The organism is Sulfitobacter sp. R18_1 (assembly GCF_017743915.1).
In the GTDB taxonomy this organism is placed as follows: Bacteria; Pseudomonadota; Alphaproteobacteria; order Rhodobacterales; family Rhodobacteraceae; genus Sulfitobacter; species Sulfitobacter faviae.
On sequence record NZ_JAGHRG010000001.1, the window covers coordinates 105,716 to 212,283 of the forward strand.

Sequence of the window (106,568 nt, forward strand, 5' to 3'; positions counted from 1 at the left end):
ATACCAAGGTTTTATCATTGACCGCAGCTAGGTATTCATGCATAATGTTGACAACGAATTTGATTACCCCCTCGGGAGACCCAGATGTTTGTCACTATTTGTCGAAACGTTCGCTACAAGACGCTCCCGAAACAGAAATCCTGGGGCGAAATCGCATCTCCGCGCACCTCGAAGAACTTCTCTCACTATGCGCTGGTGATCGCCCAGCCGCATGGCAAGGGAGGCAGTATCGACGATAACTCAATCGAAGACTGGAATGCGCTCAAGGAGAAGTTTGGCGGCGAGGCATTCGTGTTTACGGCTGCTGAATGGAAGGCACTTTGCGGAACCGATAATGATAATATGGCGCCGGTGGGTGCGCAGTTTACCAGGCACTACCATATTCTGCTCTTTAATATGTGAACCGACTACCACTGAACTGTTATTTTATCCGGAGAGATTTTATGAAGACCGCAACCAAGGATATTACCGTCCTGAAGAACGAGAACGATCAGATCCTGGGTGTATGCCTCGGATGGGATTTCACTGCCGAGCACGAAATGGGCTTCAAGCGGTTCTCGCGCCTCATGGGCATTGGCGAACGCGCGAATAGCCACGAGGGCAAGCAGATGCTAAAAGAAGCTGGCTTCAAGCGAGGCTTGTTTGGTGCCACCAAGCTGCCCTCTGTTGGTATTGAATCCCGTATGGTGACCGAGATTCCGGAAAGCATGCTGCTGCTCAAGGAATTTGGCAACACAACGAAGACATTGGACGCCGAGACACGCCTTGTGTTCTCGAGTAACCCTGAAGAGTTCGCTGATCGCAATTCGAAGGTCATCCTTCATTACGTGCCTCACCGCAAATACTCTCGGGATGACAAACTGCCCAAAATGAAGGCCGCTTGGCGCGATGGTCGCTTCATCGTGCGCGCATTCTCGGATGAAGATCGCGATGCCCTGCGCTTGGTCTACAAGGCAATGATGACTGGTGATCTGGCCTTCGGGGCAGCCGCCAATATCAATCCGATTGGGAACAGCGGCCCTGCCCTTGTTATCGCGTCTCGCTTGAGCTCCGAGACCAAGACAAATGTGCTGAAAGCTGATGTGGACCACTACAAGCTCCTGAAGGCCGCTGACGATAGCGGGATCGCCAAGACTCTCGAGAAGGCAGGCAAGCGGTACTTTGCCCTGTCACCGAGATGGAAGGCAGACAACTTCAAGGATCGGGATACTCGGTTCAATGTCGTCTTCTGGCTCAATCCGATGCAGCAGTCCAGCTACACGACTGGCTACTTCACGGTCGAAGAACTGGAAGCCTGGGCCAAGGATGAAGGCCCTGTCGTTAAGCAAGCGGCCGCATAAATACGGTATTGTAACCGATCAAATTAAGGACATACGAAATGACCAAAACTCGCTACGAACCCGGTAAAGAATACGCCTTTGTGGACGTGAAATATGAGCGCCCAGAGCCAATGTTCACCAGCCTTTATGTGCCTTGGAGCGACACCCTCAAAGAGATCGTTGTCCGCCGCATGAAGTGTGTAGAGCACCATCGAGTACCCGGTGATTGGGATGACGAGCTAAAATATGATGGCTTCATTTTCCAAAACACCGAGGGTGGCGAGGAACGCTGGTACAACCAGTACCCGCGTGCCAGCTATGGTCAAACAACGGACGACGAGAACTGGAAGATCAAGGTTGCCGAGGATCGCAACGGCGTCAAACTCAGCGAAGAAGCGGCCGATAAGTACAGCGACACTGAGATCCTGTGGGGCGTCCAAGATGCTGCGAAGTATCTAGACATCATTCATAATGGGGTGAACCCTCGCCATAGCAGAGATGAACTTGAACCAGATCAAAAGGTTGCACTGCAAGGATTCTATGATCAGCTGAAGCAAGCCGTTGAGGAAAAAATGGGATGCCAGTTTGAGCTTGAAGAATTGATCGTTCAGCCTATCGATAAGAGTAAGCCGCCCCGTCACACTGGCATCCTTCACCACAAGATGAGTGAACCGGCGCCTACGCCTGCGCCCTAAACACTAAGGAACCAAAATGACCGCTAGCCCGCAAATGCATATGCGACACATTCTGCCTGTGCTTGGAAGCTCCAAGCCAGGTGGTCGCCCCCTTCGAATGATCTCGGCAAGCGATTTCGAGGCCTCGGCCAACTTTGCAGCGGAGATCGGTGACGTTCTTGTTGAGCTTGAGGAAGCCGTTGATGCCTATTCTGAGGGCACGGCATTCCTGGTTCGCCAACTCGGGTCTGGCTCTCTACCTGGGGATACAGTTGTCATCGTGAAGCTCGACGATGAGCTTAAGCCCACATACGTGAAGGACGCCAGAGGCGCCCATATTTTTGGTTACGTTGTTTGGAGTGGCACCCTTTAAGCTTCGGGTTTCTCAAACCGTGGCTCAAAGGAATACCGAGAAAGCACTGCTTGCTGTTCTTCGTTCAGCAGGTAGGAGTGCCCCTCTTTCATCTTGTATCTGATGGAGCCATCTTTCCGCAGCACAGCTTTAGCCACCAGACCTCCATTTGTATTATCTCTCATAAAATGAGTGGCACTCTTCAGGGGCTCTGTCATTTGTCTGCGCTCTCTTCAGGATAGGGATCAACAGGGTGATCGGATAGCCGACATTGGTCTGCGGTTTCCTGATCACCACACCGAGAGATCGGACGCCTACCACAGAACAAGCAGGGAATTCTTTCTGGATCTTTAGGCATCTTTTACCTCATCATTCTTGCTACCTGCTAAAGCTGCTCGCGCACGCTTACCTGCATCATTGTGCATCGCCATGTTAGCCATATCCCCTGCGCTATGCGGGGCATGACATTGCTCGCTAGTTTCGGCGTACCAAAGAAGGGCTTCTTCCAGCTCATCAATGCGATCTGCTGCCAGATCAACGTCGCTGAGGACTTTCTTATACAGACCGCTATGCAGACCTGATTTAGCCCAAGACCGCAGCCTCTCGTTGAGGGTTGGGGAGGGGATCGCCAGTGACCGCCTCCCCAATGATGAGTTAGCAACATCATCCGCCTGTACGAAACCGATTTTACGGACAGGCCTTTCATCGACCAAAGTCGATCTGACCTCTTCGGCCAGCACTTGACCCACTACGCGCTTGACCAGACTGGCCATCCAGCGTTTGGGAATTTCAATCTCAGGGTGCGCATCCTTTGCCGCCTTAACGGCACCAGTCACAGCACGCCACAAAACAGGGTATGCTTCCTCGTTTCGATGCTTTTGCTCTGATTTATCGCAGATGCTAACCTGGTTCACGGCACTCTCCTTGAAATAATAATAAGACCGCCGCAATAAAAAGGCAGCTTCCAATAAATCAATAATAGATAGAGGGCACTACAGCGTCAATACAAGACTAAACAAGCACAATTCTCATTTATCTTTCTTGCGCATTGCCAAGCGCCAATCTGCTTCTGGCTCCTTGGGTTCTGGCAATTCACGCGGGTTTGCCGTTTTCGCTTTGCGATCCTCCTGAAGATCAAGGGTCGCAAACGCCTTCGGGGACTTACTACCTGGCCCAAAGACCTTATCGACCAAGCTTTTTCTCGTGACCATATTGTATTTCCTTATTTATTGGGCCGCATGTCTTTCGGGCCTCGTAGCCATCCCAAGCCTTGGATGATTTCATAATTTTCAAACTGGCCTATGCCATTATTATCAAGGTCAAAGATTTAATATCAGTGGCCAGCTGCGCATTTGTGTCGTTCACCTACACAAGCTCTCCGGTGGTGAGGGCTTCTCTGATCGGGATGCATTTTGTGCACTCAACTTGGGCCATGAAGAACCCTCGTGGCTTACGGATCTTACCCGTGCCTCGGCATTCACACTGAGAGAGCATCTCCTTGGCACAGGCCCGCAATGTGGCCATCGACAAAGCCAGCTTATGGAGCTGATGCTCAGCTTCCTCGGCACGCGCCTTCATCACCTCGAGTTCGTTCATCAGGATTTCTCCTCAGCGAAGAAGTCAACCAAGGCGGGGATGCCGACCCCATCCCACTGATACCGATTAGATGTCATAATGCAGTTATCGTTCTCTTTGATCCAAGTTTCGGCCTCTTCAATTGTATCAAAGCCAGCGGTGTGATGACCAATGGATTTGTAACGGGGCACATCGCTGTTTCCCGGCATGGGAGCAGGACGGAATGAGACCGGATGGAAACGATTTGTATCGGTGTTTACGATAATTCCAGTGGGGTACATATGACTATGTCCTCTATAAATCTATTTACTTCGATACCAAACATAGATAAAGTATAAAGGTAAACTACTCAAGTAGTATTATTGCTTTATCTATAAAGGACTAAATGAATGCATGAAGATGTGAAGAACGATCTCCTTCGGGCGCTGGGTGGCATGACGTTTCTTGAAGATCACCCCGAAACTGTGCCTGCCGACCTCAATCGGCTCAAGGAAGATACCAAAAAGCTAATCGCAGATTGGGATAGCTATAGCCGTGCTTAATTTGCACCTAAATCATATTTTGAAAGGTCACCTGAATGACAACGCCTTACCGTAAACGTCCAATTCGACATGTCTCTGGTCTCTGGACCTCTCCTATCGATAAAATGCCAGAGCCAGGTGTCGAGGTAATGGCGATTATCGTACATTCAGGATACGGCGAGGAAAGTGCGCAAAACGTGCTCCTCGTCCACAAGGAGGCCGATGACGCGACATGGTTCACTGCGGATGATGAAAGTGAGATTGGATATCAATGGGATGTAATCGGCTGGCTGCCGATGCAGGAACCCACCCAGGAAGCGTTGGATGCCACTCCGGAGAGCGTGAAAGATCACATCGCAGCCCTCAAGGAGAACACACGGGTGCTGGAAACCCGACTTCGTCGCTCCCGGCTCGCCAGTAAATCTCTCAAAGGTCGATATCAGCATATCTCGAAGATCCTCTCCTCAGACTCAGATGAGGTAGCTAAACTTAAGGATGTGATCGCAAGCCTGACCGAACAACTTAGCGAAAACACGGACGAGCTTGCTAGGGTCACAGCCCAGCGGAACCGTGCTGACCAGCGGGCTGGAGAGGCCTATGGTCTTTTGCGTAAAGAACGCGAAGGCCGTGAAAATGGTAGCGACTAAAAAACAATAGAAGACGCATAAATATTCCCGCTAGGGTTGACGTTATCCTAATCCATATACTAGGATTTTAGGCAATCACATCAGGGAGTTATGCAGAGAATATGATGTAATTTCAGGCTTCACGCCTCCATCTAGGCGTGTCTGAGGCTTGCCCAATTATAAGCGGCGCAGGGCTTACAAAACCTTCTAAATAGTCAACAAAACAGGAAAGATTTATGACTTTGAAGACCACTCTAAAACTGGCGAACGCAGCGTTGTTCTCAGTATTGATGCTATCCACACCAGCTGTCAGTGCAGAGATGCTTGTCAGTCCAGATCCAGTCACCAGCGAAATGCTCCTCAAACGCCTGAGTGAAGGGGTGCCTGACTTCGATAACATGGCCATGAAGACTGATGCTTATCGTGCCGCAGACGAGTTCACACGTCATGAGGTCGCCAAGACTGAAGCTGAACGCCTCCAGGAACAATGGCGTAGCCTTGAAGACGTGAATTCCATCCAGTTCAATATTCGCGGTGGGATCGGCGAATATGATGGCGCCGCTCAAGGTTTCCCAGTGAGACTGTTTGAGCCAGGATCGTACATCTCCGGGGGTGTGCCTTACTATTTCAGCAATGCCTCTGAAGTGCGCATCTTCCCCGTTCCCCCAGAAAAGGGCCGAGAAACTCTGGAGAAGTTTGGGATTGGACGTGGCGCGATCATGACCATCACCCTGACTGATCTCAAAGCATCATTGACGAACTCGGGTGCCCTAGAAGGTCGTGTGTCCGAGGTTGTCTTCAAAAAAAATGATGGGACAAAGATTGCCTCGTATGGTCCGCCGGAGAGATCGGATTCTGATAGCGACGCCCCGGAAATGACCGCAGACGAACTGGCCACAAGCATTGCAGAAACCGTAGGCATTCCGGTAGCGGGTACGCCATGGGGTCCGATCCTGCCATTTCTGAAAGAGCAGCCCTACGTAACGGGAACTGGTGGAAACTTCAGCGGCGAACTGTTTTCTTTTGATAATGGGGAGTTCAAGTTCCAGCGTCCTCTGGATGAGTACCCTTATCTTGTTCTAGCCTTCGGTCCCAATGAGAATGCAGCGAAACGTATCCTGCGAGAGTCTTCGCGCCGCAATCTCGGCTTCAACGGTGGTCCCAAGCGTCCCTTCGGAGACTTGGATTGCTTCACACCAGACGTCGTTGATCAATGTGGTCTCATGCGGTTCGAGAAGGTTGGCGAGCATGATATGCTGGTGGATATTATGACATTGGCTGAGGTAAGCGGCTATCGTTACAATGATCCAGAAATCGCGACAATCTTTGATGCGGGTGTTCTGTCGCAAATGGAAGTCGCTGAAACTCAGGTCGCATTCAAAGAACAAGACTTCGGAGTGCGAGGCACCACGGCGCATAACACTATTGGCGCTAAGGCTTACTGGGCGGGAGAGTTTAACCAGAAAGGTGCACCTCTGTACGATCTTCGCGATGGATACTCCAAGTCCTTCTCGGCGAAAACCATGCTGTGGCTGGTGGATGGATTGAAGGATCGGACGATCATGGCAACCCGGTCCAGCCTGCCCTAAGGTATCGATCATATTTTTACGACGAAGGCCTCCAATATGATTGGGGGCCTTTTTATCTTACTCGTTCAGTAAAATTAACCTATCCTTGATGTTTCAGAATCTGATGCAGTGTATCGCTATTTTATGGAAGTTGACGATAAATCATCCAGAGCCGTATTCGTTCCTCCGGGGGCTGGTCCACGCGTCTTGTTTGGGGAAAATGACGTAGGGGATTTGGTGCACGTGCTAGATGCTGAACGAGGTCTGGCGTGCAATTTGATTTGCCCAGACTGCAAAGGGGTCTTGGTCGCCAACAAAGGTGCCATCAAAGCAGCCTATTTCTCCCATCAGTCGCGTATTGACTGCGAGCATGCTGGAGAGACCGCCCTGCATCTGATGGCCAAGGAAATCATTGAGCAGCAAGGTTGGTTTGACTTGCCTGAGGCGAGGGCGTGGAGTTATCGCCGGGGGAGTGGGTACTCTTACATGCCTATTCGGAACACACAGAGAGTTCATTTCACTCGTGTCGAGGTTGAACCCCGTCAAGAAGGTTTCCAACCTGATCTAATCGGTATCAAAGAAATCGTAAAAAATGGGCGTAAAGTAATCGGACGCCTGCATATCGAAATTTATGTTACCCATAAGGTAGATGAAGAAAAGCTGTCTCGATTTCGAAGTAAAGAAGAGTCAGTGCTGGAGGTGGATCTGTCCGATGTTGAAAGATCACTGAGCAAGTTAGAACTTACCGATCTATTATTATCGAATGCTAAGAAAAAATGGCTATATCACCGCGACATCGAAAAGTATGAAGCGCAGCTTAGAGCGAGATTAGAGGCCGAGGAGGCCAGAGATCGAGAAAAAAGACGCGACCTCGAGAGGCGTATATCAGAAGACCTCAAGAAGAGGGAGGAGAGCTTAAATTCTGCCCCTGCCGAAGCCACCGCCGAACAAAGGCAATTCGCTGATAGGGAGGAAAAAAGATGGCACCTGATCGGCTGTGGTCATTTTTTAGACTCCGAGGCAGACGATAGATATTTCGACGTGCCTCCCGGCGTGTGGAGAGCTTTTGCTCTTGCTGCACTAGCACCTTGGCAAAGTAACGCTAAGCAGTGGATCGAAGACGAACGTGAGGTAGACTTACCCGCCACGATAAGTTCAGCATTGAAAGAGTTCGGTTGGGTGAAATCGCCTTTTTCGAGCAAGTATCGGAAAAAATACTGTGATCATGGTCATGAGCTAGTTTACTGGGATCGGGCAGCAGATGAGGTTCGAAAATTCCTGTCTCCTGTGCTTAATGGATATGACTACCCTTCAGTTTGGAGTGAGACCAAGAAACTTAAAATGCTTTCGAGTGCCCTTCGAACAAAATATGATCTGTTAATGAAGGAACATGGGATCACTAACTCTTCTAGTGCGCTTTGACCTACATGTTGACCTACATACTGTTCGTTGGCCCCTCAGGCTCCTCTGTGACGCTCTGAGTGCCCTTAAAACTGCGCAGGCGTGTATGGGTTAGGTCCAGTTCGTTAGGTGACAGGACAAAGCCGATATCGGCGGGGCACGTGTGAGAAGATTCCTCGAGAGCATCATTCACCGAATGGCGATCATCATCCCAGTAGAGATGCCATTCCCCAGGGTCGACGAAGACTTCATTCGCAAATTCTGAGCTTGCCAGCCAGCGGTCAATTCTGGCTTCCACCTCCTCGCGGTTACCGGCCGTCGGAAGGAATTTAAGAGACATCTGAACAAGGGTCTCTCGGTCAACGATGGTGGTGCCATGATAATCTGCACAGACTTCTGCGACGTGCTCGAAGCCATCCTCATAGGGTGCTGAAAATAGGCACCCTGTGTTGGGATCCACCACCAAGCCCGGCTCGGAGTCTGTGCCCATGCAGTCGACAATGCCGTAAGAAGCAAGGGCCCCAGTATACTTCACCCGGTGGTCCGCATAATTCACATTGGTCTGGAGTTTTTGCCGAAGAGACGTTTCAAAAATACCTATTGGATCAACACGGATCGCATCTGCGACCAGAAGCCTGCCTGAAGGGAAGTTAACAGTCTGGTGGAACACGAAACCCGATGGACCTGGGTTTGGTGGCTCAACACTTCCGTCCAGAGAGACCTGCACCACTTTTGGGGTCCAATTATCGAACTCGACGGACAGCAGCTCTCCATCGCTGGGATTCTGAAACAACAGAGGGTTCCCATACATCAATGGCATGGTGCCCGTCTCGAACGAAAATACGATTTCCTGAGCGGCCGCTTCTGCGTCTTCTGGGCTCGAACTGTTGGTCATAATGTAGTTGACCCAGGTTCCTGCTAAACAGTCGACCAGCTCCTCCTGGTAGTACGATGCCAGGCTATCCCACCCTTTTTCCGTCAACTCTTGCCAGACACTGAAGAAGGGCGCCGGACCCTCCGGAGAAGCCATAGGAGCCAGGCTTCCTGAGCGAGACAAAGCAGGCAGTACTTCTCGCATATGCGCACAGAGTATCTCGACGATGGGGTCTTTCCGCGTCTCATAGTCCTTAAAGACTTGAGTGTAATGCTCCCTCGACGATGCACGAAGATTATCAGATAAAGAACCACCCGTTCGGGCTTTATTGATCAGAGGGATGAGGTCGTCTTTGTTCAATTTAGTGTTGGGCATCAAAATGATCTTTCAAGTATACGGTGATGAAAATCGTAGTTTCCATAGTACTTAGCCAAAAACACTGAAAACCGCCATTAAAATAGTCCCAATAGAATTGAATCGTTAACACTCCTTTGGTTGATCCATACATTGAGTGTCGTTTAGTATCTAACCAACTAATATTTTTGGACCACCTAATGCACGATCATATCATCTACACTATTCTATTATTTTTTGGCCTATTGGTCCTGTTCATTTCCCTGAACGCAAAGTACGGGGCACCAGATTCCCCGCTTCTAATTTTTGGAGTTGTGCTTGCGATAATGATCGCGCCCATACCGATGATTATTCACTCCGGGGCCGATGCGGCTAAGAAACAAGACGAGTTCCTTGAAAGTATTGATCGCGATACGGTCAGGCGGCCAATGAGGGAATATGAGGTGAGGCGCTGGGGTGCAGATGCTGTCGGAGGCATGTTGCTAGGCGCATCTGATCAGAAGCATCGCCTTCAATGCATTGAATACTTTGATGGCAGGACAAGCGCAGGGCTGTTGCATGGTGTAGATGCAGTAAAGTCCGTCGACATAGATTATTGCGTCCGATCAGGCGCCTTATAAAACGAAAGATAAATAGAGGTATTACATTATGCACGATTACAGTTTCTGGGATTATCAAGTGTCTCTTGACGACACAAAAGAAATCACACCACACGTCGAATAAATCGTCGCACCATAAAATAAGCCCGCATGAGCACCAGGCTGCATGCGGGCTGCCATTCGCAATCCCTGCGAGGTTGCGAGCGGTGTTCTCAGCTCCAGATCGGACGCTGTGCTTCCTGGTTGGCCTCTTCACGGGTCAGGCCGATGTCTTTAAGTAGATGATCTGGCATCTCAGCCAGAGCGCGGCGCTGACGGCGAAGCTCGATAGCCTCAAAGATAGCTACGACGAAGCCAAATTTATGATAACGGGAAAACGTGAGTGGTGCTGTTCTTGATGTCATGGGGGTTCTCCGAAAAAGAAATCAATGAATATCTGTCATCTATACTTGCCCACCACATAAAGTAACCGCCATTATTGCAAGGCCGCCATGCATTGAGCGCATGAGGCAACAAAAAACGCGACACTCCGGGGAGCATCGCGCAGTTGTTGTTGAGGCACCTTAACGGTGTCTTGTTTCCCTAGGATGGTGATTGCTCACCATCCAAAGAGTTATTCTTTGTTGTCATCACGGACGGCATCAACCAGCTCCTGAAGTCTGTCGACATCCGCCAGACCGGGAACGATTTCAGTTCCAATAACGAATGATGGCGTGCCATTGATACCCAGAATTCTGGCGATCTCTTTGGAGATGTCGATATGACGATCAATGTCCTCGACCTCCATATCCTGTTCCAGCAGACCCATATTCAGACCAAGGTCTTCTGCAATACGAAGTGCATCGCCTTCCTTCAGGCGCTCTTTGTGTTCCATGAGAGCATGGTGGACATCTTCAAAGCGACCCTGAGCATGGGAAGCCAGGGCAACCCGGGCAGCCTCATCTGAGGTGGGGCCCAGAACCGGGAACTCGCGCATCACAACGCGAACATTCGCATCAGCTGCGATCAGAGCCTTCACCTCGGGTGAGGCCTTCTTGCAGTAAGGGCAGTTGTAGTCATAGAACTCGACAACAGTCACATCACCATCTGGATTACCCAGTACGATAGCGTTGGGATCTTCAACCAGCATAGGAGAAAGCTTCTGGATCAGATCCTTTCGCTCAGCAGCCTTTTCGGCCGCTTCCTGCTCGCGTGCGATGTCGATGGCCTCAAACACGATTTGAGGGTTCGCCAGGATCGCTTCATAGACGCGTTGAGCAAACTCTTCTTGGTAGTCCACATAGTCGGTCGCGGGCCCCGTGTTGATTGGCGACTGAGCAGTCGCTGGAGTGCCAGCCAGCCCTACCATGCCAAGCGACAGGAGCGGCAGTGCGCCCAAAATATTCTTGTAAGTACTTTTCATTGAATAATCCATTTTCAAGTTTTCTTAGTGCGGCCGTTGGCGATTACTTTGCAATCACTTGCCCCCGGCTTCCTGACGGGGACGATATCAACGACAGGTTTAACGGCGGTTAATCTTGGAGCTGGAACTCATATTTTCTTGGTTCCAACCTTCTGACTCTCGGCAGCGTGATATGTACGACTCCGTGTAGATCGTGAAAAATATGAATACTGGCACACTAATCATGACGTGCATCAATGCTCGATCACTTTCACTCGCCACAGCGTGAATAGAGTCCGTATAAGTTAAAAATTGGATAACGGCCGCCGCGCAATATATCCCTGCCATGCCGGAAGTGGTTATGAGAGCCTTGATTGTTGATCGGCGTCGCTGATTGCGTTCTGCTAGAGTTTCCCCGTGATAATTGGTTCTGAGAGTTTCCTCAGTCATTTTATAAGCCTCGTGTGTGTCCACGTAACTATGTATGCTCCGAAAGCTCTTTTTGGGTAATTTTAAGCTATTATTGAGACAATTTTTAGACAGGACATGACGCCATTCTCCCGACCAATTGAAAGTATCACCCCGACCAATTGAAAGTGACCCAATGAGAAACGTCCATTAATTCGTAGGAAACCAGCATTCGATAGAGTTGGCCTCTACATTTATGGGGCGTGACCTGATGAAAGAATTATTAAATCAAAAAAATATGATGGATGGACGTGATCTTATTTCCTCAGTTCCGGATTGCGCTGTTAAACTTGCTTTCTTTGATCCTCAATACAGAGGCGTATTGGATCAGCTCAAGTACGGCAATGAAGGAGAGCGTCAAAAAGCTCGGGCCGCCCTGCCCCAGATGCCTGAAGATATAATCTTGGAGTTCATCAAGGGGATCGACCGCGTACTGGCTCCATCGGGCCACCTAATGCTATGGATCGACAAGTTCCACGTCGTCCAAGGCGTGCTGCCATGGATTGAAGGAACTGATCTCGAGCCGGTCGACATGGTAACCTGGGACAAGGGCCGCATAGGCATGGGTCACCGGACACGACGCAAGTCAGAGTACCTCATGATCTTTCAGAAAAAACCCAAACGCGCCAAGGGTGTGTGGACCGTTCGTAATATCCCTGATGTCTGGACTGAAAAGGTAAAGCGAACCCATGCTCATGCGAAGCCCCATGGGTTACAGACAGCACTGATTGAGGCAACCACCTCTGTAGGTGACCTGGTAATGGATCCAGCAAGCGGAGGTTGGTCAGTTTTCGACTGCTGCCAGAAGACAGACCGCCTCTTTATTGGCTCAGACCTCAAAGGCGATCCTGATATTCAGACATAATATTACGGCGCCTACATAAGGCGCTACGAAGAATTAACTCGACGTCAATTTCGGTAGGGTAACAAGAAGATGCGGCAGGTCAAAAGAGACAAAGATGAGATCTTCATATTTTTTCAAGACTATTTTTACAGTAATATTATTTATCCAGGCTAGTACCGCACATGCCAGTGAGACCAATAGCTCGCTGACATTGGATCGCATTGATGGCTATCATATTTCAGATCACGAGTATTCTGATCAGCATCTGGCCGCCCTAGAGCCCTCTAAAGAGAAAAGTCGGTTCAATATCTCTCCGGGCACAGCTGTCACAGCCGCGTTTATAGGTGCTGGTGTGGCTGTTGCCTTCACTTTGACCAAAAACATACGCAAGGAAAAACAGCGCAGAAAATTTGCCTACGACCCTGAATTTCCTGATCACTGGGATAATGGATTTACTATTTCCGGAGATGCAGAGTATTTTAGGACACCTGAGTATGGCGGGTTTGACCCGTCACTTGAGCTTGTCGGCGCCGCATCAATATATGCGCGCGGGACTCAGGGGCATGGCGTTAAAGTCGGTGTACTAGATACGGGGGCCGATACAGACCATGTAGATCTCACCGGAAAAATAGACCTAGAGAACAGCTATAGCTACATAAAAGGTACCGACAGCAATGATTTTGAAGATCGTCATGGGCACGGCACGCACGTGGCGGGTATCATTGCCGGGAAAAAGAACAATCAGGGAAACCATGGTGTCGCTTTTGGGTCTGAGCTTGTCATTTTTCGGGGGATTCCAACGGGAGACGAAGAATCCATCAGTTCAATAGATTACTGGGGTGACTCCATCAATCGCTCGGCTGCTGCCGGGGTGGGTGTCATCAACAATAGCTGGGCACGGGTAAAAAGCAATGGATCAGAAAGACTTATCACCGAATATTCGGGGCGCACTGACTTTCTGAGCAGCTTCAGAAGTTCGACGATAGAAGCGTTCGACAATGCTGTTGCGAGCGATATCTTGATGGTGCATTCCGCCGGGAACGACGGGGTGGACCAGGTAGCTTCGACGGCGGGAATTCCAGTTCACTTGCCCGAATATCAAGGTTATTTTATCGCAGCCGTTGCGACAGATACCGGCAGACGCATCTCTGAAATTTCAAACCGCTGTGGGGTTGCTATGGAGTTCTGCATGGCAGCGCCTGGAGAGGAGATCATGTCCGCTGAGCTGAACGGTCAGTGGGTAAGGAAAAGTGGCACGTCTATGGCTGCACCGATGATCTCTGGCGCCGCAGCTGTCCTAAGAAGCCAGTTTCCCGAGCTAACTGCCCCGGAAATTTCAAACATCCTGTTTGACACCGCGATTGACCTCGGCGACGCGGGAACGGATCCAGTCTACGGACGCGGTTTCTTGAACTTAGAAGAAGCCCAATCTCCGCAAGGCGATCTCATGGTCTACCTCGGTGAAGACATCCGAGCCGGAGCATCCTCTCTGAAAGATAGCGCCATCTATGCAAGCACTGCGCTTGCCCCAATGTTGGTGTCCACTTTAGAAAACGAGAATCTCATGGTGGGTGATCGTTACGGCAGAGGTTTTCACGTATCTGCCGATGCCCTTGTAGTCGCTAAACCGGCAATGATGACAAACCGTAAGCCCATATCGAGAACACAACTCGGGGAGAATCTATTTGCAATCTCATCAGCGCGTGGCTTCGGTATTCAATATGATGATAATAATTTGGCTTACAGTATCTCCAAAGGCGAAGTGTCGGATAGCCTAACTAGCAAGAGCGATGACCCTCTGACGCATCTAGAAAGCGATTATGAGGCAGAGTATGTTTTCAGCTTAGGCGCAAACACGTCCTTCATGGCGGGTCTTTCGGGTGCTGATCAGGACGCATCATTCCTTTCAACGACCCTAGGCATGGAAGCTAAGTTCGACTCTTCTTCTTTCTCTGCGCAGGTTGGGTCAGTAACCGAGAACGGTTCAGTTTTAGGCAGCCAGTTTTTTGGGGCAGCTGGCAATGGCACACGATCTCAGACCGATTACCTGAAGATGAGCAGCAGTTTCGCTCTATCTCAAGACAGTTCAATCGAAGTTTCCGGAACTCGCAGTCTAACGAACTTCACTCAAAAAGGATTGATCACAGGTGGGAAGGACCTCTCAGGCGCTTCCGGAAAGATATCTCTGTCCAAAGAAAACTTCATGGGTTTTGAGGGTCGACTAACTGCCTCTTTAGCATCCCCCCTTCTTGTAAGATCTGGCAACATTAGTGTTGATATGCCAGTCGCCCGGACAGCAGCCGAAAATGGGATTTCGACCAAATCGGTAGAGCGAACGGTATCAAGCATTGATGTATCGTCACCAGAAAGACCGTATGACATTGGAATTTCTTACGAGAGTGACCTAGGCGATGCCCACTCAAGCCTTCTTCTTCACGGAGGGTATCGCTCTACCGGCCCGGAACCGCAGGCCTACTTCAGATTCGATCTCTCTAGAAGGTTTTAATCAGGCTTCGAGGCGCCTACCTGATACCGCACGCTTTATCTCAGGCGTCGGTATTGCATCACTTTTTTATCTGTAGCCTCAAGGTTGACAAAATTCGTTGATTAATGAAGCACTCTAGATACAGTCATTTTGCATTAAGCGGAGGGATTTTCAAAGTGCTCAACAACATCGGTCTACCAGGCCTCATCGTCATATTTTTGGTGGTTGCGGCAATTATCGCAATCATCGTCACTGTTTCCAAATCACCTTCAGAGGAAGGTACCGACAGCAGAGATCGGGCGAGGTATGCTGGGTTCTGGATCAGAGCTTGCGCGATGCTACTCGACAGCATCGTCGTAAGCATTGTTGGCTTCGTCGTGATCGTCGCTATCTATATTTTACTGCCGGGAGAACCTCTCGGGGAGGCGTTAGCCATTTGCGCACAAATCCTAGTACCGTGGGTCTATTTCGCGAGCATGGAAAGCTCCGGTAAGCAGGCTACCTTGGGTAAGATGGCGCTGGGGATCAAGGTAACTGATATGTCCGGCAGACCGATCAGCTTTGGCCGTGCTACAGGACGCTTCTTCAGTAAGTTCCTGTCCCAGATTATACTGCTCTTCGGCTTCTTCATGGCTGCTTGGACAGAAAAGAAACAGGGCCTTCATGACAAGATCGCGAACACACTCGTGATTAAAGACAACGTTGTGCAGGAGCCTGCTACCGCGCCAGCTAGCATGGCGTGATATGAAATCAATGTCATGTCCGGGTGGGCTTTCCCGGACATGACATTGGATATGTATTTTTTCGCATCCTCTTGGGTCTTCAGTTTGCCTCTTTAGAAGTCGCTAATATTACTTCCAGATTCAATTTTTTTGCCCTTTCCTCAGCCAGCTTATCAGCATGGTCTTGGTTAACTTTTTCGATCAAATCATTATCTCTTAGCGTCATCTCGATAACATTTACCTCAGTAGGGTTATACTCACCCTGATAGAGTTATTCAATATCACGCTACCCCACCATGGCGAGAGCCGGAAAGGTCTCTAAAAGCCAAAATGACAGGGTGGAAAACGCACCGGTCACCAATGCGATACCAACAGCGATCAGCAAGGCCCCACTCACCCTCTCTATAGTCTTCATATGCCGCTTCAGCCTTGTCATGATACTCATGGCCCGGGTAATGAAGATCGCAGCCAGAAGGAACGGGATACCCAGTCCAGCTGCATAGACCCCCAAAAGAAGCGTTCCGCGCATCACAGAGGCCTCTGTGGCGGCCAGAGATAGGATAGCGCCCAGCTGGGGACCAATGCATGGTGTCCAACCAAAGGCAAAGGCGAGCCCAAGCACATAGGCGCCCGCCATCGAACCACCTTTGTCACCTGCATCCAGGCGAGCTTCCTGATCCAAGAACGGGATCCTGAAGACGCCCAGAAAGTGCAATCCGAAGATCACAACGATGGCGCCCGCTACTCGGGTGAAGGCTAGCTGGTTCTGTAAGAAGAAGGATCCCAGAAACGACGCTGTGAATCCCAAAATCAAGAATACGGTGCTCAGCCCCATAACAAAGAAGAGAGCAGCTCCTATGGCCCGTTTTCGAGCTTTGGCGGCATCAGACATCTCCTGAAGGGAGACACCACTCATATAAGCGAGATAGGGAGGCACGATGGGGAGAACACAGGGGCTTAGAAAGCTGATAATACCTGCGACGAGTGCTACAAAAATAGCGGGGAGAAGACTTGCGTCGACTAATTCAATTCCAAACATAAGATTCCTCTTTGGAGATCATATGAATGGAAGAAGGCCGGATTGCCAATCACAAGAAAGTGCAACCCGGACTTCGTTTACGAGCGCTTAAACTGATTTCTTACCAATTGCGTCCGTTCACCTCAGCACTCGTACGTACATACCAAGAAACTCCCACAAGGAAAACGGCGATAGCGCCTATCAATATGGCCACCATCACTGCGCCCATCGCCAATACGACGAAGCTTGGGATAATCAGAAGCATCAAGGCGGGACCAATAAGCGCAAAGAGCACGACTTCGAACAGGTAGGTCATCGACAGCAATGGAAGCATCCATATGAGTTCAAGATCATATTTGATGTCATCTGGAGTAACCCTATAAGGGCTCTTACCGAACAAAGTGTCTGTGATCATATACAGCGTTTTGACTGCAATCACGCTCAATGACAAAAGAAGGGCGCCTATTACGAAAATGACAAAAACCTTGAATACCAGAGAAAGAGACTGGAAGGCGTCTGCCATTCTGGCCCCTTTACCTTCTATATTGGATACCCATGAGAAGAGCGTGCTATCTAGGTACGAAAGGTAGGCTTTGAAGGTGGAGATATTGTAAGACACCGCATTGAGCGTGTCTTTAAGGCCATCAGCATCCATTGCGCTGAAGCCTGGAGGGGTAAACCCTCGGAAGAACGTTGCCGCCAACCATATGCCTGAAATCGCCAATAAGGCGTTGATGATCCCAAATGCCACATTCAAAGGCGTGACCTGGAAAGGTATCGATGTAACCTTTTTCTCAGTAATTAGGATGTAGCCCGCACATACGGGCATGAAGAAGTACATCGCAAAAAGCGTGATGTTGTATATGACATTAAGGAATTCTTGCATAATTTCCGTCTCTCTATTTTTATCCACCGATATCACATAAATAAAATATATTCCAGATGGAATATACAACAAAAAATGGACCGAAAGCCATAATTAGAGGCCTGCGGTCCATTCGCTTTCCAAATATGATCTCAAGTCTTAGGGAGCGGGCGCTTTATCTAAAGCTTCGCCAACCTTTTCAGCAGCATTCTTCGCGACGAGGTTGACCCAGGGCTGCCCGCCATCAGGCTGCGTTTCATGCATAATTTCACGGCCGAGATCTTGGGACACACCGAACTCCTCTGCCAGCTGCGCCCCAAAGGAATCTTCCCACTTTTTGTCATCATGCATTGTCTCGGTGACAACGATAGCCTTCATAGCGAAGCAAAGGCGCCGCTCTTCTTCAGATGCATTCTTCAGAAACTCTGCATGCATATTGCTTACAATTTCGTAGAGACCATCACTATCATGGAAGGGATAGTCGCGCAGGCTGACCTTATAGGTCTCTTCAAACGTATCACACGCTTTCTGGCCGATATCACGGGGAACCTCCAAGATGGCCAGTTGATAACCAAACTCCCTCACCTCGAACTCTTCAGCCACCGCGAGAGCCCGCGACTGTGCGCGCTTGAATTCTGTTTTGCTAATAATTTCGGATCTCATAATAACACCTTTGCTTTAAGGGTCCAATATGACGAAAATCTGGTAAATTACAACTCTCTATGTCGGAAAATCAGATCGACATCCCCTTCGTTGACGACATCTAGTTCGAATGCGGGAACGACCGGGAAGCCAGACATGTCAGAGCTTATTAATGCTCTCAAATCTATTGGATGTGGATACGGTTCATAGAGGTGGGGATCGCGGCCGCCCCTCTGGTACCAGTCATCGATCAGTTTCCGCTCAAATGGATAAACATGGTCCCCGTTACCGGTATGACAGAGAGGGTTCGCCTGCATAAGGCCGATTACCGGAAGATGGGTGAACCCGGTCTCTAGAGCGGCTCCGATCCTGTGGTTGCCAGACTCGAGACGAATGGTAGCTGACTTTACCGATCTGTCTCTGGGTACAGAAAATATGATAACCAAGGGATCATTCATGCCCTCCGCAAGGATCCGGCTCCACACCTCATCGGTCGGAAGCGTTCCCACATCCCCATCTCCCAGATCGGTATGCGTCGTAGGGTTTTGACAGGATATCTTCAGGAGGAACTCTGTAGGGACCAAGAAGATGGCGTTTTGAGCCAGCCGCGCCCACGGATGTGATCTCAGTTTATCTAGGCGGACAGTCCGATATGTGGAGGGTTTTAGGCTGGCAATGTTCATGCCAACCTACTTAGATATCCACCAATAAAATATGATGAAGCAAACCAAGAATTAACGAACTTCTGCTCTTTTACTTGCATGCCGTTACATCACAAACTATCCTAAACCTGTATTGAATTAAGGACCTTATCATGAGCAACACAGAGGCTACCGAGGCTAAACGCAATCTCCTCCTGAAGATCAGGGACAGCCCCGGCATGGGCTTAAGTCTCCCCATCTTGGTTTCGCATTGGGCATTCTTCCCGCTTGTGATTGCGCACTTTGTGGTTCTACTTGAGAAGACAAGCGGAAGCTGGGCTCGATATCATTCCTACCCTGGTGAAGGGCTGATCATTCCCGTGTTGATCGCGGCAATGCTTCTTATGACCGCTACGAAGGTGTCTGATGTGAAGTATGGTCCTTCAAAGAGCCGCCTGGTGAAGCTTGGCATCGTTCCGTTCGAAGTGATCACGCTGATTTTGTCAGCACCTGTCGCATGGATCTCAGGTCTCTTTATGGTCATCGCTTTGGTCGGATTTGCTAGCTCTAACGGTATTTTCGGCATCCCAATTGGTCTGTGGCACGCGCTGGGCATTTACCTATTCTTGTACTGGTTTGTGGCCTACGGAAATGGCCCAAGACCGGACAGCGAATGAGCTAAGGTTGCTGGCTAGCAGGGGTTCTGCTAGCCAGCTTTACCATCGGAAGACCTACTTTCCCACCGCCTATCGTACTGGACGCCCCTATGGAGCAGGCGCAGACGAATTATTCTTGAATTGCCGGATATTCAGAAGAGCGGCCTCCACAACATCATCTGTCCATCTGCTCCCCAGCGTAGCAGATGTCTTTTGCATAGCAATCTCACCGATTTCGCCCGGAACCTCGAACTCCTTCTCAATTTCACTTGCGAAGTGCTCTTCCCATTTCTTATTGCTGTCTACGGACTCTGAATGTGAGATTGCCTTGCGAAGAAAGCAGCGCTGACGATCTTCTTCCGAAGCTGACTTGAGGAAGGCACTGTGAAGCTCGACCAGCTCATCAGCCAAAGCATCATTCGTGGGGACCCGGCCTTGATCATCCAGGTTCAGGAAAGCTTGCTGTGCCAGGTTACGCGGCACCTCTGCTAGTTCAAGGTTGTAGCCAACCTTTTGGGCAGTTCGGCCTTCTGTAAATGACATGGATCGCTTCAAGATCATCATAGCTTCATCGGTAGTAAGGGGTTCGGTTCTCATAATTTATTCCTATCTATGGGTTCTAATAACTTATGCTCTGCCCTTGCGTGCAAGCATCCGTTCGAGGCTTCTGCTCTTTGGTTTGACCTTGTGATCCATATCAACATCGCTGCTGATCACCACATCCTCCTCAAGGAGGAGATCCGCATACTCGGCAGAGAGTACCAAATTCATCCGATGCGCGAAGCTCAGGCCACGTTCATAAATCTCTTGGTTCACAGCTTCATTCCCTGATCGTAATCCTCAGTGTCAGACTTGTTTTGAAGCTCACGCTTAAGCTCCGAAAAAGCCTGTTTTACCGCAAGGTTGCGAGCCCTTTGCATCTCTGTCTTGATGACTGAGCCGGACAATTTGCGGTCACCAATCACCTCCGCAAATGTAGGCGATGTGTAGGCATCGTGTAGGCGTTCGAGGCCATGCAAGTGGTCAACATTGTTGGCAGCGCAGCCCTGACGACCCCGCTCATCGGCCTTGGCCAAGCGCATCAGCCTAGACACGAACTCAGGCGCCCCATGCAAGGAGGCGTCAAACATTTTACAGACACCCTTAGGCGAGATCTCCTTTAGATCGATGAACCGGTGCATCAGCATGTGATAGCGGGTTGTACGCAAGGCATACTTGGTGATGTCGCTCGGCGCCTTCAGACGGCCCAAGAAACCCTCAATGATAGGCAGACCGTACTCCTCATGCCCTGGGTGACGAGGCAGCATATCTTTCGGTGTCGCAGCCTTTCCAAAGTCATGGCAGAGAGCATTAAACATGTCGCAAAGATCGCAATCCTCGGAGGCACGCATCTCCTCGAGAACAAGCATGGTGTGATCGTAGGCATTCCCCTCCGGGTGGTGCCGTTTCCATTCAGTTGCCGACAGAAGTCCGTAGACCTCGGGGAACAAAATATGGAGAACATCACACTCAAGCAGGGTGTCGAAGAAGCGGGATGGCGTTTGCTCCATCAGGGCCCGGCTAAGTTCGCCATAAACACGCTCAGAGGTCAGCTCATTCAACGTCCCTGCCCGCCCCATCTGATAGATAAGATCGACAGTTTGTGGGGAAATCTTAAAACGAGGGTATCTGGCAGCGAACCGAGCCAGACGCAGCACGCGTACTGGATCCTCAACGAAGGAGGTCGCATCTACATGACGTAGTAATCCATTCTCAATATCGCGCTGACCACCAAAGGGATCGCAGATGGAGCCGTCATCATACATGGCCATCGCATTGATCGTTAGATCGCGGCGCCGAAGGTCTTCTGCCAAGGTAACATCGGTACCAAACTCGCAAGTGAAGCCGGTATATCCGCTACCAGTCTTCTTTTCGCGACGCGCCAAGGCATACTCATCTTTAGTCTTGGGATGCAGAAAGACGGGGAAGTCCGCTCCAACCTGCTCAAAGCCACGGGAAAGCATCTCTTCAGGCGTGGATCCAACCACCACGAAGTCATGATCCTTGGGTGTGATGTCCATCAGTGTGTCGCGAACTGCGCCGCCAACTAAATATGATCTCATAATAAAATGCCTTAAATCTGTAGTTCAAATATATGATCGCCAGCGAAAGTAACCCGCTAGCTATGATGGTTCTACCCGACTGCTACGGGACCAAGTGTTGATGTCCTTAAATCTGCAATAAGGTGGCTTACACCAAAATGCTTGGCCACCATACCGACGTTGCCTCTTAGGTCTCTCCATGCGCTTTGCAGCTCATCCGACGGCATCATAAATTCCTCGGCGAACCAGACTGCCTCATTCATTGTCTGCCGGGAAAGCTCTGAGGGGACGTGATCTTTAAGCACGCGCATTGGCTCCCCGGCATAGTGCATCGTATAGCGACCAATATGGGTGGCCAGGCTGAAGTTATCCTGCTCCACCGACTTGCCTGCAAACAGGTTCACCATGAAGTCCTCTCGGGCCTCGACAATGAGTGAAAACCGGCAGCTATCCCTTGCGTAGTGAACATCACCACCAAGGTAACGAATGACCCCCTTCACCGACGATCCGGTATGATACCCGATCTTCTTGCGGACACTGAGCGCATACGCTTGGACTTCAGATTTCGTCCAATTTGCGGGTGAGCCGAACGCTGGGCTCGCCGAAATATCCATGATTAGTTATCCAAAATAGCGAAGTGGTAATCGAACTTGAGAGTCCCTGTTCCCCGACATGACATGCTTTGACCAGCCAAGGCACTCTGGATTTCCACTCCATTACGGTAAATGACGGTCTTCCAGTGACTTGAGGGCATGGGAGCCGTAATGAACTGCTCGCAAATGTCGGCATCCAGAGGGCCTGCGTTGACCTCCATAAGGTAGCGCATAGGTCCGAATTCACCGCCTTTACGAACGATTTTGGGAGCTTCAAGTAAAGCATACCCTGCTTCCAGCTCCAATGCCTCTGGCGCTGTCAGAACACCTTCCCTGATCAGAAGGTCAACATCGATATCCTCGAGATCATAACCAGACTTGAGAAAGATCTCAGCCCCCGAAGCCATCAAGCCTACGGCGGCAACTGTCGCAAAGTCCGGCCTATGTTGACGACCTTCATTTTCAGCATGATACGATGCATAAGTTGAGTACGCCAAAATCACAAAAAAGATTCCTACTAAAAACGCCATGTAATTTAAGAAGGATGTTTCAGATGATTCAGATGATTTGCGAGGCGCTGGCGTTGGCATCAGATTTATCCATAATCCATTTACTCATTGCACCCTACAACAGCCATGTTGAAAGCGCAATAAATACATGGGAGCAGGACGCTATCCATTAAAAATACGTGATTTCAGTAGGCTTAAAGAAAAGCCTTGTTTCACATCATATATGTTATCCTAATAAGGAGAGAACTTTATGGACTTAGATACCGAAGTAGACATCGTGCTGGACCTGATGGACGCAATGGGCGAATATGAATTCGCATTGTACGCCGCAAAATTCACGGAAATTGATCTACAAGCAGTGAAGGGCGTCTATGACAACATCCTAGCGGATGATAGCAATGCCAAGATGAGTGAAAGTGACAGAGCTCGCCTGGTAACCAGCTTAAATTCAGCTAGGAAGACCCTCTTCCTAGTCAAGGATATCAATGCAGAGATATTGCTGTACAAAGGTATTTATGATTACATTCTCGACATCATTGGGGAGCCGCAGACCACAACTGTAAGCCGAAAAGATGCCATTACTGGGAAATTGCTATCCGCCGCTGAAAATTACGCAGAGTTCACAAAATTAGCGTCCGAACTAGAGATCGAGATGCAGGAAACACTGCGAACTATGGACGTAGCTGGACGACCTATTTTCTGACGTTGCAGGACCGCCAAACAAACGGAAGAAGCCGCCTTCAGTCGTTAAAGGCGGCTTCACTTTGCAGAATTAGTAGAACTTCTTGTACTTGCTATTGGGGTCGCACAGGTAAACCACGAGGCCCACAAAGATGGTCGTATACATCACCAATCCAAGGACGAGATCTGAGCGCTGCAAGGAGGTCCACTCCGGCGCCCGCGTCACTGGCCACGACAGATCGTAGGTGACGAAGCTCACCGCCAGATAGAAGAGAATTTGGCTACCTACCAATGCCGGGATAAAGTATTTCATTTCATATTTCCTTCTAAAACAGACTTCATAGCAGCCTCGGCCGCCTCCCCGACCTTCTGATGTCCATGCGACGTGACTGGGAAGTCAGTCTTGTACCAGACATCGTACACAATCTTGCTGACAGCTTCCTTGACCAACGGGATGGCTTCAGTGATCGCATCTTCGCGAGCGCTCTCTGCGCGTTTCTCGGCGGCTTGAGCTTGCACTACAGCATCATATTTTTCGGTTCGGGCTTGGAAGAGTTCCTCATTGAATTGCTTGGCCTTCAGCTCATACCAGCTGCCAACCTCAGGCACCTCCGTAGAGAACCCCCCAAAGTCATACTCCAATGCCGCCATAATGGCATGACAGCGCGCTTCCCAAGAGTTCTGGGTCTCGGCCATAGCTTGGGCTGCGTTCTCTTGCTGATCTTCAAGCTCCTGGATCCGCTCGGCCTGTTTAGCCACCATGGACTTTAGTTCTTCGATGAAGAGCTTGTCTACATCACTCATGTGCTGCTCTCCCTGCCTTATAAAGTTCGCCCATCAACTCTTTGAAAGAATGCTCCTGTGCGGCTGCTTTGGCAGCTTCAAGGGTATCTTCGAGAGAGATTACTTTGTCGTCTCCGACATATTCACCTGATTTGTAGATCACGGTGTAGACACCCATAGCATTATGGATGGTATAGGGGCCCGATTCAAATTCTTTCCCATCGACACCGATTTCCATCCACTCCAATGTAGGCGCTAATGTCGGAAGGGCAGCAATCACAGCGTCTGATTTTGAACGAAAGAGATCCTGTGATTGCCCAATGACATCATTGGGCCAGACATCATCTTTACGGTTTCGGCCGATACCTTCACGCCAAATAGCTTCCGCCATTTTCTCGCGAGCTTGACCAACCAGATCTTCATCTGCGTCCATCATCTCTTTCAGATCGTTCACATCATGATGTTGATCAGCGACAGCTTCCTGAAGCTCTTGGTCTGTGGGGTCCGGAATAGTGTCGGGTGTTTCATCACCTTGGTGATCTGCCACCTCCTTGGGTTCGGGTTCTGTGATGCCAAGTGCCGCCATGATTAGAGAGGTATAGCGCTTCTGTGCGTCCTCCTGAGCCTCCACAACGGTATCATGTGGCGATTTCGCCATGCCATCATCTAGCGTCCACCCATCTTGCGCGTTCTCGTAGATAAGGAAGCTATGGAGAGGACTTTCTGATTTCCAATCTGATGCCCTATCGCCACCCTTGTGCCACTCCAGTGGAGTTACGAGCCCTGGCAGAGCCGCAATGATAGCATCTACAAATGCGTAGTCGGATGTCAATTGTTGTTGACATAGATCGAAACCGGATTCCGGAGTAGACATGCAGCTAAACTCCGTTTCGGGTAGCCCCCAAACGAAATTATCGACGACTTCATCCAGTTTCTCACGAGCAAAATGGTTCATGCCCCGGTTCCTTCTGCGAAAGCTTCAAAATTGCTCATGATGGGACCTTTGCAAGACAGACATGAGCCTACATAACCTTGTCCGCGATCATCCTTTGAGTGGATACAGGAAGCACAGGAGCCAAGGGGCTCAATGATCTCCGGCGTCACGCCAGCCGCTTCAAATAAGATGTTCAGCTGATCAGCGTTAACCACTACAGTGGTGCTCGAGAAATCCCACTTACCATCTCCTCGGTAATGAGGATGTCCGCCTTGGTCAGCCCATCGCATTGGGAGCAGGATATCTTTGAGGGTCTGCTGAATGGGAACTACGGCCTTCCCTGAGACATCCAATGCCGACATGATCTGGGCAACATGATGCTTCTGGGCTGCGGCCTTGGCATCTTCGAGGTTCCCTTCACATGGAATGTCTTCCTCAGTTTCCCCCGATACGTAGGTTAGAGTGCATTTCTTCCGGCCATGATAGATCGAATAGGGACCAGAAATATGAAATTCACCGTTGGCCCAAATCTCATGCCATTCGAGCGGCTTCACAAAATTTGAAAGGGTGGCAAGAAGATCGGCGGATTGGTTACTTACCGCTTCCTTGAGGTCATCGACCTTGGGCTCCGGTTTGAAATCCGGGAATTCCTTCGTCAGGAAGTCGATCATCTCTTCAGTGATTTCGACCGTCGTGGTCGGTTTGTGGTATGTATGCTTAGGGGAAATGGGCATTACTTAAATCCAATGCGTTATTATATATGATTTTCAGTCGACTATTATCGGAGAACGTCTTCCAATCCAGAGCGCTCCATAAGCTCCCGATAGACGACTTCCAGACGGACATAAATTCGGCCTTCTTCATCTTTCTCGATGAGGTCGCCCTGACGGCTTGCGATCTCGTCCACAAGATCGGCCGCATCACGAAAAGCCACGCCTCGGATAGCCTCAGCCACCGTGTATCCTTTGACCTTCTCGTCAGACTGGGCTTGAGCCCTATTTTGCGCGATACGGGCAAACATCTGATCGCGCTCGTAGGAGCATTCTTTGTTGGGGCAGTAGTAGTCGATGCCGGGCGCCAAAACGCGCTCTGTTCCGCAGCCTTCGCAATTATCTTGTTCACTCATAGAAACGTCTTTCAAAATATGATTACTCAAGGCCATCCTGGCGGATTTCCCGCAGGAGCCCAAAGACCTTCGGAGCGGATAAGCCGTGCTTTCGACACTTCTCATCCAGAACTTCCATGTTCTCGACCATCAGCAAAGCTTTAGCCGCCTCTTCAGCACTGACTTCGTGCGCTGCTAAGGCTTGCTCTGCCAATGTTTGTGCAAGCTCGAAGGTCGAGATCGGTGTGTCGGCCGCATCCAAGAGTACCTTCTCGAGGTGACCGGCAATGCGACGAACAGACCGATCATCTTGGCTAGTTACATCACTCATTTGCTTTCCACTTCTTTGATATGCGCGTTCAGCACGGCAATCAGCATGGCACGGCTGAACAGATCGGACTGACCACCGGCATACATGGGCTCTTTTGCATATTTTGTGAGGTTCACCCGCCAAGTATTATCATCGCCGGGACCCCACATATGGGTAGCTCTCCACCCTTGAAGGAGGAACTCAAACAAATCCATGGCCGAAGTGCAGCACTCATCAAAAGCTTCCGTTACCTTGATCCTTAAGATGCTTAGCGTAAGTCGATCCGGGTCCGGGAATGCCTTATACATGTCCTCAGCAGATGGTTGCACACCCGAAATAACCTTACCCCGCAGCACCTCCAGCGAAGACAGACGGGAGCTTACGGGATAATAAGAGATGTTGTCTTCAGTCACTTCATGCAGTCCTGATCAATAGTGTTGAGGCCACAATAAACAGAACTTACAATACAGTCAACTATACATGATTATACTTGTCTAACCTTACCGATAATACGTTTAAACAATGACTTCTTTAGACTTGCTTCCAGAGCCGACAGAAATTGCGCTCGCGCCTCCGCCAGCACTTCAGGTCCATCACCCCTTCTCCCCGAGTGGTAGCCATAGCTGTCAAGATAGAAGTCGATAGGCTCGAGAGCATAGACTGCCGCAAAAACGGGTGCGGCAATATCTGATGCTTGATCAGAAGATTGCATCTTTTCCATGTATTGGTACGCGGGAATAGATTGCTCGAAATAGTGTTCACGTTGAATGCAAACTCTCTTGCCATCAATCTTACCACGGAGCATAGCAGCCACCCCCTTAATAAAACTAGCCAACTGCTTACCTTCATCCGGGAGCGCTGTAATCTTGGAAAGCTCTGAATGATTGCCTTCAGTCAAGCGAGCCAGAAGAAACCGATCCCGGGCCATCTTCACATCGAGAGGCATGAGCATAAGCTCGGAGACGCGATCTTCGAAGACTTCACTCTCAAAGTAAGAGGCACCATAAATATGGTGAGGATCGATCAGATAATCTGCGAGTGCGGTGAGCCAAAACGGATGCTTTTTATTATCGGTTTTCATGATTAATCTTTCTTTGGTGCCAAAGCAGCAATGGCGAGTTCGGCTTGCTTGCCAGGATGCTCGTCCGCACATTTGAAATTACCGGTAGCCGCACAGGTACAATTCCCGACACCCACAGTCCCGCTACACATGGCCACCGCCATCCGTTCCTTTAAAGGCGTGGGGTCTGACTGAATAATCCGGGCATAGAGATCAGCAAAGATCGACAGGCGTGCCATATCCGTGATGATAGCCTCCACGGCATCAGATTCATCAGGATCCATGCCACCACTGCGAGACGTGCGCAAATACCCCTTTGTGGAAGCAATCACGGCCTCATCGACCTGCTCTTTGCCAAGTTTGCGCAGGTCAAACCAAGCCTTCAGAACATGCTCGGCATCCACAGCACGCTGTTCGGCCGCCTCGACAGCGCGTTCCAGCTCTTGGATGCGTTCATCAGCATTGATTGACTGGTCAGCCTCCGGATCTCTCGGCGCATACTGCCAATGTGTTGGGCTATCACCATTATAACCATCGTTGCCAAACTCCCCATCAATAGGGTCAACGATCCACTGGGACCAGTAGCGGCCGTCCTTCATTTCGACATAGCAGCCGACAACAATCTCCGCATCTGTTGGTGCCTCTGAGATAGGAAGCCAGGCGCTATTGGGTTTACCGGTATCCGTTTGGTCTGACATCTAAAGTCCTAAAATTAATGAATTCAAAAATATGATCTTGCGCGCGACTTTCAGCCCGCAGCTTTCTTCGCCTTGCGCATATCCGCAGCGCGTTTAATCCGCTCACTGGACATCGAGAGAGAGACACCATCGCAAAGGGCTTTGAAGATCTCTGCATCCGCCCACCCCTGCCGCATGAGGTCTTTCACAGCTGCGTCGATTGCCCTTACATGAGGGGCCACGGCTTCCCGAAATTCCTTTGTAGGAACACCGTATTCGTTGGAGGCTTCTTTAGTCATGTCGTCAACTTTCTATGCTTGTACATTTTATGCAGTTGCTGATCAAAATCCTGCGCGTCAGCCACCTTCGGATCACAGCCCTCTTCGCCTGGGAAGCGGCCCTCAGCATCCGGCAGGAGGACTTGAGCAACATTGATGTTCGGGGCGCAAATATCAGGATCGAAACCGCCTTCAGGTCTTTGCTTGTAATAATAACGCGGACCCAAGCGATATTTCAGCACTTCGGTAATCTTGACCGCCTTAGCCGCAGGCATAGGCACCAGCATGACATCCGTGCCCTCAACTGTTAGACGACAGGGCTCGCTGATGATCTGATCAGGGCCTAGCTCCTTCACAACGTAATCCAAAATTAGGACGCGCTTATTATTATCAACCCCTAGCAATAACAGGTCTGAAGAGTTCCTGTCCGCCTGGCCAACAGTGTATGAGACTTCGGCCTCCCCAGAGTAAGACATGAAGGCAAACCCGAAATCCTTGATCGAAGCCTCAATGTGGGAAAGCCCGTAATCGATAGTGGTTTTGTCGTTGTCATTAAGCATCGGTTTTATCCTGATCCCATTTCAAAAAGCTGCCATCTCGGCTGAGGAAGGTGCCATCCCAGTCGCCTTCATAGTTTGGAAGCCCTTCAAGGAAGTGCTGGTCATCGGGAGAAATATGCCAGCTCACCTGACCTCCGGGCGTGTCCACATAAAGGACCACGCGCCATTCATCGTCCCAGTCCTCGTTGCTGTCTCTACCGACACCCGCATTGTAACCAGACATCAAGGCAAAGCGAGCCATAGCAACTGCGGCGGCAGCACGCTCGGAATAGGCACGGCTCACACGTTCTCCCAGACCAGACGCCGCCATCGCAGCACGTGCTTTCCTCAGATAAGGAGCATGGTGATCAGGGAAGTCCTCCCAGCGGGGACACGCCTCAGGATGTGGGTCGTCTGCACACTCCTGCTCATAGATCGCCTTCGCGACTACTTCAGCATCGCCTACGATAGAAGTTTCGGAGCGTGTGCTCGATGCCTCAAGTTCGTCTTTAGAAATCTTACTGGTCGTCATCTTGTGTTCCTTTTGTGGCCGACCTGTGGTCATTCAGTAGGCGATCTGTGGTCACTGAGTGCCACTTGTCAGGTCCCGTTTCGGCTCAACAGGCTCCATCAGAGCATTCAGACCGGCGAAGAAGACATCACCAGGGTCAGCCAAGTCCTTCTCCATAGCGGCGGCAATGGCTTCCCATACATACGACTCCTGGATCTCAAGAAGATAGGTCTTGAGGGCAGCCGCGTTCTGCGCAGGGGTTGGTTTTGCCTTATTAGCTGCCTCCCAAGCAAACTCCTCCCGCTCTTTGAGGGACTGGATGGACATCGCAGCGACCAAGGGCCATTCGGCCGGTTCGTTGTCATGCCAACCTTTGAAATCTTCAGGCATCACATCCGTAAGCGGCTGCATGTATTCACGCATATCTTGCAGCCCGACACTGACAACTGCCTGAGCCATCTTTTCCATCTCGGCCTGCGCATCCACGCCATCAGCAAAGATGTCTTCGCTAGAAATCGCGCCCCACAGGACTTCTTCTACTTCACTCGCAGTGTGCTTCTCGGGCATGTCGATAACCTTTCAAATATGAATTGGGCCCAACTCTATCGGGCTATTAATTATTAGATCATGCATAGAAACAAGTCAAGCAAGCATAGATAATGGCTGATTGCGAAATAGGTATTTGCGCATCCATATAAATTAATATTTCTCCATGATCCATCCAGCTCTTCATCAGCTGCTGACCGCAAATAACCCGAGAAACTCGAGGAGCCGGAAACAGCCTAAAAGTTCGTCCTCAATTACTAAGCGACCCTTCGAGGTATCCTACCTGCTTCGGAGGGCTCCCTTCCCCACCATTCATCGTAGCCGAAACTGTCATATTTTTCGAAAACCACATTCTCTCACATGTGCGAAAGTACACTATAGGTGGCTAATGTGTCTATATTATCACAAATGAGAAAACTTCTCGGATTGATAGTAGTTAACATATTTTGCCTTGATAACTCCCCAGCTGAAAGTTAGTAGGCCATCATATCGTTGATATGATCAAACACTACCACTTAGGAGATAACATGAGCGCGTATCCTGTCGCCGACTTTTATTCAAACTACGTCCAGAAGAACCCGTTGGCGTCGAAGCAGGATATCTTGAAGGAAATCTGCGAAACCTTTAATATTGCTAATCTGGTCTACCTTCGCGTGGTTGGCGAAAGCCCCTTCGATCCCCGTACGACACTCATCGGGACGTACTCAGAAGCCTGGAACGAACGTTACCAGGCAAAGCAGTACTATTTCATCGATCCCCTCATCCAAGTCTGTATGGCATCCGAAAAGGCGACCCTGTGGTCATCCATCCCCCGAGATGATGCAAACGTGCAGCTCTTCTTCTCTGAAGCCGCAGAATATGACATCCCTGATAGTGGAGTTATCATCCCTCTGGACCTAAGCCGTCCGGGCTGTGCAGTGCTATCTGTGAACACCAACTTCTCCCGAGAAGACTGGGATGCAGGCCAGGACGGCTTCATTGCCGACCTTCAGCGTGTCGGACAGCTGATCCACCAATCAGTTCTCGACGATCTTGGCGATCAGGAGTTCTCCAAAACCCTTATGCCAACAGAAGCTGAGATGCTGAAGTGGATCTCAAAAGGACGCTCAAGCTTTGAGATCTCCCAAATTACCGGCATTTCTTTGGAAGCAGTTGAGCTCGACCTGGAGAACGGCCGCCGGAAGCTTGCAGCTAACAGCAACTCAGAGGCTGCCGAGACAGCCATGCTGAGGAAGCTGATTGCCTGCTAATTAACTGTTGGGGATCAGGCGCAGGTGGTTCTGCATCCTCGCATAGCCGATATCGCACCCCTCATCGTCGGGAAACCGACCTTGGGGGTCCGGCAAGAAGACCTGCACAAGATTGAGATCTGATCCTTTTGAGTGCGACTTCAGCGCGTAGGCAAACCGTGCAGCATCCAGCTTTGGTACCGGCTGAAGAAGCACATCGAACCCCTGAATGACTTTGGATAGGCGCCGGGGATCTTTAATTAGATCTCCTTTATCCAGCAGCTTCACTGTATCGTTCAGTAAGCCATGCATCATCTCATGCTTGAACCCCATCATCATAAGGTCTGAGGTCCCCTTCTGTGACAGCCCCACAGTATAGGAAAGCGTGACCGGTGAGGTTTTGCTATCAGACATCGTGTTGATAACAGCATGACCATGCTCGCGAATGTTAGCTTCAACCTTGTCTTCGTACGTATTCAAGTTCTCGATCATGCATTCACCTATTAGTTCGCGTCCCATTAAAGCCAGAAGAGCCCTATTTTATTCATTAAGGCAATCGAAAAATATCGAACAACATGGACTACAAAGAAAAACGGGAGCAAGAAAATTTCTGCCCCCGTTAATAACCCTCAATACACCCGCTAAAACGGGGTAATGTTAGCTGGACCCGTCGTTCATTACCCGGAACCAACGCTGTTTAAACGAGTTCTCTGGAAGGCAGCCCTCATCGTAAGGGAAGAGGCCATTTTCGTCAGGAAGGTAAACCTGAACCAGATTCAGGTCTCGTCCCTTAGCTCTGGCACGCTCCGCCAAAACATGGGCAAACTTAACGGCGTAGCCCTCTGGCACCGGAGCCAGGGAGACATTACCATTTTCGATGATACCGGACATCAGGACTGGCTGAGTGCCCTCAATGGTGCGGTTAGCACCGAGGTTTTCTGCCACCTTAGAGATGATGTCGACCATCTGATCATGCTCAAAACCGATCATCAGAAGGTCCGAGGTCGATTTATCCGCCAGACCAACGGTGTATGCAAAATTCATTTTGCTGACGTCTGATTTATCACCAATAATGGCAAACCCATTATCTTTGATGAAGGTTTCAATTTGGTCCTGATCTTCCAGTGTCGCTGTGGTCATGAATACTTCCGTCCTTTATGTCAATACGACTATACTTCATCCTTCTTCTTTGGAAATCAATAGGTAAACGCTGACTTCAATCTAAAGAAGGGGAATTGTAACCGAGATGCAGCGATTAAATACATCTATGGATAGTGCTGAAGAAGGACTTCTAACACTCAAAACGTCCCTTCCCAACACTCTTGCAGATAGTTATCGATCCAGTGAGGTGGTCAATTCGAAGTATACCGTTCGGAAGAGCCTCCATGCCATACCTCTGGCTCAGTGCCAAAAATATGATCGCAATCGCATTTAGGGCTACCGCAGCGGCCAAGACCTTGTGACGAATGTTCGAACTCATAATAGCCTTCCTGTTTATTTCATTACAGGAAGGCTATCAGCGAAATTATGTGGTGACTAGTTCAGAGAGGGATGCTTGAAGGACACTTCGAGGCATCTAACGATCTTCTCTAAGAGCCCAAAGCTCGCCTCGAATTTTATCTGCTCCCTCGACAATCGCACCTGTAATCGCTGTCCATTCAACAAAATGCGTAAGATCGCGGTCGACCTCTCCTGTCGACCAGCGTGCAACGATCTCTTTATTGCAACGAACAGTGATCGATTCATCCGTACGCTCGGCAACAAAGGGATGTCCCTTGAGGGTCACACACCGATCATAGTGAGACAGATCACGCCCCCAGCGATCCAGACCTCGACGCTGATTTACCGCAAACTTCATGGATGGATCCGTGGCCATGGCATAGTTCTCAGCAAAGGTGGCATCATCAACGCCCCAGTAGAACTCGCCGCACCCTGAACAGCGCCAGCCTGCTCGGCCGACACCCGAACTGCGCTTTACCCAAGGCAGAATTCTCCGCGTGTTGCTGTTCCAACTGGTGCTGAATTCCCAGATGTGGCTGCGCCAGAAGAGGCCGAAAATCTTAGGAGCTTTCGAGCAAGGGCCGTTGGGTGGCTTGCGATAATGATTGAGTGCAGGCATGACTATTATCCTATGGCTTAAATAAATTTGTGAGACCAGTGAGTTACTACCGGATGCCCTTGAATAGGCTGCGAAACAGGCGCCAGATTGGCTTGAGGAAAAGGACTTCGTCCACACCTCTGGAGAATGCCTTCTTATCCAAGCTAACGGGGCGCTTTCGATCATCGTTCATCAGGTCGAAGACCTCTTTTTACGCGGTCCGATAACCATGACAGGTTCGCCCTTGTCAGCATCCCATTTATTCATCTCGAGAACATTAATATGGATCGTAACGTGTTTTTCGGTGTGTGGCCCCTTCGGGAAGATATCGGTCGCGACATCAACGACCCGGCCGGTAATCCAGATAACTTCACCGTCAGGATAAGGCCCCCGGTGATCTTGCATCATTGAAAACTTTTCACCGATGCAAGGCTTCGAAAGGCCATCAAGGTAGCCAGCCCACGCGCAATCTTCGTGCTCATCAGCATTTGCATCATAGATATTCCACATTACCAGAGACATCATCGGCTCCATTCCTAACTCTTTATATTTTTATGGTCGCGGCGACGCGCTTTAGGCTTCTGCCCGGAAGGACTTCCCACCGACCTCTAGGTCAACCCCCGCTTCCATCGCCTTGATCCGCGTGCGTACAGTAGCTTTTAACCATGCCAGACCCTCCTGCCCCAGATCTCCCCAGGCATACGCTGAGAATTCATGCTTCCCGGACAGCCCATGCGGCCACCAAGCCACCTTGACCTTGAGGCAGGTTGGATCGGTCTGAATACTGTATTGTCTAGTAATCGGCAGCATAGCTTCATAAAACTCTCGCGCTGCATGCATGTCCTGACCGCGCCAAGACTGGATCACTAGGTTCGTAGAGTGATGATCGGTGACCCCAATCGCTTCTTGGATGAGGTCGTAATGCAGTTCCTGATCATCATCATACGAATGATCTTCGATCTGACGGTGAAGTTCTTTTAGCTTAGCAAGCCGATCCATGCATAGACCCCAATACATCTAAAGTTATCATCACTATCCACCGAAATAGGCAAGAATACAATACTTAAGAATGCTTGACCTTTATTATCTACAAGCATAGAATTATTTATTACCAGAAAATGAACGTTTATCACTCGTTGTATTTCAAACAGAAAGCGACAACACATGATCCCTATGCGAGGCGCTGGGCGCGACTACCAACTGGCCAATGCGGGACCTCAAATCCCCGGCGATCAACCAGATGGATCCCCTGAGCCCTGCCTATGCGGTGGAGGTCATCCAAATGGGAAGGTCACTGAGGGTGGCTGGCACAAGGTCTGCTGTGACCGGTGTGGGTTATCTACGACGGCAAAGAAGCTCCAGGGGACCGCTCTGAAGGACTGGAATGAAGGTAAGCTTCATCAACGGTCACGCTGATAGCCGGTCACCTGATGAGGACGGCCGGTCGACAACCCAGCTCCCATCTTCCTGTCGGACCTCGCGAAGATCCTCGTTAATACGGCTAAGTTCGATCCCACCACTTTTATGGCTGATCAGACGCGCGGGGCGCCGGTACACAGTCTTTCCCTTATCAGGGCTTTCATATACATACTTCATGAAAATATGATAACACCACGACATTAAACGGCACTTAATGTTTGATTGATATGATCTCCTGCACAAAGGAGATACCTATGCCTGATACAAAGAAATTAGACCTCGAAATAACACTCGCATTCCCCGATGGTGTCGACACCGCCGCACGCGAACGTAAAATTGTTGCCGCCGGGTGGGAGGACTGCGCATCCTTTTTTATGGGGGTTCCCACTCTTGTTCAGATCACAATTCCAGTTGATGAAATCGGTCAGGCGCCCGGAGAGCTGCTGAAACTCCAGAACTATCTAGGCTCCGATATGCCCGATGCCGAAGTTATCGACGTCGGCGGTGACTGCATGGACCTGGTGACAGAGACAGCACGGGAATAGGAAGCAAGGTCCTAAAGATAAAGTTTAGGACAGCCTCACTGGATCGATTTAGATGTTAGAGGCGTATAATATTGACAACTAACGTTGCACCCTATAGGCAACACATGAATAGTCATGAATATTTCTGAAATTACGACGCATGGATCTCAGCACCAAAGCTCGCGCAAAGATAAAAAGCCCCGTCGCAGCAGAACGTGAATGACGGTCGAAACCTTTTAATTTTCTCTTGGGTCAAACGAATATGAAGCACCAACGTAAAAACAGAAAGCCCGTCGACAGACGCTACAGTCATGACGCCTACCAGAACGGATATGCTCGCCAACCTGATGAAGAAGGTCAGATCAGGGTCGGCAAAACTGGATTTCTGGACAAATCAATGCACGGCGCAGCCCAGATAGACACCTTCAGCGATTCCCATGTAGCAGCCCAGATCGGCAATGACTTCTCCAATGGTCACCGAGGGATGGCCCGAGCTATCAAAGGTGCCAAGAAGTTTGTGCGATCAAGGGTGCGCGCAAAAGCAAAGATGAAGATGAAACAGATCGAAAAAGAGATCGACAGTTTAGACGATTGACCGACCGCCATAGTGAACCAAGACTGGGGACCTTCAGTTATCCCCGTCAGGCCGTACATGTGACCAGCCTCTGGCCATCCCTACTTTGCTATTAACGAAGTGGATGCACTTATCGCAAACCGGGGATCCGCACAAAGCATCGCCACAGTTCACTTCGCATAATTTCACAGCTGGATCACCGCATCCCATACAGAGGACGCCCTCCTCATTCTGGCGCTGCTTTAAAAGCACCTTGAGGATCGCAATCAGGTACGCGTGGAGCCGATACCTATGCTCCACCCGGATGACGTCACCGGTGGTCATATTTTCTAGTACACAGATACTCATATCGCTTTCGGCCGGAGTGGCGTAGGTCTGCATATAGCCATGGACCAGCTCCCTGCGAAGACGCTCTACGGATTCACTGGCCTTACTGTTCTGGCGCCAGATGTTTACGGCAGCCTGGGCGCGACTGTCGGAACCATGGTCGCCATCCCAACGCGGAGGAAATGCCTTCTGGCACATCCTTGTATGCCCCATTGTCTCATATTTGAGAGCTGCCTCGAGAGCAGAGCGAAGACGGTCCAAATCTGATGTCTTACCGATCATACTGAATGGTTTCCTGTACAAAAGCAGAGCCGACGTATGGCTGCAAACAATCTACCACCCGCAGATGGTCAGCTCAATAATAAATACATATTATATATGGATATCTATAAATATCAGTTAAATATACATTACTTTTTATTTAATCATATCCGTCAATATTATTAACGTGCCAAAAAATCAAGGAAACACACATGTCCATTATTCTCCCCTTTGATATGAAAGATCGCAAAGCTTCGATAGAGAACCACTGCGGCGAAACCTTCCGAGAAGGAGACGACTATGACGGTCTCGCGCTCTGCATAGAGATCAAAAATGAAGAAGAGGCCAAGTTGATTCAAGAAGCTCTGAGTGCGAAAAATGCAGAGCTATTTGTAAATATTTAGCAGTCTGAAAATTATCCAGCGATAAATAAGCGAAGCCCGGCCCAATGAGCTGGGCTTCGAACTCATTAGCGATACGATCTCTGACCGTATTACATCTCGCCGAGAAGCGGTAGCAAAGGGGTCTCAATACTGGCGGTCGATTCAATCATGCGGCCTGCTTCTCGCGCTGGGCTTCCAGATAGCTGATGCGAACCTTAATCAAGGCGATCAGCCAGGCTTGAGATTCACAATCTACATGCCCCCAGCCTTCGCCCTGATGCTCGACACCAGCACTGAGCCCGTCAGGCCACCAGCAGACCTGAACACGCAGGCAAGTTGGATCAGTTTCAATAGAGAACTGCTTCATACCCGGCATCAGGTAGTTGTGAAGCTCTTTGGCGGCATTCATATCCGATCCCCGCCACGACTGGATCGCCCAAGAAGTCGGAACATGCTCTTCGAAGCCAAATGCTTCCTGAATCAGATCGTAATGCTTCTTCTGATCGTCATCATAGCGATGATCTTGGACCAGAGGGATCAGTTCATTCAGTTTTTGGATTGCATCAGTCAACTCAGAGTTCTCCAGCATGTGTGGTTCCAAGCAAAGTATCATTTAGCGTCCATTAACTCAATGATAAAGGACACCTATCCATGCACAATAATAAAGAGGACAAGATAATCGTGAAAAAGGCCCCCGAAGGGAGCCTTAATAATGCGAGTACGCCTTACCGTGGTATGCCGACCTCAAAGGGTGCGTTTGCAACAGCGTCCAAAAAGGAAGCCTCGCTGTCTGCTGCTAAATAAAGCATATGGATTGCTTTGATAAAAATCAAGCCTAACGATCCGATAATATGCATTATCTACCACCAGCATCTCGTCCTGGTGCTCTGCATCGAAATCAAAGATCCCGAAGAGGCTGATGCGGCTCGGGAAGCACTCAAAGAGAAGTGAGGGTATTAGATCACCGCGAGGCTTAATCCTCCGGTAATCCATCATGGATATGATCTAAGGTAGCAAAGATGGAGAATTATACGTGATCGATAAGACCTGCCGACTGTTCATTAAACATGTTCGAAAACTAGAATCGATACATGAATTCGCGCCATCATATTTTGTGGCTGCACTATGCTTAGTTCTTTTCACTCTATTGATAGTGGGTGCTCTACTCGCGTATATGGCAGGATGGCATCTAGGCGTATCCTTTTTACTGTCCGTTGTCGCAACGCTCTTACTCCACTTATGTCTGGATGTTTTGACCGACGTGAACATGACCAAGCTTTATCGAGACGACGATTAATGGGTGACGTTTAGCTCTCTTTAAGCCGTAAAGGTAAAAGGTGCCATAAATCTATGCAGACTTAGCTCTCTGTCGGTACGCGCTATAGAGGCCCGCCTCTTTGGCTTCCAAGATAGCAAGCAGCCACGCTCGTGCATCATCATTGTGCCTACCGGCGCCCTTGATCATCTTGTCCATGTCGCCCACCGACAGGCCATAAGGCCACCAACAGATGCGGACCGTGGTCCCTGAGCTATCTCGGAGGATTGCATACTCTAGCGTGCCAGGAAGGAACATATCCGCTAATTTACTTGCTGCATCAAGTGAACCGGTCTTGCAAATGCTCTCAATATACAACGCGATCTCAGTGAAATTATCGAAGTTCACATCTCTGCTCGCACGGCCGCTATCTATGATGCCTTGTATTGATGCCCGTGACGAACTCTTCCAGGGGAAGCCCTTCTTGATTGAAGTGCTTAGCTCGCGGATAAAATCCATTTTATTCATGTCTGCTCCAACTTGCTACTCCAGCGCAAGGCTACCGTAGGTTGAAGACGGGTGACAAGGAGTTTCTGAGAACGCTCGTATGTACTCAGGAAAGCTATACCTACAGAGAGGTGCCGTCAAAAAATTACCCCACGCGCTCTGCATGGGGTAAATAAGGAAGCCAATCCTATGGCATTTTCTCAACGAGTTTCTCAATATCGACTTTGAGATTCTCACCCTTTCTTTTTAGGGTCCGCAATGCGGCGACATGCGCTGGGAGGAGATCTTTCAATACCACAATGGGCGGGTGGAAAGCGGCCTTAAGTTGCTTAAGGGTTGCGGTTAGCGGGTTGCCAGCATCGGAGATCACCAAATATCTAGGTGTTTCCCCTTCTCCAGAAACAAGCCCAACTTGAACAGCATTCCCCATATTCCGGCCATCCCGAGTAGGAAGAGAAGCCATTTCGACCGTATAGTCTCCGTGCGCCAATCTTTCGATCCATGGAACACTCAATAGCTCGGCTTCAGTTGCTTTAACGGACATAATAACTTCTTCCTATGATTATGGTTTACCAATGACAGTAATTAATTCTGTTATCATTGACAACATTAAAAGAGAGCCTCAATATTTCTACTGAGGCTCTCTTTTGCTATTCTATATATGATTTCCGCTTATAATCTAGAAGTCACCATCAATCTCTTCATCATGATAGTGCTCTTGGAAATGCTCTTCCTGCTCTTTCCTGAATTCCAGATATGTAAGAAGAGGAGCGTCGATGACGGCGATATCTGTCCAGTTGTAGTAGGCGTTGACACCTTTGACTTCATCGTTGATAGAAAACATCCGGTCCGCAATATAATCGGTATCGCTGGTATCAATACGTTGGCATACGTCAAAGACATCGTACCCTTCATTCATGTATGAATGGGTAGCACCAAGTGATTGACCCAAGCTCGTATGAATATAGGTCGTGGAGAGTAACTCATGATAGTCTTCATCATGTTTTAGCCCAAACCCTTTGATGGCCTCATCGACGATCCCTTTGTAGGTTTCTGACTCATCTTCCGTTTCTTCGAGGTTCATTCGACGCGTCAGGGCATGATAAATCTCAAGAGGCTTACCCTCCACTTCGTCAAACGCCACATTCCAGTCGCCTTCAATTTGATCGCAGGCCTCTTCAAGAAAAATAACTCGCTCCACGGCCGGGGCCCGGAAGATGACCAGGCGGTTATTCAGAGTTTCAAATCTAGTGAGCCCCAGCTTCCCTCCCGGGATAGAAAGGGACCACTGAAGCGAGGATGCTGCTTGGACGCTTACAGGATACCACTTCGTGTACTCCTCACCTCGCATCTTGATGCCGACCTGCCCCCAGTAACCGGTCACCTCATCACGGCTCTCGTCTTCTTCATCATCGTCATCGTCAGCACGGAGATACATAAGAACGCTGTCTGTCGAAGCGCCCGGGCGACCGTCAAGGTAGTCGATATCGATACCGAGGAGCATCGCAATATCACGTTTCACCGTAAGGTTCGGTTCCCGTTCACCCGCTTCCCATGCTTCGACATCTGCGACCGAAGCCTTGACCATCTCTGCAAGATTACTGACTGAGTACCCTCGAAGGACACGCAAGTATTCTAAGTTTTTCATGAAGTTCTCCAAATTTCACAAGATTACTACCAGAGCCACCGGCAGACCGCAAGGATATACAAGGATGTATCCGAAGACCCTAGAATCTAATCATATCCAAGATCTTTGGATAACTACCAATTAACCACGACTGCACAGTTACCTCTCAATCAGTGAGGAGTACCCAGTGTCTTATATTATCGATCCCCAAAGCAGGACATTCGGTGCAACCTATATAGCTCCTTCGGCCCGCCGCATCGGCGCAAGCTACGAGCCTTTCGATGCAGTCGCCTCAATGGGAAGAGTAACATTGGGGAATGACCTTCTTCACTGTGGCTCAACTCTAGATATCAACACGCAACTGGCAGCCAACTTCGCCCGCAATAAGGCGACGTCTTCAAGCCTCCTCAGGCGTGCCGGTATTAGAGTTCCGGACGAGGTAGTGATACCGAGCCCACGTTGGCAAACATCACAGCCCGCACTAGAAGTTCTTAGGGAGTTTGCAGACGGACATGAGGTTGTCGTCAAACCAAACTCCGGGACGCGTGGGATTGGCGTAACTCTGCATGGAGACCTGTTATCCGCTCTCCGTGCCGCCTGGGAAAGCTCAGATGATGCAGTCCTACTCCAAAGGCGTGTAAGGGGCCCTGAGCTACGTGTCTATTACCTGCGGGGACGCATCATTGGCGGATATTGGCGCCGCCAAGACAACGACGGATTTGGCAACCTTTCCTCAGGGGAGGTCCCTGAGCTATTCCTTGGTGCTGACCTACCTTCCGAGATCGCGGAGATAACCACACAGTCAGCTCAAGTCTTGGGGCTAGACTATTCTGGCTTTGATATCATTGTCGGGGATCTCGGACCCGTTATTCTTGAGGCAAACGCATCCCCCAGGTTCAATGCAGCGAGCACCCACCCAGGTGGAGAGGAATGGTCAGCAACGCTAATGGATACCATCCTCACCGAAGTGCTCAAAGCTTCGTCAAGATAATCGACCTCGAGCTCCAGCCATGCCATCTTGAAAATTCGCGCGGATTAATGGTTCTCGAAGTTCGTATACATGGTTACAATATGAAAGGCACCTACAGATACTACCGTAGATGCCTCTTATGTACGTTATTCGGGCTTATCTCTATACCGAGATCGCCCACCCCTGCGGGTGTTCATCAATAAAGCGACGGACGAGCAGAATGATGTCTTCCGCAGCATTCCCTTTCTTGGGGCTGCCATATTTTTCATCCGCTTCAGACAGAGGCCCATCGAACATTCCTCTAGCCTTCCCCTTATTCAGCAGATCTCTGGTTTTCTCACCGTTGATCAGCTCAGTCAGCACAAAGTTAGATGTGCGGTCCGCCATATATTGTGGCGCCGGTATGCTGATTACAGGTCCGGCCGAGCACGGGTTCACTGTACACAGCTCAATAAGAAAGCGACCAAGGTCCTGGGGACTATCAACAAGCCCGTAGGTGTCTTCAACAACGCTCATGTTAACCGGACCGCGCATACTGCCTGGCTTATTGGGACCAGAACCGTCTTTCTTCAGCATCGTCACCAATCTTGCGTCGACGCCAAAAAATATGGTGCCATTATCATCGACATGCACAGCCGCTGTTCCGTAGTCACTATCCAAAGATACTGGGCTGCGAGCTTTCAGTACTGATGCAAACGTAAGATGGATGTCAGGGAAGGCACTCTTCACCATAGTCACGATCTTCTCCGGATCCTCAAAGAGGCGCCCATCACGTATGATGAGAACCTTTCCTTGCCGAATTGGTGACTTCCTGATCACCCCTATGATGAGGTTAGCCAGCTCTTCGTCTTCTCTTTTTTCGTTAGCATCCAGGCTTCCGGAGATGTCCGCGACAGCTCCTCCTGCAAACATGCCGATCCCGGCGGCGCAAACACCCCGCCTGGACTGCCGGGACACATCAATACCAATAGAGAGCTCAAAAAGAGGGTTGTTCGGATACCTAGGCGCAATCATGCCTGATTTCACACCCATACCCTGCTGTACGTGCCCTTGACGAGGATAAAACATCTGGGAAACCGCCCCGAACTTTTCGTTGTCCTCGTTCATCTTGAAGGCATCCAGACCCTGGAAGTTGAACTTCTGGGCGGCACAGATAATTCTGAGACGGTCGTAGCTGAGAACGTATCGGCTATTGCCTATTTTTTGGCCACCTTTCTTAAACGCAGGCATCACAATCGCATCGGTTTCAGGGTTTTCTTTTTTGTACTCAGCAAGGAAGGCGCTGAATTCCTCCTCACCTTCTTCCTCGGTCGGTACAAAATGGATCGGGATGACCTCAGTGTCAGGGTTCTGTGAAATCCGGATAATACCAGCGCACGCACGCTTCAGAGCATCCCCATAGAGATCGGTAGCAAGGATTACCGTCATCGGACCTGGAATGGATGGTGTGGTCCGCCTATGGGGAGTTTGGTACACTTGAACCGGCAGGTCGACGAAGGACCCAAAAATATGAGATATCTCAGCCTTATCCCGGAAGAACTCCCGAACACGATCCGTCTTGTTGGTAACATCGTTCGAAGCTTGCGGCCCTTCACGGATATAATCCATAGCCGCCTTAATATCATTGCGAAGGCGTGTCCCCAGCTCGGTAAGCTTAGCCTCGTGGTCTTTTAGTCCGGAAAACCCAGATGATGGCAGGATGGCCAGGTCCCTGAGGGGATAGTGAGTGAACTCTGTGTTGGACGAATTCGAGAACTTATGTGTTGTGCCCGACCAGACTCTCCCATCAAGTTCTTCGTCAGTGATCCGATCAGCCTTCCTCATGTAGGATAGCTGCCTGTCGCCATCCTGCATCCCAAAAGCACTTAGAACCACCTTGTAGGGCTTACCATTCTTCGGGCGGATGTCCTCCACGGGGAGATAAAGGCCCTTGCCCTGAGAATTCTCAGCAAACACGTCGGTGGCTGAAAAGCGATCCTTGAAATATGTTTTGAACCGCTGCTTGAGCACGCAGACCAGATTCCCATTGTAATCGGTGAACGAAATCTCGAAGGCATCCTTTACTTCAGCCTCGCCGAAGGTACGCTCCTTTTCAGTGAGTGTTTGCTCAGGGCTGAGGATAAGGCCATTCTTGATGAGGCCATCAGACACCTCCTCCATCTTAGCCGAGATCAGCCGCACAAGGATCTGTCGGCCGCCAAGCCCATCTGATGTGGCATCAATGAGGTCCTTGATCGTTTGCGCTTCTGCAACGCGAGCCCGAACCAGGCTGAGATCGCCGTCCTGATAATATTCAGAACCGGAATCAAGGATTGTTTCTGCCAGTTCTCGATCAAACGGCAGGCAGGTGAACTCGTCACTCAGCGGCGCCATCGTAGTTCTCATCAGGTCGTTGCTATCGACTTCAACAAGGTCAAACATAATATTCTCCATTCATTTATATAAATTGCGCTTATGCTGTCAGCAGCTCTTCAGGGTTCGAGATCTCTTCGGCGAAACGCTGGACTGAGCAGTGCGCACGGCCTTCACAGGTCATGCAGTCCTCAGCTGTCGGCTCTCGGCCGTCCTCTCCAAGAGACTGGGCGAGCCAACGCTCCTCCTCGTATTCAGACTGACCGCCATTGGTGGCACCACATCCGAAGAACGCGCTTCCAGTCGTTACGATGTCAGGTATTACACCCAGATCAGCTGCGCGCACTCTTTGGAACATCGAATAGGTTGCATCACCCTTCGGAGAAATCAAAACCCAGTCAGAGTTCTGAGGCTGCTCGGGAAAGTCCTCGAATGCGGGAGGTGTCAGATCTCCCTTTTCAGAAATATGATCTACCAGTTCAGGTGAGCCCAGCATGAGAGGCGCTGGAAGCAGAACAAGTTCAGCTGTCTCAGTCTTTGCTGCTGGTGCGTGTTTTCCAACCAGGAATGAATAGAGATCAGCCTGTTCAAATGACTTCTGACCGGCGGCCGCCAATGTTGTTGGAATTACCTTCCAGTCCGCCAATTTGGTTTCACCAGTTGCATGGCTGATGATGGCAAGATCGGTTGCGCCGGACATGACGTCACCACCAGGAACAGAATTCCGCAGGAAGCGCTCGATGATGATCTCATCGCCTCGAGCTGCTGCCTCCGGGACGGCACGCAGAACTTCGCTGCCCACCCATGCGCAGGCAACATGCGTCATCAGCGTATTCATAATATATCGAAGGATAGCATCAGCGATGTCAGAGCCTTCAGACTGAAGCGCCATCCTGTTCTGCGTCAGCTTTATTGCCATATACTGGAAACACTCAGGTTTTTTCTGAAGTGCCTCGAGAACGACCTTCCAATCGGTCTCATTGGGGTGCTGCTTCAAGATGTCAGTGATACTTGTGAAATATGGTGGCTCCTTGGGAGGCTCTTTGAGGATACCAGCCAGGCTCGCGCAGATTGATGCCATCATCCGGTGCAGGGTTCTCTGATACGATGGCCCCATCGGGTAGGTCACCTTCTCGAACTCAGATAGGGTCTGCGACCGAATGCAGGTTTGCACGCGTTCGATCTGGCTATGAGTGATCTCCATCGACCGGGTGGCGCCTCCGGACTTCTTATCGATACAGTTGAAGTCATCTTCCCACTCTTCTGACAGGCCGATCTCTTCAAGAGATTTTATGAAAAGAGCATTCATATGTTTCTGAACCAGGGCGCCTTCACTCTTGATCGAGCCGTCTGCACCAAAATCCTTAGGATCACCGAGGATCTTATTCTTTAGAGGGAAGCAGGCCTTCGGTGCGACTACGCTTAATGTCGAGCACGCTCTGGTCGATGCTACGTATAAAAGGTCTCGATAGGACTGGGCGTCGGTTTCATTGCCACCTTTATTGCTGAGAACCAAAACAACATGGCTCCACTCCAATCCTTTGGATCCGTGAATAGTGGCCAGGTCGAGTATCCCAGATGTGGGCTGAAGGACGTTTTGGGTGTTACCGGCAAGCGTGACGTGCTGAACATCACCTGCAAATGACCTGATCGTCGACCGGTGCATGCTTTTTGATACGCACGCGATTGTAGCATCGCCACGTCTCCCATTGAGAGCATGGGTGATCTTCGACACGAGGCCCTTCTCTACGCCATCCTTAAGCAAGGCATTACGAACGCTGGCCACCTCGCCATAAAAATTCCGAGTATTATTCGCCCAGATAGATGAGCTAACTTTTATGGCAGGTGAATCCGGGGACTGGGGTGGCTCCTCATCATCTACGAGAGATCTTCTTCGCATTGTAGAATAGATGTCAGCGTGGAACTGGCCGAGCCTATCCGCTTCCTGGATATCGTTCAGGAAGTAAGCACTGAACTCATTGGACGGATCCTGGCTTGCCTTTTCAAGTTCTCGGGAAAGGTCTGCACAAGACTTCGGCAACGTCGTGGAGTGAATGCATTTGTACATACACTCGATGCCAATCTTCAGTGCAGAGTCTGAGACACCTCTGGGACTAAATATGAGTTCTGAGACTGAACCGGCCACCCAGTTCATATCTTCGCCGCCATATAGTTCGCCAAAGTAGCGCACCATTCTCTTCATCATGTCTGAGAAGGCTTTCGTCAGCATCAAGCGATATGGAGCGAGTTCCGGGAGCACCTGATCTTCGAACAGTGGCGCCTCTTTGGTGCCATACGCTTGCAAGGCAAGCATGCTCTCGACTTTCTCTTCGACGGCACGCTCCCAATCTGCTCTGCGGCTGGCCTGGTTCTTGATGGGATCGACATATCCTTGTCCGGAAGCTTTAACCATGCCTGTGTTCGGGGTCAGGAAGAAGGTCATGGCGAACGATGCGAGCAGACACGAGGTTGGGATCCCAAATGCAGCTTTTGGTTTTCCACCGGAGACAGAATACCATGAACGAGGTTTAAGCAGGCAGTTCTTGGAGCTGTGTACGCGTATCTCTGTTTCATCGAGATCAGGGTGCATACGTAGCAGCCATTGGCGATCAGACTCGTTCCAGCCGCCGGGCGCCAGGAAGGCAACACTTGCTCCGCGTTTAAGGTCAGCAACAATATGATCTAGATGGTCACGAAAATCTTGGCCGCCCAGATCTGAGAAAGCCTTACCGTTCTGAGGCAACTCTTCTTTGGAGAAGCCCATGGCTACCTGCGCAAGAGACCCTGAAGACACCTTGGTATCTTTGTTGAGGATTTGAATGGGGTCAAAAATTACGACATCATCATCAATAACATTGTCGACGTCTTCTCTGTCCTGCTTGGTACCTTCCAAGACGAAGAGCCCACCAGGTTTATTATCTTCAAAGGGCTGCCCGTAGTTCGTCCCCTTCTCTGGATCCTGAAAAGGGACAAAGCGCTTCAGTCCATCGAAGTGCTCCCTACCAGTCTTATCCCTCTGAGCTTTCGGCATCCTCCAGCTATGTGAGGATATCCTGTCTACAAGCGCCGGGACTTCTTCCGCAAATTTCGCGGCCGCATTCGTGATGTTCTTTGCACATCTTCTATTTCTGGGAAGTTGAACTTCTTGAGCATCCAGTTGACGGCCGCCGAAGGCAGTCGCCATCTCGGAGATGACTTCATCGGTGAAGATCCAGCTGCCCACAGCGTCACGGAACCGATACAGGGTCTGCAAGTGGTCGCCGATAAATACGACATCGGTTCCGCATCGCATCATGAAGAAGGCGAGAAGCACTTGGTGAAGTGAGCAGTCCTGAGCTTCATCGATCACGAGAAACTTCGGTATCCCCACTGAACGTGGATCGATACCACGCTTGCATATTTTTACGAGAGCAAGACAGACCTTCGCATAGATTTCTTCAGGGGTCTTTGGTCCAGAGTTGGAAACGACGTCATTTAGGTCGGTATCAATTGTCAGCGCGTCTGCTTTGGGTGGGAGCGTGGTTCTCATCAGGTTGAGGATGCTGTCGTATGTGGCGCCCTTCGGAGCCACAGTCTGATACGCTGAGAGCATTTCATGAATGGTTGCGAGCAGAAGGTCTTCGTCTTTGGAAGCTGGGAAATATACCTCGCTCTCCAATCCTCCAACATCGGTAATAACCGGAGATATTGCTTTCGCTAGCTCAGTGACGAGACTGTCGAGTGTCGTGAATCGAACTTGGCCATAAGATACCTCGTCGGAAGGATCTAGGTCGACACACCGTTTTCTTAGTTCTGCTGAAGCAGCATTTGTAAACGAGCACATAGTAATATCCTGTGCCCTGTATATCCCGGCGGAGATAAGAATTTTTGTGAGATTGGTAATCGTATAGGTCTTTCCGGACCCAGCAGTGGCTGCAATTACGATAGCGAATGAGAGTTCTGATAAATTGCGAGCGTCTTCTATCATACGCGCGAGGCGCTGATAGGCCTCGATACTGGTATCGACCATGGTGGTTCCTCAAATTTTAAGCGGCTACGCGAGCCTGTGGTTAGGGCGGTCACTCGGACCTGTTACTTTGGGTGCGCCACGCGGGCGCGAAATGAGCTAAGCTCAACTGGCAGTTACTACCACCAATATTAACAGAGGGTTAACGACACAAATATCGAAGTCAAGGGAAAGTCAGTGAGATCACTCCTGAAGTTTGGAAGCGATCTCATCCAGGTCCCAAATTCCCAGCTCAGCGATTTTGTCGGCAACTGGCTTTTGCGGCATCATTCCCCGCTTCTTGATGCACCACACGGCCGGGCCCCAGTCAGGATCCTTGATCCAGTGTTCGTAGACATCCTCGATATCTTTATACTCGATGCTCTCTGCATCGGCGCTCGCCCAGGCGAAGACGTCGTTACAGATAACATTGAGTGATGTCATCTTGCGCGCGCCTTCGGGCCACTCTTTCATCCAGTGATGGGAATTCAGGAATATGACTTCCGCCATCAGGAGAGCTGCGAGCATTTGCGGCTCTGCTTCGTGGTCACTTCGCTTACCAGACACATCTTCAGAGATGGCCATGTCAGCCTCGACGGCGCCACGCATGTACTCGAGGCACGCCTCGTGGCGCTCGATGTCGTCCAGAAATGCTTCAGCTTCTTTCCCGTTCACAACCAGGCTCCTTGATCAGATGTCGCCACCATAGAGATCATCGGTTAAAGGAGGGTTCACTGGGCAAGGTAAAATACGTGCAGAAAGACCTTATACGACACTTTTTACATCGAAATGATGTGACCTACCGGTAAGTCAAAGTTTCCCAATGTAAGATGATTTATTTCAATGTTTTCTACCGGCAATAAAAGGTATCTTACATCTTCTTACCGGTAAGATGCATGCAATAAGATGTAAGTCGATTTACATTACCGGTAATATACATTGCGGAGTTACGATACTTCTATCAATTCTCGCGCTAACCACTCTAGGAAGTTCATATACTCCTCTCAGGAGTTGTGTTACTCACTTTCACTCAAACAGGCATACTTACGTCCTTTGTAAACGCAAATCTTCTTCCTGACCTGTTTTATGAACTGTATTGGCAAGCTTGTGGCAACCCCACGAATAGAATTCGGATGAAACGAGCTGTTACAGGTGTTTCCAATTCTGATCTGATTGAAAACGATGCTGTAAATTGATTGAATGGATTTAGGTCGTTCGAGCCGTTTTTGGATCCGGGAATCACGTGCAGAGATGTCTCGGCCGCCTATAAAATTGACGAGCATTATCCCGTATTTCCACCCCTGTTTCGTCCATATAAATAAGGGTCAGGTCAACAAGATTGGTTTTTTGAGACACACAACTCCGGAGCTTAGTAGCACAAATCCGGAAAAGCTTTCACCTCCCCCTCAAAGTACATGGAACGTAAATTAAAATCCCAGATTTGTGTTACTTTTTAACTATGTTCGCATACATAACTAGGGAGTAATGGGTAGAGCGCAACAAAAATGATTTTGAACCCCCTAATAATTCATGCATTCCTGCAAGAATGTATTATGAGATTTCCAATCAAATTTTTGCCCCGCAAAATTGCAGATGCCTAATTTCATCAATCTACGATTTCAGAAAAGGATCATCAAAGATGACAGACAAGTCAAACTCTGACGAGCCCGACAGCTCCGCCTCCGGCAACCGCCCCAGGCCCAACATACGTCGGCCCAAACCACGCCCCAAGGGGCTCGCAGGAATCGCAAGCGCTTCCAATGTTGACAAAACCTCCGGCCCTGTCACCAGGCGCCCATCAACCAATGTTGACAAAAATAAAACAAATACCAATGTTGACAATCCGCAGGCGGCTCGCCCCCAACAGCATACCAATGTTGACAAAAAAGAAGAGCAAGGCCACCAGCCAAATACCAATGTTGACAATTATGATAGTGAAGCTCCCACTCCACAAAGCTTCCAGTTTCCTGGTGCCCAAACAAACACTAAAAGGGATCCTTCAAAACCCAAGGGTCCCAGCAAGGAAGTGCTAGAACGCATCCAGGCCAGTAAGCGTCAGCTCATGACTGACAACAGAGACCTAGATCAAAACAAAGGCGCCTCACCTTCCCGGCCGTCACCCTCCCCCTTCGCAAACACGAAGCACACCACAATCTCCAAGAAGACATCAGCCCAGTACCTGAACCGAGGGCGCCTTCTCATAAATCGCTATAAGCGAGAGCAAAGTATCCCACTCGACTACGACGATTTCGATGCCCACGAATTCGTGCTATGGCTGCTCTCTCAAAAACCAACTTTGAAGTCCTCTACCTGGCGGGTGTACAGGCAGGCTGCCTATCATACTTTGCAGGCGAAACCTGATGACGATATTGAGGATGCCCTCGAGCTGCTCAACAATGACATCTCCGGAAGAGATCCAGAAGACGACGTCTCCTCGGCCGATGAAACCGATGAAAATGATAATGAGCCCAAACGTCGTAGTTACAGGACCTCTGCAAAGAAGGAGAAAAGGTTTCCAAAAGCGGAGCTGGAGAAGTACCTCGCATTCCTTCAGTACAAATCACGTTCAAAATTGGCGCCCGTTCTCACAGACCTTCTGATCGCATCCATTTATTGTGGTCTTCGGCCGATTGAGTGGAGAGCGACAGCTTTCGAAACATCACGGGATCCGTCGACACAAAAACTCTACGCCTGGCTTTATGTGCTCAATGCCAAAACAACGAACGCGCGCGGCAATGGCCTGGTGAGAACATTGGACCTGTCTGATGTCCCAGCCCGGATCCTGAATGCAATCAAGCGAACTTCCGAACGAGGGCTCTCCTGGTTCGAGGAGGGAAAATATGAAGAGATGCAGTCTCAGATCTCACAGCTTGTGTATCAGATCGGGGACACACTCTACCCCAGACGGAAGAAGCACTTCAGCCTCTACAGCTGTCGACATCAGTTCATCGCAAATATGAAATCTGTGATGGAGCCTGAGGAGGTCTCTGCCCTAGCCGGACATGTGGTCACGAAAACCGCCCAGCAAAATTATGGGAAGAAGCGAGCAGCCTGGTCACCGGGTGATCTCAGATATCATGCAAAGCCCATCGACGAGGAAGTCGAGACAGTCCGCAAGACAGCCAGCTTCTACAAAGATCGCATCGAGAAGCTCAAGATGGCAGGTCTCATCCATGGCAACACAGACGAGAGCTGGCCCACCTAATAAGGAGCCAAGAAGCCATCCAGGAGGAGCGAAAAGTCATAAATTTCTCCTCCTGGAAATATCTCCGAAGTTTATGCCTGAAGCATAAAGTCTCCAAAAAAATGGTACGTTCGGCTACCAAAAAAATAAAAATGGTAAGCGAACGTACCATTTTTCATATTATGATGACCAAGCCAAATCTTTGGATATCTCACATCATTTTATTGGTTTCATGACGGCGCGCGCTGGGGAATCCGATCCACCTCGAGGAGAACCACCTCATATTATTGGATCACTTAATCGAGGCTTAAAGTCGCCTTGATATGATCTACTGGAAACCATCCAGGACTGACAATGAGAACCTCTACCAAACAATCAGGAATCGACTTTTCTCGAGCTGATCACCTTCAAAAGGATGAGGTGGTATCTAGAAAGGGATTGGTTGATGCGACCCTGGTCCAGAAAATGGATGAACCCAAGCATCTGGTTGATTGGTATCGTCTATCTAATAATGAGGAAATCAAAATCCCGGCGGGATGTGCCATGGCTTTCAAGGTCGACGGCGGCTGGAAGAAATCTCATTTTTTTGAAGACGGCCGTATCGTAGGTCCGTTGGTCTGCGCGGTTGATGCAGTGGAGTGGACCTGTCCCGCTTTCGTGCCGCCCCAAGTGCTCGTTTAAGCCACTTTCCGTTCGAAGGCGACGGGGCTTTTCCAGCCCAGTGCTGAGTGGCGTCGCCGTGGGTTGTAGAAGCCGTTGATGTATTCAAAGATCGCCATCTCAGCTTGCCGCCGTGTTTCCCATGACCTGCGCCAAATGAGTTCAGCTTTGATGGTTTTGAAGAATGTCTCGACGGCAGCATTGTCGTAACAATTGCCCTTGCCAGACATCGACACCTTGAAGCCGTGCTGGCGCAGAAGTTTCTGGTAGTCGTGCGAACAATATTGCGACCCGCGATCCGTATGGTGGATGCAGCCCTTGGGCGGTGCCCTGAACGCAATTGCCATCTTCAAAGCCCGTATTGCCAAGTCTCGTTTCATACGGTTGCTGACCGCCCAGCCGATCACGCGCCTTGAATGCAGGTCGAGGATGACAGCCAAATACAGCCATCCCTCACGCGTCCAGACATAGCTGATGTCACCGGCCCATTTCTGGTTCGGTTGGTCAGCCATAAAATCCCGGTCCAGCAGGTTTGGCGCAATATTGAACTTGTGATCACTGTCTGTCGTCACCTTGTGTTTACGGGTTCGCACCACGGATATGCCGTTCTGGCGCATCAAACGACCCACACGGCGGTGACCGACATTCAGGCCGATCTCCTTCAGTTCTTCTGTCATGCGCGGCCTGCCATAGCTGCCCAGGCTGAGACGGGATTGTTCTTTGATGTGCGCCAAGGTGACCAGATCAGACCGCTGTCTGCGGCTGGCAGGACGGCTTCGGAATGCTCGCAAACCGCGCGAACTGACACCGACAACGTGACACAAGCGGTTCACGGGGAAGTGGCTCCGGTGTTCCTCGACAAACCTAAATCTCATTGCTTTAGGCCCGCAAAGAACTGGGTGGCCTTTTTTAGGATTTCCCTCTCCTCCTTGAGAAGACGGTTCTCGCGCCGAAGTCGCTCATTCTCTTGGGCGAGGCTCAAATCCTCTTTCGGCACCACGTCTGTGCCTCGGTGCGCGGTGATCCATTTGTTAAGCGTCGACATGCCAACACCCAGATCGTCAGCCACCTGCTTGCGCGTCAACCCACTCGTCAGTGCGATACGCACCGCATCTTGGCGGAATTCGTCCGTCCGTTTCAGTCCCATAGTCAGTCTCCTTTGGTGCAGTAAATGCTATCAAAGGAGCGGCATCAAACCGCGACAGGTCCAGAGAGCCCGAAGAAATTATACCGGTCCCGTTTCTTTCATCAGATGTCACCCTTCGACGCGATAATCATGCTGGTCATAACTTTCGTCTTTGGGGTGACCCTTTTCCCGAGACCAGACGAGATTGACCTGATGTACTATGTGGCAACCTTTGCGACGGCGATCACTTCCTTCGCTTTCCTGGGTTTCACGAGAATATTCCTGAATTACCGATTTCCATACTGGCGAGGTGACGAGGCCTGCTTGGAGAAGCTCAAGGAAACTACAAAGGGCCTAGTCGAGATCTGATATTTTCAGAGAGACGGTAGCGAGCTGATCTTCGACGGTCCCATCACAGACTCTGGCGCCATTAATCTCCTCATAATGATGACGGTGTATGCTGGAAGGAACATATTCCAGGTGTAGTCATGACCACAGTCTCAAACCATATTTCAGATATCGATCTATCCAAAACCGTTCCCCTTCGAAAAGATCAGGTTGTGACCCATAAGGGGATTGTTGATGCGACGCTCATTCAAAGAACTTCCGATCCAAAACATCTGTTTGATTGGCATCGCCTAGCATCATGGGATGAATTAGATGTACCGGCGGGTCATGCTTTAATTTTCAAGATCGAAGGTGGTTGGAAACGAGCGGAGTTTTTTGATGACGGCCGACTGAAAGGGCCCCTTACTTTTGCGATTGACGAGATCAGGTCCCCGAAGAAGTCCTACGCGTCTATAAAAGTTGATCGCAAATTACCAACCGACCTCATTATTCTTTTTATGATTATAGTGGGTATTCTTGTGTCTTTTTCGATTGTCGATCAAAGAGCGATAGTAACATTCTTTGTTGAGGTCTTCGTTTTGATCGCTCTGGTCCTAGGTCTGCTGAGTTTTATGATCGCCTCGATTAAAGATCGAATTCCGGTTTGGAGAGGCGATGATGCATGTCTAAAAAAACTGAAAGATCTCTACAAGGGCCCGCAGATGGTTTGATCTCATCTTGTTGATTGAGGGTCACTGATAATTATGGAGCAAGGACTTCCTGATCTTTGAGATCGAGATCTTTGCGTGCGGCGCCCAGCGCTTCTTCAGCTTCCTGCAATTCAAGATCCATGTGGTCCAGAACTCGGCATTGTGTGGGGTTGTCGATCAACCAAGCATTATTCTGGGATCGTAGCTCGGCGACTTTGGTTTCAAGGTCTTCAATCGAGGGCATGTCATAATACTCCGGCATCTATAATATTCTGGGGCTTGCTCCCCTTAATGTATTTTACTGCTCGCGAAGTCTTTGATGCGGCCGATTGATTTTATGCTGACCGTCTATCAGGTTGGCACTTTGATGGTGCCTTATATTTTTAGAAGAACCCTGGTGTGGGTTCAGTCTTTGGGGTGAGCCATTTATCTGCGCCCAGCGCACGAAGGGTTGCATCAGTTGGTTTGAAATCCTGCTTGAAGACCTCGAAGGCTTCTTTGTGCTCAAAGCGACCTGGAACAGTGATGTTTGCAAACACAACCGGGAGGCACGCAAGATAGCAGCCAGACCCAAGTTGGATCTGCGGAGTAGCCGGAAGAGCATACACTTCGAACTCTGCTCGTTCATAGCCCTCGTAATTTTCCATACTACGCAGCTGATTGTCCCGGCTTGTGAACGGGTTCAGGTATCCATCAGATTGCCTTGGCTGATTGGGATTGAAAAACCTAATCGCTGTATGGGAGGTCGTGTAGCGGTTGATGTTTGTTCGCTGTTCTTCAGTCAGCGCACGGGCGTCAATGACGAAGCCCTTGCTGTTGGAGCACTCAAACCAGAAGGCGCCCCGACGATTAGTATTGAAACGTGTGGTTCCGAAAGTGATCCAATTGCGATCAGGGCGACCAAAAACGGCTTCTGCGAAGTTACGAGCAATCTTAGCGTTCAACATGACGATCACCTTCTCCGTACCTTGGCTACCCCTTCCTCATGAAGAGATGAAACGTAATTAACTAAAGACCAAAATCAGATCAAGCATTATTTTGTCAACAATCAAACTAATCATACAATAATGATTGATAGATCACGGTATGAAGCATTTTCGGCCGCGATTAAGCTGATCTTTAGTGGTCTCCCAGCGCCTGCATGTCTTCTTCAAGGCATTTTAGGAAGACATCTAAGCCGCCCGCACCGAACTCTACAGCGCTTAAAATTTCCATCGATTGGGTAATCTCACTCGAGGACATGAAGGGCACCGCCGGGTGATCGTCTGAGAAAACCGCAGACAAGTACGTAATGGCTTCAAGAGAGCTGTCGCAGGTTTCCGACATATCCTTGATCGTAGCTTCCAGCTCCGGCGTAAGCTTTGCTATTTTCACATCATGAGCGTCCTTCATGCGCTCACACACACTCGCCATATTTTTGAAGGGTCTTTGAAGGTATCAGGTCAAACAGGCGGCGAGTGATGACAAGTATCCCCGATATAACTGATTAAAGACAAAGTTTGGACATACTTCGAGTTCAGCTTGGCCTCATTAATATCAATGATCAGGATTTCCCATGAAAGTTCTCTCGATAAAAGCCACCGTACGAGCTGCACTCGTGATGACGGCCTTCGCACTACAGCCCCACTCGGTCTCTGCCCAACCACTGAGCTACGAGAAGAAGTACTGCCTTGGCATGGCTGGCGTTACCGCTGGTACAATGGAGATGGTGCAGGCCGGACGCCGGTCGTGGTCCCAAATCCAAAATCAGCTGGTCAAAACGGTGAGGCAGGCCCAGTGGCCTCTCAATCAAGCTGACTACGATAGCGCTGTGAATATGGGGATGACCGGCGTGCGCAATGGTGATGATCCTCGAGCCGTCGCTCAATTCATCTTAAGGGAATGCATACAGTACGCTTGGTATAATCGCTGAACTAACAACTCTTGCAGCTCAGGCCACCCTTAAGGTCTTAGGTCGACCCCCAGCTCTTCCATGTCGAACTCGAAGTTCTTGAAGAAGACATCAAAGCTTCTGGCGCTGGCCTCGACATTGGTGATGATGGCCATCGATTCAATGATTTTGTTTGCAGGCAAGAAGGGTACGACATCGTGGTCGTTTGAGAAAACCGCAGACAGATAGTTGATGGCTTCGATTGTGAGAGTACAGGTTTCCGTCATGTCGTGGATTGTTTTCGCCAGTTTTGGTGCTGTCTCCCTTACCGGCTCAAGGTCAGAGTGCTTCATTCTCTCACATATATCGGCCGCAGCGATCAACGACCTCTGATGGCTTTCATAGAGCTTCTTAACGCTAGCAACCTTTTTGACGACGTCCTGAAAAGATGCGGTGGTACCCATGACCTATATTCCTGTGTGAACTTTAGCCGGACCTTAAAGAGCCCGAGTTAAGACAAGATTTATGATTTCGACCGCCTGGAGGTGATCCATTTTACTTCCGAGACCATGTAAAGATCTCAGACCCTGATGACACGTTTAGGTTAAAGGAGACAGACGTGATTAAACTTGAAAACAACGAGCTCGTCCTGGAGGAGATGGACCGGCTTGATGACTTGGCGTGCGCCTCGGATGCGCACATCCCCTTTGAAGCTGCTATCACTTATTATGAGGGCGATGAGGCATTCAAAAAATATGAAAAACATGTAGAAGGCTGCATATACTGCAAGGAGATGATTTCAGCAATCAAAGCCATCTGACATATCTTCTTTATGCTTGCGTATTCATGCAGATAGAAGTAACCTAATATCATTATAAATGATGCCTATTAGGAGAACTTCATGTCCGATGCACGCCTTGAGCAACTGGTCGACAACTGCCGCGCGGAGATGGGCCCTGAGGTTTTCGAGCAATTCAAGAACGATCTGGGTGGCCGCAAGAAGGCCCCTGCTCGTGAACGCACCATGACATGCGGGATCTGCTCAGGTTCGGGCAAGGCGCCTGCATTTGCGGGTGGTGGCCCCTGTGCGGGCTGTGAAGGCCACGGTAAGTTCTGATCTAGGAGAGCCAGATGCGAACAGCTTATTTGATCACGCCATTTCTCAAGCACCTCAGCAATACACGTCGGGCGGAAATGGGGCCTAAGGCTCTTGAAGAACTCAAAAGGAAGTTGGGCGCCCCGGAGGGTACTTTGGGCGACGGCCGAACGAAATCTTGTGAAACCTGCGACGGCTTAGGAGTGACATCCGGGTTTACCGGTCATGCTCTCTGCAATGACTGTGAAGGCTACGGAGCCATCAAGCCTCAAGCAGCATAAAGGTATCTTGCAACGATACTTTTGGCCACCCATACTCTTCATAGGTATCGTTTTGAAGGTACATTATGCAGATCACGGATAAAGCGTGCTTGTCTCCAGAAGAGGCCGACAAATGCCAAAATTAAAGCCCCTTACCAGAAGCGAGACGAGAGCACGTCGTCAGGAGGTTTTCTTGAAAGCTTGCGCGGGAGAACTTGCCCTGCCCAGCGCGGTCCGTGAAATTCGTAAGTCGCTTGGCATGACACAGGCGATCTTTGCGAAGCACTTCGGGCTCACACGGATTCAGGTAATCGATCTAGAAAAAGGGAAGGCCAACCCTACCCTCGAGACCCTCATGAAAATCGGGCGGCCCTTCGGTTTCCAGGTTGGCTTCATCCCTAAGAATAAGCCCCCTGAAGAACTGCTTAGCAGAAATCGCTCGAGCTGACCTCGATCTCAGCCTTATGGAGCTGATCGCCACGCGCCATGACGCGTTCTAGGTGCGTTTTGCATGCCCAGTTCTCGACGGTGATGCCCAGGATCTTACTGGCGGGCACATACCCAAACACCATGACTTCGGCCGCATCTCTTGATGGGCGATGATCAGGGACATTGAAGTAACTCCTCCACGTACTCCCCATGTGGTCCCAATCTTCGAACATACTGTCGAAGTGTTTGGCGTCGTTCAGCCTGCTGTACTTGCGGACATTTTTACACGCTGCATTGTCCCAGCAGAACCGGCATGTATGTGTCCATAAAATCTCTGCGTCGATTTCCAGGATCGCCCAGTTGCAGTTGTCTTCTTTCATCTTCCGCTTCAACATAGCGCTGTTGATGCCTTCGATACTCATTGAGATCGTATGAGGAAACCCATCCAGCCTCTGACTATCAGTTCCATAAGCATCAATCCCCTGGTCGTTCTCCTCAAGGAAGGTCCTGGTGTGCAGACCATGAGTAAGGATACTTTCGACGTTCTGGAATGGTGTGAAGTGACCCAGCTTCTTGATGCCACGCGCTTCAGCAACGCGTCTGATGGTTCTCTGTTCGTAATTCAATTCTGGTCACTCCCAATGATAGCTCAATTATAATAAGTGCTTTATTGATTGGGAACATCCTTTTTTAAGTTGCATATTTCTCTATATTGCCCAGTTACGCCTTAGAGCATCATAAAGGAAAAATTATGACATCACCCGATGACAGACTGATCCCAGTGAAGGATTTTAATGGAAATCCAGCCTATCTTCGTCGCAAGAACCTGCTGGAAATCTGTGTGAACTACGAGATCAGCGCATCGGCCGCTCAGATCAACACAGGAGAACCTCTTTACGAGTTCGAGAATGGGGACAAGCTTCTCTTCTGCCTTATTGAGGTGGGCACTCCAGCGCTCAAGAATATGTCGGATGCTGAGCTGTCTTTCTACTGGGCGCGCGCCCGGCATGACTACCTGAACCTCTATAAAGAAGACATGCTGCTCATCGAATATGGCATCCACTTCACCCCCATCCCGAAGGACATCGCAGAGCAGGTTATGGAAGACATCGAGGTCGAGCGCCTGAAGCAAGAATTGGCACTCGAGCAACCTGAGATCTTTACCCTTAAGGATAACGACACTGAGGATGCCCCTGAGGTGCGAGCAGAACTCCACAAGTACGATCACTGTGTTGAGCTTATTTTGCGCGCGGAAGAGCAGCCTGATGATGAGGCTCGCATTGTTCGTCTGGAGATGGACGACACCCAGCTTCGTGTGATGTGTGCGAACCAGTCCAAGGAAGCCGGTATCGTTGTGGAGATCCCTGAACTCGGGGAGATGGATGTTCAGACAGCGGCGTATTATCAGGCGCCCTTCGTGGACGATCCGGAGCCCGGCGGCCCATAAGGGACACGGATCCTGCATACCCGCACGCAGCTTAGAAATCGTACCCCACAGGGGGAGGACTGGTGTATGTCCGCACCTGTTGTCCGTTGAGCGATTTCAACAGCTGAAGACATCTGGCCTAAGCTTTCAGTCCGCTTCAATGAAGACCCGTCGCCCTAACCTTACATGGATTGTAGATCTAATCTCCTTATGATAACCATGCCATATCGACAGTAAACTGGACTATCCATGCTTTCTCTTGATTTCAACTTCACCTGGCCCGAGAGACATACCGATACCAGGATGCATCAGCTGTTCAGTCTCGTCAGAGATCAGCTTCCACAAGCTATTATCGACCAGGAACGAAAGCTAGATTTGACGGAGACGATCTCCGAGTTTAATGATGAACGACGCGATCTGGAAAAGATGTTTGTCGACCACTCCAGAGAGCAGAGCTATGACAGGAACCCGGGCAGCTACATGCCTGATAGAAGGTGCACCTGTATCGCTTGTGGATGGGATCTGGGGTATGAACGAGGCGTACTGAAACATTTTAGTCACCATCAATGCCCAGTATTCGATGTCATGGTCTATACGGCCGAACAGACCTTTATTAACTCATATCGGATGACCCAAGAGCGCGACCGCAAGGTCGAGGAAGACCGCATTTTCAACAGTGTTCTTTACAAGACAAGCCTGCATTACAAGGCTGAGCCGCTTTCAAAATCTTACCGGCATCGGGTCACACAGGAAGGCATGGAATTTGCAGAGAACCGCCTTGCCCAGCTGGGCTTCGAAAAGGTTGAGAGAAAACTGAAGGGCGACCGTAAGAAGGTTCTCTGGGAGAGGATGTATTCGGGCTTCTATGTGATTGCGGATCCCACCCACAGCAGCCACATCAACTTTCGCGCCTATACGCCTGATCAGCAGGAGACCATCAAGGAAGCAAAGCGACCTAGGACCCGAGTTCTTGAAGTTGTCGAGCCAATTGCGTCCATCAATGATGCCAAGACCAAAAAGCTCGAGGATCACTTCGAACAGCGCATGTGTGAGCTACTGAATGAAACCGAGCTTGATTGAAGCCTTTATGAGGGATTTTCGATCATATTTTCCAAAAATAGAAGCCTTTCGGAGATCAGGCTCGCAATATCGTCGATAGCTCTAGAACTCTCCTCAAGCTCTCCGACCAATTCCTCGCCCTTTTGAGCCGTACCATCGCTAAGGTAGCCTATCTCATCTATAGCTGCGCCATATTGCTCGTCTAGACAAGACAACAGATCGTTGAAGTCCCCTGCACGAACAATGCTGCCATCAAGAATTTTGATAACCTTCAACAGCTCCTCCTGAACTACCTCGGAAATATCGCAGGTCAACAGACCTTGCGCGACAGTTCTCGAATGAATGACAGTGTTCAGAGAACGAACATTTGCTTGGTGAACAGACTTTATCCGGTCTGCCAACCGCTTTGAGGAGGCTCTGTCGCTCATATCGTTTATCTTTCCCAATTTTACTCCTTGGGTAGGATACAATGGCTATAGTTAATGGAGGATTTCGATCTTAAACGTTATGAGATAGTCGAATATTTGGATTCATCTAGTTGTCCAAATTCAAGTAATTGATGGTGTCCAAGTACAAGTACTTACCGCTTGGACGGCATCCTTTATTACGAAATGTTCAGATGCTCCGGCAGATCTTCAGCCTCTCCATCCTCATCATGGCCCAAATACGCCAACAACGCCTCATTGGCCCGATGTTGAGCGTTCTTGACGATTAACGCCAGCTCGCCTGTAGAAGGGTCATCCTCGTCGATATTGATGCCCTTCTTGGCATCATCCAGCCATTTGCAGAAGTCGACATACTCGCCATAGGCCCGCATAACCGAACGCCGTGATACCTTCTTTTTAGCCATCTTCATCTCCTCGGGGTAACCCCCATATAATCATATTTTTGCCTACACTCTCTGACACAGAAAGCAGAATGGCAAGATGTGCTTTCATGAACACTCTTAAGCATATCATAGAACTATCCTATTGTGTTGACAATCTATTTATGTAATACCATGATTATACCGAAATTGAAGATTGATTGAGAGTATTTAATCATGGACGAAGAACAGCAAATGAATGCAGCGGTGAACGAAGATCGTGCCTTTCACGAACGCAAGGCTATGGCCGCCTCAGAGTTCACTGCCAACAACGGTGAACTGGCCGCGCAATACGGCGAGACCCGTAAAGTTAGCGACGCACTCGTCAAAAACCTTGAAGAGACGCTTGGCAAATATGGCCTCAAGGTCGTTGAAGCCGACGCTTAATTAAATACGTGGAACGGAGCACTTATGGCACTTTCATTGAAAGATCTCGAACGCATTTTCCCGGCCGATGAGCCAGCCTTTACGCCTCCGTTCCACGTCCACGCTGATGAGAATGGTGAAGTTCACATTTACGATGCTGAGGACGCTCTTTTCACGTCGTTTTGCCGGGTGACCCAGATGCCCATTGGTGATGACCGCGCCTTACGTGCCGAAGAGGCTTACTGGGAAAAAGAGGCAGGTCGCATTGTGATCGCTCTGAACGCCGCCTACCCCAAGCCTGCCTGATTACGGAGAGATATATGAAGTTGCCCCACAACGTACAGCACGCAATGAGACTTTGCCGCAAGAACCAGGAGCTGGATGGCTGGTGCAAGGCTAGCAAGGTAGTCCTCGAAAATATCATTCCTGAAGTCCCTGAGGATCTGATGGAGCGCGAGGTCTTTGAAAGTGGCGCCGGTCGTGTACGCCTTACTGAACGCGGCAATGTGGTGGCGGATTACCTATGACCCTGCACCCAGCGCACACCAACGAGATGCCCGAGACACCTATTCACGGAAGCTATGAAGGCGACGTATGCAACCGCAACGGATGTAGTGGTCATATTTCGCTCGAAAAAGATGGCGGCTGTAGCTGCCACATCTCTGCGCCCTGCTCGCCTTGCATGGCTTCCTACATGACCTGCCCCGCATGCGACTGGTCTGAACACGACGACATTTGAGGTCCAAAAATATGAGAACTAAGAAAACAGAACGAGAAGAAGCTGCCTATATTGCTGGCCGTATTGATGCTCAAGTCTTGTGCAATATGTACTTCTATAGGACCGGTATTTCTGCACCTGAGCTGCACGGTGGTAGCGATGATGAGATGGCGGCGCACCAATCGGCGGTAGAGGCCGCTGCGATCCAGTTTGCAGAAGCCTATGGCCCTCTTCCAGATGCTCAAGGTGGGGATGCAAAGGCCAAGGAAGTCATGGCGGATCGCCTTCATCAAATTTTAGTCGCGAATGGCCTCCAAATCATCCCCTTGCGCAAACAGCACAAAGACCGGGAGTAGAACCATGCGCACACCTCGAGAAAGAGCCCTGGAAGATGCCCTCAGAGAACTCGAAAAGGCAAACGAAGCTGTTTGCGCAGGACGCACCCAGCGCACGTACCACCAAATGTTGGAAGATGGTCAAGGAGACGATCTCCTGCGCCTTGATGAGGCGCGATCTAAAGCTCGATCACTGCTTTCGAAATAACCTGGAGTTCTACTGATGCCAAAGCGTGTCCAAGTCCTGAAAGCCAAACCCGGTCAGCTGCGTGCAGGCTGGGGGTGCCCTGGGAAAGGTCAAACCCCTGATCTCTGCTACGCTTGGGGGGGCTCCGGGTCGCAATCGCCAGATGCGCGTGTTCTCTGCAATATCCTAGAGGAAGCCCCAACATCGAGCGGTCGGTCCCTGCGTGAAGAACTTGAAGCACGTGGGTACGACATCACGACGTTGAAGTTCAGCATTGAGATCAAATCTGAATAATATGAAAGCCAACAAGCTCTAAAATAATGGTAGCCTATCCCAAGCGGGTCTCAGCCCTTAAAGAGCTTCTCGAAGAAATCGGTGAGGACACGTCACCACCTCACATCCCCTAAGCGGCCTGCGTCACATCCCTAAAGGTCTCGCTGTCCCCGGTCGCGTCTGTCAGCCTGTTGAATTCTAGGTGAAAGGTCGTGCCCTTGCCAACTTCACTGACATAATCAATTTCAGCATCATGGCGTTCGATTATCTGTTGGCTAATATTGAGGCCGAGTCCGGTTCCACCTACCTTCCTAATGTCGGAGGAGTCCACTTGGGTGAATTTTCCAAATACAACGTCTCTCACCCCATCCGGAATCCCGACGCCTTCATCTTGTACTGAAATGCGGACGCGATCATCTATGGCGCTTACATTGACCGTGACGACGGCCCCTTCATCCGAAAACTTGAGTGCGTTGGAAAGCAGGTTATTCAGCACCTGGATGAGCCGCTTTTGGTCGGCCTTGATCACGCAACCTTCTTCACAAGCGTCAATCTCAACCTGAACACCTACTTTACTGGCATAGCCTGCGGTCGCATCTATCGCTTCGCGCACCAGGTCGCCTGCATCCATCGGCTTGAACTCAAACACCATCTCGCCAGCTTCCAGCTTCTGGAGGTCCAACAAGTCCTCTACTAAAGCATGAAGTCTGTGCCCGTTGCGTGCAGCGATATTGAGAACGGGCATAAGGCTATCCGGGAATGCCTGCGCTTTGTTGTTCTTCATGAGTTCTAGGGAACCGATAATTGACGTCAACGGCGTGCGCAGCTCATGACTAACGACGCTGAGAAATTGTGATTTCACCTCCAAGGCTGCCTTAGTCCGCTCGTTTTCTTCCTTCAGCCGATCCATCTGTTTGATGTTCCACTGATACCCTAGGTAGAACTTCATCGCTATGTCACCGATGAAGTAGAGTACAAAGATGACCGTCCAAAGCTCTAGCCAGATGTTGGAGCTAAGGGGCGGGGTGAACCTAAAAACATCAAGAAGTGCGATATATACAAACGCAAACATGTAGATAGAGAGGCGCAATAAAAGGATGCCTGACATCTGACTGTTATACATTGCTGCAAACACCGATGCTGAGAGCATGAAGAAGAGTGGTGTAAAGTGCCCCGGTGCGGCTTGCTGAACGGCAATGTTGATAATGAATGCCGATATCGCCACAGCGCTAATGGTGGTATTTATGGCTATGCGCTTAAGGATCTTCCGGCCGGTGATCAGATCCTGACCATCCCAGTTCTTAGCAGACCAACCAAGACGAACATCAAGCAACTCGGTAAGGACTACGATACTGTAGTAACCAAAGACTGTGATCGCATCAAAGTAGATTGCCGCCAGTATAGCAGCCGCTAAGAAACTGCCTTGGCGCTTCCATATGAACTTATTGGCAAGAGCTATATAGTCCTTGATCTTCTGCTCTCGCCCCTCAGGATTGAACCAATCGAGCCAGGTTGCCTGTAGTTTCGTTAGGGCGTTCATGCCAACCTCTAGTGATTCACTTTTGACCTGTGATATTTCCCTATTGTGTTTATTCTTAGGCGAAATCCAGGAGAAAGAAGGCTTTTGGCTACCAACTTGCCTGTTCCAGCATCAGGCCGTCAGAACCAAATTCACCTAAGCTCACGAACCCTAGGCATGATTTCATGCTACCCTGAATCTAGGGTATTTGGAAGTTTCATAAATGCCGGTGAGCTCTGGGAAGGGAATGTTAGCCTCAGGGAAGTCATCCAAGGGACCAAAGACCGGATTTTTTGTTAACACATCGTCGCGCTGCTGTCGGAAGTTTGCTGTGAGAAGGTGTACTGGCTTAGCCAAACCCGGATAGCTGCGAGCTGACATTTCCTGCTCATAGCCTAGGTAGCGCCGATAGAAAGCGGTATGTTCTGACCGAACAGGCGCAAGAGCCAAATCAACATCATAAAACATGGCTGCAAGGAACGGTATGCGCAAAGTGAGGAAGTGCAACGGGACACGATTTTTGCGCGCGGCCGGATCGATGACAAATCGTGTTGGATCGAGGACGGTCTGGCCGCAGGAAACGCGTTCCCGTATTTCGGGAAACACCTCAAGTGTTGGAGAAGGGTGTGAAACCTTTGAAATGAGATGAAGGCGTACTGCTGCCGAGAGTCGACCTGACATCTCTATTCCTACATGGACGCAGTTTTCGGTCTCATCGAAGGGATCTGTCATGAGTTCGCTTTCGTTTTGTCCAATCGAGTTCTCGGCTCGATAGCATGCATACCGAAGGTGGTATATTTTCTCGAGATCCTGCTTCTCGGTCCAAACTTTATAGCGGACGTTGTTAAGTGCTTCGATAACCTGTCTATTCATGGGTGCCCCCCTATCGATGGTGTTCTACACCTTAGCGCGACATACGAGGAGATCGCTCTGATCACGATATACGGCTTCTTGCCTGATAATATCGAACTCCGCAGCAGTAACAGCTGATGCTATTTCTTCCTCGGTATGCGTCCAGTACGAGCCTTTCATTTGCGCCTCGTAGATGGCCTTGTTTTGCTTAGCGACTTGTCTACCCTGCCAGAAAATCTTGAGCGCACCTATCAGACCGTGTTTCCTCTTCAACTCAGTGAAAAGGTAGCTACGCCAGTCGGCTACATCCATGTGGCGGCCAAGATCGATAAGATATAGGTATCCGCCCGGTCTTAGTATTCTACGTAGGTCGTGGAGACGGCGCGCAGAATCTGGCATGGCATAGAGTGCATGGACGCAGATAACGAGATCGGCAGCTCCTGTTGCACTGACATCTTGAAGGTCCAGGTTGTAGTAAATGATATTTTTGTGAGCCGACAACTTGGATTGTGCGGCCCGGATCATCTCAGGGTCCGGTTCAATCAGTCGTATTTCGCTGTCAGGAAATGCCTTAGCCGCAATTTGGGTGTAGTTCCCCGTACCACCCCCGATATCGTAGATCACACTAGGGGGCTCTATCGTCGTTACAAAGTCTTCAAAGCCCTGCATGAGCGCCTGGTACTCAGGGTTGTGATCGGAGAGTAGATCATAAGCTGCTGCATATGCGCTCCAATCGGCTCTGACCGGCTGATCAGCTTCCAAGTGGGCAGGTGACCTGGGAGAGGGTTCTTTTTTGGAGGCGGATGACGACATTGGTGAGGAAGCTCCGAAATCTTAACTAAGGATGGCGGCCATCCGGTCATAAGGTCAATGTTGACAACAGTTTACGATGCGGAGCTAATTCTACAAGGCGATCCGCTCACATTGTTCATATTTTGGTACGGCAATTCGCCAAGTGCTCAAATAGACGCCGGGCCGTCACAAACGTCCGGGTGCTTTGAAGTGCCCCCACCTCTAAGCCACACACGATATATGCATCAACCGGAATACAGCCTCTAATTGTGGTGCGCACTGTAGAACGGGAATGGCTGCCACCCTACTCAGAGAGGCTGTACTGACACCGGCGCCAACCTCATTTCTGAGGCTAAAATGTGACACCGGAGAGGCAAAAACTTCATAGTACAGGGTGAAATTTCACTGATCTGCCCCAGTACGACCCCATTCTTTTGCGACAAAATGACGAATCGAAAGTCTCGATAATCTTGGAGTTGTGATGAAAGTTTTCGTGGTCTGTGGTGATCCAAAGGTGCGCGTTTCAGGCCATAGCGATGGACTTGAGTTGGAGCTGGTCGCCCACTTTTTGGGCATGGCCTTACATCAAAATGACAATGCGGAACCATCGGCAAATCCAACACGACTTGTCTCGACCTCAAGTTTCCCCAAAAGAGCGTCATCGCCTGATCTTTGACGCTGCGCACTTAAACCCAAAAAGGAGAAAAATCAGAACCTTCATCTTCAAGGGCATACAATCATATTTTTGATGAAGTAGCCGTCCCATACGATCAACAACGTAGACCAACGACAGTTCTCGCGCCTATTTTAAGCGCAACATTGTCCGTCGAGCAAAGACCTAGAACAACTCAGCCTTCATTGAAGTGTCGGCTGGTAGGCGTGCGTCAGATATTAAGAATGCAAGTTTAGAGAGTACGCGCCACGTGGCGGCCTGCTTGGGCCGCCGTTATGAAAACCCTTTTATAGCTGAGATTTGAGACATGCTTGACCTATTTTTCCTACCTTACATTACAGCAATCATTTTACTTATCGTGATAGCCCTGATCTTTTTTACACGTGATATTCCGATGGCTTGGCCACCGATATTCTTTGCGGTGATCTGCGTAGTCATCATCCCTCTCGCGCTTATCAGCTACAAGGCAGAGGCCACCACGAGAGAATGGATCAGGTCACACGATGACATGTCATCCCTGAGCACCAGCGCCTTTTAATGGTGTGATTTATAGTACGCGTGACAGCGAGCGTCGCCTATGTTCCCTTGCATGCAGGCTGGCCTACTCTACCTCGTATTTATTCAGAGGCCTCAGGACGACATGAGGGGGCATTCTGGAAGACACAATGCTCTTCTGCTCAAGTCTCTCCTGAATGGCCTTCTGCCTGCGTCTGGCCACCTCTGTATCGAGCAGATTGGAGACAGCATTTAACTTTCGGGCATCCTCACCTGCTCCCAGACCCAGGTCCCTTAATATTTTTCTGGCCGCTACAAGATCGGCCGTAGACACCTCCGACATAATACCACCGCGCTGAACAATACGGCACGAGGCTAGTACTGAGAGCCCGCCACGTCAATCAGGCTTCGTCTTCCAGAAAAATGCCTGGATAGCATATTCATCTATTATATATTTGAAAACAGTAATATGGGCTTGTTAGATGTCTGATAAAAAACCGACACGTAAACTCGAACTAAATATGGATCTGGTCTCATTTTTGGATGAGGAAAAGCGTACGATTGATGATGTTCTTGATCGCTTTGGCCGCCACGTCAAAACGCGGAAGATGCTGCAACATCATATTGAGCATGAGGTTATCACTCCTAGGTTGAGAGTGAATCGTACAGGTCTAAAGGCCGTTCAAGACAGCAATCAGTCCAGACTCTTGAGGCGACGTAAGGATATCGATGGGCGGATCCTCAAGCTGATGAAGGACGGCCAATGGCGCAATCGCAAGGAAATCGCTGATGGCTTGAAAATTGATGTCCGCAGGATTGAATCTGACATTCCAAGATTGGTAAAATCTGGCGTTCTTTTCAAAACGGGGACTGAGTTCAGAAGTGCTAGCGCCCGCTCCAACCGGCCGAGTAATAGGAACAAAGAGCTATATGATCTCCTGACGACACCAGTTCTGCAACGAAACGTACCCAAGCGCATTGAGGGTCTCGAAGATCCATCTCATACACATCGACTGGCACAGCTCGAAGAACAGGGATTGATTAATTGTAGAGTTCTCTACGCGCGCTCCAAGGATGGAACCGAAATGGCAAGAGACTACAAATTCTGGTTCCAGAAAAAGGCCGCCAAAAAGATGGAGCACTTGGCAGACCACCTAGAGGTGGATGAGAACGATACTTTCTGCTTCGATAAGTTGCCAAAGAGACATGTGTCCCCTCGCACGGCTTTGGCGGCTACAAAGCCAGAGGGCGAGACCACCGAATGTGCCCCGCCCCCTCCATAGCTTATCGCTCACCGAACGTAGAAAGGCTACTTACATCTGGTAGCCAGAGTTATCATTGCTTTTCATTCTCTCTCGAGCTGCTTTAACCTCTTCATCACAAGCAGAACGATATGCCTTTGCGACCTTAGGGAACTTTTGGTTGATGTCATGCAAGTGGACAACTTTGGATCCAGCGTCATTTTTAATGGATACCATTCCGGCAACACCTTCACTGATTTCGATCAGCTTTCCGCTATCTTTGTGCTTCGACTTGAACTCCATCGCTTCTTCTTTGGTGACCTGGCGGAAATTATCTTTCCCAATCGTCCCGACGAAATAGGCTTGGCTATCAGTATCTCCACCAAAGTCCTTACCGCTGACAATAGCCTGATTGCCTTTGTTAAACTTCGGCTGAGCTTTGTCAAACTTGCGTTGCTCGTTACGGTCCTCAACCCACTCGGAAATTGCTGCCCACTTCTTCTTGGCAATTGTGAACACGCATTGTGACCCCATAGCCGCAGTTACGGCTGAGCCAATTGTAGCAACAGCCATCAGGGAGGTTGCTAGCGTTGCCATACCTGGGTCGGACGACCAAGATTCAGCACCATTTGCTACCATCATTCCCTTCGCCATCCAGGCGGTCAAAGCAGCACCGGCCACCGAGGTCGTTAGACCAATGGCAAGGCTCCCCATCGTACTGCTCGTTGGCTCACCATCCATCAAAGCCATCATTGGGGATTTCTTTGCATAGCTTTCAGTCGTCATAATATTTTCTCCTAAGAACAATTCCTAATAAGGACTTAGGAGGTAACTATGCATAAAACCTAAAAGTCGCCGCAGAAACAGAATATTAGCAGTTTACGTTCAATGCCTGAGTTAGGTTATCAGCAAACATCCTTTTGCGCTCGATCTTCGCACGACCAGCAGCCATCTCTGTCACATGCGTGATTTCGATATCATCCCGATATAGGTTATCCGGAGAAAAAATGATCTCGCTCTCTCCACGGGAAGTTAGGTAAGCAATCGCTTCAGATGTGCGCACCTGGGTCTTGAGGATGAAACCCCTGTCAGGGGCTCTGAGAAAGCGCTGAGAGAAGAAAACGGCTGTCTTGCGGTCCAGGGTCCATTGATAGCCTAAAATGCCCTCCTCGAAGGCCTCCTCGCTGTTTGATCCCTGCACACCCCGGTAGACGGTGATGTAGTCTCCCATCTCCCTTAAGGCTCTGCGATCCGCAGAGGATGTCATAAATTCCCGATGAGGGATCTCAGCCTCGAGAATAGCCTGCCAGATATCGGATCCTTCATCCTCCTCGCAGTCAGCCCAGACGTATGCAGCACACTGCCAGAACTCACATGCTCGCTTTGAATTGGTATGGGCATCATCCCAGTATCCGTCAGAGAGCAAGCGCAAGAACGCTGTGCTACGGAAAGCACGTTCATGACGATGTAGATACCGATGCGGGTTTTTGTCATCGATCAATGCAGACCGGACCCACTTAGCTTTATCCTTAAGGAATTCCTCAATGGGCAGTGGCGAAACCAATGGGAGCATTGTTACCATCAGCGGATGCCTGAAGAAAAACATCTTACAGGCTGAATCGTAGCTCACATATCTCTGTAGATAAGGGGGCAGATCATCCGTGGTAGGGTAGACACTGAAATCACCCATCTTATTTTCTGCGATTTGCATACAGGCACCCCATAAATGGCATACCCAAACATATCATCAAGGATTATTACTGTCCATATAAGCGCGCATTATAAATGCTTCTTATGCGCCTTTAATCTCTTGCGCCTTCGGACAACTTGAACGCACTGGTTTTGATATCAATCATCATTGAATAACTCCGTTATCGTAATTCTCATTTTTATATATAGCACACTTTATGCTTAATTGGCATTAACGCCATCGTAGCATCAAAAAGGACCGGCTTTAGGTTCCTCTAACTGCTCAGCTGAGGCTTCGAGCTTATCGCAAAAGACACTGTACACTCCGAGCCGAACAGCAACATCTCGGACACCATCTCTATGTCCAAGCCGCATATCATCCGAACTGAGAGGAGCCTTTCCGGCATTGTGATAGGCGGCCACCAAGGCGTCTACGATGTTATCTTCGTCCATATTTCATTACTCCACCATATCCATTAGCGCCTGCCGCTTAATGCGAGGACGCGCTCTATACCATGTTTCACAGGCCCTGCATCTCACCAGGTCTTGGGTGACATCAGGACTTTTGGATTCCTTATAAGCAGTATGGCAGCTTTTACCTAGAAGGCGACGAACAAACCCGATCATGTGTCACCTTCTGTTGCAACTGAGGGGAAGTTCGAAGCATCAATCGAGAACCCTGGGACCTTCTGTCGGTCATCTCCGCTTTTATGAAGGTTGCCGATCTCGCGAACGATAGCTCGAGCTGGTGATGGCATACCATAGGACGCCTCAGCCTCCATCGCCTGTACTTCATCCCATGCTGCCTTTTTGCAGGCAGCTACGGCATCATTCCAGATTTGAAGTTCACGTTGGTTCATATTTCCACCATTACTGTTAGCCGACCATATCTAAGTAAGATTACATCAAGTTTAAATCATGCTTAGGAGTGCCAGTACATTGACAATTAACTTCCTTCATATAGAATTCAATTGAATAATAAGGAGAAGTCCCGATGGCAAAGTTTCATGTTCTCTATGTGGGATGGGTACAGAATCCAGAAGCGCATGCTGACTTCAAGGAAACCCTTACTGAGCTAGCTTCGTCAGAATGCTATGACCTCTCCGACGATGACCAATTCTGGATGAACTTTCTAAGTGAGATTAGCGTACCGAGAGAAACGGGTATGGGGTATTGCCTATGTCCGTGGCAGGCTCAGGAGTTTATTGGAAAGCATAGGGAAAAGTTCGATCCTTATTTATATTTCCATACCACTGACAAATCTCCAGAAGAATTTCTGGAGAAGATGACAACATCGGATAACGTCGAAATGCTGGTGGAGAATTTAGATCTCGAGGGCGTCCTTCCTGCATGCTATTACCGCTACGACGCGACTTCAGCCTACGCCCCTGATGCCCTTCACAATAGTGGTAGCTACATTAGGCTGATTTCCGAGAGCGAATATTTCACTAAGTACGCCCCAAAAGAGACGAAAGAGGTCACTGAAACAGTTGAAGCATTCGGCCAAACCGTCACTCTGACAGCCAATCTGGTCGACGGTGTTCTGGATCCTGCTTCCATTAAGGTCGCAGCTCCGGAAGAATATAAGGAAGAGGCCGCATGATGATCAAGACCACGGTTCAGATGGGCACCCCAAGCTCGTCCGAACACCTCCGGCTGCATCTCAAACATAGATCTCCGGATGCCATCGCCAAAGTGGAGGGCTCAGAAGTCATTGTTTCATACGAATACAGCATCGCAGGGGACGTTGGCGAGCAAATCGGTTTTTACATCACGAGCCTAGAAAGCTACAAAGCGACCGCGACTAACATCAGGTTGAAGAACACATAGTGAAGCGGGTCCACCTGCACCCGCAACCTTATTTTAAGGGAAACTAGGACCTGCGCTCGGCTTCTCAGGAGCCGGGAGGATGACCCTGCCGTCTAAGGAATCTTTGATTGAGCAATCCAAACCAATTTTAAGGTCAGCAGGCTTCCCGTCTATTTCGATATCTTGGCTCGCGCACCGTTGGTGTTCCAGGATGCCCAACTGACTATAGAAGTCCACCACAGCGCTCTGGAGATCCTCCAGATCACCGCCTACAGTCAATGTTACATCATCATCATATCCGATGGCATTAGGGCTATCATAGGTAAGCTTAACTTTGTAAATCGACATAATTAAGGTTTCATCCCGTTTTCTTGTGTCTCATCATCTCCCTCTTCAGGGTAGAAACCCGCGAAAGCTTCAGGTGAATACAGTCCACGCTGAACCGTTTTTAGCATTGGTTCCTTCAAGCTATGTTGAGGAGAGCCCGGAAACATCAAATGAGTTTCAATGTCGATCAGGATTTGCTCCAAGCTCCGAATTTGATCTTCCGCTTCACGACATAGGCCACTATTTGCTCCCTTCGCCTCGCGAAGTCGATCTTTCAAACGCTTGTCACTCATTTGCTTTCCTTATATTTAATTGGGTAACGGGCAGTGAAATTTAGGTATCTCTATTACTGGAATATGTCAATCTATCCACTATTGAATATATGCAATTAGCAAAAATGAGAAGCGCCCGAGAGCTTAATTTACTTCGGGCGCAATTATATTGAAATGAGTAATTTAGGCTGGTGGATGTTGACCTATTGTGTAAGCCGCGTTCCAAAATATGATGTGACGGTATCCCCGGCGATCCTTTGCATAGCGGCCGCCAACTTTGGGCTGGGTGCCTTGAATGACTTCCCCCAGTTATTATGAAACTGTGTGGGCAGGCCATTGGGATGACGTCCGGTGATTGTGGCATACTGGATCATCGTGACGAAGTAGTGGCCATAATCATTGAGGTGAATGTCATCTGCAAACACGCCCGAGATGTTGGATAGCCCCGGCACACGACCGCGCGCGATCTCATCGTGAAGTCTAGCCATCCCCTGCCCGGCTGGGATCAGCTGAATGCTTTTAGCCCGGCTCGAGGCGGCGGCGCTCTGAACAGCTTTCTCCCAGACAGCAAGATCCTGGTCCAGACGGGTCCGCCACGGAATATGACCGTTATCATCATATTCTACCTTCGCCCCGGTGCCGCTCTTCAGACTGTGCCAGGTTTCCTGCACATAGACCTTGGTGTTTCGGTTACCTGAAGCTGCAAGATCGGCGAACTTCTTGATGTTCCCGGACGTATCCGACCACTGAGTGTGATTTCGCAAGGGCACAGCCTCGGTCATGATCACGTGTGTGGTCTTACCCTGTGGGAGCACCTGGCGTGCGTTGATGCCCTCAGCACTGGCTGCGTGGTCCCAGTTATAGGCTAAAGGAGAGCCATTGATGATCTGCTCGTCGACAACCCCCTTGCCGATACCGGCCTGCAAGGCGCCTTCCAGCATGTCAGGGCCATCATGCCCAAAGAGAGAGTGACCAATCATTACGATTGAGAAGACTGTACCTGCGACGCCCATGAGATTTCCTTTCGAGTTACTAGTAAACGATCATCCCACATCAAGGTTTCTAGTTCTTGAACGTCGCGGGCATAATCCCAAGAATATGACGACATCTAAACCTTATCGAAGATTGATCAGGATATTCAGGGAAGCTGGCGAGATCCTGATCAATCACAGCTTCAAACACGGTGTCATCTCCGGTCCCAGGGGTGCGAGAGATCTTCACCCAGAACCGCTCTCCGCTATCATCGTCGTGCAGCAAACCGATTTTTACATGATCTCCAGCTTTGATCTCACTGATCTCTCGTAAACTGGGGATCTCGAACGTCTCTGGATGCAGGGCCGCCCGGGCTTGGCCGTCGATTAGGTTATCGGGAATGTCGGTCATCGAAACCTCATATTTTCGTCATTGGATCAGATACATCACTAAAGAACGATAGCGGTTATGCCTGTATAGGCAATATCATTCCAATTGGCATTACCACCCATAGGTTGCCAAAGAATTCTCAGCGACCTCAGGACTGATCTCCAGCAGCTCAATTGCGTAGTCGATATCGCCACCGATCTCCGCGATGATTTCACGGTCTCGCCTCAGAAAACTGGCAAAGAGACGGTGATTGCCATCCTCTACCGGCCACGAAGGCGTTGAGCCCATCGACGGGACACCCACATCAATCGCAATGTGATCTTCCCAACCAGACACCACCAAGTGTGCGATACGCTGGGCATGTATCCAGGCATCATCATCTACTGAGCAAGGAGCAGACCTTAAAGCACCCTCTCGCAGGCAGGTCTGAACCATGGCAACAGTTACCGGTTCGCACTGCCAGGGAGAACTGCGCAGTGGATTACAGAGACGAAGCCTAATAAGCCTTGGAGAGACGGGAACTATCATATTAATGCTTATTCTTCAGAGTTTATAATATCGTTTAGACATATCGGAAGTTTCAATGCTAGATATACCCGTCATCGCAAGGGTATATCGTCAAAGAAAATATTCATTAACATTTTAATCCTGCCCTTCATTTGAAGAACCATGTCGTCAGCCCCAGATCAGGATCACCGACAGCCACCGCCGGGGGGAGGAGACCTTTTCCATATCCCATTGCAAGTCGCAGATCCGGTAACCCTCCATCTTCCGCCCTCGCATATAAAATTGGCACTGCCGGATTGCGTTAGATACATCTGTGGATCGCAGAGTGCCGGGCTTGTCACCCCCGGATCACTAACTGAAATTACATCTCCATCGGTCGCGTTAATTGCATTCGCAGAGCATTGATGACCATCTTGCGACCAGCGGACGGGCTCTGCAACGCAATCCGAACCACCTCCTGCTCCACCTCCTCCACCACCAGTTACAGTCACCCAATCGGTGCCATCGCAAACCTGGACTTCCTTCGCTGTGTTATTGTATAGCAACATGCCTTCGTAGCGATAGGTTGATCCCATTGTCGCGGGCTTCGCCAGTGTGGTGTTTCCACCTTTTAGGCTCAGAACTACGAAATCCTGCGGTAGTTCTGATGCACTTAGCGCCGGACAGAGCGCCTGCGCGGAAGTCGCTGACAAGGCGCCTATTGCAAATGCTAAAATAATCGATTTCTTTAGATTCATATTGATATTATCCTTTGTCCGGTTCGGCAACCCAAATATTCTACGTCGCGACGAACCATTGATAACTCGTCACACTCTATGATATATACCGCATATATAAGATTTTTTCTAAAAAAAGCATGAATAAATTGGATCGACACCCCAATTAAACCTTGCTGACTGATAATATATTTATGGAAACCATCTCTCATATCACAGGGCTACTAGCGCTTACGCTGACCACCTCAAGTTATGCCTTTAAGGCTGACCAAACCTTGCGGATCGTGAACTTCACAGCCTGCTTGTTTTGGGCCCTTCATATGGCGACCTTGGGCGCCTGGTCATCTTTCGCGATGGTGGTGCTGGCCATCTTTATGATCGGAAGCTCTCTGTTTGACCGTGAGGAGTGGGCCCTTAAGCTATGGGTAGCGAACCTCCTGGTGATCCCAGCAACCATCCTCAGTGCCATGGCAGGTCTCGTATCTGGGGCAGCCCTCCTACCTGTCTTGGGTGGTTTCTTCATCAACACCGGCGTGGTTCGCTTTTCTGGTATCGCGCTCACCCTCTTCGTGGCGGCCGGGGAACTGATGTGGCTCATCAATGGCTTCGTAATAGGAAGTAATTTTGCGATCACAAACAACGCCCTAGGCTTAGGGGTTCTAACGTACCGATTGTGGAAGCTTCAGAAGGAAAGACAGGCATATAACGACGCCCTGGATACCATCTGAGCATCTTTCTGCCACCTAGACACCAGGCATGGAACCATCTCAGACACCTAGTGTTGTACCCAAATAACAAGCGTGAGTGAGGACTTCGGGTAGAGTCAACGTTAGTAACTGCGAGGAAGATATTATGAAGCGAAGTCACAGTGAACTGATCAAGAGATTGGACCGCGACGGCATCCTAGATAAGGGTGAGCGTTTTCTTGAGAAACATCCCGAAAGCCCAAATCACCTAACGTATCGAGAGCTTAAGGAGCAGATTTTTTACTATCTGTGACCTGCGACAGCGCTTCCGTACTAACCCTCCCACCCTACGGAAGCGCTGCCGGGATAATTTTGATGCCCGGCCTTCCCGACCTGTCAGATTTCCCCCCAGTTGTTCTGGCAGGTCGGGTTAGATTACGTTCTATATTTTGTATGGCAATCTGAAATACGTACATGTATAATTCAATGAACTACTCCACCCTAACCTGACGGTTCAGGATGGAGTTTCCGGGACTTACGCCCCGTGGTCGGTTCCCAACCAAGAAACAGGCTTACCCTGCTGCTCCAAGCCCCATCTGAGCATGGTTGCAGCAGCAGCGTGATCTCTTGAGATTACGCTGCCATCTGGCAGCTCATGCGACCGATCCTGAAGCCTCTTTTTCACTGTCGCGCCCGAAACAGGACAGCGTTGTGAGGGCTTCAAGGATCGTGTGGGCGCCATAATTAACTCACAACCAGCTTCTTCCGCTTTGTATGTGAGTGCTTTCAAAAAGGCGGATGGTGATGTGTCGAGAATTTCTCGATTTAAACCAGCCTTCTGCGCGACGTTCTTACCATGCTTTTCAGCTGTACCTTTGGCAGAACGGGTCATATTCGAGACAGTCAGTGCTTCTGTCACGATCATTCTGTTGTGCTTCACCAGCTGCGATGTCAGCTGATGAATGTGGTTCTTACGACGATTGGCAAGCTTCCTGTAGCGCTTCGCTAAGATGCGCTTGTAACGTTGGGATCGCTTGGATCTTTTACCTCTTAAGGCCTTCGAAAGGTGGCGCTGCGAGTCTCTGAGGTCTTCGCTGGCTTGCTGCCAGAGACGCTCGTTCTTAACTTCTTGCGCCTCGCCACTTTCAATACCCCAGGCCAGTGTAGCATATGTTTCCACACCCCAATCTAAGCCGATTGCGGTACGAGCATCTTCAGCCACTTCTCGATGCGCTTCGCATTCCATAACGATGGAAACATACCACCCGTCCGACTTGCGCATGACTGTGCATGATTTGATCTTTCCTGGTGTACGGGCTTCGCCCCGTACACCTATATGTCCTACACCTGAGAAGCGGATTTTTCCGTGCTTCCAGTTTGTACCTGGCTCAAACCTCCACCCATCACCATGGGTTGGATAGGTCCAGCCTCCGTATCGCTGTTTAGATTTGAATCGCGGGAAACCAGCTTTGCCAGTTCCGCTTTTTACACGTCGGAAGAAGTGCTTAAAAGCATCATCCAGTCGGCGCAATGTGCTTTGCAAGGATTGAGCATTGATCGACCGATACTCAGGATCATCTGCTCTAATTTCAGTCAATGATTTCGCTTGATCATTGAAAATGATCGACAAACCATTCTTTTGGTAAGCTTCAATTCTTTCCTGAAGCGCAGCATTGTAGAGATCGCAATGCTTACCCATGAGCCATTCCAGGCGATCAGCCTGAGCTTTGCTTGGGTAAATCTTATACGTTACTCGTCTACGATCCATAAGGATTAATATTACCAATATTATCGGAAAACTCAAGAATATAATTTGAAGGATTTCTGAAACCGCCTACACCACCACCCTGAGGCTACGCCTCTAGGATGGTGTACTGGCGGCAGGTCTGATAGATAGAGCGCATTAGAAATGTATTATTGGGGAATTAAATAGTGACTATTGATAGCACTGAAGTACGAGTGATGGCCCGTCTTTCTGCCAGCATCACGCTTGGTCTAAATAAAAACATGCCAATTACAAAAGAGATCGTAGCAGAGAACCTGGCTCAAATGCTGGGCGCTGATCCTGGCTGTGTGGCTGACTTCATGGATGGGTTTGATATCCAGGAAGTCGCTCATGAGGATGGCACGGTTCTGGTAGAAAACAACTCCGTTGCTGGAGCCTGAACCCAGCATGTTGGAAATCCTAATCTTCTGCGTGCTTCTTGCACTCTTCATGACCTACTGGAAGGTGCTGGCTCTGAAAGAGGCAAAGCAGACCCCTCCTCGTGTCGACCTCCGCTTTGGTCGATATTGGAACCTTACATCGGCGCTCTTCTTAGCAGTGTTCGTGTCTGGCCTGTTTGCCGTCGTTAAGGCGCTGGAAATCGTTCTGGGGTACACCGTACACTTTTTCATCTAAAGCACCTTCAGTTCCATGTAAAAAGGGTCCGCTGCTTTGATTGGCAGCGGACTCTTCAGTTGGAGCGTCTTGGATTCACTCCGAGGTTTTCTTAGCCAGCCTTAAGCCAACCTTACCTTTGATTTCTTCCATAGTTGCGAGGACAGTTGCAAGCCGCTTCTCGTCTGGCGGGTGAGTTCCCCAGAAAGACAGGTTGCCGGTTGACGATTTCGCTTTCTCAGGCCGCGCAAAGAACTTGGCGCCCTCAATGGGATCATACCCTGCGGCGGCCGTGATACGTGTCCCTAGGGTGTCAGACTCAAGCTCGTAGGTTTGCGAATAGGCCCGACCTCCGATAGCAGCACCGGCGCGCATGCTGGTATCCACAAGTGTGGGATCATAGTAGCCACCATTGTTGATCGAATATGTGTTGGCGGCCGCCCCCATCGCACCCAGGATGAGAGCGCCTGCCATTGCCTGCTGTTGCTGCTTCTCGATGTGGCGGCCAATCAGGTGCCCATACTCATGGCTGAGAATAAAGGCAACCTCATCATCGCTGGCGGTGTCCCGAAGCATGGGCATGGTAATCCGGATGATCGGCTGATCGTTCTCATACGTGAAATAGGCATTCCGGTTGTTCATCTTCCGGTCGATGTCGATATTCACATTACAGTTAAAGTCTTTCTTATCGGCGGTGGTGACTTCGCAGTATTTCTTGCCCACTGAGGCTACCCGTCCGGATACCCGACGGAAGCGCTGTTCGGCAGCTGCATTGCTCAGGGCCCGACGTGGGCTTTCTGCACGCGCCTCAGCGAACATCTTTGTCGCCTGCTGGGTTTGCAATTCACCTAGCTCGGGAAGCTGAAAGGTTGTGCCGCAAGCGGTCAAACCGCTCAGCATCAGCACTCCGATAGCCGTTTTGAAAAGGGTTCTCATGAATTCTCCTGTCGGTATGGTTTAATACCGGCAACCTCAACTTTAACGATACCTCTGTCAAATACTAATTGGCTCCTGAGAACCCAGAGACCCCTTCCATTGTATTAGGTGACATTTCTGCCATGCGCTGGCCTAAGTTATCTGGACTTGCAATCTTTCTGCACTCAGGCGTCTCTCATACTGAAGAGGTCAAATAGACTCGGATTGCAATGAATGAGCATTCCTATAAACTTCCTATAGTTTTAGGATCACCACAGGAAAATTATGAAGACGTTTTTATCTACTCTTGTAATCTTTATAGCCCCTACTCTTGCCTTTTCTCAACCACATGAGGAGCTAGCTAATACGATCATCGGATATAGCTGCAAGGGCGATGACGGCGGTTCGATGCAGCTTGTACTGGCAGAGATCGACGGGGAACTGACCCTTATTTCGCCCCGCCCTCGAAAGGAGGATAGCAAACCCATCATCGAGAAGACCGTCGACACCTCTGGTGTTCACAACGGATACAAGTTCGTAAATGACTATGGGGTTGCGTTCCTATCCCGGATCGAAGGCGAATGGATCTATCACTGGTCCACCAAACACGGACCTTTCCAGGCAACCTGCACATCCCTAGATGAGTTACCCAAGAACCTCGTGATGACACTCTACGAAATTATGACAGGTGGGCTTTCCCTATCTAGCAGTGACACTAACGCCGCCCCCAAGAAGACCTGTGAAGCAACCCAGTATATGGGAGATTTTGACACCTCGTTCGAGCTCTTAAACGGAGATGGTGACTTGGTGAGTGATGCAGATGTCTTTACGGAGCCGTCTCTGGTTTACTTCGGATACACGTCTTGTCCGGATGTCTGCCCGCTTGATGTCGACCGCAATGCGCATGCAGTGGAGATCCTTGAAATGCAGGGGCAGTCTGTAACCCCGGTATTCATCACAGTGGACCCAAAACGAGACACACCTGAAGTGGTGCAAGACTTTGCTTCTTCTATGCATCCCAAGATGATTGGACTAACCGGGTCGTCTGCACAAATCAGCGCAGCATCTAAGTCGTTTCGGACGTATTATAAAGCTCACCCACCAACCAGCGGCGAATACCTAGTTGATCACTCTACGTTCACCTATCTCGTCGTCCCAGGCGAAGGTGTTGCAGAGTTCTTTCGCAGGGATGCCTCACCTGAAGAAGTCGCAGAGAAGGTTTCTTGCCTCATTGAGGATCGATAACGAAAAAAGCGACACCTGCTCTCACCTTAGCTGTTGAGAGCAGGTGTTACCATCACGCGGATGGTTTTTGGTTGTCTTCTGTGAAGACCAAGAAGTCGTTCTCCAGCATGTCAGCGATCACCGAGATCCCTTGGATTTCCTCATGCACGACAGTAAGCGTATCGGATAAATTAGCCAACTCGCGGGCATCCATATATTTTAGCCTCTCAGGTTGCTCGACGAAATTATCGCTGAAGGTCTTCATTGGCGCATTAGCCTTTGCGAACCTCGCGACCAATCCATCAAGATGCATGGCTAATACGGCATGGGCATCGCCACCGTCTTTTGAATTCGCGTTGTCAGCTTCCGCGTCAGCGATCTCAATCAGCTTGACCATCTTACTGCTATACTTATCCGACAATGCTTTGATCTCTTTGGCCTGCTCGATAATTTTGTTTGCACTCAACTCATCATTCATTTTTTGAAATCCTATAAAATAATACATGCTTGGTACCAATTCTCCCTCCATCAAGCAATCAGAACATGGTTCTGATACGGCCTACAGTGCTATTCGTTAATCGTGCGTTAACCTTCCTATATTATTAAAGTCTACGCCCCATCTGTGTGGGGATGGACCGTTCAATGGCGGAGCTGGTAAAACGACCGCAGCACCCCCGCAATAGCGGGGATGAACCAAGGTTTAATCCAATCGGGTAGGTAACCTGATATCTCCCCCGCAATAGCGGGGATGCAAAGAGATAAGGCTGACTTCTGGGGACTATTTCCAGAAGTCAGCCTCACACTCCCCTATAGCCTCTGATGACCCTTTGAGAGTGAAGGTAGCCCCTTCCCCTGTCGGAAGCATGACGTGGACCTTGCTGTGCTTCCTCATCAGTTCGAGAGCGGCGTCAAAGTTGTTTGCACATGCCCTGCAATCACTGGGGATCGAGCCATCCCATAGTGAGAACTGATGGGGTGCGGCGCCATCAAAGGACATAAAGATGGAGTCTGTGGCCGGGGATTTGCCGCCTATGTCAAAATATATGGATGACGGTATGAGGCTTCCGCAATCACAGCTGACCAGGATCTGGTTTCCCGCACCACTCGTAATGGTGGACTCGCAGGTTCCTTGCGCAAACCCAGACTGCCACGCATCATCGCGGCCGAAAGCCGATACAGGACCAACTCCTACAACGATAGAGATGCCGACCAAAAATATGAGATTGCGCATAACCGGGTTCCTTGTGGACCATATGATGCACCCTGCATCGACACCCATATTCTCACAAGGGATTACTTCGATTTATTAACGTAAGATCTGAATACTAACAGGGCTGATGTTATCTTGCAGAACTTACGTTAGCAGGCCCTACAGAGAGGGTGTAGGAGCCACTTCAGGCGTTTCTGGACCCACATGCCACACAAGGTCATCAGGAAGGTCCAGAGGGCTGCGTGAGAGCATTACATCGCTCTCCATTCCCGTGCCTAGGGCATCCGTAACCTGCTCCAGAGACCTAACTCCGTAGTTGATGGAGTTATCCAAAAAATAATAATGCCATCGTCCTGGCTGCAAGCTGATAACCTCAGGTCGATCAAACATGTTACCACCAGTCATCAACTCGGTGACCTTCTTCTCGGCCGCTTCCTGGCTGCCCAGCTCACCGGTGAGAACAGCAACAAGATCAGCGCGATCAATCATCGTGACACTCCACACAGGTCCACCTACACTGCCTGCCTCTTCGAGATCTGGGTTCAGCTGTTCATCGGTTTCATCATCGGTAGAGATGCGGCCTACCCGCAGAGTATCGCTTTCCCTGCCGGTCTTCCCGTTATCCAGCACGATAGACGATGACGATCCACTATAGGCCTCAAGAAGGTTGAATTTTTGGATGCCATCAATGGTGCGCTTTACCCGCTCCTGAGCATGGCTAATCGCAAACGTACGGTCACGGTTTGTTAGCTCGGTGAACTCTGGGATGCGCAGCCAGTCGGCGATCAGCATTTCACCGGTTGGGAGATCTACCTCAATGTGAGTGATGGGTCTCGCATCTAACGGAGGAAGAGGAACATAAACATGCGTGTTCTTCTCGGCGTCAAACTGAAATTTATGAAGACGAGGCTCCCAGTTATGGAAGGTAGCAACAATTCTACCAGCGGCTACTGGGCTATCCACCTCTAACCCCAAGTAAGGATTTGTGAAGTCACCTGCTTCAAGCATCTCAGCCAAGCGCCCACGCAAGTAGTCAACCGCCTCTGGTCCCTCATCATTGAGATCAGGGTTTGCCTTGGAGAACTTCAATTGTTCGCCAAACACCTCGCGAAAGCATGCTCGATGAATATCTTTGCAGAAAAATCTTACTTCATAGGTTTCCATGCCCTCGAAACCGCAGTCGATGAACTTGTTCCAGCTTTCTACGAATCCGATATTGTATTCTCCCCATTTAACTATGGGAGAAAGCCTACCAGCCCGGCGTAGCTCCTGTAGAGATGTAGTGACGATCTCCTCCATCTCTACATCTGTGAACACATCAAACGGCGTTCTACTGTCTTCGGCCATGGTCTCTTATCCTAATCTTTTAGGGCACATGTATCTGAACGCCTGCATCGAGCAATCATGTTGCCGCCGATGACCCCAAATGAATGGGTTCAGCCAGGCTGTTTCGGGATCGGCCCGCCTTTTTTCAGCTTAACGCCCTTCTCGACAGAGCCGCAGTTCGGACACTTCCCACTATTCCCGACCAACTTCCGGTCGCAGCCGCACCAGTATTTGTGCTTGGTGGGCTGCTGCCGTTTAAGTCGATTGAACTTATTGAGAAGCATCCAAGCTCTCTAGGTGCTTAACATGAGCATCCTGATCGAAGGTCATCTCCGATGGCCATGTATTGTTAGGGAACACGTTCGAGAGCGGGCCACAGAATCCCACGCGAAAACAGTTGCCTTCTGCGCAGCCATGGTGACAGGTCCCGCCATCCGGACATGCATCATCTTTTGATTTGATCTCTGCCATAAATACTCCTGTTAGCTTATTATTTACTGGGGCAGATCGTCGGGATGCATGCCAAACAGTTCGGCCACCCCTCCACGCATTGATCGCCTAGCATTCTCGAGTTGGCTATGCAGGACCTCGGCACGGGCTTCTGCTTCCGACTTGCAATTTTCATACATGCTAATTGCGGTATCGAGGACCTCACTCGACGTGTAGTCAAGGTCACCTGCGCCGCTATAGGAGTAACCGATAAGCTGCGCGAACTGCTCGCGATCCTCGCGACTGAAGTCTCCCCTGCCGATCTGGTTCAAGTCGATACCGCCGTTATCCAGAAGAAATTCAACAATCTTGTTCTTCTTGAAGCGCAGAACGCCCTGCTCGTCTAGAACGAGTGGCTGGATAGGGTGGTGGGTCATAGTAACTCCTGAATTAAGTCTGGTTTTCACGCCATCTAATGCGATTGTATGCTTCTGTGCCAATGGGTCCGATCCGGTGGCACTCAGACCATCCGTTCTTGCAATTGCAGTCCTTGCAACGCCCTGTGGCGAGCACTGACTTCTGAGCTTCCTTGATGGCATCCTCATCGTTGCCACCGTGTGCATATGATCCGATCATGGCTGCCTCCTTTTACGAGTTCAGTTTCACGGTATAGGTATCGATCAGCAACCCGGCTGCGGCCATCTTCTGCTCATGCTTGGGAGCGAAGGAAGAAAGCAGTGATCTGAGTGTGAGAAGGAACTGGGTGTTGTCTACGCCCTCCTTAACCACGCGCCCGAAATCCGACATCTTGCCGCCCCCATAGAACAGAGACGATGCGATCTTGCATCCATCCGCTCGGCCCCGTTGATATTCTTCCGGCATAGCATCCAAAGGTGGGTAGGCATTCATGTCCGCGCCAAACGCGGCGGTCAAACCGCATTGCTCCGGGATTTTATGGCCTGCGATTTCAAAACTCATAAATTCATTCCTATACAACCTGAACGTGACCCTTCAGGATCAATTAGTATGCCAACAAAATAACAACAGACATGCATTGTCAATAAATTATTATTGTATTTATGAGATCAAAGTCTGGTTATGCGTTTTTATCTTTGCCCATCTCTCGCTCTACATGATCAACGAGCAAATCACGCAGGTAATCCTCCACCTTCTCGTACCCTAGCTCCCGAGACATTCTTTCGGCAAACTCGTAGAGATCATCGTCGATCTCCACTTCAATATCGACATACTTTTCATTATCGGCACTCATTTTACACCTTGGATATCTATATCATTAAAAAGGGCCCCAATAAAAAGATGGGGCCCTTTAGTCGTTCGTAATGTGCCCCTTAGGCTGCTGCGGAGGCGACCGGCTCAGGCTCGCCGTCATGGTCACGTGCCAGAGGGAAGCGGCCCTGCGCGTCCATCTTGGCGCCGTGTGCCAAGATATTATTCGCAAAATATGCGTTATCGCCAGAGACTAGCAGGTTATATAGACGACGTTCGTTCCCATCATGCTCAAGAACTTCGATGCTCTCAACAAGCATGCTGCCATCAGCAGTAATGATTTCGTCACCAACTTCAAGTTGACCAACTTTACCCTGAAGGGCGTCATAGTCCTCGCGTTCAGCCATTTCTGGGTATACCGCTTTCCAGCCATCCTTGGTCATGACGGGGTGGTTATCGGTCATGAACTCTTTGCCACCATTGAGCTTGATCATACGCTGGTCCTTACCCTTGAAGAGCTTCGGCCGGTCCAGAGCCCACACCACTGCGGTGCCTTCGATACCCATTAGTTCGTCGCCCACGACAACTTGGTGAATCGGCTTGAAGGTGCCATCCGCCATTGCCACAAGCGTATCTGCGGTGAAGCAGGAGCCACGGCACTGCACTTCGTTCCAATTTTTGTAATGTTGCGAGTGTGAGCATGTAGAACCTGGCTGCTCAACCCATTCACCATCTACGCACTCGAATGTGGCCTGACCGCTATACAGGTCATAGGCTCCTCTATTACATGCCCCAGATGGGTAGTTAGGCCTGAACTCCGATGTCAATGTTACCACATCACCATGATTGGAATCCTGTGGGCCTCCACGACAAGGCCCCGAGGCAGCAGTCCATTCTAAATAGGGAGTACTCAAGCAAGCTCTGCCACTCGAGCTGGCACCATCTGCACCTGGTTTCATCGCCACCCAATCCGATCCATCACAATACTGCATTTCTTTTGCAGTTCTATTGTATACCAGGAAGCCTTCATTCCGGTAGCCAGGGCCAGTGTTCGATTTAGTTGTTATCGTTGCGCTCCCACTTCCGCCCATGTTGATAACAACAGCGTTCGCTGGAACTTCGGCCAGACCAAGAAGAGGGCACATTGCCATGGCGGCCGACCCCGACATCAGCATAGCGATAGAAGACATCGCAAATAATTGAGAAGCTTTAGATAGTCTTTTCTGAGTAGTCTGAGTAGCCTGCATTTTCCCACAACCTCAATATAGTAGCTCTAGAGAATATATATGATAAAGATTACGCAAAAACAAAATATGGGTATGTATTACGCAAAATTTAGTTGTGTCCTCGACACGGTTATTCGATCTTTATTCGCCTACTTAATGCCAGCGGCGCCACATGCAAAAATGGAAACCAGCGCCGTAAAAACAATAATACCGAAAGCTATCAGGCTACAAAATCAGCGCCATAAAAGGTCGCCGTCAGTTTCGATTGGCACACCTCCGGCAGTAAAACATGCAAACCTATAGATCAAAGAGTTTCTGGATACCTTCATTGTTACCTCCTGTTTTACCCTTCGGCTTCCTTGTCTTCGTCTTTTTTTGAGCAGAAGCCGTCTTCGCTCGCCAGATACATCTTTTGGATCGTATTATTTGATAGATCCCTTACGTACCGAGCTAGGGCCTCATCACCCTGCAATTTTGCCAAATCCGCTTTACGGTGATCCGCGATTTCCTGAAAGGTGGAAGCGAGTTCCGCACGTCTCTGATCTTGAACTTCTTTCCTGCGGTCCGCCAACTCGTTGAGCTGAGAGAGGCAGGATTCCGATAAAAACTCCATAATCAACTCCTTTACCACCATCCTAAGCCCCGCCCCTGAGGGGAGGGGCACACATTACTCGTCTATGTCTTTTTTCGAGCAAAAGGTGCCTGTGGGACCGCTTTCAGCAAACCCTATGATGCAGGTGACTTCCGGATCACCTTCCATTTGGAACTCGTAAAACCGGACGTCGTAGCCTGGAACCTCAACACGGTAAGCCGCTGTGGGCTCTTTTGGTGGAAGCGTGGAACCTTTGATAGCAGACCATACCCCTGCCTCTGAGGCTACCACCCCAGATATAACGAGAACGGAAGCACCAATGGCGGTGAGAAAATAATTCTTCATGATAAGTTACCTTTTATCTATATGCCATGGCACCATACCAAATAGATATTAAACTAATCCTATCAAAAGGCGGCAGATTATTCGATTTCAATACTATTACAGGCTTTTACCAGTAACTCCCGAGCTTTCCATATAATTAGTGCGATAAGAGCTGACAGAACAGCGCCAACGAGGAAGAGTTCTAGTCTCGTTGCTTTGGAAAGGTAGTCAGATCCGCTGGAAAAGTAGTCGAACGCATGGAACCCAAGACCGCCCAGAAGTATGATAAATGGAAATACGCAAATCGCTATGCCGATAGAAAACATTGAACTGAGAAGTAGTTGACCTATAAGCACGCAACCGCTGTTGATACTCGGCTCTTTTGAGAACATCATAGCAAACTTGTAGATCAAAGACTTCCTGGAGAACCTTAACATTGCGCTCTCCTATTTCTTTATGTTGAGCCAGGTTAGGCTAGCACTAATCTATTAAATTATCGTTCATTCTGGAAAAGGTGAAATCTAAAAAAGGGCGCCAAGTTAAACTCGACACCCTTCAATAATATTTGGTGATCCCAGCCCAGCCTTATCGCGGCCCGCTCAAGGGAGGCTGCCTGTAGTCCTCCATCAAGTTCTGCCAGGCTAAGTGCTTCAGATCGGATGGCTGACACCATCCGGACAAAGCATCACAGATATCGTCGCCACATCGAACCTTATAGGGCTCCATGCCAGGATAATCAGGTAAATGGTGACCTTCGGTTGCAAGAAGGAATTCTACTCCATCCCGCTTCTGCTCTGCACTTGCAGGGATCAGCTTTACTGGCTTGCCACTAGCCAACGGGATGAAATAGCACACGCCGTGATCGGTCTTCTGCATCGTTACGGGAAGACCGTCCTTCACCAAGCATTCAACGACTTCTTGCATCATGGTGCAGGACTTCCTGTACGTGTGTAATCCTCGAGCACATCATGCCATGGACCGGCCGTGAACTGACGCTGGTCATAGAGATCGCGCACCATATCGGCCAGATCGTAACCGGTGATGATCTCATAGGTGTTGCCAGGCGTCTTCTCAGAGTCCGCAAAGAAGTTCACTCCGGTAGCTGCCACATCGGCTTCCGGCAGGGTAAGGTGGATGCGGTCACCAGAAACCGGAATGTAGTAGCTGACCTCCCCATCGGTCCGCTTCATCGTGACCTCGAGGCCGTGATCGAGCAGGGTGTTCAAAATTGGGTTGTTCATGTGATCTTCCTTTTCATAAAATCGTTCATAGCTGATATAGTGTCAGGAAACGCAACTCGCATGTTTCCTGACAGCGGCAGCCTGCGATGTATATCAAGCCTTGGCTTTGGCGGCGGCTTTCTCGCGTGCTTTGATTTTCCACGGCGCATCTTCTTCCCAGTCGCCCGCCATAATGGAACCGTAAGGAAGGGCACGCACTTTCACCTGCGCCAGCTCGAAAGCCTCCATGTCACGCTGAACGCTTGCAGCATTCTTGTAAGCGCTCGGCAGTTCGGAAACATCGATTTTGTCGAAGAAGAAGCGAGCATCAATATGCTTGGTTTCCTCAGCGAAGACCTCTTCGGCTGTACGTTCTCCCAGCGCCCGCTTGTGCTTGGTCCGCGACATATTGCGCCCTGCCCCATGCGGTGCGAAGCCTAGGTTACGCTCGGTACGCTCACCCTGAATGAACAGAATAGGCTCAGCCATATTCATGGGCACGATCTGCACACCCTTGGTGTCAGGCAAGAAAGCATTGTGGATCGGTGTCGCACCCTTCGCATGCCAGATAATATGATCATTACCTTCGTCCTCTTTGAAAACGAAGTTGTGCTCATTCCAATGCCGATCATGAATGTCCGATCCCACCGCTTTCAAAGTGGCGTTATGGATCACTTCATGGTTCAGCTTGGTCCACTCCCGAACCAGCTGGAGAGCTGCCCAGTACTCGATACCTTCAGCGCTCTTGGACGGGATCCACGCATTCTGCTTGAGCGTTTCAGGGGACAGCTTTTTGCGGAATTTCTCGGCCACTTTCATACCTGCTTTGTACAGGAATGCGCCGACACCTCGGCTACCGTGATGCGTAATTAATACCGTCTTTCCAGTATCTTCCATGATCCCTGACCAGGCGAAGTGGTTCCCGTCGCCCTGGCAGCCGAGTTGCTCCGCAGCCATTTTGAGTGCGCGGCCATTGTTCAGGAAATCGTTCTCCTGCATGCGGGCCTTCAGGCCTTCAGGGAACTCGAAGAAGTTGTCTTTGCGGCCACCGGGACCGAAATGTGTGATCTTATGAACGGCATCCAGTACAGCCTTGGGCTCTGCATCCTCGAACACGGTCGCCATTAGCGAACAGCAAATGTCAGCGGAATGCATGCCTGGCAAAATCGCATTGCGTGCTGCCACAACACCACCCACAGGAATGGTGCCTAGAGACCCCGCAGGGCAGGCGTCAGGCATGATTGCACCCTTCTCTACCACCGGAGTGCGCAACAGCACCTCCATGGTCGCCTTCACGGCTGCGAAGTTCTCTTCCTCTGCTTCGTTTTCGGGAACCAAGTTGATAACGCATGGTGCCGGTTCAGACCGCAAAGGAAGCTTGGGCGCAGGCTCATGGGAAGCCACAATGTCGCGCACTTCGTTTTCGGAATAGTCGCCGGAATTAATGATGTCGAGGACTTTGCCGAAATGCGGTCCGGGTGCGAAACCCATATCCTTGAGGTCGTTGCCGTTATAAATACGATCAGTCATCACATCATCCTTATTCAATTATCAAATTGATAAAGCAATACACGACTACACGCAAGCAATACGAAGCATATTTTGGGAAACTCTATGAATAGATCAGAATGCCCCTTTGGATTGATTAGGGTGCCATCCCGTTTTCTTCTTCAAGGATGTCCTGCTCTACCTGCTGAATTTTGGCTTCAACAATTTGGCCAACCAGATCATTCATCTGCTTGAGAGCTTCATGCCCACCATGTTGGGGGCCTCGACGCACATTGGTGATCGGGCGCCGCAACTCGAACTCTGCTGCCTTTAGAACCTTTGAACGACGCAACAACATGAAGAATTCGTCGTCCGTCTTCTGAATTAGGCGCTCCTTTTTAAGATGATTGAATGCGCCCAGCCAGGGAGATCGGTCATCCAACCACCTCATTGACTGCATCAATGCCTTCGGGGCTGTTGCCATAGAGAATACGCCCAGTGACCCTTTAACCTGAGAAATATGGGCCCTGAACTCGGCCAGGTCTTCCTCAACACTAGCACCGATGGTTCCAAGCGTCTCTGCCTCGCTGAGACCATCCAAAGCCTCAAAGACCTCTGCTCGGACAAACACCGTATTCGTATGATGCTCCTCAGGTGGGAAAATATCCCCTGCCCGGTGCCCTTCGGTCTCAAGGCCAATCAGGGTTTCAGTCATTTCCAACCGGCCAAAGCCGTCATAAACACCTTTGACTGGTGGGAGACGATACAGGTGACCACGATAGCGATCAGGCTCATCATTTACGACAACGGCATAAACTTCGTCGCCATCCGCAACTTCTAAACCTGTCAGGGCACAATTCATGCTGGTATCACCCATACGCAATCTCCTTTAAATCATAATTTTGTCGGCTCGATGAATATGTCACCGCTTACTTCGCCTTGGCTTCTTTGCGCAGAGCAGCCCGCCACGCTTGAGCCAGACGCATGGCATCTACCCCGGCTCGGTGATTTCCATGTCCGTTTGCGTAAGCCTTGAAAAACATGCCCACGGCCGCCCCTTCAAAATACTCCCGGACCTCATCCTGAATAGAGACGATCTCGAAATATTCGTCCTGACCAATGAGAGCCATCAACCTGCGGAGCCAACGATCATCAAATGGAGCAGCATCCGACAGAAGCATGGCATTGCCGAACTCTCTCATTGCCCAGCGCGCAACCTCCACAGCATCCTCTGCCCCTTCAAGCTCTTCGAGGGTGATCCCATGGATTTGCTGGCTTTTCTCGGACCATTCGGACAATGACCAGCTAGGATGAGGCTTGATCAGCTTTGCGTCGCTTCGCAGCTTTCCTTTTTCATCAATCCAAGCAAACCCAATCTCCACGGGCCAGCTTTCATCCGACAGACTGGATGCCTCGAAATCAATGAAGATCCTGTTCCGCATCAGGGCGCCGGAGCCTGATGTGCCATGGCTTCTTCAAACTCAGGTCCATCGAACAAGAAGACGTCCTCAGCCCCATGAGCGAACCCACTGCTTCCAATGGAGGTCTTAATGTGAGGAAAGCTCTCATCATCAAACTCGAACCAGTCGGCCTCTACATCTAGCCCGGTTGCCGTCCGCATCCGAAGCCGCTCCGTAAACCAGAAGGCATCACCGGGCAGCTCTTCGTTGCCACGATAGATATAGGCAGGAAACAGCACCCGGTTGCCCTTGTCGTCGCAGAATACTTTTGCTCGCGCTTTCATATTTTTAGATATCCTCAGATCTTCTCGACTTCATCAGGCTTCCAGTTTTTTTCGGCGCCGGTGTCATCTGAAATCACATGTAGCATCGGGTGCTTTTCGGATCGAGGCGCTCGGAGCACACCAGTCTCACCGGTTCTCTGAAGGCGCACCTTATCGCCCTCATAAAACGTGAGGCCGAAATCCTGTTCAGCGCACTCATATTTTGCGGGCATCGCTTTAGGCAGATCAGCCCAAGCTACAGGATCGGAGGCCTTATCAAACATCGTCCCATTCCAGAAATACCAACCTGCTGCGACAGGCGGATGATCTTCGATACAGTGGCCACCTTCCATCCAGTGGCCAACCAAGAACTTACCCGGCATACCGGCACGCTGTTTGACTTGGAGCAAGACCTCGCGTCCATCATCAGGGGCACTGCTCATTGGCTTCAATTCGTTCATCTCAAACCTTATCAAATATAATTATATGCGAGAATAGAGGCCAAAATACCGGCCACCAACTGATCTAATGACTGCTAGTCCAGCAGGAGTGCTTTGCGCATCTCACGAGCCTGATCTTGACGGCCCATCTCGTAGGCACGCGCGATCTCATCTCTTACTTGAGAGGCGATAAACAAGGGATTTGATGCCCCTTCACCAGTGTAGGATAGCGTCACATGCCGGTTCTTGTCGGCCGAAACGATGGTAACGACATCTCCAGGCTCGAAGACGTCGTGTACTTCATGACCATCTCTTTCGTGCTCGGTATCGTACTGGATTTTGCTGCTGCTAGTCATACTTATAATGCCCCTACGCTGGTGTGGCTTGTTTCTCATCCGCTTTACGCGCATCACGCATCTGGCGCCGAAGCTGATCCCGATACGATTTAGCGATTTCCTTGACCCGGGCCTGCCGAGCCATCACCACCTCGTACGTTTCGCGCTCTTTGGCCATGCGATCAATCTTTCGGCTGATCCAGGCATCAAGTTCCTTGGGGTCGACCTTCACATCCAGAGTATGATCAAGACTACCACGGCCGCCATAGGTTCGACACTTCATGCCGTAAACCTTGTAGGTCACATCGGTTTCCGACCGGATGATCATGTCGACCTCATACCAGCCCATGTTGGCGGGCTTGGAGCGCAAAAAGAGGCGGGTGATAGCAGAGCCATGACCACCGTCACCATACAGCGTGATCGGAAACAGGTCGGTCAGATTAACTTGCAGATCATCCATCTTATTCGCCCTCCTTGCGAGCGTACCAGCGTTCGATTTCGCCATAGTGGGTGAGCATCAGCATTCCTTCCTCGAAGCTGAAAACCGTCAAGGTGCGGTCTTCCGAGGAGTTGCGGGAAACATTATGCCCTACTTCAGATTGGAAGCGATCAGCAATGTCGAGGTTATTCCAGCCACCCGACTTCATCTTTTGGCAGAAATCATATGCCTCATCCAAGGTCACTTTTTCGCCCATGACGCTAACTCCGATAATTATTCAAGTATTGCAATCACTCTATTCATGGTTAGTCCATGTGTCAACATACATTGAATGAGACAGTAATCACTAGGCTTGCTTTATGTCTACGCACGCTTAAAAATGCCAGAAATTATGGACGCAATAGAGGATAATATTAATGCGGGCGATATTGGGATTGGTGTTAACTGTTCTGGGCACATCGGTGGCCGCAGAGCCATCACCGATAACTATTAGAGGACTGAACCTGGACAGTTCTCCATTAGAGGTGGAAAGCTTGTTAGGAGAATGCTCAAAGAGGCCCAAATCGGATGCCCCAAGGAAGGGGATTGCATATCAATGCGGTGAAGATCATCTGGAAGGATACATTATTGATGATCAAGGCCGTCTGACGTCCCTCATCTTTCACTGCTCTTTTATCGAAGGATGCGAATACTCCAGCGAAGATCTTACCGCCCAGCTTGCCGGAGCCTTATCTTTAGGCGACCCTAGATATGGCGACATTTTTCACGTATCGGACGGCCCATCAGGAGATCGCATGATTGTTCTCGATTTCAGAGAGGAAGGAACATACATAAATCTAGTTGCCAGCAACTACAGAAAGCCTCAACTTAAACTGGATTGAGGGAACGCCCAGCCATAGTGTCAGGTTCTCTATGGCTGGGAGACTTCTTAGATTTGCGGGGCGAGCGCTTCACCACGGCCGAAACCTTTTAGCGTCCTAGCACGGACGCGCTGGGCGAGGTCCTCGTCGAGATAACGATAGACGCTAATTCGCGATCCACCAAGCCCAGCAGGCAAACTTAATTTTGAAAACCCGTGGCCCTGATTCCCTTCAATTGCGTCCAACGCTTCTTCCAGGTCCCAGCTAAACGTTTGAGTTTTTGGATTGCGCAGTTCCTCGGTCATCCCCATTTCACGTGCGAAGTAGACCTCTTCCTCAAGACTCTTGAAGGAAAGCGGCTCACCATTGTAGTGCTTCCATACGTTTCCGCGCTCCACACGGTCGATATCCTTGTCATAGATGTAGGCAATACCGCGACCTGCGTCTTCCCCTGTTGCGTCATCGTGCCATCCGACGGAGTAGGCGCACTCTGAATGTGCCCCCCATCGGTATTCGATCCGACGAACCCGCATATGCGCAGGCTCATCATCTTCATAGCCACCGAACTGACTTGGGTTCTTGGGATGAATAATGTCACCCTCCCACGCCACTGTTTCGGGAAGATCGCCGAGGCGTACGATATTCAAAAGCTTTACTTCTTGCTCGCGAGCCGAAATAGATCTATCCCTCAAAACGGGGATCATCCATTCTTCTTGATAGCGGCGCTCAGCTTCTTCCTGGTCAACCAATGCCATATCGTCGCAGCTCGTGCGCGAAAACTCCATTACCGTGCGCAGATCTTCCGCAGTGCCTAGGTAAAGACCTGTTTCATGGGCAACATCATGGTCAATGAAATGAGATTGCCCATTGACTACAGTTGGGTCAGGATCAAATCCGTCCCAGTGGATAATGGGGACACCATTACCCTCATAGATCCCGGGCTCAACTTTCGAGTACCTACCAAGCCGACTGCGAAAATCCGGATAACGGACAAAGCCAATAATATTGCCCTCAGCCCCATCCTTCGGCCCCGGGCGCCCCCAAGAACGCGACTCTTCATCCATATTCATGACAACACGGTCGCCGATGCGAAGGTGACGGGTTGGGGTGTACTTGAGGTTAGCATTCTTCATGTGAGGCATCCTATAACTGAAGATCATCGGAATGCGGCTTAAAGCATGTATGTTCACTGATTAAGCCCATTTGTTAGCTCAATTACTACCCACTATGCTTTCATATGTCAACATTTTCAGTGATCTAATCAAACTAATCTTGCTATCCCGCTCGCCAAAACCGAAGCCTGATCTTTGGCAGTGACGGCCTCCCTATAAATCCGAAGGCGATAAAGAACATCCGGATAGCATCCCGCTCTGGTATGGCGGCACCCTGCGTGGCGATGAAGTGTAATCTGGATTGGTGTATGGTAACCACCAGGATCCCGGAGAGGAAAGATATCGCGGCTATCACCTGCCCCAGCTCAATGATCCCTGCTCGCGCCATAATGCCAAGAAGACATGCAATCCCAGTACCTATCGATACCAAAAATATGAAAGCGCCCCACCCGGTAAGACTGGCTCTCCTGAAAAATCCATAGATGCCCAGCGCAAAGCTTCCGACTGCCATCGCGAATATCACGAACCCAACAGGGAAACCGATATAGGTGATGGATAGCAAACCTGATGAGGCGCCGATGAAAGCAGCCAGCCAGTAATAGGTCTTTGATGCTGCTAGGTTAGAGAGATGATTGATACCCACTCTCGTGCCAATGACGGCAACTACGGTGAAGAACAGCAAGCCCCAGCCGAATATGCTTGGTACCATCATATTTGCTGACGCCTTGGTCAGCCCTGGTATCTTTCCGACCAAAAGCGCGGTCGCCAACATAGTGACGAAGCCTCCTGCTGCCCGATTGTAGACGGAGATCAAATGCCTTTGTAGGGCGTCCTCAAATGAAACCGGACAGCCAATGATCGATTGTTCCCGTGTGACCATATCCACGCTCCCTGCCTACCATGTAATATGGTCGCGTTAATGCATCTCACCTGCCGTCACTGACGGCGCTGTAAAGTGATCCTGAACATTGCAGGTGGAGCCCCATGTTCTATGCATTGATCATGGAGCCAAAAATATGAAACTGCTGAACCCGCTACGCTATACCGAGTCCTCCGCAGCCCTCTTTGCGGTCGACGAGGAGAATATCCTTGTGGGTCCAGGGCGAGATCCTAGCGAGGCCATCACGGATCTCGAGGGATCCAATTTTCACAGCGTATGTTCGGACACTCTGCTTGACGCAGATACGCCTTTCGCAGAACTGGGTTGCATGGAAACCTCAAAGCGCGTGCGAGAAGTGCTCGAACTAGTCCAGTTGGAGGATGCCATTATTGAAATGGACACTGGTATCCTGATCGCCCCTATAGAATCCAAGAAGGGGATGGGCCTTGGGGTGGCAGCCGTGAAACTGCACCCAGAAGGCCGCAACGAGCTCGTAGGCCTCTTCTCAGGACCCTCTTTGGCAGTTCACTCACATCACCAAAGCCAGGGAATCGGAACCGCTCTGACGGCCGCCCAGCTCATTCATGGTGGTGGACTTATGACTTGGGAACATGATGAACCAGGATACTCGATGGACGGCGCCAAAACGATGTTAAGAGGCTTCAATGCAGCGATAACCCTACTGGATATCGTTCACACCCCCAACCCGGGTATGTGAAAGAAAGCACCCAAGCCACCATCAAGCTTAAAACATTCGTGTCTTTACCTATGTCATAATAATCAAACCCAAGGGCATCCCGATGAGAACAGTGATTGACTACGAACGCGCCCGAGATCGCCATCCAGAGTTGGCGGCTAGAGCTCTCGAAGAGTTGTCCCAGAAGAGCGAAAGAACTAATCGTGGACCACTGAACCTTAACGAGGTTGTCTGGTCTTACTATTGGGCGGTGGGCATCAAAGGGCCAAACCTTAAGGGTGACACCTTAGACAGATGCTTTGTCACACTGTGCGCCAAGGCCCCTATGCTATCTACCTCCTTTCCCCTAAGTGATAGAGACGGAAAACCCACTCCTAGGGACCTTCTTCCAATTGAGGTGATCGAGACACACGAACGCCTGGAACGGGTGGCCACAGAGGAAGGCACCCCGCACATCACATCCTTTGACACCATTGATGCAGGCAAGAACACCAAAGCTCTAGTGATCGCCGGTGCTCGAGACAACAAGGGACTGGATGTATTATTCGCCAAAATCGTAGGGAAACCTGAAATGTCTCTACCTCAGATTTACGAAAGCAAAGACGGTGGCGGCCTGAATTTCAAAGGCTATCCGAGGAAAACCTTTCGAGAGCGCCTTATGGACGCTGAGGAAGGTGACCAGTTCAGTTATATGAACAAGAGGTATACGCGACTAACAGAAGAGGAAATCTGCGACCTCGTGCTTGGCGAAACGCCTGGTCCCAAGATGTGATCATACGAATATATTCTCATTCCCAAGGCCTATTAACGAAAGTTAAATTCGTCACTTTTACTTAGTAGCAAGGCGAGCTTTCACGCATTGCCTACTGGCAAGTAAGAGAAGCGCTTTAGAACTATGGATCAAGATATCGATGGAATACCAGGGGTTTCCACATTTGAACTTAATCTCCCTCAGGCGATAGTAGGTCAGGTCACCGAAAAATTGATCTCGATGCAGCCTGCAAGCCTATTGAACGCAGATTTGAACGCCATCCATAACTTCAAGGGTATCTATTGCTTGGAAGACCATTCAGACCCAAGCAGAACCAATAAACTCGTCTATGTTGGCAAGGCTGATGGCAGGGAAGGCATGCAACAACGCCTCAAATCACACCAAAGACGCATTCAAATGCGGGAAAACCTTGATGCCACCAAGATATACTTTAAAGCACTTCATATTTTCGTTTTTCAGCCCCGCGATGTAGAGGAGTTTTTGATAATGTCGTTCCAAACGGCAGATAACGCGGACTGGAATAAAAACGGATTCGGCACAAACGATCCAGGAAAAAACAGGGACGAAACCACATTAAAGCCAAGTCATTTCGATTCTGAGCACTCAATTGACCTTAATGGCAACTTCCCGTTTTTGGTTGAGGCCGGTACTTCAGTCGCGGATAGCGTACGTGATTGGGCACAAAAATGTCCGTGGACATGCAGAAATATGGGAGGCTTAGAGCTACAATCGAAGTGGAAGAGAACCATTGAGTGTGCGACCCCGGACGACTTTTTGTCTGCACTGGAAGATCACATGAAGAGCGGATCGCGATTGGTAGCACACCCCGGTCGGCTCTATGTTCCGCACCACAACCGAGACGTGGAAGTTTACAAGGCCATATACGGCACGAAGTAGGCCCTGCCCATACGAAGCTTAGATCTCTTACATAGACGACCTAACGTGCTACCTTGCATCCAGATGAAGCGTGGGAGCGAACATGAGATCGCTATGCTCCTTCAGTTTTGTTGGAGCCGTTTTAGGATACGATCACACCACCTATCCTCATCATCAAGGCCTGTTAACTAATCTTAAATACGTGATTTTCACTTAGTAGTAAGGAAAAGCTGTTAGGCATTGCTTGATGGAAATTGATAGAAGCGATCAGCGCTACTAAAGAAGTGTCATCTATGGAGGACTGCGACGATGCTCACGGAATCTACACTTGCCCAGCTCGAGGAGCTTGCAAAGAAACGCGCAGGGAGGCAAGAACATAAGCGCAGACAACTCGCTGAAGATTTTGTGGAAATGGGTAAGCGCCGCGAGGCTGACTTGGCAAGGCTCAAGGGCGACGAGGCACTTGCTGAGTCTATTAGGGATCTTTCCAGCAGGACGATCCGAAGGATGTATCTCGCACAGCACGACCTGAAGACGCTCATAGAGCGCTGATCTGTTAATGTTCCCCTGAAACAGGTCTCCAACCATCGAATTGGATGTCCTCATCGTCCAGATGAAGAGTGAACGTCCCGGATCGAAGCATGGTATCAATCCAGCATGCCACCTCGCGAGCCTTCCGGTTTACTTCGGAGCGATCTTCAACCCCGTTCAAAGCTTCCTCGATCCGTGCCAGAAACTCCGGCATCAGCCCGGTCGCCAGATTGGTGCCGACATAAAGGCATGTTTCTGCCTGCTCTTCAGTAGCCGGGATATCTTCAAGTAATACCTCTTTGGGAAACTTGGCCATCTTATCCCACTTGGCGACAAAGCCGCTGTCTGAGGCCATCTCAGACTGACGCAGCTGGTTCCGATCAATGAGACTGACAAGCTCCCAGTTAACCGCATTTCTAAGGCGATCCTCCAGGTTCTTCTGAAGGGCAGCAACACTGTCTTCTTGATCAAAGTTCTCACCCTGCTTCAGCGCAATAATGGCTTGAAAGACATCTAGATCAAAATTCATGTCGCCCTCGTTTTTACTATAACTATCCATAATCTATATATCAGAGGCATGGATATAGCAACACTAACCGCTATCATTAACGTTTAATCATGATGAAACCCATATCTTGTACTGAGAGATGACAAGCAATATGAGAGCAGGTTATGGACAAGACAAACACGAGCACCCCAGAAGATGAGATATTGCTCGACCTCAATGCAGATTGGGTTATCAAACCAGTGGGCACCCTGAATGCAACGATCACCCGCCCAGCCTACAATCCGCAAGGCAACATGACCTGGAAATATCTGAAGTCGCGAAAAACTCTCGATATGCCAGAGGGATCCGCCATCTTGGTCAAGAGCCGGAACGGGTTCACACTTGCGCAGTTCTTCGAGCCCGGCACAATCACTGGTCCTCTTGTGTTTGCCAAGACAGACATCGAGGATCCGAAGACTGCATTTCGTAGGTCGACCGACTTCAAGTTTGACATATTCGGCAGCCTGGCAGGTCTTCTCATCATAGCAGCCAGCGCAGTGTTTTCAGTATTCTTCGATCCGAGCCCCGACCACACCGCATTCGACAACGCGGCGCTGATTGCCCTCATGGTGATTGCGAGCTTCATGTTTACGAGATCCATCGTGAAGGCTGTGCGGGCAGGCTACTATGATGACGCTTCCGCCATTCATAAAATGAAGCAGTCAGAAGCTGACCTGTATGAGAACGGTCATAAGGTTAAGCCGCCGGAATTGACCATCTAAGAAGATGTCCGAGACATAAAATATGATAACGAAAAGGGCGGCATCGTTTTCGACGGCCGCCCTTTTCGTTCAGGGGATACAGGCTTCTGTTGTGCCGGTTTGCTCCCAGCAGCTCTCTAGAAACGGCCTCTGAAGATTGTCGGAGAACGCCCAGCTCAAAGCAAAGGAAACCAAAGCATAGATGGCTAGAGTGGCCAGAAGCTCTGCCCAGGTTACCTCGCCGATAGAGAGGGAGATGTCCTCGGGATTCTCGTTGAGGTGAGCGAGATGCGAGCGATAAAGGTACCAGTTGAGGATCATGGCGACGATCATGAAGGCCATGAACAGCAGGGCCATAGGACTGATCAACGGACCCATCACCCCAAAGCCAATTAGGCCAACCAAGACCACGGACAGAACCACGGCGCCTGTGCTACACCAATTCCTCGCGGTCGCTAAGGTAGCTCGCTCACGGTCCATAGTGGTTTTAGACATCATACCTCTTTCAGTTTGAGCGCTGATCTTTGTTTGCCAGATAGATCGCATGCGTGTGCGAGATTGTCCCCCTGCCCCGACGACGAAGCCGTTGCTTGTTGTAGTACACATAGCCGCGCTTGATGTTGAACTCTTGTCCGTCGAAGATGATGTCGACGTATTTGTTGTGGTCGTAGCCTACGACTTTGACCTCTCGGATCGGGGCAAGCTTACCCTCCTCCTCCGGAAAGAGAGGGTAGTCTGTCCAATATTTTTGTGTGGTCTTGATATCCATTGATTAGACCTTCCTAGTTAGGTATTGAGTGCGGATTTCGCGATCAGCTCACGAACGGTTGTCAGATAGGAGCGAACAAGGTTCACCAGCGCAACAATTGCGATGATGTACGAGAAAGTGAACCAGCCACTCAACGGATCTCCCAGCAAGGGAATGATAACCAAGCTAGCAAGCGCGGCACTTGCGGCGACCACTGCTACCACACATAGGATGCTTCCAATCCGCTGCATTTTGGTCCCACCAGATCGAACGTGAAGATCGCTCATTTCGATGAAGATCAACGACAGCACCACCGTGACCGGGGACACAATCTCAAGATCGTACCCTTCCTGAAGCACATAGGAACCATATGCGAATTCGGCACAGAGAACCATAAGGGCGATCTTGATGAGAAGAGGAATATTCATATCGTCCAATACGCTTTCTAAACAGTTATAAGATCAAAATACGACAATTCGAAATGATTGTCAACATTATACAAGGTTATACGGCGAATACGTCGATCCAAAAAGATGATCACCTAGGGTCACTACATGGGATTATATGTGTTATTCTTTGCTTCGCTTAAAATATGGCATGTCTTTTATCAGTTCACCCTATATACTCGCCAAGAGAATGAGGAAATTATGAAATACCTGTGCATTGCCGACCTTCATCTAGATTTTTGGGAAGATGATAAGAGAAACCCCTTTGAGGGCTGCGAAGAAGCTTTGGAAGACCTCGATCTTCTGATCATCGCAGGCGACCTCAGCAATAAGCCTCAGAAGCGCTGGACGCGCTTGTTAACGCCGCTGGTCGACCTTGTGGGCTCCGGAAAGGTAAAGATTTTCCCTGGGAACCATGACTTCTATCAGTACCGGTTTGATGCCGAAGATCGCCTGTCCGAGTTTGCGGATGCAGCTGGCGCCGAATATGTGAACCGTAAAGTGGTTGAGCTGGAAGACACCAGGTTCATCTGCGCGACCCTGTGGACTGACATGGAGCTCGGCCCCGGCCGTACACGCAACATCCACCACATACCGACCCGTATGAACGATTACCGTGCGATCAGGCATGCCGGTGCAGGATACCGTCGCCTGTGGCCAGAAGAGACCATCAGAACTCATAAAAATGATCTAGACTTCATTGCTGGTGAACTGGCCAAGCCCTTCGCGGGCCGAAGCATCGTGGTTACCCATCACGCTCCTCACCCAGATGTCTTGAACGACTACAAAGAGGACCTGGATGCAGCTTACGCAAGCGACCTATCGGCTTTCATAAAAACGAACAAGCCAGACGCCTGGTCATTCGGTCACTGCCATGATGCACGCTCGATTACCGTCGAAGGCTGCTCTCTGGAGAATGTGTCCCTGGGCTACCCAGATGATGTGCTCGCACCCAAGGAACGGTTCCTGTCTCTCATCAAGGATACGGAGCTGAGGCTTTCTCCTAGACCCTGAAAGCATGACGGGGAGCAACCAATTATGGAGCACCCCTTCATAAATTGTTCTGGATAAGGTTCAGCTGGGAGAGCTGCCTGGTCTTACAGCCTTGTCCGCATCAAGTTCAGCCCGAAAATCTGCGATCATACTTTCTATATTTTTCGAAAACTGACCCGTAATCTCGTTATCTACTCTTTTCTTTTTATCAAGCAGAAGGTTCAGTTCGTTGATAGCGACATCCGATAGTGTATTGAAGACTTCCTCTTCTTTCCCTCTTAGAGGGCTGACTGTACACTCTTCTACTACGAACTCATATCCAATATCAGGATCGTCGCAGACCAGAGATCCCACGAGAACTGGTCTATCCTCAATGCAAACCTGGAACACAGGCTCCTCGTTGGTATCCACCGCATCAAATCGGAAGACATGACCTTTTTCCACGTGCTCATATGATATTGGTCTACTTCTCCCATCCAATCTGATATCGCCATACTCATTGGCTTTATCGGCGCACAAATCATGGTAAACTTCTATAATATCTTTACCGAGCTCCGAAATAGGACCACTAACGAAAGTCCCCTTCTCTACTCTGATACAACCGCTATGGTCTAATTCGAATTCCCCTGCATAGCGTCCTTCGCCCTCCCTTAGAGACTCAGATACCTTCCTGAGTTCTATCATTAAATTCCATAAGTAATCTGCATTTATTTTGGTCATATTATCATCCATTGATGAACTATGGTATCAATCGAAAATATATAAAGCCCTACGGAAAGTTTCTAATAAAATATACCTATGGCCATCATTGCGTGCATTCCTCGGGCCCCCGACTTCTCCCAGAAGGCGTCGACCCGAAACGAACAGCATTTAGGTCAAGCCTACGGGTAAACGATCAACAACACGATAGTAGAAGCTATAGCAATGATATATCCGTAGGCCAACATGGCTAAAGCCTTCTCTCGGATGCCGCCCAACTTCAAATAGGACGGAATATTGAAGCCCAGCGCCATAAGGGACAGGAACACAATTCCTGCATTTACCACACTAAGGCCATACGCATATCCGATTGCTCCGGCCGCGTGGATTGAAGCATAAGCTACCGCAATGGCTGGAACTAGGGGAATAGTAGTTTTTGTCTTATTTTCTGTCGTGCTCATCTTATGTCTCCTTAATTAATCAAAGCATGATATAGACCCGGTTATTCATGCACAATAACCGAAAAATCGAGAACAGGGAAGCATTTTCATGAATAAGGGCAGAAAAACCCGTTAGCAGTTAGGGTCCGCTGGGCGCTTCTTTCAGCTTTGCCTCTTCTTCTAGGCAAACGGTGACCGTATGCGCTGAACTAAAGATATCGATCAGGTCTCTGATGGCACGCCCGTCAATGGGATTGACCCCCTCCCCGGGACCTACTTCATAGCGCCCATCCTTTTCGATCAGGCTACCAACCTGTCGGATCTCATCCAAACTCTTTCGAAGAAAATTGGTATCATTACGCTCGTAGTCATCAAGCGGCGAAACCCGATAGAGATCAATCATAGCAGGCCACTTCTCTTTGGCGGCCGTGTAGCGAACCTCGTAGGTCCCATGGTCGGTCTCAAACACGACAACGGGGTTCTCTGCATCGTCGACTTTCAGGTAGGCTTTGTTGCGCATGTCATTGCAGTCAAACTTAGCGTCTTTGTCGATAACCCCATATTTTCTCAGCACGCCGGGCATCTCCCGCAGGAAATCTAGGTCTTCCTCGTTGTTGGTCGAAACGTAGTTTAGATCTCGGAATTTCCGCTGGATATGATCCGTCACTAAGCCATCGGAAGCCATCATCGACCGCACAGCAAACCCAATGATATCCGCATTGTACTCGATATAGGTTTCGAGACCATTATTGCGCACGAAATCCATTTGATCGTCCACGAGGTCCGCATAAGGACTAGCTTGAACGACATCACTGATGACTTGAAGGATGTCTGTAACATCGCTCGGAGAGGCGCTGCATTCAGACTGGATGGTGTATGGCTCCGCGTGTTTCGCATAGAATACTTCGGTATGGCGGTTTAATCTGGCTTCGACAACCATATTCTCACAGTATTCGTTCTCCAACATCTTCCGGGCGGTATCGGATAACTCGGTGTTCGAACGACAAAAGCCAACCTTGATCTTACCTACCGGGCAATCAACGAAATCTTTGAAATTTTCGGGGTCTGCCTTCAACCCTGCGAGCTCGTCGTTATCGCTCATCATGATAGCCTTGAACCGGTCCATACCTTCGCGTTCTTTCATCTGGCGCTCGTATGCGTCCTGGATCAGGTTACCACCCTCTTCAGTGGGGGTGGGATGCACCTCTACTAGGGCAACGATATAGCCCTGATGAGGCGAATTCTGCCGCAGAATGATTGCGCGTTTCTTCCAGTCGTCCGTCTTGCTTCCGTAAGCATCCCAGTGGCCACCCAAACCGCTGTAGGACGTCACAACCTCATCTGATGCCGCAATGCACTTCAAAGCATCTTTCTGAGCTTCCAGCGCCATCTGTGAAATAGTCTTCGCCCATTCAGAAAAACCAAACCGAGACAGTCTTTTCGTCTCCTTCAAGGTATCGAGATAATCGGTCACAGACTTGGAATGCGGATGAATGATATGAGACATGAGAGAAACTTCCTGAAAATATGATCTTAAATTGAAATAGGGCGCCCCTGAATGAAAGGACGCCCTAATAGATCAATCTGTGTCGATTTCTTTCATGTCTTGCAGGATAGACACTTCATCAGGCGCCTTGATTTCGCCAATACTGACCGGATCGATTTCATCCAATTCGTACTCATCTTCGCTACCATCTTTCCAGGTGACACGAAGAGTACCCCACTTCACGGACCAGGCATCAACATCTTCCCAGGATTTGCCTTCCGGCAGAGTTACCTCTGTATCGACGACCAGTTTCGTTGTGGTCTGAATGGTGACTTTATTCATGAGATAGCTCCTAAATTATTCCATTTATACATGCCAGAATTTCCATGTATTGTCAACATTCGTTAAAAATTAAGAATGCTTTTTGCCATATCTATCTATGGGGTCATCCCGTTATGAAGCTCTGCCAAGACTTCATCCACATCACCAGTTACCCCTGCCGCCTGAAGCTTCTTTTCAGCGTCGGCAATCTTCTTTTGCTCGATCATGGGCCTGAGATCTTTCATGGCAGATTGAGCGATGGTGGCAAAAGTTTTGCCTCCCTGCCCATCAAAACGACACCACTCGACGGAGAACTCTTGCTCTTTGCGAGCATTGGTTGCAATCACGCCCGTCAATACTGGCTCTCCCCTAAGTTTGATGCGGAACTGCGGGTCTCCATGCGACTTAAAGACTTCAATATCGAAACCTTTGCCGCCAGCTTCCCGGCTGTAGGATGTGACGCTCCCGCCATAGGAGTCATTTTTATGAGTTAACGTTGAGCTTTCATAATCAATGATAAGGTCGGTTTCATCAGGAATTACCACCGATCCAACCCCTGGCGTCCCTCGCGCGTCGTCGACTACTTCAGACAGCTCGTTGAAGGCATCATATAGTTGAACGTTTAATGTGGACATATCTTTTCCCTATTTATCTCGACTATCAGAAATATACCTTACCAATAGAAACTCACAAAGAGAAGTCCATTAAGGGATTCATAAGATTAAACTACATGCGCCCTAAACCGTCAGTTAACTAGCTATCCTGTATTAGAGAGGGAGACATTTTATTAGGAAGCAATCTTCATGACGAATACTACCAAGCCACCCACCATCTTGAATCTCGACAAAAACGACGTCGTCGAACCAGTGGGGGTGGTAGAAGACGCTATATCAAGAAAAGTTGAGGAACCCAGTACCGCCGAGAGCTGGAAATATCTTGCACCAGGTAGCTCTATGGCTGTCCCAGCGGGATCCGCTTACTATATCAAGACAAAAGAAAAATGGTTTCTGTCTCAGTTCTTCGATAAGGGTCGCATGTTTGGCCCCCTCGTATTCTCTGAAACATCAATCGAAACACCCGTTAAAGCTCTACGCGAGAAAAAGAAAGAAAATGGTGAGTTTCAAGACAGATTAGCAGTATCGAGCTTCTTGGCCGCTTTCGCACCGATCTTCCTTTTCGCGTTTACGTGCCTTCCTCCGCCAGTCAGTTCGTATTCTAATACTGCGTTTGTATTCATCACCTCAGCAATCCTTTTGCTGATTTCGTACGCGTCGGTACGACCTATCATACCTGTTTTGCTAGACCAAAACAGCAAGGTTCTGTCCATCATTAAAGACAAGTTCTCCTACAGCCGCGAGAGCTTCAGTCCGCCCAGCAAACCCCTTCCCGTTGTTGGTAACGAATACTGATATTTTAATAGGTTTCTAACGCTAAATAGCATTGTTCCGGCGGCCGACCATGGCCGCCGGAAGTCATTTTACGCAAATAGGGGCCCAGCGATATCTTCTGCCAGAAGGCGGCTCGGCGCGAATGGATTGTTCTCCTGCCTGAACTCCAGCTTCCAGTCAGTGATGACCGGCCAGGTACCCTTCCCATCATGATCAAACCGCAAGCCGAAGCCGCCACCCTGATAAAGCATGCCGCAATTGATGTCCGATTGAAGCATACGAACAAACTGATCGCAGAAGTCATCCATATTTTTCCACAGCGCTGGGGACATGCTCGAAAGAACAGATGACAGGTCTTTAACACGCTGTTCGATCACTGCAACGATCATGCGATCCCAAAGCTCTGCAACGGCAATCTTCTCCCAGTTGTGAGCTTTATCACCATGCTCGACAACAGCATTCCAGGCCAAGGCATCACTGAAGCGATAGGCAGCCCCTACGTCGCTATGGTGCCCCTTCTCATGGATCAGATGACATGCCTCTTCGTCATAGCACACATCCAGAGCACGATAGAGAGCCTTAGGACAGGCCGGATACTCCATCTTCGGCGTATAAGGTGCCCAAGGCATGCTCTGGACACCAGGAAGCTCGGCCAAGAGACCATAAATATGATGTCGGACTTTTGAGATATCGAAAACTGAACTGCTCATGGTCATCTTATAGGAGCAGCACAAGAACAAATCCAGTCAAAACATAATTGTATATGATCTAACCTTTGTAATGTTGACAAGAAACCATGATTAATGCATGTTGTGATCAACGAATTTAATGAATGGAGCTTTCTAATGCCGAAGTTTTCTTGGGGCCGCGTGATCGAAGATGTTGAAATCGGGCCGTATATGATCCGGTCTTTCCATCCTCACAAACTTGAAGGATCCACGATTACTCGTGAGATCGACACCACCGAGGTTCACTACCACGGCTATGTCGATGGTGAAGACACCCGTCGAGCCTGGAAGACCCTGGAGGATGCGATGGC

The 106,568-nt window shown here is 49.8% G+C and carries 146 protein-coding genes and 1 pseudogene (1 of these 147 cut by a window edge); 51 read left to right on the forward strand and 96 right to left on the reverse strand.

Annotation, left to right across the window (positions count from 1 at the left end; translation table 11 throughout):
* The first annotated feature begins 84 nt into the window (after positions 1-84).
* Genes J7392_RS00725 through J7392_RS00740 form a run of 4 tightly spaced genes read left to right on the forward strand, consistent with a single transcriptional unit; the run spans position 85 to position 2,366 of the window.
* The gene (locus tag J7392_RS00725) at positions 85-402 is read left to right on the forward strand and encodes a hypothetical protein (protein WP_209215666.1); all 318 of its coding nucleotides are present in this window, start codon (positions 85-87) and stop codon (positions 400-402) included.
* 41 nt (positions 403-443) lie between these two features.
* On the forward strand, positions 444-1,340 hold the full coding sequence (locus tag J7392_RS00730) for a hypothetical protein (RefSeq protein WP_209215667.1): 897 nt from the start codon (positions 444-446) through the stop codon (positions 1,338-1,340).
* 38 nt (positions 1,341-1,378) lie between these two features.
* The gene (locus J7392_RS00735) at positions 1,379-2,014 is read left to right on the forward strand and encodes a hypothetical protein (protein WP_209215668.1); all 636 of its coding nucleotides are present in this window, start codon (positions 1,379-1,381) and stop codon (positions 2,012-2,014) included.
* A gap of 16 nt (positions 2,015-2,030) precedes the next feature.
* Positions 2,031-2,366, forward strand: coding sequence for a hypothetical protein (locus tag J7392_RS00740; protein ID WP_209215669.1), 336 nt, complete (start codon positions 2,031-2,033; stop codon positions 2,364-2,366).
* Here the strand turns inward: J7392_RS00740 and J7392_RS00745 are convergent.
* From J7392_RS00745 to J7392_RS00765, 5 genes are all read right to left on the reverse strand, one after another.
* The gene (locus tag J7392_RS00745; RefSeq protein WP_209215670.1) at positions 2,363-2,563 is read right to left on the reverse strand and encodes a hypothetical protein; all 201 of its coding nucleotides are present in this window, start codon (positions 2,561-2,563) and stop codon (positions 2,363-2,365) included. The two genes, J7392_RS00740 and J7392_RS00745, sit on opposite strands and share 4 nt — an antisense overlap.
* A 132-nt stretch (positions 2,564-2,695) precedes the next feature.
* The gene (locus J7392_RS00750) at positions 2,696-3,259 is read right to left on the reverse strand and encodes a hypothetical protein (RefSeq protein WP_209215671.1); all 564 of its coding nucleotides are present in this window, start codon (positions 3,257-3,259) and stop codon (positions 2,696-2,698) included.
* Between the two features lie 114 nt (positions 3,260-3,373).
* Positions 3,374-3,556, reverse strand: a complete 183-nt coding sequence (locus tag J7392_RS00755) for a hypothetical protein (protein WP_209215672.1) — start codon at positions 3,554-3,556, stop codon at positions 3,374-3,376.
* Positions 3,557-3,710: 154 nt separating this feature from the next.
* A complete protein-coding gene (locus J7392_RS00760; RefSeq protein WP_209215673.1) occupies positions 3,711-3,941 on the reverse strand; it encodes a hypothetical protein in 231 nt (76 codons plus the stop codon).
* Complete coding sequence (locus J7392_RS00765) at positions 3,941-4,201, reverse strand: hypothetical protein (protein ID WP_209215674.1); 261 nt, start codon at positions 4,199-4,201, stop codon at positions 3,941-3,943. Before J7392_RS00765 ends, J7392_RS00760 begins: the two co-directional genes overlap by 1 nt.
* A 108-nt stretch (positions 4,202-4,309) precedes the next feature.
* Between J7392_RS00765 and J7392_RS00770 the strand changes: the two genes are divergently transcribed.
* The 4 genes from J7392_RS00770 (at position 4,310) to J7392_RS00785 (ending at position 8,057) form a co-directional block, all read left to right on the forward strand.
* Complete coding sequence (locus tag J7392_RS00770; protein WP_209215675.1) at positions 4,310-4,462, forward strand: hypothetical protein; 153 nt, start codon at positions 4,310-4,312, stop codon at positions 4,460-4,462.
* 128 nt (positions 4,463-4,590) lie between these two features.
* Positions 4,591-5,088 carry a hypothetical protein gene (locus tag J7392_RS00775; RefSeq protein ID WP_209215676.1) on the forward strand — a complete coding sequence of 166 codons (498 nt, stop codon included), beginning with the start codon at positions 4,591-4,593 and terminating at the stop codon, positions 5,086-5,088.
* Positions 5,089-5,303: 215 nt separating this feature from the next.
* Positions 5,304-6,656: a hypothetical protein gene (locus J7392_RS00780; protein ID WP_209215677.1), complete on the forward strand. Its 1,353-nt coding sequence runs from the start codon at positions 5,304-5,306 to the stop codon at positions 6,654-6,656.
* A 108-nt stretch (positions 6,657-6,764) separates the two neighbouring features.
* The gene (locus tag J7392_RS00785; RefSeq protein ID WP_209215678.1) at positions 6,765-8,057 is read left to right on the forward strand and encodes a competence protein CoiA family protein; all 1,293 of its coding nucleotides are present in this window, start codon (positions 6,765-6,767) and stop codon (positions 8,055-8,057) included.
* 13 nt (positions 8,058-8,070) lie between these two features.
* On the opposite strand, the gene J7392_RS00790 is transcribed toward J7392_RS00785, so the two are convergent.
* On the reverse strand, positions 8,071-9,285 hold the full coding sequence (locus tag J7392_RS00790) for a hypothetical protein (RefSeq protein WP_209215679.1): 1,215 nt from the start codon (positions 9,283-9,285) through the stop codon (positions 8,071-8,073).
* 179 nt (positions 9,286-9,464) lie between these two features.
* On the opposite strand from J7392_RS00790, the gene J7392_RS00795 reads away from it, so the two are divergent.
* Positions 9,465-9,884 carry a hypothetical protein gene (locus tag J7392_RS00795; RefSeq protein ID WP_209215680.1) on the forward strand — a complete coding sequence of 140 codons (420 nt, stop codon included), beginning with the start codon at positions 9,465-9,467 and terminating at the stop codon, positions 9,882-9,884.
* Between the two features lie 191 nt (positions 9,885-10,075).
* Here J7392_RS00795 and J7392_RS00800 read toward each other — a convergent pair whose 3' ends face one another.
* Positions 10,076-10,267, reverse strand: coding sequence for a DUF1127 domain-containing protein (locus J7392_RS00800; protein ID WP_209215681.1), 192 nt, complete (start codon positions 10,265-10,267; stop codon positions 10,076-10,078).
* A gap of 209 nt (positions 10,268-10,476) precedes the next feature.
* Positions 10,477-11,265, reverse strand: a complete 789-nt coding sequence (locus tag J7392_RS00805; RefSeq protein WP_247744443.1) for a DsbA family protein — start codon at positions 11,263-11,265, stop codon at positions 10,477-10,479.
* Between the two features lie 658 nt (positions 11,266-11,923).
* Between J7392_RS00805 and J7392_RS00810 the strand changes: the two genes are divergently transcribed.
* The 3 genes from J7392_RS00810 to J7392_RS00820 all read left to right on the forward strand — a co-directional run bounded on the left by J7392_RS00810 (position 11,924) and on the right by J7392_RS00820 (position 15,784).
* Positions 11,924-12,577: a DNA methyltransferase gene (locus tag J7392_RS00810; RefSeq protein ID WP_209215682.1), complete on the forward strand. Its 654-nt coding sequence runs from the start codon at positions 11,924-11,926 to the stop codon at positions 12,575-12,577.
* A 94-nt stretch (positions 12,578-12,671) separates the two neighbouring features.
* Positions 12,672-15,062, forward strand: coding sequence for a S8 family peptidase (locus J7392_RS00815; protein WP_209215683.1), 2,391 nt, complete (start codon positions 12,672-12,674; stop codon positions 15,060-15,062).
* Between the two features lie 155 nt (positions 15,063-15,217).
* A complete protein-coding gene (locus J7392_RS00820; protein ID WP_209215684.1) occupies positions 15,218-15,784 on the forward strand; it encodes an RDD family protein in 567 nt (188 codons plus the stop codon).
* A gap of 79 nt (positions 15,785-15,863) precedes the next feature.
* Here the strand turns inward: J7392_RS00820 and J7392_RS24345 are convergent, their stop codons facing one another.
* The 5 genes from J7392_RS24345 to J7392_RS00840 form a co-directional block, all read right to left on the reverse strand.
* Positions 15,864-15,989, reverse strand: coding sequence for a hypothetical protein (locus J7392_RS24345; protein ID WP_280634594.1), 126 nt, complete (start codon positions 15,987-15,989; stop codon positions 15,864-15,866).
* Positions 15,990-16,049: 60 nt separating this feature from the next.
* Positions 16,050-16,802 carry a cytochrome c biogenesis protein CcdA gene (locus tag J7392_RS00825; RefSeq protein ID WP_209215685.1) on the reverse strand — a complete coding sequence of 251 codons (753 nt, stop codon included), beginning with the start codon at positions 16,800-16,802 and terminating at the stop codon, positions 16,050-16,052.
* Positions 16,803-16,902: 100 nt separating this feature from the next.
* Positions 16,903-17,667 (reverse strand): hypothetical protein, encoded by a 765-nt coding sequence (locus tag J7392_RS00830; protein ID WP_209215686.1) that lies wholly within the window; start codon positions 17,665-17,667, stop codon positions 16,903-16,905.
* 138 nt (positions 17,668-17,805) lie between these two features.
* Positions 17,806-18,309, reverse strand: a complete 504-nt coding sequence (locus J7392_RS00835) for a hypothetical protein (RefSeq protein ID WP_209215687.1) — start codon at positions 18,307-18,309, stop codon at positions 17,806-17,808.
* Positions 18,310-18,356: 47 nt separating this feature from the next.
* A complete protein-coding gene (locus J7392_RS00840; RefSeq protein WP_209215688.1) occupies positions 18,357-18,971 on the reverse strand; it encodes a hypothetical protein in 615 nt (204 codons plus the stop codon).
* A gap of 131 nt (positions 18,972-19,102) precedes the next feature.
* On the opposite strand from J7392_RS00840, the gene J7392_RS00845 reads away from it, so the two are divergent.
* Positions 19,103-19,606, forward strand: coding sequence for a hypothetical protein (locus J7392_RS00845; RefSeq protein ID WP_209215689.1), 504 nt, complete (start codon positions 19,103-19,105; stop codon positions 19,604-19,606).
* 87 nt (positions 19,607-19,693) lie between these two features.
* On the opposite strand, the gene J7392_RS00850 is transcribed toward J7392_RS00845, so the two are convergent.
* The 5 genes from J7392_RS00850 to J7392_RS00870 form a co-directional block, all read right to left on the reverse strand.
* On the reverse strand, positions 19,694-20,182 hold the full coding sequence (locus J7392_RS00850) for a hypothetical protein (RefSeq protein WP_209215690.1): 489 nt from the start codon (positions 20,180-20,182) through the stop codon (positions 19,694-19,696).
* A 30-nt stretch (positions 20,183-20,212) separates the two neighbouring features.
* Complete coding sequence (locus tag J7392_RS00855; protein WP_209215691.1) at positions 20,213-20,401, reverse strand: hypothetical protein; 189 nt, start codon at positions 20,399-20,401, stop codon at positions 20,213-20,215.
* Positions 20,398-21,687 (reverse strand): hypothetical protein, encoded by a 1,290-nt coding sequence (gene cca, locus J7392_RS00860; protein ID WP_209215692.1) that lies wholly within the window; start codon positions 21,685-21,687, stop codon positions 20,398-20,400. The genes J7392_RS00855 and cca overlap by 4 nt, the downstream gene beginning before the upstream one ends.
* Before the next feature lie 71 nt (positions 21,688-21,758).
* Positions 21,759-22,280, reverse strand: a complete 522-nt coding sequence (locus J7392_RS00865) for an ImmA/IrrE family metallo-endopeptidase (protein ID WP_209215693.1) — start codon at positions 22,278-22,280, stop codon at positions 21,759-21,761.
* A gap of 2 nt (positions 22,281-22,282) precedes the next feature.
* Positions 22,283-22,849 (reverse strand): hypothetical protein, encoded by a 567-nt coding sequence (locus tag J7392_RS00870; protein ID WP_209215694.1) that lies wholly within the window; start codon positions 22,847-22,849, stop codon positions 22,283-22,285.
* A gap of 169 nt (positions 22,850-23,018) precedes the next feature.
* On the opposite strand from J7392_RS00870, the gene J7392_RS00875 reads away from it, so the two are divergent.
* Positions 23,019-23,471 carry a hypothetical protein gene (locus J7392_RS00875; protein WP_209215695.1) on the forward strand — a complete coding sequence of 151 codons (453 nt, stop codon included), beginning with the start codon at positions 23,019-23,021 and terminating at the stop codon, positions 23,469-23,471.
* A 69-nt stretch (positions 23,472-23,540) separates the two neighbouring features.
* On the opposite strand, the gene J7392_RS00880 is transcribed toward J7392_RS00875, so the two are convergent.
* The 13 genes from J7392_RS00880 to J7392_RS00940 form a co-directional block, all read right to left on the reverse strand.
* Positions 23,541-23,762, reverse strand: coding sequence for a hypothetical protein (locus J7392_RS00880; RefSeq protein WP_209215696.1), 222 nt, complete (start codon positions 23,760-23,762; stop codon positions 23,541-23,543).
* Entirely contained in the window at positions 23,759-24,253 is a 495-nt protein-coding gene (locus J7392_RS00885; RefSeq protein WP_209215697.1) for a hypothetical protein, read from the reverse strand. Before J7392_RS00885 ends, J7392_RS00880 begins: the two co-directional genes overlap by 4 nt.
* Complete coding sequence (locus J7392_RS00890) at positions 24,246-25,187, reverse strand: hypothetical protein (RefSeq protein WP_209215698.1); 942 nt, start codon at positions 25,185-25,187, stop codon at positions 24,246-24,248. Before J7392_RS00890 ends, J7392_RS00885 begins: the two co-directional genes overlap by 8 nt.
* Positions 25,184-25,900: a hypothetical protein gene (locus J7392_RS00895; RefSeq protein WP_209215699.1), complete on the reverse strand. Its 717-nt coding sequence runs from the start codon at positions 25,898-25,900 to the stop codon at positions 25,184-25,186. The genes J7392_RS00890 and J7392_RS00895 overlap by 4 nt, the downstream gene beginning before the upstream one ends.
* A 44-nt stretch (positions 25,901-25,944) precedes the next feature.
* Positions 25,945-26,292, reverse strand: coding sequence for a hypothetical protein (locus tag J7392_RS00900; protein ID WP_209215700.1), 348 nt, complete (start codon positions 26,290-26,292; stop codon positions 25,945-25,947).
* 22 nt (positions 26,293-26,314) lie between these two features.
* Positions 26,315-26,602, reverse strand: coding sequence for a hypothetical protein (locus J7392_RS00905; RefSeq protein ID WP_209215701.1), 288 nt, complete (start codon positions 26,600-26,602; stop codon positions 26,315-26,317).
* Positions 26,599-26,994, reverse strand: coding sequence for a hypothetical protein (locus tag J7392_RS00910; RefSeq protein WP_209215702.1), 396 nt, complete (start codon positions 26,992-26,994; stop codon positions 26,599-26,601). Before J7392_RS00910 ends, J7392_RS00905 begins: the two co-directional genes overlap by 4 nt.
* Before the next feature lie 71 nt (positions 26,995-27,065).
* Positions 27,066-27,662, reverse strand: coding sequence for a hypothetical protein (locus J7392_RS00915; protein ID WP_209215703.1), 597 nt, complete (start codon positions 27,660-27,662; stop codon positions 27,066-27,068).
* 2 nt (positions 27,663-27,664) lie between these two features.
* Positions 27,665-28,339 (reverse strand): hypothetical protein, encoded by a 675-nt coding sequence (locus J7392_RS00920; protein ID WP_209215704.1) that lies wholly within the window; start codon positions 28,337-28,339, stop codon positions 27,665-27,667.
* A gap of 50 nt (positions 28,340-28,389) precedes the next feature.
* Positions 28,390-28,617 (reverse strand): hypothetical protein, encoded by a 228-nt coding sequence (locus J7392_RS00925; RefSeq protein ID WP_209215705.1) that lies wholly within the window; start codon positions 28,615-28,617, stop codon positions 28,390-28,392.
* Complete coding sequence (locus J7392_RS00930; protein WP_209215706.1) at positions 28,614-29,156, reverse strand: DUF4262 domain-containing protein; 543 nt, start codon at positions 29,154-29,156, stop codon at positions 28,614-28,616. The genes J7392_RS00925 and J7392_RS00930 overlap by 4 nt, the downstream gene beginning before the upstream one ends.
* Positions 29,149-29,667 (reverse strand): hypothetical protein, encoded by a 519-nt coding sequence (locus tag J7392_RS00935; protein ID WP_209215707.1) that lies wholly within the window; start codon positions 29,665-29,667, stop codon positions 29,149-29,151. The genes J7392_RS00930 and J7392_RS00935 overlap by 8 nt, the downstream gene beginning before the upstream one ends.
* Positions 29,668-29,718: 51 nt before the next feature.
* Positions 29,719-30,213: a hypothetical protein gene (locus J7392_RS00940; RefSeq protein WP_209215708.1), complete on the reverse strand. Its 495-nt coding sequence runs from the start codon at positions 30,211-30,213 to the stop codon at positions 29,719-29,721.
* Positions 30,214-30,719: 506 nt separating this feature from the next.
* On the opposite strand from J7392_RS00940, the gene J7392_RS00945 reads away from it, so the two are divergent.
* Positions 30,720-31,442 (forward strand): autoinducer binding domain-containing protein, encoded by a 723-nt coding sequence (locus J7392_RS00945; protein ID WP_209215709.1) that lies wholly within the window; start codon positions 30,720-30,722, stop codon positions 31,440-31,442.
* On the opposite strand, the gene J7392_RS00950 is transcribed toward J7392_RS00945, so the two are convergent.
* The 5 genes from J7392_RS00950 to J7392_RS00970 all read right to left on the reverse strand — a co-directional run bounded on the left by J7392_RS00950 (position 31,443) and on the right by J7392_RS00970 (position 34,518).
* Positions 31,443-31,913, reverse strand: a complete 471-nt coding sequence (locus J7392_RS00950; RefSeq protein ID WP_209215710.1) for a DUF4262 domain-containing protein — start codon at positions 31,911-31,913, stop codon at positions 31,443-31,445.
* A gap of 165 nt (positions 31,914-32,078) precedes the next feature.
* Entirely contained in the window at positions 32,079-32,561 is a 483-nt protein-coding gene (locus J7392_RS00955) for a DUF4262 domain-containing protein (protein ID WP_209215711.1), read from the reverse strand.
* Positions 32,562-32,997: 436 nt separating this feature from the next.
* Positions 32,998-33,540: a hypothetical protein gene (locus J7392_RS00960; protein ID WP_209215712.1), complete on the reverse strand. Its 543-nt coding sequence runs from the start codon at positions 33,538-33,540 to the stop codon at positions 32,998-33,000.
* A 171-nt stretch (positions 33,541-33,711) separates the two neighbouring features.
* Positions 33,712-34,053, reverse strand: a complete 342-nt coding sequence (locus tag J7392_RS00965; RefSeq protein ID WP_209215713.1) for a hypothetical protein — start codon at positions 34,051-34,053, stop codon at positions 33,712-33,714.
* 39 nt (positions 34,054-34,092) lie between these two features.
* Complete coding sequence (locus tag J7392_RS00970; protein ID WP_209215714.1) at positions 34,093-34,518, reverse strand: hypothetical protein; 426 nt, start codon at positions 34,516-34,518, stop codon at positions 34,093-34,095.
* A 674-nt stretch (positions 34,519-35,192) separates the two neighbouring features.
* Between J7392_RS00970 and J7392_RS00975 the strand changes: the two genes are divergently transcribed.
* From J7392_RS00975 to J7392_RS00985, 3 genes are all read left to right on the forward strand, one after another.
* Positions 35,193-35,483 (forward strand): hypothetical protein, encoded by a 291-nt coding sequence (locus J7392_RS00975; RefSeq protein ID WP_209215715.1) that lies wholly within the window; start codon positions 35,193-35,195, stop codon positions 35,481-35,483.
* A gap of 241 nt (positions 35,484-35,724) precedes the next feature.
* Entirely contained in the window at positions 35,725-36,057 is a 333-nt protein-coding gene (locus J7392_RS00980; RefSeq protein WP_209215716.1) for a hypothetical protein, read from the forward strand.
* A gap of 779 nt (positions 36,058-36,836) precedes the next feature.
* Positions 36,837-37,028: a hypothetical protein gene (locus tag J7392_RS00985; protein ID WP_209215717.1), complete on the forward strand. Its 192-nt coding sequence runs from the start codon at positions 36,837-36,839 to the stop codon at positions 37,026-37,028.
* A 145-nt stretch (positions 37,029-37,173) separates the two neighbouring features.
* Here the strand turns inward: J7392_RS00985 and J7392_RS00990 are convergent, their stop codons facing one another.
* Positions 37,174-37,596, reverse strand: coding sequence for a hypothetical protein (locus J7392_RS00990; RefSeq protein ID WP_209215718.1), 423 nt, complete (start codon positions 37,594-37,596; stop codon positions 37,174-37,176).
* 62 nt (positions 37,597-37,658) lie between these two features.
* Between J7392_RS00990 and J7392_RS00995 the strand changes: the two genes are divergently transcribed.
* On the forward strand, positions 37,659-37,811 hold the full coding sequence (locus tag J7392_RS00995) for a hypothetical protein (protein ID WP_209215719.1): 153 nt from the start codon (positions 37,659-37,661) through the stop codon (positions 37,809-37,811).
* A gap of 544 nt (positions 37,812-38,355) precedes the next feature.
* Here the strand turns inward: J7392_RS00995 and J7392_RS01000 are convergent.
* The 3 genes from J7392_RS01000 to J7392_RS01010 all read right to left on the reverse strand — a co-directional run bounded on the left by J7392_RS01000 (position 38,356) and on the right by J7392_RS01010 (position 40,417).
* Positions 38,356-38,790, reverse strand: a complete 435-nt coding sequence (locus J7392_RS01000; RefSeq protein WP_209215720.1) for a hypothetical protein — start codon at positions 38,788-38,790, stop codon at positions 38,356-38,358.
* Between the two features lie 166 nt (positions 38,791-38,956).
* Positions 38,957-39,313 (reverse strand): hypothetical protein, encoded by a 357-nt coding sequence (locus J7392_RS01005; RefSeq protein ID WP_209215721.1) that lies wholly within the window; start codon positions 39,311-39,313, stop codon positions 38,957-38,959.
* Between the two features lie 135 nt (positions 39,314-39,448).
* Positions 39,449-40,417 carry a helix-turn-helix transcriptional regulator gene (locus J7392_RS01010; protein ID WP_209215722.1) on the reverse strand — a complete coding sequence of 323 codons (969 nt, stop codon included), beginning with the start codon at positions 40,415-40,417 and terminating at the stop codon, positions 39,449-39,451.
* 166 nt (positions 40,418-40,583) lie between these two features.
* Here J7392_RS01010 and J7392_RS01015 point away from each other — a divergent pair, with 166 nt between their 5' ends.
* Positions 40,584-41,387, forward strand: coding sequence for a hypothetical protein (locus tag J7392_RS01015; protein ID WP_209215723.1), 804 nt, complete (start codon positions 40,584-40,586; stop codon positions 41,385-41,387).
* 141 nt (positions 41,388-41,528) lie between these two features.
* Here the strand turns inward: J7392_RS01015 and J7392_RS01020 are convergent, their stop codons facing one another.
* The 3 genes from J7392_RS01020 to J7392_RS01030 all read right to left on the reverse strand — a co-directional run bounded on the left by J7392_RS01020 (position 41,529) and on the right by J7392_RS01030 (position 48,378).
* Positions 41,529-43,787, reverse strand: coding sequence for a hypothetical protein (locus J7392_RS01020; protein ID WP_209215724.1), 2,259 nt, complete (start codon positions 43,785-43,787; stop codon positions 41,529-41,531).
* Between the two features lie 31 nt (positions 43,788-43,818).
* On the reverse strand, positions 43,819-47,727 hold the full coding sequence (locus J7392_RS01025) for a UvrD-helicase domain-containing protein (protein WP_209215725.1): 3,909 nt from the start codon (positions 47,725-47,727) through the stop codon (positions 43,819-43,821).
* A gap of 180 nt (positions 47,728-47,907) precedes the next feature.
* A complete protein-coding gene (locus tag J7392_RS01030; protein WP_209215726.1) occupies positions 47,908-48,378 on the reverse strand; it encodes a hypothetical protein in 471 nt (156 codons plus the stop codon).
* 964 nt (positions 48,379-49,342) lie between these two features.
* Here J7392_RS01030 and J7392_RS01035 point away from each other — a divergent pair.
* Together J7392_RS01035 and J7392_RS01040 are read left to right on the forward strand one after the other, a co-directional pair.
* Positions 49,343-50,908, forward strand: a complete 1,566-nt coding sequence (locus J7392_RS01035) for a hypothetical protein (protein WP_209215727.1) — start codon at positions 49,343-49,345, stop codon at positions 50,906-50,908.
* A 333-nt stretch (positions 50,909-51,241) separates the two neighbouring features.
* Positions 51,242-51,568 (forward strand): hypothetical protein, encoded by a 327-nt coding sequence (locus J7392_RS01040; protein WP_209215728.1) that lies wholly within the window; start codon positions 51,242-51,244, stop codon positions 51,566-51,568.
* Here the strand turns inward: J7392_RS01040 and J7392_RS01045 are convergent.
* Positions 51,565-52,694 (reverse strand): IS3 family transposase gene (locus J7392_RS01045; protein WP_209215729.1). Its coding sequence is split into 2 segments (ribosomal slippage): positions 51,565-52,451 and positions 52,451-52,694, totalling 1,131 coding nucleotides; the frame shifts between segments, so codons are not numbered across the junction. The genes J7392_RS01040 and J7392_RS01045 overlap by 4 nt on opposite strands.
* Before the next feature lie 467 nt (positions 52,695-53,161).
* Here J7392_RS01045 and J7392_RS01050 point away from each other — a divergent pair.
* Positions 53,162-53,731, forward strand: coding sequence for a hypothetical protein (locus J7392_RS01050; RefSeq protein WP_209215730.1), 570 nt, complete (start codon positions 53,162-53,164; stop codon positions 53,729-53,731).
* A gap of 31 nt (positions 53,732-53,762) precedes the next feature.
* On the opposite strand, the gene J7392_RS01055 is transcribed toward J7392_RS01050, so the two are convergent.
* The 3 genes from J7392_RS01055 to J7392_RS01065 all read right to left on the reverse strand — a co-directional run bounded on the left by J7392_RS01055 (position 53,763) and on the right by J7392_RS01065 (position 55,102).
* A complete protein-coding gene (locus J7392_RS01055) occupies positions 53,763-53,954 on the reverse strand; it encodes a hypothetical protein (RefSeq protein WP_209215731.1) in 192 nt (63 codons plus the stop codon).
* 139 nt (positions 53,955-54,093) lie between these two features.
* Entirely contained in the window at positions 54,094-54,657 is a 564-nt protein-coding gene (locus J7392_RS01060; RefSeq protein ID WP_209215732.1) for a hypothetical protein, read from the reverse strand.
* Between the two features lie 172 nt (positions 54,658-54,829).
* Positions 54,830-55,102, reverse strand: coding sequence for a hypothetical protein (locus J7392_RS01065; RefSeq protein ID WP_209215733.1), 273 nt, complete (start codon positions 55,100-55,102; stop codon positions 54,830-54,832).
* 163 nt (positions 55,103-55,265) lie between these two features.
* Between J7392_RS01065 and J7392_RS01070 the strand changes: the two genes are divergently transcribed.
* A complete protein-coding gene (locus tag J7392_RS01070) occupies positions 55,266-55,622 on the forward strand; it encodes a hypothetical protein (protein WP_209215734.1) in 357 nt (118 codons plus the stop codon).
* Between the two features lie 29 nt (positions 55,623-55,651).
* On the opposite strand, the gene J7392_RS01075 is transcribed toward J7392_RS01070, so the two are convergent.
* On the reverse strand, positions 55,652-56,044 hold the full coding sequence (locus J7392_RS01075; RefSeq protein ID WP_209215735.1) for a hypothetical protein: 393 nt from the start codon (positions 56,042-56,044) through the stop codon (positions 55,652-55,654).
* Positions 56,045-56,199: 155 nt separating this feature from the next.
* On the opposite strand from J7392_RS01075, the gene J7392_RS01080 reads away from it, so the two are divergent.
* From J7392_RS01080 to J7392_RS01090, 3 genes are all read left to right on the forward strand, one after another.
* A complete protein-coding gene (locus tag J7392_RS01080) occupies positions 56,200-56,400 on the forward strand; it encodes a hypothetical protein (RefSeq protein WP_209215736.1) in 201 nt (66 codons plus the stop codon).
* 81 nt (positions 56,401-56,481) lie between these two features.
* The gene (locus J7392_RS01085) at positions 56,482-56,697 is read left to right on the forward strand and encodes a hypothetical protein (RefSeq protein ID WP_209215737.1); all 216 of its coding nucleotides are present in this window, start codon (positions 56,482-56,484) and stop codon (positions 56,695-56,697) included.
* 432 nt (positions 56,698-57,129) lie between these two features.
* Positions 57,130-57,384, forward strand: a complete 255-nt coding sequence (locus J7392_RS01090) for a helix-turn-helix domain-containing protein (protein WP_247744444.1) — start codon at positions 57,130-57,132, stop codon at positions 57,382-57,384.
* On the opposite strand, the gene J7392_RS01095 is transcribed toward J7392_RS01090, so the two are convergent.
* Positions 57,362-57,991: a DarT ssDNA thymidine ADP-ribosyltransferase family protein gene (locus tag J7392_RS01095; protein ID WP_209215739.1), complete on the reverse strand. Its 630-nt coding sequence runs from the start codon at positions 57,989-57,991 to the stop codon at positions 57,362-57,364. The genes J7392_RS01090 and J7392_RS01095 overlap by 23 nt on opposite strands.
* 125 nt (positions 57,992-58,116) lie before the next feature.
* Here J7392_RS01095 and J7392_RS01100 point away from each other — a divergent pair, with 125 nt between their 5' ends.
* The gene (locus J7392_RS01100) at positions 58,117-58,812 is read left to right on the forward strand and encodes a hypothetical protein (protein ID WP_209215740.1); all 696 of its coding nucleotides are present in this window, start codon (positions 58,117-58,119) and stop codon (positions 58,810-58,812) included.
* Positions 58,813-59,040: 228 nt separating this feature from the next.
* Complete coding sequence (locus tag J7392_RS01105) at positions 59,041-59,871, forward strand: hypothetical protein (RefSeq protein WP_209215741.1); 831 nt, start codon at positions 59,041-59,043, stop codon at positions 59,869-59,871.
* 5 nt (positions 59,872-59,876) lie between these two features.
* On the opposite strand, the gene J7392_RS01110 is transcribed toward J7392_RS01105, so the two are convergent.
* Positions 59,877-60,278 (reverse strand): hypothetical protein, encoded by a 402-nt coding sequence (locus J7392_RS01110; protein WP_209215742.1) that lies wholly within the window; start codon positions 60,276-60,278, stop codon positions 59,877-59,879.
* A 176-nt stretch (positions 60,279-60,454) separates the two neighbouring features.
* A complete protein-coding gene (locus J7392_RS01115; RefSeq protein ID WP_209215743.1) occupies positions 60,455-60,700 on the reverse strand; it encodes a hypothetical protein in 246 nt (81 codons plus the stop codon).
* Positions 60,701-60,892: 192 nt separating this feature from the next.
* Between J7392_RS01115 and J7392_RS01120 the strand changes: the two genes are divergently transcribed.
* The 4 genes from J7392_RS01120 to J7392_RS01135 all read left to right on the forward strand — a co-directional run bounded on the left by J7392_RS01120 (position 60,893) and on the right by J7392_RS01135 (position 62,155).
* Positions 60,893-61,102, forward strand: coding sequence for a hypothetical protein (locus J7392_RS01120; protein WP_209215744.1), 210 nt, complete (start codon positions 60,893-60,895; stop codon positions 61,100-61,102).
* Positions 61,103-61,126: 24 nt separating this feature from the next.
* Positions 61,127-61,387 (forward strand): hypothetical protein, encoded by a 261-nt coding sequence (locus J7392_RS01125; RefSeq protein ID WP_209215745.1) that lies wholly within the window; start codon positions 61,127-61,129, stop codon positions 61,385-61,387.
* 14 nt (positions 61,388-61,401) lie between these two features.
* Positions 61,402-61,608, forward strand: coding sequence for a hypothetical protein (locus J7392_RS01130; RefSeq protein ID WP_209215746.1), 207 nt, complete (start codon positions 61,402-61,404; stop codon positions 61,606-61,608).
* Between the two features lie 223 nt (positions 61,609-61,831).
* A complete protein-coding gene (locus J7392_RS01135) occupies positions 61,832-62,155 on the forward strand; it encodes a hypothetical protein (RefSeq protein ID WP_209215747.1) in 324 nt (107 codons plus the stop codon).
* Positions 62,156-62,724: 569 nt separating this feature from the next.
* Here J7392_RS01135 and J7392_RS01140 read toward each other — a convergent pair.
* From J7392_RS01140 to J7392_RS01150, 3 genes are all read right to left on the reverse strand, one after another.
* A complete protein-coding gene (locus J7392_RS01140; protein ID WP_209215748.1) occupies positions 62,725-64,134 on the reverse strand; it encodes a HAMP domain-containing sensor histidine kinase in 1,410 nt (469 codons plus the stop codon).
* Between the two features lie 162 nt (positions 64,135-64,296).
* Positions 64,297-64,986, reverse strand: coding sequence for a GNAT family N-acetyltransferase (locus tag J7392_RS01145; RefSeq protein WP_209215749.1), 690 nt, complete (start codon positions 64,984-64,986; stop codon positions 64,297-64,299).
* Between the two features lie 24 nt (positions 64,987-65,010).
* The gene (locus J7392_RS01150) at positions 65,011-65,778 is read right to left on the reverse strand and encodes a class I SAM-dependent methyltransferase (protein WP_209215750.1); all 768 of its coding nucleotides are present in this window, start codon (positions 65,776-65,778) and stop codon (positions 65,011-65,013) included.
* 460 nt (positions 65,779-66,238) lie between these two features.
* Here J7392_RS01150 and J7392_RS01155 point away from each other — a divergent pair, with 460 nt between their 5' ends.
* Together J7392_RS01155 and J7392_RS01160 are read left to right on the forward strand one after the other, a co-directional pair.
* Positions 66,239-66,433 carry a hypothetical protein gene (locus J7392_RS01155; RefSeq protein WP_209215751.1) on the forward strand — a complete coding sequence of 65 codons (195 nt, stop codon included), beginning with the start codon at positions 66,239-66,241 and terminating at the stop codon, positions 66,431-66,433.
* Between the two features lie 974 nt (positions 66,434-67,407).
* Positions 67,408-68,208 carry a hypothetical protein gene (locus J7392_RS01160; protein WP_209215752.1) on the forward strand — a complete coding sequence of 267 codons (801 nt, stop codon included), beginning with the start codon at positions 67,408-67,410 and terminating at the stop codon, positions 68,206-68,208.
* A 30-nt stretch (positions 68,209-68,238) separates the two neighbouring features.
* Here J7392_RS01160 and J7392_RS01165 read toward each other — a convergent pair whose 3' ends face one another.
* The 4 genes from J7392_RS01165 to J7392_RS01180 form a co-directional block, all read right to left on the reverse strand.
* Positions 68,239-68,952, reverse strand: coding sequence for a hypothetical protein (locus tag J7392_RS01165; protein WP_209215753.1), 714 nt, complete (start codon positions 68,950-68,952; stop codon positions 68,239-68,241).
* A gap of 85 nt (positions 68,953-69,037) precedes the next feature.
* Positions 69,038-69,877, reverse strand: coding sequence for a hypothetical protein (locus J7392_RS01170; protein WP_209215754.1), 840 nt, complete (start codon positions 69,875-69,877; stop codon positions 69,038-69,040).
* A gap of 227 nt (positions 69,878-70,104) precedes the next feature.
* Complete coding sequence (locus J7392_RS01175; protein WP_209215755.1) at positions 70,105-70,308, reverse strand: hypothetical protein; 204 nt, start codon at positions 70,306-70,308, stop codon at positions 70,105-70,107.
* Between the two features lie 170 nt (positions 70,309-70,478).
* A complete protein-coding gene (locus J7392_RS01180) occupies positions 70,479-70,715 on the reverse strand; it encodes a hypothetical protein (protein ID WP_209215756.1) in 237 nt (78 codons plus the stop codon).
* A gap of 134 nt (positions 70,716-70,849) precedes the next feature.
* Between J7392_RS01180 and J7392_RS01185 the strand changes: the two genes are divergently transcribed.
* Both J7392_RS01185 and J7392_RS01190 read left to right on the forward strand, forming a co-directional pair.
* The gene (locus J7392_RS01185) at positions 70,850-71,458 is read left to right on the forward strand and encodes a hypothetical protein (RefSeq protein WP_209215757.1); all 609 of its coding nucleotides are present in this window, start codon (positions 70,850-70,852) and stop codon (positions 71,456-71,458) included.
* Complete coding sequence (locus tag J7392_RS01190) at positions 71,455-71,685, forward strand: hypothetical protein (RefSeq protein WP_209215758.1); 231 nt, start codon at positions 71,455-71,457, stop codon at positions 71,683-71,685. Before J7392_RS01185 ends, J7392_RS01190 begins: the two co-directional genes overlap by 4 nt.
* A 33-nt stretch (positions 71,686-71,718) precedes the next feature.
* Here J7392_RS01190 and J7392_RS01195 read toward each other — a convergent pair whose 3' ends face one another.
* The 5 genes from J7392_RS01195 to J7392_RS01215 form a co-directional block, all read right to left on the reverse strand.
* A complete protein-coding gene (locus tag J7392_RS01195) occupies positions 71,719-72,012 on the reverse strand; it encodes a hypothetical protein (protein WP_209215759.1) in 294 nt (97 codons plus the stop codon).
* Between the two features lie 2 nt (positions 72,013-72,014).
* Entirely contained in the window at positions 72,015-72,284 is a 270-nt protein-coding gene (locus tag J7392_RS01200) for a hypothetical protein (RefSeq protein ID WP_209215760.1), read from the reverse strand.
* 182 nt (positions 72,285-72,466) lie between these two features.
* Positions 72,467-73,276 (reverse strand): hypothetical protein, encoded by an 810-nt coding sequence (locus tag J7392_RS01205; protein ID WP_209215761.1) that lies wholly within the window; start codon positions 73,274-73,276, stop codon positions 72,467-72,469.
* 49 nt (positions 73,277-73,325) lie between these two features.
* Complete coding sequence (locus J7392_RS01210; RefSeq protein WP_209215762.1) at positions 73,326-73,646, reverse strand: hypothetical protein; 321 nt, start codon at positions 73,644-73,646, stop codon at positions 73,326-73,328.
* Positions 73,647-73,736: 90 nt separating this feature from the next.
* Entirely contained in the window at positions 73,737-74,060 is a 324-nt protein-coding gene (locus J7392_RS01215) for a hypothetical protein (RefSeq protein ID WP_209215763.1), read from the reverse strand.
* 982 nt (positions 74,061-75,042) lie between these two features.
* On the opposite strand from J7392_RS01215, the gene J7392_RS01220 reads away from it, so the two are divergent.
* Together J7392_RS01220 and J7392_RS01225 are read left to right on the forward strand one after the other, a co-directional pair.
* Complete coding sequence (locus J7392_RS01220) at positions 75,043-75,576, forward strand: YgjV family protein (protein ID WP_209215764.1); 534 nt, start codon at positions 75,043-75,045, stop codon at positions 75,574-75,576.
* 124 nt (positions 75,577-75,700) lie between these two features.
* Complete coding sequence (locus J7392_RS01225; RefSeq protein ID WP_209215765.1) at positions 75,701-75,847, forward strand: hypothetical protein; 147 nt, start codon at positions 75,701-75,703, stop codon at positions 75,845-75,847.
* A gap of 222 nt (positions 75,848-76,069) precedes the next feature.
* On the opposite strand, the gene J7392_RS01230 is transcribed toward J7392_RS01225, so the two are convergent.
* Positions 76,070-77,302: an RNA-guided endonuclease TnpB family protein gene (locus J7392_RS01230; RefSeq protein ID WP_209215766.1), complete on the reverse strand. Its 1,233-nt coding sequence runs from the start codon at positions 77,300-77,302 to the stop codon at positions 76,070-76,072.
* A gap of 164 nt (positions 77,303-77,466) precedes the next feature.
* Here J7392_RS01230 and J7392_RS01235 point away from each other — a divergent pair, with 164 nt between their 5' ends.
* Together J7392_RS01235 and J7392_RS01240 are read left to right on the forward strand one after the other, a co-directional pair.
* On the forward strand, positions 77,467-77,700 hold the full coding sequence (locus J7392_RS01235) for a hypothetical protein (RefSeq protein ID WP_209215767.1): 234 nt from the start codon (positions 77,467-77,469) through the stop codon (positions 77,698-77,700).
* Positions 77,701-77,749: 49 nt separating this feature from the next.
* A complete protein-coding gene (locus J7392_RS01240; RefSeq protein ID WP_209215768.1) occupies positions 77,750-77,935 on the forward strand; it encodes a hypothetical protein in 186 nt (61 codons plus the stop codon).
* A gap of 75 nt (positions 77,936-78,010) precedes the next feature.
* On the opposite strand, the gene J7392_RS01245 is transcribed toward J7392_RS01240, so the two are convergent.
* On the reverse strand, positions 78,011-78,850 hold the full coding sequence (locus tag J7392_RS01245; RefSeq protein WP_209215769.1) for a M48 family metalloprotease: 840 nt from the start codon (positions 78,848-78,850) through the stop codon (positions 78,011-78,013).
* 756 nt (positions 78,851-79,606) lie between these two features.
* Here J7392_RS01245 and J7392_RS01250 point away from each other — a divergent pair.
* Positions 79,607-80,074 (forward strand): annotated as a pseudogene (locus J7392_RS01250) (SCO family protein); the annotation flags it as partial.
* Positions 80,075-80,126: 52 nt separating this feature from the next.
* Here the strand turns inward: J7392_RS01250 and J7392_RS01255 are convergent.
* From J7392_RS01255 to J7392_RS01345, 19 genes are all read right to left on the reverse strand, one after another.
* The gene (locus tag J7392_RS01255; protein WP_209215770.1) at positions 80,127-80,531 is read right to left on the reverse strand and encodes a hypothetical protein; all 405 of its coding nucleotides are present in this window, start codon (positions 80,529-80,531) and stop codon (positions 80,127-80,129) included.
* An 891-nt stretch (positions 80,532-81,422) separates the two neighbouring features.
* Positions 81,423-82,610 carry a hypothetical protein gene (locus J7392_RS01260; protein WP_209215771.1) on the reverse strand — a complete coding sequence of 396 codons (1,188 nt, stop codon included), beginning with the start codon at positions 82,608-82,610 and terminating at the stop codon, positions 81,423-81,425.
* Between the two features lie 249 nt (positions 82,611-82,859).
* Positions 82,860-83,060: a hypothetical protein gene (locus J7392_RS01265; protein WP_209215772.1), complete on the reverse strand. Its 201-nt coding sequence runs from the start codon at positions 83,058-83,060 to the stop codon at positions 82,860-82,862.
* Positions 83,061-83,083: 23 nt separating this feature from the next.
* Positions 83,084-83,455, reverse strand: coding sequence for a hypothetical protein (locus J7392_RS01270; RefSeq protein WP_209215773.1), 372 nt, complete (start codon positions 83,453-83,455; stop codon positions 83,084-83,086).
* A gap of 211 nt (positions 83,456-83,666) precedes the next feature.
* On the reverse strand, positions 83,667-83,996 hold the full coding sequence (locus tag J7392_RS01275; protein ID WP_209215774.1) for a hypothetical protein: 330 nt from the start codon (positions 83,994-83,996) through the stop codon (positions 83,667-83,669).
* Between the two features lie 118 nt (positions 83,997-84,114).
* Entirely contained in the window at positions 84,115-84,288 is a 174-nt protein-coding gene (locus J7392_RS01280) for a hypothetical protein (protein ID WP_209215775.1), read from the reverse strand.
* Between the two features lie 79 nt (positions 84,289-84,367).
* A complete protein-coding gene (locus J7392_RS01285; RefSeq protein WP_209215776.1) occupies positions 84,368-84,865 on the reverse strand; it encodes a Hint domain-containing protein in 498 nt (165 codons plus the stop codon).
* Positions 84,866-85,814: 949 nt separating this feature from the next.
* Complete coding sequence (locus tag J7392_RS01290) at positions 85,815-86,084, reverse strand: hypothetical protein (RefSeq protein WP_209215777.1); 270 nt, start codon at positions 86,082-86,084, stop codon at positions 85,815-85,817.
* Positions 86,085-86,138: 54 nt separating this feature from the next.
* On the reverse strand, positions 86,139-86,408 hold the full coding sequence (locus tag J7392_RS01295; RefSeq protein WP_209215778.1) for a hypothetical protein: 270 nt from the start codon (positions 86,406-86,408) through the stop codon (positions 86,139-86,141).
* A 564-nt stretch (positions 86,409-86,972) separates the two neighbouring features.
* The gene (locus J7392_RS01300) at positions 86,973-87,314 is read right to left on the reverse strand and encodes a hypothetical protein (RefSeq protein WP_209215779.1); all 342 of its coding nucleotides are present in this window, start codon (positions 87,312-87,314) and stop codon (positions 86,973-86,975) included.
* Positions 87,311-87,628 (reverse strand): hypothetical protein, encoded by a 318-nt coding sequence (locus J7392_RS01305; protein ID WP_209215780.1) that lies wholly within the window; start codon positions 87,626-87,628, stop codon positions 87,311-87,313. The genes J7392_RS01300 and J7392_RS01305 overlap by 4 nt, the downstream gene beginning before the upstream one ends.
* Positions 87,629-87,721: 93 nt before the next feature.
* Positions 87,722-89,137, reverse strand: a complete 1,416-nt coding sequence (locus tag J7392_RS01310; protein ID WP_209215781.1) for an RtcB family protein — start codon at positions 89,135-89,137, stop codon at positions 87,722-87,724.
* A gap of 115 nt (positions 89,138-89,252) precedes the next feature.
* A complete protein-coding gene (locus J7392_RS01315; RefSeq protein ID WP_209215782.1) occupies positions 89,253-89,972 on the reverse strand; it encodes a hypothetical protein in 720 nt (239 codons plus the stop codon).
* Positions 89,973-90,024: 52 nt separating this feature from the next.
* Entirely contained in the window at positions 90,025-90,537 is a 513-nt protein-coding gene (locus J7392_RS01320) for an exonuclease domain-containing protein (RefSeq protein ID WP_209215783.1), read from the reverse strand.
* On the reverse strand, positions 90,537-90,839 hold the full coding sequence (locus J7392_RS01325) for a hypothetical protein (protein WP_209215784.1): 303 nt from the start codon (positions 90,837-90,839) through the stop codon (positions 90,537-90,539). Before J7392_RS01325 ends, J7392_RS01320 begins: the two co-directional genes overlap by 1 nt.
* Positions 90,840-90,853: 14 nt before the next feature.
* The gene (locus J7392_RS01330) at positions 90,854-91,279 is read right to left on the reverse strand and encodes a hypothetical protein (protein WP_209215785.1); all 426 of its coding nucleotides are present in this window, start codon (positions 91,277-91,279) and stop codon (positions 90,854-90,856) included.
* Between the two features lie 74 nt (positions 91,280-91,353).
* Positions 91,354-91,614: a hypothetical protein gene (locus J7392_RS01335; protein WP_209215786.1), complete on the reverse strand. Its 261-nt coding sequence runs from the start codon at positions 91,612-91,614 to the stop codon at positions 91,354-91,356.
* 13 nt (positions 91,615-91,627) lie between these two features.
* The gene (locus J7392_RS01340; RefSeq protein ID WP_209215787.1) at positions 91,628-92,053 is read right to left on the reverse strand and encodes a hypothetical protein; all 426 of its coding nucleotides are present in this window, start codon (positions 92,051-92,053) and stop codon (positions 91,628-91,630) included.
* A 1-nt stretch (position 92,054) separates the two neighbouring features.
* The gene (locus tag J7392_RS01345; protein WP_209215788.1) at positions 92,055-92,288 is read right to left on the reverse strand and encodes a hypothetical protein; all 234 of its coding nucleotides are present in this window, start codon (positions 92,286-92,288) and stop codon (positions 92,055-92,057) included.
* A gap of 160 nt (positions 92,289-92,448) precedes the next feature.
* On the opposite strand from J7392_RS01345, the gene J7392_RS01350 reads away from it, so the two are divergent.
* Entirely contained in the window at positions 92,449-92,913 is a 465-nt protein-coding gene (locus J7392_RS01350) for a hypothetical protein (RefSeq protein WP_209215789.1), read from the forward strand.
* Between the two features lie 47 nt (positions 92,914-92,960).
* On the opposite strand, the gene J7392_RS01355 is transcribed toward J7392_RS01350, so the two are convergent.
* Both J7392_RS01355 and J7392_RS01360 read right to left on the reverse strand, forming a co-directional pair.
* Entirely contained in the window at positions 92,961-94,025 is a 1,065-nt protein-coding gene (locus J7392_RS01355) for a hypothetical protein (RefSeq protein ID WP_209215790.1), read from the reverse strand.
* Positions 94,026-94,167: 142 nt separating this feature from the next.
* Entirely contained in the window at positions 94,168-94,884 is a 717-nt protein-coding gene (locus J7392_RS01360; protein WP_209215791.1) for a hypothetical protein, read from the reverse strand.
* Between the two features lie 136 nt (positions 94,885-95,020).
* Between J7392_RS01360 and J7392_RS01365 the strand changes: the two genes are divergently transcribed.
* The 4 genes from J7392_RS01365 to J7392_RS01380 all read left to right on the forward strand — a co-directional run bounded on the left by J7392_RS01365 (position 95,021) and on the right by J7392_RS01380 (position 97,781).
* Positions 95,021-95,602: a hypothetical protein gene (locus tag J7392_RS01365; RefSeq protein WP_209215792.1), complete on the forward strand. Its 582-nt coding sequence runs from the start codon at positions 95,021-95,023 to the stop codon at positions 95,600-95,602.
* Positions 95,603-95,684: 82 nt separating this feature from the next.
* Entirely contained in the window at positions 95,685-96,353 is a 669-nt protein-coding gene (locus J7392_RS01370) for a hypothetical protein (RefSeq protein ID WP_209215793.1), read from the forward strand.
* A gap of 123 nt (positions 96,354-96,476) precedes the next feature.
* The gene (locus J7392_RS01375) at positions 96,477-97,250 is read left to right on the forward strand and encodes an Eco29kI family restriction endonuclease (protein ID WP_209215794.1); all 774 of its coding nucleotides are present in this window, start codon (positions 96,477-96,479) and stop codon (positions 97,248-97,250) included.
* Between the two features lie 288 nt (positions 97,251-97,538).
* Positions 97,539-97,781 carry a hypothetical protein gene (locus tag J7392_RS01380; RefSeq protein WP_209215795.1) on the forward strand — a complete coding sequence of 81 codons (243 nt, stop codon included), beginning with the start codon at positions 97,539-97,541 and terminating at the stop codon, positions 97,779-97,781.
* 4 nt (positions 97,782-97,785) lie between these two features.
* Here the strand turns inward: J7392_RS01380 and J7392_RS01385 are convergent, their stop codons facing one another.
* Entirely contained in the window at positions 97,786-98,289 is a 504-nt protein-coding gene (locus tag J7392_RS01385; RefSeq protein WP_209215796.1) for a hypothetical protein, read from the reverse strand.
* A 143-nt stretch (positions 98,290-98,432) separates the two neighbouring features.
* On the opposite strand from J7392_RS01385, the gene J7392_RS01390 reads away from it, so the two are divergent.
* Positions 98,433-99,029: a hypothetical protein gene (locus J7392_RS01390; protein ID WP_209215797.1), complete on the forward strand. Its 597-nt coding sequence runs from the start codon at positions 98,433-98,435 to the stop codon at positions 99,027-99,029.
* A 69-nt stretch (positions 99,030-99,098) separates the two neighbouring features.
* Here the strand turns inward: J7392_RS01390 and J7392_RS01395 are convergent, their stop codons facing one another.
* The 3 genes from J7392_RS01395 to J7392_RS01405 all read right to left on the reverse strand — a co-directional run bounded on the left by J7392_RS01395 (position 99,099) and on the right by J7392_RS01405 (position 100,193).
* On the reverse strand, positions 99,099-99,365 hold the full coding sequence (locus J7392_RS01395) for a hypothetical protein (RefSeq protein WP_209215798.1): 267 nt from the start codon (positions 99,363-99,365) through the stop codon (positions 99,099-99,101).
* A 148-nt stretch (positions 99,366-99,513) separates the two neighbouring features.
* The gene (locus tag J7392_RS01400) at positions 99,514-99,777 is read right to left on the reverse strand and encodes a hypothetical protein (RefSeq protein WP_209215799.1); all 264 of its coding nucleotides are present in this window, start codon (positions 99,775-99,777) and stop codon (positions 99,514-99,516) included.
* 17 nt (positions 99,778-99,794) lie between these two features.
* On the reverse strand, positions 99,795-100,193 hold the full coding sequence (locus J7392_RS01405; protein WP_209215800.1) for a hypothetical protein: 399 nt from the start codon (positions 100,191-100,193) through the stop codon (positions 99,795-99,797).
* 117 nt (positions 100,194-100,310) lie between these two features.
* Between J7392_RS01405 and J7392_RS01410 the strand changes: the two genes are divergently transcribed.
* Positions 100,311-101,216 (forward strand): metallophosphoesterase, encoded by a 906-nt coding sequence (locus J7392_RS01410; RefSeq protein WP_209215801.1) that lies wholly within the window; start codon positions 100,311-100,313, stop codon positions 101,214-101,216.
* A gap of 60 nt (positions 101,217-101,276) precedes the next feature.
* Here J7392_RS01410 and J7392_RS01415 read toward each other — a convergent pair whose 3' ends face one another.
* From J7392_RS01415 to J7392_RS01435, 5 genes are all read right to left on the reverse strand, one after another.
* Positions 101,277-101,915: a hypothetical protein gene (locus tag J7392_RS01415; protein WP_209215802.1), complete on the reverse strand. Its 639-nt coding sequence runs from the start codon at positions 101,913-101,915 to the stop codon at positions 101,277-101,279.
* 161 nt (positions 101,916-102,076) lie between these two features.
* A complete protein-coding gene (locus J7392_RS01420; protein ID WP_209215803.1) occupies positions 102,077-102,355 on the reverse strand; it encodes a hypothetical protein in 279 nt (92 codons plus the stop codon).
* 118 nt (positions 102,356-102,473) lie between these two features.
* The gene (locus J7392_RS01425; RefSeq protein WP_209215804.1) at positions 102,474-103,841 is read right to left on the reverse strand and encodes a hypothetical protein; all 1,368 of its coding nucleotides are present in this window, start codon (positions 103,839-103,841) and stop codon (positions 102,474-102,476) included.
* A gap of 72 nt (positions 103,842-103,913) precedes the next feature.
* The gene (locus J7392_RS01430; protein WP_209215805.1) at positions 103,914-104,162 is read right to left on the reverse strand and encodes a hypothetical protein; all 249 of its coding nucleotides are present in this window, start codon (positions 104,160-104,162) and stop codon (positions 103,914-103,916) included.
* 95 nt (positions 104,163-104,257) lie between these two features.
* Entirely contained in the window at positions 104,258-104,776 is a 519-nt protein-coding gene (locus J7392_RS01435) for a hypothetical protein (RefSeq protein WP_209215806.1), read from the reverse strand.
* Positions 104,777-104,944: 168 nt separating this feature from the next.
* Between J7392_RS01435 and J7392_RS01440 the strand changes: the two genes are divergently transcribed.
* On the forward strand, positions 104,945-105,550 hold the full coding sequence (locus J7392_RS01440; RefSeq protein WP_209215807.1) for a hypothetical protein: 606 nt from the start codon (positions 104,945-104,947) through the stop codon (positions 105,548-105,550).
* Between the two features lie 68 nt (positions 105,551-105,618).
* Here the strand turns inward: J7392_RS01440 and J7392_RS01445 are convergent, their stop codons facing one another.
* Positions 105,619-106,239 carry a hypothetical protein gene (locus J7392_RS01445; protein ID WP_209215808.1) on the reverse strand — a complete coding sequence of 207 codons (621 nt, stop codon included), beginning with the start codon at positions 106,237-106,239 and terminating at the stop codon, positions 105,619-105,621.
* Positions 106,240-106,374: 135 nt separating this feature from the next.
* Between J7392_RS01445 and J7392_RS01450 the strand changes: the two genes are divergently transcribed.
* On the forward strand, positions 106,375-106,568 hold the 5' portion of the coding sequence (locus tag J7392_RS01450; protein WP_209215809.1) for a hypothetical protein. The gene runs 94 nt beyond the window's last position; only the first 194 of its 288 coding nucleotides appear in the window; its start codon is at positions 106,375-106,377; its stop codon lies off the right edge, out of view.

Coding starts and splice junctions, on each gene's coding strand:
- J7392_RS01160 (WP_209215752.1), top strand. CDS start 67,408: ATGTCTGATAAAAAACCGACACGTAAACTCGAACTAAATATGGATCTG.
- J7392_RS00885 (WP_209215697.1), bottom strand. CDS start 24,253: ATGAGTGATGTAGACAAGCTCTTCATCGAAGAACTAAAGTCCATGGTG.
- J7392_RS01255 (WP_209215770.1), bottom strand. CDS start 80,531: ATGAATGATGAGTTGAGTGCAAACAAAATTATCGAGCAGGCCAAAGAG.
- J7392_RS00850 (WP_209215690.1), bottom strand. CDS start 20,182: ATGAGAACCGAACCCCTTACTACCGATGAAGCTATGATGATCTTGAAG.
- J7392_RS01005 (WP_209215721.1), bottom strand. CDS start 39,313: ATGTCCGTTAAAGCAACTGAAGCCGAGCTATTGAGTGTTCCATGGATC.
- J7392_RS01245 (WP_209215769.1), bottom strand. CDS start 78,850: ATGAGAACCCTTTTCAAAACGGCTATCGGAGTGCTGATGCTGAGCGGT.
- J7392_RS00810 (WP_209215682.1), top strand. CDS start 11,924: ATGAAAGAATTATTAAATCAAAAAAATATGATGGATGGACGTGATCTT.
- J7392_RS01180 (WP_209215756.1), bottom strand. CDS start 70,715: ATGAACCAACGTGAACTTCAAATCTGGAATGATGCCGTAGCTGCCTGC.
- J7392_RS01440 (WP_209215807.1), top strand. CDS start 104,945: ATGACGAATACTACCAAGCCACCCACCATCTTGAATCTCGACAAAAAC.
- J7392_RS01070 (WP_209215734.1), top strand. CDS start 55,266: ATGAAAGTTCTCTCGATAAAAGCCACCGTACGAGCTGCACTCGTGATG.
- J7392_RS01410 (WP_209215801.1), top strand. CDS start 100,311: ATGGGATTATATGTGTTATTCTTTGCTTCGCTTAAAATATGGCATGTC.
- J7392_RS00805 (WP_247744443.1), bottom strand. CDS start 11,265: ATGAAAAGTACTTACAAGAATATTTTGGGCGCACTGCCGCTCCTGTCG.
- J7392_RS01435 (WP_209215806.1), bottom strand. CDS start 104,776: ATGTCCACATTAAACGTTCAACTATATGATGCCTTCAACGAGCTGTCT.
- J7392_RS01225 (WP_209215765.1), top strand. CDS start 75,701: ATGAAGCGAAGTCACAGTGAACTGATCAAGAGATTGGACCGCGACGGC.
- J7392_RS24345 (WP_280634594.1), bottom strand. CDS start 15,989: ATGACGCTAAGAGATAATGATTTGATCGAAAAAGTTAACCAAGACCAT.
- J7392_RS01335 (WP_209215786.1), bottom strand. CDS start 91,614: ATGACTAGCAGCAGCAAAATCCAGTACGATACCGAGCACGAAAGAGAT.
- J7392_RS01065 (WP_209215733.1), bottom strand. CDS start 55,102: ATGAAGGACGCTCATGATGTGAAAATAGCAAAGCTTACGCCGGAGCTG.
- J7392_RS01260 (WP_209215771.1), bottom strand. CDS start 82,610: ATGGCCGAAGACAGTAGAACGCCGTTTGATGTGTTCACAGATGTAGAG.
- J7392_RS01275 (WP_209215774.1), bottom strand. CDS start 83,996: ATGAGTTTTGAAATCGCAGGCCATAAAATCCCGGAGCAATGCGGTTTG.
- J7392_RS00870 (WP_209215694.1), bottom strand. CDS start 22,849: ATGCCAACGCCAGCGCCTCGCAAATCATCTGAATCATCTGAAACATCC.
- J7392_RS00755 (WP_209215672.1), bottom strand. CDS start 3,556: ATGGTCACGAGAAAAAGCTTGGTCGATAAGGTCTTTGGGCCAGGTAGT.
- J7392_RS01345 (WP_209215788.1), bottom strand. CDS start 92,288: ATGGGCGAAAAAGTGACCTTGGATGAGGCATATGATTTCTGCCAAAAG.
- J7392_RS01325 (WP_209215784.1), bottom strand. CDS start 90,839: ATGAAAGCGCGAGCAAAAGTATTCTGCGACGACAAGGGCAACCGGGTG.
- J7392_RS00875 (WP_209215695.1), top strand. CDS start 23,019: ATGGACTTAGATACCGAAGTAGACATCGTGCTGGACCTGATGGACGCA.
- J7392_RS00915 (WP_209215703.1), bottom strand. CDS start 27,662: ATGAAAACCGATAATAAAAAGCATCCGTTTTGGCTCACCGCACTCGCA.
- J7392_RS00840 (WP_209215688.1), bottom strand. CDS start 18,971: ATGAACATTGCCAGCCTAAAACCCTCCACATATCGGACTGTCCGCCTA.
- J7392_RS01265 (WP_209215772.1), bottom strand. CDS start 83,060: ATGGCAGAGATCAAATCAAAAGATGATGCATGTCCGGATGGCGGGACC.
- J7392_RS01365 (WP_209215792.1), top strand. CDS start 95,021: ATGAAACTGCTGAACCCGCTACGCTATACCGAGTCCTCCGCAGCCCTC.
- J7392_RS00775 (WP_209215676.1), top strand. CDS start 4,591: ATGGCGATTATCGTACATTCAGGATACGGCGAGGAAAGTGCGCAAAAC.
- J7392_RS01360 (WP_209215791.1), bottom strand. CDS start 94,884: ATGGTCACACGGGAACAATCGATCATTGGCTGTCCGGTTTCATTTGAG.
- J7392_RS01115 (WP_209215743.1), bottom strand. CDS start 60,700: ATGGCTAAAAAGAAGGTATCACGGCGTTCGGTTATGCGGGCCTATGGC.
- J7392_RS01175 (WP_209215755.1), bottom strand. CDS start 70,308: ATGGACGAAGATAACATCGTAGACGCCTTGGTGGCCGCCTATCACAAT.
- J7392_RS00825 (WP_209215685.1), bottom strand. CDS start 16,802: ATGTTTGGAATTGAATTAGTCGACGCAAGTCTTCTCCCCGCTATTTTT.
- J7392_RS01010 (WP_209215722.1), bottom strand. CDS start 40,417: ATGAAAAACTTAGAATACTTGCGTGTCCTTCGAGGGTACTCAGTCAGT.
- J7392_RS00955 (WP_209215711.1), bottom strand. CDS start 32,561: ATGACCACAGCGACACTGGAAGATCAGGACCAAATTGAAACCTTCATC.
- J7392_RS00995 (WP_209215719.1), top strand. CDS start 37,659: ATGCACAATAATAAAGAGGACAAGATAATCGTGAAAAAGGCCCCCGAA.
- J7392_RS01110 (WP_209215742.1), bottom strand. CDS start 60,278: ATGAGCGACAGAGCCTCCTCAAAGCGGTTGGCAGACCGGATAAAGTCT.
- J7392_RS00795 (WP_209215680.1), top strand. CDS start 9,465: ATGCACGATCATATCATCTACACTATTCTATTATTTTTTGGCCTATTG.
- J7392_RS01135 (WP_209215747.1), top strand. CDS start 61,832: ATGAGAACTAAGAAAACAGAACGAGAAGAAGCTGCCTATATTGCTGGC.
- J7392_RS01125 (WP_209215745.1), top strand. CDS start 61,127: ATGGCACTTTCATTGAAAGATCTCGAACGCATTTTCCCGGCCGATGAG.
- J7392_RS01185 (WP_209215757.1), top strand. CDS start 70,850: ATGGCAAAGTTTCATGTTCTCTATGTGGGATGGGTACAGAATCCAGAA.
- J7392_RS01310 (WP_209215781.1), bottom strand. CDS start 89,137: ATGACTGATCGTATTTATAACGGCAACGACCTCAAGGATATGGGTTTC.
- J7392_RS01105 (WP_209215741.1), top strand. CDS start 59,041: ATGCTTTCTCTTGATTTCAACTTCACCTGGCCCGAGAGACATACCGAT.
- J7392_RS00930 (WP_209215706.1), bottom strand. CDS start 29,156: ATGCTTAATGACAACGACAAAACCACTATCGATTACGGGCTTTCCCAC.
- J7392_RS00815 (WP_209215683.1), top strand. CDS start 12,672: ATGAGATCTTCATATTTTTTCAAGACTATTTTTACAGTAATATTATTT.
- J7392_RS00895 (WP_209215699.1), bottom strand. CDS start 25,900: ATGCCCATTTCCCCTAAGCATACATACCACAAACCGACCACGACGGTC.
- J7392_RS01330 (WP_209215785.1), bottom strand. CDS start 91,279: ATGAACGAATTGAAGCCAATGAGCAGTGCCCCTGATGATGGACGCGAG.
- J7392_RS00765 (WP_209215674.1), bottom strand. CDS start 4,201: ATGTACCCCACTGGAATTATCGTAAACACCGATACAAATCGTTTCCAT.
- J7392_RS01170 (WP_209215754.1), bottom strand. CDS start 69,877: ATGCAAATCGCAGAAAATAAGATGGGTGATTTCAGTGTCTACCCTACC.
- J7392_RS01390 (WP_209215797.1), top strand. CDS start 98,433: ATGGACAAGACAAACACGAGCACCCCAGAAGATGAGATATTGCTCGAC.
- J7392_RS01355 (WP_209215790.1), bottom strand. CDS start 94,025: ATGAAGAATGCTAACCTCAAGTACACCCCAACCCGTCACCTTCGCATC.
- J7392_RS00985 (WP_209215717.1), top strand. CDS start 36,837: ATGTCCATTATTCTCCCCTTTGATATGAAAGATCGCAAAGCTTCGATA.
- J7392_RS01380 (WP_209215795.1), top strand. CDS start 97,539: ATGCTCACGGAATCTACACTTGCCCAGCTCGAGGAGCTTGCAAAGAAA.
- J7392_RS00780 (WP_209215677.1), top strand. CDS start 5,304: ATGACTTTGAAGACCACTCTAAAACTGGCGAACGCAGCGTTGTTCTCA.
- J7392_RS01415 (WP_209215802.1), bottom strand. CDS start 101,915: ATGACCAAAATAAATGCAGATTACTTATGGAATTTAATGATAGAACTC.
- J7392_RS00975 (WP_209215715.1), top strand. CDS start 35,193: ATGCCTGATACAAAGAAATTAGACCTCGAAATAACACTCGCATTCCCC.
- J7392_RS01425 (WP_209215804.1), bottom strand. CDS start 103,841: ATGTCTCATATCATTCATCCGCATTCCAAGTCTGTGACCGATTATCTC.
- J7392_RS01075 (WP_209215735.1), bottom strand. CDS start 56,044: ATGGGTACCACCGCATCTTTTCAGGACGTCGTCAAAAAGGTTGCTAGC.
- J7392_RS01400 (WP_209215799.1), bottom strand. CDS start 99,777: ATGGATATCAAGACCACACAAAAATATTGGACAGACTACCCTCTCTTT.
- J7392_RS01285 (WP_209215776.1), bottom strand. CDS start 84,865: ATGGCGGATGGCACCTTCAAGCCGATTCACCAAGTTGTCGTGGGCGAC.
- J7392_RS01060 (WP_209215732.1), bottom strand. CDS start 54,657: ATGTTGAACGCTAAGATTGCTCGTAACTTCGCAGAAGCCGTTTTTGGT.
- J7392_RS00745 (WP_209215670.1), bottom strand. CDS start 2,563: ATGACAGAGCCCCTGAAGAGTGCCACTCATTTTATGAGAGATAATACA.
- J7392_RS01140 (WP_209215748.1), bottom strand. CDS start 64,134: ATGAACGCCCTAACGAAACTACAGGCAACCTGGCTCGATTGGTTCAAT.
- J7392_RS00935 (WP_209215707.1), bottom strand. CDS start 29,667: ATGACGACCAGTAAGATTTCTAAAGACGAACTTGAGGCATCGAGCACA.
- J7392_RS01150 (WP_209215750.1), bottom strand. CDS start 65,778: ATGTCGTCATCCGCCTCCAAAAAAGAACCCTCTCCCAGGTCACCTGCC.
- J7392_RS01050 (WP_209215730.1), top strand. CDS start 53,162: ATGACCACAGTCTCAAACCATATTTCAGATATCGATCTATCCAAAACC.
- J7392_RS00865 (WP_209215693.1), bottom strand. CDS start 22,280: ATGGATATTTCGGCGAGCCCAGCGTTCGGCTCACCCGCAAATTGGACG.
- J7392_RS01120 (WP_209215744.1), top strand. CDS start 60,893: ATGGACGAAGAACAGCAAATGAATGCAGCGGTGAACGAAGATCGTGCC.
- J7392_RS01055 (WP_209215731.1), bottom strand. CDS start 53,954: ATGCCCTCGATTGAAGACCTTGAAACCAAAGTCGCCGAGCTACGATCC.
- J7392_RS01215 (WP_209215763.1), bottom strand. CDS start 74,060: ATGGTTCAGACCTGCCTGCGAGAGGGTGCTTTAAGGTCTGCTCCTTGC.
- J7392_RS01145 (WP_209215749.1), bottom strand. CDS start 64,986: ATGAATAGACAGGTTATCGAAGCACTTAACAACGTCCGCTATAAAGTT.
- J7392_RS00920 (WP_209215704.1), bottom strand. CDS start 28,339: ATGTCAGACCAAACGGATACCGGTAAACCCAATAGCGCCTGGCTTCCT.
- J7392_RS01190 (WP_209215758.1), top strand. CDS start 71,455: ATGATGATCAAGACCACGGTTCAGATGGGCACCCCAAGCTCGTCCGAA.
- J7392_RS00735 (WP_209215668.1), top strand. CDS start 1,379: ATGACCAAAACTCGCTACGAACCCGGTAAAGAATACGCCTTTGTGGAC.
- J7392_RS01220 (WP_209215764.1), top strand. CDS start 75,043: ATGGAAACCATCTCTCATATCACAGGGCTACTAGCGCTTACGCTGACC.
- J7392_RS00770 (WP_209215675.1), top strand. CDS start 4,310: ATGCATGAAGATGTGAAGAACGATCTCCTTCGGGCGCTGGGTGGCATG.
- J7392_RS00740 (WP_209215669.1), top strand. CDS start 2,031: ATGACCGCTAGCCCGCAAATGCATATGCGACACATTCTGCCTGTGCTT.
- J7392_RS00905 (WP_209215701.1), bottom strand. CDS start 26,602: ATGAGTGATGTAACTAGCCAAGATGATCGGTCTGTTCGTCGCATTGCC.
- J7392_RS01350 (WP_209215789.1), top strand. CDS start 92,449: ATGCGGGCGATATTGGGATTGGTGTTAACTGTTCTGGGCACATCGGTG.
- J7392_RS01205 (WP_209215761.1), bottom strand. CDS start 73,276: ATGGGCGTCGCAGGTACAGTCTTCTCAATCGTAATGATTGGTCACTCT.
- J7392_RS00960 (WP_209215712.1), bottom strand. CDS start 33,540: ATGCCTGCACTCAATCATTATCGCAAGCCACCCAACGGCCCTTGCTCG.
- J7392_RS00990 (WP_209215718.1), bottom strand. CDS start 37,596: ATGCTGGAGAACTCTGAGTTGACTGATGCAATCCAAAAACTGAATGAA.
- J7392_RS01100 (WP_209215740.1), top strand. CDS start 58,117: ATGACATCACCCGATGACAGACTGATCCCAGTGAAGGATTTTAATGGA.
- J7392_RS00940 (WP_209215708.1), bottom strand. CDS start 30,213: ATGCCCGAGAAGCACACTGCGAGTGAAGTAGAAGAAGTCCTGTGGGGC.
- J7392_RS01040 (WP_209215728.1), top strand. CDS start 51,242: ATGAGAACCTCTACCAAACAATCAGGAATCGACTTTTCTCGAGCTGAT.
- J7392_RS00880 (WP_209215696.1), bottom strand. CDS start 23,762: ATGAAATACTTTATCCCGGCATTGGTAGGTAGCCAAATTCTCTTCTAT.
- J7392_RS01240 (WP_209215768.1), top strand. CDS start 77,750: ATGACCTACTGGAAGGTGCTGGCTCTGAAAGAGGCAAAGCAGACCCCT.
- J7392_RS01395 (WP_209215798.1), bottom strand. CDS start 99,365: ATGGCCCTGCTGTTCATGGCCTTCATGATCGTCGCCATGATCCTCAAC.
- J7392_RS01210 (WP_209215762.1), bottom strand. CDS start 73,646: ATGACCGACATTCCCGATAACCTAATCGACGGCCAAGCCCGGGCGGCC.
- J7392_RS00845 (WP_209215689.1), top strand. CDS start 19,103: ATGAGCAACACAGAGGCTACCGAGGCTAAACGCAATCTCCTCCTGAAG.
- J7392_RS01305 (WP_209215780.1), bottom strand. CDS start 87,628: ATGAACAACCCAATTTTGAACACCCTGCTCGATCACGGCCTCGAGGTC.
- J7392_RS01420 (WP_209215803.1), bottom strand. CDS start 102,355: ATGAGCACGACAGAAAATAAGACAAAAACTACTATTCCCCTAGTTCCA.
- J7392_RS01020 (WP_209215724.1), bottom strand. CDS start 43,787: ATGTTTGACCTTGTTGAAGTCGATAGCAACGACCTGATGAGAACTACG.
- J7392_RS00965 (WP_209215713.1), bottom strand. CDS start 34,053: ATGGAGCCGATGATGTCTCTGGTAATGTGGAATATCTATGATGCAAAT.
- J7392_RS01130 (WP_209215746.1), top strand. CDS start 61,402: ATGAAGTTGCCCCACAACGTACAGCACGCAATGAGACTTTGCCGCAAG.
- J7392_RS01280 (WP_209215775.1), bottom strand. CDS start 84,288: ATGAGTGCCGATAATGAAAAGTATGTCGATATTGAAGTGGAGATCGAC.
- J7392_RS01195 (WP_209215759.1), bottom strand. CDS start 72,012: ATGTCGATTTACAAAGTTAAGCTTACCTATGATAGCCCTAATGCCATC.
- J7392_RS00730 (WP_209215667.1), top strand. CDS start 444: ATGAAGACCGCAACCAAGGATATTACCGTCCTGAAGAACGAGAACGAT.
- J7392_RS01320 (WP_209215783.1), bottom strand. CDS start 90,537: ATGCGGAACAGGATCTTCATTGATTTCGAGGCATCCAGTCTGTCGGAT.
- J7392_RS01315 (WP_209215782.1), bottom strand. CDS start 89,972: ATGGGTGATACCAGCATGAATTGTGCCCTGACAGGTTTAGAAGTTGCG.
- J7392_RS01200 (WP_209215760.1), bottom strand. CDS start 72,284: ATGAGTGACAAGCGTTTGAAAGATCGACTTCGCGAGGCGAAGGGAGCA.
- J7392_RS00925 (WP_209215705.1), bottom strand. CDS start 28,617: ATGACTAAAGAAGCCTCCAACGAATACGGTGTTCCTACAAAGGAATTT.
- J7392_RS01000 (WP_209215720.1), bottom strand. CDS start 38,790: ATGAATAAAATGGATTTTATCCGCGAGCTAAGCACTTCAATCAAGAAG.
- J7392_RS00760 (WP_209215673.1), bottom strand. CDS start 3,941: ATGAACGAACTCGAGGTGATGAAGGCGCGTGCCGAGGAAGCTGAGCAT.
- J7392_RS01300 (WP_209215779.1), bottom strand. CDS start 87,314: ATGATGCAAGAAGTCGTTGAATGCTTGGTGAAGGACGGTCTTCCCGTA.
- J7392_RS01340 (WP_209215787.1), bottom strand. CDS start 92,053: ATGGATGATCTGCAAGTTAATCTGACCGACCTGTTTCCGATCACGCTG.
- J7392_RS00725 (WP_209215666.1), top strand. CDS start 85: ATGTTTGTCACTATTTGTCGAAACGTTCGCTACAAGACGCTCCCGAAA.
- J7392_RS01445 (WP_209215808.1), bottom strand. CDS start 106,239: ATGAGCAGTTCAGTTTTCGATATCTCAAAAGTCCGACATCATATTTAT.
- J7392_RS00835 (WP_209215687.1), bottom strand. CDS start 18,309: ATGAGATCCGAAATTATTAGCAAAACAGAATTCAAGCGCGCACAGTCG.
- J7392_RS01155 (WP_209215751.1), top strand. CDS start 66,239: ATGAAAGTTTTCGTGGTCTGTGGTGATCCAAAGGTGCGCGTTTCAGGC.
- J7392_RS01025 (WP_209215725.1), bottom strand. CDS start 47,727: ATGGTCGATACCAGTATCGAGGCCTATCAGCGCCTCGCGCGTATGATA.
- J7392_RS01375 (WP_209215794.1), top strand. CDS start 96,477: ATGGATCAAGATATCGATGGAATACCAGGGGTTTCCACATTTGAACTT.
- J7392_RS00980 (WP_209215716.1), top strand. CDS start 35,725: ATGAAGCACCAACGTAAAAACAGAAAGCCCGTCGACAGACGCTACAGT.
- J7392_RS01165 (WP_209215753.1), bottom strand. CDS start 68,952: ATGACGACTGAAAGCTATGCAAAGAAATCCCCAATGATGGCTTTGATG.
- J7392_RS01295 (WP_209215778.1), bottom strand. CDS start 86,408: ATGAAGAATTATTTTCTCACCGCCATTGGTGCTTCCGTTCTCGTTATA.
- J7392_RS00830 (WP_209215686.1), bottom strand. CDS start 17,667: ATGCAAGAATTCCTTAATGTCATATACAACATCACGCTTTTTGCGATG.
- J7392_RS01270 (WP_209215773.1), bottom strand. CDS start 83,455: ATGACCCACCACCCTATCCAGCCACTCGTTCTAGACGAGCAGGGCGTT.
- J7392_RS00790 (WP_209215679.1), bottom strand. CDS start 9,285: ATGCCCAACACTAAATTGAACAAAGACGACCTCATCCCTCTGATCAAT.
- J7392_RS01430 (WP_209215805.1), bottom strand. CDS start 104,162: ATGAATAAAGTCACCATTCAGACCACAACGAAACTGGTCGTCGATACA.
- cca (WP_209215692.1), bottom strand. CDS start 21,687: ATGAGATCATATTTAGTTGGCGGCGCAGTTCGCGACACACTGATGGAC.
- J7392_RS01385 (WP_209215796.1), bottom strand. CDS start 98,289: ATGAATTTTGATCTAGATGTCTTTCAAGCCATTATTGCGCTGAAGCAG.
- J7392_RS01290 (WP_209215777.1), bottom strand. CDS start 86,084: ATGGAGTTTTTATCGGAATCCTGCCTCTCTCAGCTCAACGAGTTGGCG.
- J7392_RS00900 (WP_209215700.1), bottom strand. CDS start 26,292: ATGAGTGAACAAGATAATTGCGAAGGCTGCGGAACAGAGCGCGTTTTG.
- J7392_RS00800 (WP_209215681.1), bottom strand. CDS start 10,267: ATGACATCAAGAACAGCACCACTCACGTTTTCCCGTTATCATAAATTT.
- J7392_RS01035 (WP_209215727.1), top strand. CDS start 49,343: ATGACAGACAAGTCAAACTCTGACGAGCCCGACAGCTCCGCCTCCGGC.
- J7392_RS01085 (WP_209215737.1), top strand. CDS start 56,482: ATGTCCGATGCACGCCTTGAGCAACTGGTCGACAACTGCCGCGCGGAG.
- J7392_RS00970 (WP_209215714.1), bottom strand. CDS start 34,518: ATGGATCGGCTTGCTAAGCTAAAAGAACTTCACCGTCAGATCGAAGAT.
- J7392_RS01370 (WP_209215793.1), top strand. CDS start 95,685: ATGAGAACAGTGATTGACTACGAACGCGCCCGAGATCGCCATCCAGAG.
- J7392_RS00950 (WP_209215710.1), bottom strand. CDS start 31,913: ATGATCGAGAACTTGAATACGTACGAAGACAAGGTTGAAGCTAACATT.
- J7392_RS01230 (WP_209215766.1), bottom strand. CDS start 77,302: ATGGATCGTAGACGAGTAACGTATAAGATTTACCCAAGCAAAGCTCAG.
- J7392_RS00945 (WP_209215709.1), top strand. CDS start 30,720: ATGAGCGCGTATCCTGTCGCCGACTTTTATTCAAACTACGTCCAGAAG.
- J7392_RS00890 (WP_209215698.1), bottom strand. CDS start 25,187: ATGAACCATTTTGCTCGTGAGAAACTGGATGAAGTCGTCGATAATTTC.